Raw genomic sequence first — 115,343 nt, forward strand, 5'->3', positions numbered from 1 at the left:
TTCCTGTCTGTATTATTTTTCATGGATTTACAGGATGTAATACAGGCACAAAGTTTTCTTATACACAGTTATCTCGAATGCTAGAGGAACAAGGGATAGGAACGTTGCGTATGGATTTTTTAGGGAGTGGAAATTCAGATTTGAGTTTTAGGGATATGACTTTTGAAAATGAACTGGAGTGTGCCTGTACTATTTTAAATGAGGTTTTAAGAATGCCATCAACACAAACCATTTATGTGCTTGGTCATTCAATGGGTGGCGCAATAGCCAGTGAACTAGCAAAACTTTATCCTGATCAAATTTCTAAGTTATGTTTATGGGCACCTGCGTTTCATCTTCCAACTGCGGTTGAATATTTAAAAGGTAAACAAGCGAAAGCGAATTATTATGATCATAATGGATTTGAAATTTCTGATGAATTTGTAGAAGATATATTGAAGAGAGATTTTTATGAGGATTTAGACATTTATCAGAATCAGTTAATGATTATTCATGGTACAAATGATACAACGGTTCCTTTTGACATTTCTCAAAAATACTTATCTTTGTTTAAAAATCCTGTTTTTTATCCAATTGAAGGAGCAACCCATAATTTTGATCAATTAGAACATATTCAAAAGGTTTTGACTCTGACATATAATTTTTTAAGAGATGCCTAAGGGCATCTTTTGTCTTTCATTGTTGTTTATGAAAACGCTATCTCTTTTTGCGGTGTGTAATGAATTGATGAAAAGGCTGATAAAGAGAAGACTTTTTGTGTAGATACAATTATATTTTTAGTTGTGTTTTGACATAATTGTGATATAATCAAAAAGGCGAAAAGGAGTGCGTAAAATAGATGAATAACATTAGAAATATAGCAATTATTGCACACGTAGACCACGGTAAAACAACTTTGGTTGATCAATTATTAAAGTTATCTGGAACATTAGAAGATAATGAACAGATTGCTGATAGAGCTATGGATTCAAATGCCATAGAAAGAGAAAGAGGAATTACTATTTTAGCTAAGAATACAGCTATTAATTATAAAGACTATCGTATCAATATTATGGATACACCAGGTCATGCTGACTTTGGTGGAGAAGTAGAACGTATCATGAATATGGTTGATGGTGTTTTATTGGTTGTTGATGCTTATGAAGGAACAATGCCTCAAACACGTTTTGTATTAAAGAAAGCTTTAGAAGCAAAGGTTAAACCTATTGTTGTTATTAATAAAGTAGATAGACCAGTTGTTCGTATTAATGAAGTTATGGACGAAGTCTTAGAATTATTTATGGAATTAGGTGCTGATGATAATCAGTTAGATTTCCCAACTGTATTTGTTTCAGCGTTGATGGGAACATCTAGTTTAGATTCTGATATTTCTACACAGGTTCCTAATATGGATTGTTTATTTGATATGATTATCCGTGAGATTCCTGCACCTTTGGTTGATGAAGAAGGTGATTTACAGTTCCAGCCAGCTTTATTAGATTATAATGATTATGTTGGACGTATTGGAATTGGACGTATTCAAAGAGGAAAGATTCATGTTAATGAAACTGTTGTATGTTTACGTGCTGATGGAACAAAAACACAATTTAGAATTCAAAAATTATTTGGTTTTATTGGTTTACATAGAATTGAAGTTGAGGAAGCAAGTGCCGGTGATATTGTTGCCGTTGCAGGTTTAGCAGATATTGGTGTTGGTGAAACAGTTTGTGCTTTAGGAAATGAAGAAGCTTTACCATTATTACGTATTGATGAACCAACAATTCAAATGGTTTTTGGAACAAATACTTCACCTTTTGCAGGTAAAGAAGGAAAATTTGTAACAGCAAGTAAAGTTGAAGAAAGATTATTTAAAGAAACAAATCGTGATGTATCATTAAAGATTGAGAGAGTTCCTAATGCTGAAGAATGGGTTGTATCAGGACGTGGAGAATTACATTTATCAATCTTAATTGAAAATATGCGTAGAGAAGGTTTTGAATTACAAGTTTCTAAACCTAAAGTTATCATTAAAGAAATAGATGGTGTGAAATGTGAACCATATGAAGAAGTTTTTATTGAAGCACCTGATGAATGTATTGGAAGTGTTATTGAATCTTTAGGATTTAGAAGAGGTACATTAGAAAATATGGAATCAGATAATGGAATGACAAAAGTTCATTATATTATTCCATCTCGTGGATTAATTGGTTTTATGACGAATTTCTTAACAATGACAAAAGGATACGGAATTATCAATCATTCATATTTAGATTATCGTCCAATGGAAGGTGATACGGTTGGAGAAAGACAATTAGGTGTTCTTGTTTCAATTGATTCAGGACAAACAACTGCTTATGCTTTAGGTGGTGTTGAAGATCGTGGAGTGCTATTTGTAGGACCAGGAATTAATGTTTATGAAGGAATGATTGTGGGAGAACATAGCCGTGATAATGATTTGGTTGTTAATGTCACAAAAGGAAAACAATTAACAAATACCCGTTCATCTACAAAAGATTCAACAGTTGTTTTAAAGAAACCTAGATTCTTTAATCTTGAAGCATGTTTAGATTATATTAATGATGATGAACTTGTTGAAGTAACACCTGAAAATATTCGTTTAAGAAAACGTTTATTAACAGAAAATGAAAGAAGAAAAGCATATAGACAAAGTAATTAATGGAGGCAGTTATGCCTTCATTTTTTGATGTGGAATAATATATAAATAAATGGTATAATTATTTATATTTTGGGGAAGGGGAATAAAAAATGAAAAAATTAGTAGGTTTTGAGCAGATTGGTTTTACAGTCAATTCTCAATACAATTGTGCCTATGGAACAATTGATGGATATCAGTTTGTTGTTACGTTTTTACCACAGCCAAGACAGTATTCAATTATGACTACTGTAAAAGCTGATGAAGAGACAGGAGCTATGGAGCAATATTTAGAAAATATGGATAAAGGAACATTTATCAATTGGGCAGTATACAAAGATAATGCGGTTGTCATCAATGTTAAGAATCAAAAAGCACTTGATGTATGGGCATTACAAAAAATAATGCAGGATGTTGCTTTGGCTTCATCACAAAATGGTTATGTTCAATGCTGTCGTCATTGTGGTGAAGAAGTTGCTATTTATCCATCAAGTATTAATGGGCATATAGATTTGGCATGTGAAAGTTGTTTGGCTAGATTCACAAGTCAACAGCCACCAATAAAAGATGTCAATTTACCATTAGGAATTGTTGGATCATTAATAGGATCAGTTATTGGCATTGCTGTATGGGTTTTGATTTATCAATTAGGGTATGTTGCCGGAATTACTGGGTTTATTATGGCTGTCTGCGCTTTTAAAGGTTATGAATTATTAGGTGGACGGATTGATAAGAAAGGTGTTTATATTGCGATTATTATTTCAATTATTATGCTAGCAGTTGCTGAGATGATTTGTCTTGGTATTGAAATTCATGCACTTTATAGTGATTATTATGCGATTTCATTCTTTGATGCCATGTCTGTTGTTCCATCTTTCTTGGGTGAAAGTGAAATTATGGGAGCAGTATTAGGAGATTTAGGATTTGGATATGTTTTCATGGCAGTTGCAAGCTTCTCATATATTAGGAATATCCAAAAAAGAGTGAATACAGAAGGTGTTATTGAACGTATTGGATAGACAAAAAGAACGGATTATCGACATAAAATAGTCCGTTTTATCTTTTTATTACAGAATTATCATAAATATATGAATAATAAAATGGGAAAATCATAAATTTCGGAATAAAGTTTGTGTTAATTGCAAAAAAGTGTTATATTATCATTAATAAATGAGGGCAATCTCTTGAAAAAGTAATCGCTTTCATTTATAATATGATTAAGGAGGACGGATAGTGAAACTTAAATTACAAGTACAATTTAATAATAAAAATGTTGAAACAGCAAATATTGAGAAATTAGTGAAAGAGGATGTTAAATCAAAAGGTGTCAAAATGACAACTGTTGATACATTAGAGGTTTACTATAAACCAGAAGATTCTTCAGTATATTATGTTGCGACAACAAAAACTGGTGAAGTTGTTGGAAATGATCAACCACTATACATTGGTTAGAACTTAATATTACAAAAAAATGATATACCCAAAAATAAAAGAATCATATTTTATATATGGTTCTTTTTTCTTGTATAAAGTAAATATGAGATAGCTGTTATTGTAATAATACCACAAATACAAAGCACTCCATACATAATTTGAAGTGATGCATTTGTTTGAGACTTTGGTGTCTTTTGAATTGTTTGTGTTTGATGAGATTGGTTTTGAGAAGGGGCTGTAGGTGATTGATTTTGAGAAGGTTTTGTAGAAGAATGATTTTGTGGAATTTGTTGATGATTTGAAGAAATAGGTTTTGTCTTTTTTAATTGAGGATGAGAAAAAATGTTTTCAGATAATGAAGGAAGAAGTATTGGTTTATCTTGAATCAATGGATTTTGTGGAAGTGGTTCTTGAACATTTTCATTTTCAGGATTTTCGGGTTGAGTGTTTTCAATATTTTGTTCAGGTTCTTTATTATCGATTTCAGCATCTTCTTCCTCTTCATGATCAGGAAGAATATCAATACCACCGCCACGACCACCTTCATAGTCACGATATGATAAATCATCTTCATCCATAACAGCAATATTACTATTATACTCCTGATCATCTATATGAACCTTGATGTAATATTCAAGGTAAGAACTTTCATTAGCAATAATGAGATCGGTTCTATGATTGAAAGCAGCCTCTTCAATTCGAAAAGCTTCAGTCTGTATCCATTCATCGTTAACGTTGCTACGAATATAGATTTCATAGTCGGCTGGCAGTTGTTGATAGGAAAGTGTAATTGTATGAAAGGTTTGCTGGTAAAATTGATTCCATTTTTTCTTAACATCAGTAATTGCTAAACCGCCAGGTGTAGATATCACTCTTGTTGTAGGGGTATAAAGTTGATGAATATCTGCTAATTGAAAGGTTTGATTATTGAATGGAATGTTTCCAGTCAATTGACCATGGTAAAAGTAATATTGATAAGGATTTAATTCATTATATTCATTGATATTCCATTGAATTGGAAGATTATAAGCTTGGGTTTCTCCCTGATAACAGACATATATATAGTTATCAGTTTGAGGAAGCATCTGTGTAGTTAAAGGTTGATTGGAATTGAGAATGGTTGTATCTAAATAGGATTTATGTAAATAGTCATATAAAACAGGGTGTTTGGCATATTGTACACTTCCATTTATGATATTTTTCTTATTAAGTTTTAAAGCAGAATTTTCAGATTGAATGGCTGCTGTTTGATGATCCAATGCATTGATTTGGATGGCTTCAAGGTTACAGATTCCTTGTGGGAAAACTTGGATTAAACCATTCTCTCCACCTTCTCCTTGAATTATAATCTCAGTAAAATCATAAGAAATCAATGTAAGTTCAGATTGAACATAAATTGTAAATTGATTTGTATTGATAATCAAAGGAGCAGTAGGTAAAAGTTCTAATACAAATGTCTCATCAACAGTAATATCATCAGTAAGATCTAAAGTTCCGCCTGAACGTCGATGCTCAATAAGCCAATTTTTGAATTCAGAAAAATGAGCAGCTTCATTTTTTTGCGTTGCATAGGCTGGGATAGGGAGACAAAAGCAGTATAAACATGTTAAAATAAATACAGTGAATAAGCGTTTCATAATAACTCCTTTCATAAAGTAGGTGAAAAAATGTATAAAAAGATAATAATGATTGTTATTGTATTGATTGCCACTATTTGTGGAATTATATCTTTATTTGTCTTTAATAATAAGTATAACAGTTTTAGTGATCAATCGCTATCCTTTCTCACAAAGGGACAGCAATTTGTAGATGTATTATTAGAACCAGATGAAATAAATGATAATGGAATTGATGTAAAAGTTGGTCAATATCAGAATTTATCTGCTTTTCATCCACAACAAGATGCTTTTGGGAAAAGTACATTTGTATTTGAATATACATATCAAGGAAAAGATTCTTTTCTATCACTATATATTCAAGAACCGTTTAGTGTAACATATGTTTATGTTAATGGTGAACTCATTGCTCATAATGGCTCTTTTTCACCTTATCATGAACAGATCTCAGATATAGTTGTTTCTTTCCCAGCTCAAAAACATAATAAAATAGTTATCCAAACAGAAAACAGAAGTCATTATTATAGTGGCATTCAATATCCTATTGCTATTGGAGAAAGCCCACTTATTACACGTTTAATATTACAAAGAGTTGTTATTTATTGTTTGTTTTCTTTTTCATCATTGGCTATTGCCTTATATAGTTTGGTTTTATGGTTAAAAGATCGTCATCAAAAAGCTTATTATTTACATTTTGATTTTGGAATTTTTGCATTATGTTTTGGATTATATAGTTTATATCCTTTCTTTCCATTATTTCATTTACCAACACATACATTGATTTATGCTTTACAAGATAGCCTTATTATGATGTGTTTATATATGGCTTATTTCATTATATTGAGATTAACACAATCTCAACAAAAAATGCATCATTGGATGACTATTGGTTGTTTAAGTATGGTTTTCATCACTTTTGTTATGCCTTTTATCTTACCTTATCTTGGTGCGTTTGTTCCTGTTTATGGTTGGATAATTTCACTTTATAAAATAGGGATTGCTTTATATATGTTATTTATTAGTATAAAAGCCTATTGGCAACAAAAACATAAAGGATTACTGTTAGGAACAATTGTTTATACAATCTGTTTATTTGTTAATGTGATTACAATGAATAAGTATGAACCAGCATCTTTGGCTTGGATAGAAGAGTTTGGAATGTTTGCATTATTGTTGTGCTTTGCTGGGTTAATGATTCAGCGTTCTCATCAGTTATGGCAAGAACATCAACAATTGAATTATCATTTACAAGAAGAAGTGAATCGTCAAACGCAACAGCTGAGTGATCTCATGGAAGAAAGACAAAAACTATTAAGTGAAATGTTACACGATTTAAAAAAACCAATATCCACAGCTCAAACTTATTTACAACTTTTACAGCAAAAAGAAATCGTTACAGATCAGAATCTACATAAAGAACTTCAGGTTTTAGAAGATAAATATTCAATGATGAATCAGCAAATTTATCTCTTACAAACTTTAAATGCACAAGAGGAATTATCATTAGATTTCAAAGTTATTGATCTCAATCATTTCATTGAACAGTTTTATCAAATGTATTTACCTGATGCAGAAGTTTATGATATTTTCTTTCAGTATGAATTGTGTCCGTCAAAGTGTATGATTATGGGAGATGAACAACAACTCTTACGTATTTTCCAAAATTTATTTTTTAATGCTTTAGCCGTAAGCTTTCCTCAGTCAACAATTCATATTCAGCTTCAATCAGATGATCAAAACGTAATGATTGTTTTTGAGGATAATGGAAAAGGAATAGCAAAAGAACATATTGAACATATTTTTGAAAGAGGTTATACAACAAATGAAACACAGGATAGTAATGGCTTAGGTTTGTATATTGTGAAATCTATTGTGACTTTTCATCATGGAACAATAAATGTTATATCAGATAATCATCAAACACGATTTACAATAACATTGCCACTTTTAAAAGAGCGTATTTAATTGAAAATAAAAAAGGATATTCACAGGACAATGTAGAATGAAAAATAGACAGAATTTCTTTATAATAGAAGTAAATAGGGGGGAGGTCAATATGTGTAATTTATTATTTGTAGATGATGATGAAGTCTTGTTAGAGGAAGCGAAAGTTTATTTTAAGATGCATGGCTATGATATTGATGTCACACCAAATGGAGAGAAAGCTTTACAACTGATCCAATCAAAAGGATATGATTGTATTATTTTGGATATTAAACTACCAGATATAGATGGGTTTGAGGTTTGTGAGAAAATGCGTCAATTTATTTCAAAACCAATTATTATGTTATCTAATTATACGGAGTTTGATGATCGTATATATGGATTAAAACTTGGAGCTGATGATTATGTATGTAAGCCATTCTCTTTTGAAGAATTAAATATGCGTATTCAGTTGCGTATTCAAGGTAATTATGCCAATAGAAAACCAGAGGTTATTCATATTGGGAAATTGGCTATTAATACGGGTACTTATCAGGTTATATATGAAGATAAGTGTATTGATTTAGCACGTATTGAATTTGAAATTCTGATGCTATTGATTAATCAGCCAGGGAAGATTTATTCATATGAACAAATTTATGATGCCATCTGGAAAGAACCACTCAATAAGAGTCGACATACATTACAAGCCAGAGTTGCTGATGTAAGACTAAAACTGAATAGTATTACACATAAAAAATACATTCAGACAGTACGTGGTAAAGGGTATCGTTTTGTAGATAATCCTGATAAAGATGAATAAAAAGGTCCAATGATGAGGGGATGAACTCATCATTGGGCTTTTTGTATTAATTATTCTTTTTTTGCCATTTTGATTTGACCATTCAAGATGGCATTTTCATCAATTTTCAAGTGTTTAGTGAGAATATCACCAGTTGTATGAGCAGTAGATGAAAGATGTAACAGTTCTCCGCAGTCAATATTTCCATTACATTGACAAGCAATAAAAATATTTTGTCCTTTCATATCACCCTCGATAATACTATCCTGTTGAATTTCTAATTGAGAGTAACTTTCAATATGACCTTTAATATTTGAAGAAATAATGGTAATTTTCTGAGCAGTAATATCACCAACAATAATAGCGTTATCAATAATTAAATGACCATTGATATGAATATTTCCAACGACCTTTCCTTTAATCTGAAGATCATTTTCAGCATTAATATGTCCTTGTATCTCTGTTCCTTTAGATATGATAGTTGGTTCATGAGCAGCTTTCTCATTTCCATGATATTTGATAGCCGTTTGGGTCTGTTTAACAATGGATTCTTTTGCTTTTTCTTCAGGTGTATGTTTCATTTCTGCTGATTGAGAAATTCTTGTTTGTATAGGATCATTTTCAATGTCATCATCTGTTTCGACAACTTCAAAATATCTATCAATAAAACCATTCTTTATTTTTTTAATTTTATCATTCATATTTTAAATTCTCCCCCTTTTTTCAGGTAATTTCATTATATAACATTTAGATTGCGTGTCAAGGTGGGGGGATAGGGCATAATAATTGTTGTTTTTTTGGTTTAAATTGATATTTCAAATATCAAAATATTCTATTTGTAGCTGATAAGTTTATCGGACGTATTATTAGTCTCAAATGCATGATTGAAAAAAATATTAAATTATCTGATAAAGTCATATTTATATACTATAGATATAAAACGGAAGATTTGAAAATCTTCCGTATGGATTATAAAGCATGAACTCATTATAAAATTTTTTGCATTTGAAGAATAACTATTCTTTTTTTGCCATTTTGATTTGACCATTCAAGATGGCATTTTCATCAATTTTTAAATGTTTAGTAAGAATATCACCAGTTGTATGAGCAGTAGATGAAAGATGTAACAGTTCTCCGCAGTCAATATTTCCATTACATTGACAAGCAATAAAAATATTTTGTCCTTTCATATCACCCTCGATAATACTATCCTGTTGAATTTCTAATTGAGAGTAACTTTCAATATGACCTTTAATATTTGAAGAAATAATGGTAATTTTCTGAGCAGTAATATCACCAACAATAATAGCATTATCAATAATTAAATGACCATTGATATGAATATTTCCAACGACCTTTCCTTTAATCTGAAGATCATTTTCAGCATTAATATGTCCTTGTATTTCTGTTCCTTTAGATATGATAGTTGGTTCATGAGCAGCTTTCTCATTTTCATGATATTTGATAGCCGTTTGTGCCTGTTTAACAATGGATTCTTTTGGCTTTTCTTCAGGTTTATGTTTTGCAACTGATGCCTGAGAAGCTTTTGTTTGTTTAGGGTCATCCTCATCCTCATCTGTTTCAACAACTTCAAAATATCTATCAATAAAACCATTTTTTATTTTTTGAATTTTATCATTCATATTTTTATTCCCCCTTTTCGTGTAATTTTATTATATAACATTTTTAAATTATTTTGGGATTATGGGGATAAAAAGGAATTTCAACGGAGAAAGTATCAAAAAATAGGGAGGAAATATATTTATATTGCAAAAAAGTGAAATCGGTTCCATAAATTTCATAAAATATATTGACATAATGATTGATAGTGACTATAATATCAAGTGTGGAACCGGTTCTATATCGGTAAGAGGAGGAAGAAAATATGAATGAGAGTAAACAAGAAAAATATTTACGCATTTCTCAAGACCTTGTTAAATATGTTGGAGGTTTAGAGAATATTCAAGGTGTTGCTCATTGTGCAACAAGACTTCGTATTGTTTTAAAAGACAATGATCTTGCAAATATTGAAAAATTGGAAGATGTTGATTTGGTAAAAGGGGTATTTATTGCTGGGGATCAGCTTCAATTGATTTTTGGGGCAGGTCTGGTTAATGATGTTTATGAAGTTTTTAGTCAATATACACATACAGAAAATATGTCACTTGGCGATATTAAACAACAGAGTGCTAAAAAACAAAATCCTTTTCAGGCAGTGATTAAATCATTATCTGATGTCTTTATTGATATTATGCCAGGAATTCTTGCAGCTGCATTACTTATGGGAATTACAGGTGTTTTAAGTAAATGGGATGTTGTCACAAATAATGAAACATTATATGCAATTAATAAGCTTGCGAGTTTAGCATCTAATGGAATTTTTGCTATTTTACCTATGGCAGTATGTTATAGTGCATGTAAAAGATATGGTGGGAAACCAATCCTTGGCTTAATTGTTGGGGCAATTATGCTTGATTCATCACTGGCAAATGCATATTCAGTTGGAAGTGGAACGGCAGTGCCAGAAATTATTCATATTTTAGGCTTACCAATAGAACTTGTTGGTTTTCAAGGCGGAATTATTATTGCGTTGATGATGGGATTTATTGTTGCAAAGTTAGATATTTTCTTTGATAAGAAGATTCCTGATGTTGTGAAGTTGTTATTTTCACCATTGTTTACTGTTTTTATTTCAACTGTTTTATTGTTTACGATTATTGGACCAGCAGGTCGTGAATTATCTAATATTATTACAGGTGGTTTGATTTGGACAACACAAAATTTAGGTGTATTAGGTTATATGATTTTTGCTGGAGTGCAACAGATTATTGTTATTACAGGATTACATCATATTTTAGGAGCTATTGAAGCACAATTAATTGCTGATACAGGAAGAAACTTCTTAAATCCATTAATGTCAGTTGCTTTAATGGGACAAGGTGGTGCTGTTTTAGGATATTTAGCTTTGAATTGGAAAAATTTAAAAGCCAGAGAATTATGTATTCCTTCATTTGCTTCAACTTTATTTGGAATTAGTGAACCAGCTATTTTTGGTATTAACTTAAGATATAAATTTCCACTTGTTGCGGGATGTTTAGGTGGAGCGTTAGCAGGTGCATATGTTTACTTTACGAATTTAGCAGCATTTGGTTTTGGAACAACAGCTGTACCAGGTATTGCAATTTGTGATCCGTCAAATAATGGGTATATAAATTATATTATTGCTCATCTGATTGCTTTAATTGGTGGTTGTGTATTAGCAATTGTGTTTGGAAAAATGACAGGTCATCAAAATAAATCAGAAGATATTCAAACAGTTGTTGAAGAAATGGAATCTGAAAATGAGTATACTGGTGAAATTAAAGTGGTATCACCAGTTAAAGGAATAGTTAAAAATATTGGAGAATCATCTGATCCTACTTTTGCTTCTAAAGCTATGGGAGATGGTATTGCAGTTATCGTTGATGATGGTGAAGTTATGGCACCTTGTGATGGAAAAGTAACATTTGTTTTCCCAAGCAAACATGCTATTGGAATTACAATGAAAGATGGTTCAAGTGTTCTTATTCATTGTGGAATTGATACAGTGAATATGAATGGTGAAGGTTTTGAGACATTTGTAAGTGTAGATCAAGAAGTAAAAAAAGGTGAATTGCTGTTAAGATTTGATACAGATTTAGTGAAAAAGAAGGGTTATTCAACTGAAACAATGATGGCATTTGAATTAAAAGAAGGTCGTCAACTACAAATGAAATATACTGGGCAGACTGATGGTAGTGATGTTATAGCTGTTTTGGGGTCAAATTTATGATGACGAAAGAAGATTATTTAAAAGAATATGATCAGCATCAAAAGATGCGAGAGAATGTTCGCGAAGACAAATATCGTTTAAAATATCATTTAATGCCACCTACTGGTTTTCTTAATGATCCTAATGGTCTATGTCAAAAAGATGGTGTTTATCATATTTATTTTCAATATACTCCCTTTGATTGTGGCTGGGGTACAAAGCTTTGGGGACATTATACAACTCGTGATATGATTCATTTTTGTGAAGAAGAGCCTTTTCTTTATCCTGATACAATTATGGATCGAGATGGCGTTTATAGTGGTTCGGCTTTTATAAAAGATAATATCATTCATTACTTTTATACAGGGAATGTTAAATTATGTGATCGTGATGATTATGACTATATTCAAGAAGGACGAGAACAAAATACGATTCATTTTACGAGTAAAGATGGTTATGAAATCTCCAAAAAAGAATTAATTTTATCAAATAATGACTATCCAGCAGATATGTCTAAACATGTGCGTGACCCTAAAATTTTTGAAAAAGATGGTTACTATTATATGGCTTTAGGTGCACGTAGTCGAGATGATCAAGGATGTGTGTTATTATATCGTAGTGTAGATTTACAGCATTTTGAATATTATAATCGTTTGATGTTGCCTGACTATGGTTATATGTGGGAATGCCCTGATTTATTTGAATTAGATGGACAATTGTTTTTAATGACATGTCCGCAAGGATTAAAGCAACAGGGGCATAACTTTGCCAATGTTTATCAAACGGGGTACTTTCCTGTAGACTATGACTTTATAAATAATACTTATACACTAGGTGATTTCAAAGAGTTGGATAGAGGCTTTGATATTTATGCACCACAAAGCTTCTTAGATGAAAAAGGGCGTCGTATTCAATATGGCTGGATGGGACTTCCTGATACAGATTATGATAATCAGCCAACGATTGAACATGACTGGCAGCATGCTTTAACAATGCCTAAAGTTTTAACTTATCGTCATCATCAAATCTATCAACAGCCATTAGAAGAAATGAAACAGTTAAGAGAATCAAAAATCCAATCTAATTGTCATCATATTCAACAGACAGATACTATCTGTTATGAAATGAAAATTGAATTCACAAAAAATCAAGATTTTAACCTTGAAATTCGTCAAGATGTTCATTTGACTTATCAGGATGCATTATTAACTTTGTCATTAGGTGAAAGTGGCAGAGGTCGTACAAGTCGAAGTGTAGATATTCAAGAAATATCTGATATTACAATCTTTAGTGATACTTCTAGCTTAGAAATCTTTATTAATGATGGTCAGGAAGTTTTCACAACACGTTTATATAGTTCATCATTCCATCAGCGTGTTCAATTCTTAACAGATAATGAAGGCCAAGTTACTTTTTATCCTTTAAAATCTTATGATATAACAAAAAAGTGAAACATATGAATCAGCAAGATCCTTATCGTTTACATTATCATTTAATGCCATTACAAGGATCATTGGCCGATCCTAATGGAATGTGTCAAATTAATGATACTTATCATATTTACTATATATACAATCCCCTTGCATGTACAACAAAAGAAAGAACGGCTTGTGTTTGGGGACATTACAGTACAAAAGATTTTATTCATTTTAAAGTAGAACCGATTGCAATTAAACCCGATCAGCCTTGGGATAAAGATGGTGTTTATAGTGGGAGCAGTCTTTATGAAGATCATCAATTGTCAGTCTATTATACAGGCAATGTCCGTTATCAAGGTGATTATGATTATATTCATGATGGTCGACAACAAAATGTTATGATGACAACATCAAAAGATGGTATTCATTTTTCATCAAAACAATTATTGCTGACAAATGATGATTTTCCTGCGTCTATGACAAAACATGTCAGAGACCCACAAGTCTTTAAAGAAGATTGTTATTATATGGTCCTTGGGGCACGTCATTTAGAAAATAAAGGATTAGTGCTTATCTATAAAAGTCAGGATAAAATTCACTGGAACTATTGGAAACAATTAACTACCTCATATCCATGTGGTTACATGTGGGAATGTCCTGATCTCATAACGCTTAACCAGCAGCGTATTCTTTTGACTTGTCCCCAAGGTATTCCTCAAACGGAAGTTTATCAGAATCAGCATCAATGTGGATATTTTGAAGTTATTGGTGATTGGAATGGAGAATGTGATCTGGGTGATTTTAAACTATTGGATTATGGATTTGATTTTTATGCAGCAAGAACATTTTTAACACAAAAAGGTGAACGTATCTTGTTTGCATGGATGGGCATGTCAGAAGCCTCTTATAGTCAAAATATCACTTATCGTGATGGCTGGATGCAAGCGATGGCTATGCCACGTCTATTGACTTATCGTCATCACCATATTTATCAATCACCAATTGAACAAATGAAAGATTTGCGTCTATCACATCAAGTCTTTTTACCTTTTGAAAGAATCTATAAAGAATCCCTTTGTTTTGAATTACTTATATCAAACATTAACTGTGATGAAATGACTATCCAATTTCGAAAAGACTGTTATTTAAGATATAAGGATCAGATGCTTATTTTAGATATGGGAACTTGTGGTGATGGAAGAGATAAAAGACAACTTAAAGTCAAACACTTGGATAAACTTCATATTTATAGTGATACAAGTTCATTAGAAATCTTTATTAATGATGGTTATTATACGATGACTTCTAGAATTTTTAGTTTGAATAATCAATTGATTATTGAATCTATTGATGCTCATATTGATTATTATGAATTAGGACAATATCAAATCTATTAAAATCCTTGCTTGCAAGGATTTTCTTTTCTTGTATAATTAAAGCATAAGGATGAGATTTTATGGAAAATAAGAAATTAACAATGAATGATATAGCCAAAATGGCAGGTGTTGCCAAAAGTACTGTTTCAAGGTATTTTAATGGTGGTTATGTTAAGGAAGAGACAAGGGAAAAATTAAAAAAGATTATTGATGAGTATCATTATGAACCGAATGCTGTAGCTCAAAGCTTAAAAGCAAAAAGAACGCATACAATAGGAATAGTAGCTCCTTGTTTAGATTCAATTACTTCATCAAGAATGCTGATGGCAATTGATGAATATTTAAAAAATAAAGGGTATACGACCATTATCATGAATACCAATCATAATGAGATAAGAGAATTAGCTTCAATAGAACATTTATGGCGAATGAATGTTGATGGTATTATCTTATTAGCAACAGCTGTAACGATGACGCACCAGCAACTTGCCAGTCAATTAGATATACCTATATTAGTTGTTGCTCAATTGATGAAAGGTGGTATTTCAATTATTTATGATGATTATCATGCTGGTTATGATGTGGGAAGTTATGCTGCCCAAATGAATCATCAGCATATTCTTTATATGGGCGTTGGGCATAAAGATGAAGCAGTAGGGGTACAAAGAAAAAAAGGTGTCCTTGATGCTTTAAAAGATCATCAGCGTGAACATGTTGTTGTTAAAGAAACGAGTTTCTCATTTCGTGACTCACGAAAAATCATTAAAGAATACCTGCAAAAACATACACCATCATTGATTATTTGTGCTACTGATAATATTGCTTTGGCTTGTTATAAAGAAATTATGGAAAAAGGTTTAAAGGTACCAGAAGATATTTCCTTGATAGGTTTTGGTGGTTATGAAGTCTCATCATTAATAACGCCAAGTCTATGTACTATTCGATATGATAATGAATTAGCAGGGCAAATGGCAGGAAAAACAATGATGCAGCTTATTGAGAAAGAACCAGTTGCACAAACACAGTTGATTGGTTATGAATTAATTAAAGGTGGAAGTGTGAAAAGGCTATAATAAGTTGATTTTATGAGTTGTTTTATAATTATTGGTTATTCAACAATGTTATAAATAAGATAACTGCAAGATAAAAGTAGATAATTGTTTTGTATAGTGTATAAAACACAAGGAAATCAAATATTTGATTTTACATAATCTTAGAAGTGGGTACAGGGAAGAAAGTATGAAGAAAAAAATTTTAATGATTATTGTGTTTGTTATTGTATTGTTTTTTGGATATAAGTTGATTACAGATTCATCTGATCCTAACCAAAATCCAGCCACAATTCCGTTATGTCATATACTTGGACATAGCTATCTTACAAATGATCCTAGAGCTGAATTGGAAGATATTGAAAATGGATATGAATTTTATGGAACAATTGATAAATATAGAGAGGTTTATCATGTAGATGATAAACATGAGGATTTGTCTACAAATTATGAAGGCTATCTTAATAAGGATATTTATTATAATCAAATGGATGATCAAAATATTTATATAAAATTAGAAGAGAATAAATTTTTGAAGATGCATTATAGTGAGTCAATAAATTATAAAGATTAAACTTAAAATAAAAAGTATTATCTCAAACCCTAAGGTTAAAGATAATACTTTTTTAAATGATATGGATTCTACTTGCGTTTTTTTCTTTAGAAGGTTCATCTAAAGCAGCATAACCTAAGGCTGCACATCCAATGACTTGATGGTTTGCTGGAATCCCAATTTCACTGAGAACAGCACGGACTTCTTCAACGTTTTGAGTATCACGTAATTGATTAATCCAGCATGATCCGATTTGTAAACTCGTTGCTGCTAAGAAGATATTTTCCAACATACAGCTTCCATCTTCAATTCGCTTGCTGTCATATTCAGGACCACTAACAATAACAAGCACAGGCGCATGATAAGCACAATGATAATCTTCTGGTTTGGTTTCTCCTCTTTCATTAAAAACATATGTAATTGCATTCGCAAGTTTATCGATGAGCATTTTGTCAGTAATCGCAAATGCTTCACACAATTGTCGATTCATAGCACTAGGTGCTTGTATGGCAGCATTAAGAATTATTGTTAAGGTGTCAAAGTCCAATGGTTTATCCTGATAACTGCGGCAACTTTTTCTTTTTGCTATGGTTTGTAAAGTTTCATTCATGATTTTATCACCTCTCCTTATATTATAAACTGAAACGTCTAAAAAACAATGATAATCACATAAATATGTGTTATACTAATGTCGATATAAGGAGGCCAGCTATGAAAAAAATAGTCATTGGGTTGTTAGCACTTATGTTATTAAGTGGCTGTTCACAAGGAAAAAAAGAATCAACATTTATGTTAACCAGAGATGATAAAGTCTATGCACTTTATAATCAGGATGGAGATCAATTAACTGAATATATGTATAAAACATTTCAAGAAGTCAATGGGGTTGGATATTTTGTTACTGATGAAAAAGATCAAAAAGGTGTGATTTCTTATAAAGGTGATGAAATTATTAAACCTGGAACATATGAAACATTGGAAGTTGTGGATCAAATGTTTTATGCTACAGCAAAGACAACAGAAAAACAAGAAAACAAAATTGAAAATGGATTTTATAAAAATAACTTACTCATTTTAAATGATGAGGGTGAAGTGATTTATACTGCTGATAATCAGACAGGAATTATGAAAAGTGGATTACCAATTATTCTTCAAAATAATGAATATACAGTTCTTAGTCAAAATGGAGAAGAATTATATAAAGGAAAAGATGCTGTTTTATATGCAAATCAATTAAATAATAGTTCTTGTACTATTGTTGGGTTTCAAAATTATGATAAGTTTTATCATTTTGATGATTCTAAAAAAGACAATAATATTGAATTAGAGATTAAAGAAAAAGGAAATTATACAATCTTAGATGAGAGTAGTGAAGGTGCTATTTTAAATGATGAGAAATTAAAAAGCATGGTATATGTAGATTATGGACAAAAGAAATATTATCAAAATACAATTCATATTAAAGATGGTTACTTTAATGCCAATCAAAATGTGATTTTAACAGATGATAATAAAGTTTTTGTTTATCCAATTAGTGGTATTCCAGTATTAATGACAAGTTATTATTTTTCACCTATTACATATATTTCACGTTCAACAGATATTTATGGACCACATCAGGTTTATAAAAATGGGAAATTAATAGGAGATTTAGAAAATTGTCAGTTATATCCAGTTGCTAAACAAGTCTATTCAGAATTCTTCCCTGTATATGTTAGAAATGAAGGATATCAATATTATAGTTTTGATAATAAAAAGGTTATTGATAAAACGTTTATTGAAGCAGAACCTTTTGATGAAAATATGAAGGCTATTGTTAAGATTAATGATAAAGGTTATTCATTAATTGATGAAAAAGGTCAGGTTTTAACAAAAGAATATTATTATCGCATAAAGTACATAGGCAGTTCATATTATGCAGTCTATAATGAGACTGGAGCATTTGGTGTTATTGATGGTACAGGAAGTGTTATCTTTGAACAAGGATATACAAGTTTACCAGATGAAGCAATTGTGAATTATGATGAAAAGAACTATATGATATTAGGTAAAAATGGTAGAAGTTTTGTCTATGATATAGAAGATGATATGAAGGAAATCTTTTCTCAAGAAGGTGATGTTGTATTTAATCCAAAAGGATATTTTGCGATTGGACATCAATATTATACATTTGAAGGAGATTTGATTAAGTAAGGAGAATTTATGGAATATTTATTAATTTTATTAGGAACGTTTATTGGACTTTTGTTTTTAATGCAGTTGGTTTTCTTTGAAATAACAAGAAATAAGATGGCTAAGGCTGAAAATGTGAACTGGTATTTGGCTTTAGATAAACCATATAGTTATAATCGAGTAGGTTATATGTTATTTATTTGCTTTATCTGTTATTTAATATCTACACCAGAAGAGATTTTCTCAGTTTCATGGTTTATATATTTTGTTTTGTTTTTAGCTATGGGAATTGTTGCTGATGCAGTTGTTCAATATCTTATTCTTGTTTATAGTAAGAAAAGATGTCGTAAAGAAATTCAGGAAGCACAATTATTAAAAAATGAATTATTAGAAATAGCTCAAACTTCATTTAAAGAGACAGGTACATATGATGAGTCTGCACCACAATATGATGAAGAAACTGTTCTTAGAAAGTATTTACAACCAGAAGATCATTTGGCATTTCTTAGTGTTGATAATGGTGAATTTGCAAGACATTTCCAGCCATTACCAGCAGCAACATTTGCGGTTGAACCTTATGCAGATACAAAAGATATTGAACCGTTATTTGCAGGAACACCGATTAAATTGACAACATTGACACCAACAGGGAAAATGCCATTTAAAGATGGTAAAATTGATATTGTTATGTGTCAAAACTCAAATTATGATAAATTAGAAATTGACAGAGTTCTTAAATCTGGAGGATATTTCTTAGTCAATCAAAATGGAACAGCAAATTTAAAAGAATTTGTTCAATTATATATGCCGTTTCGTATGAAAGGGTCTTGGGATGCTTATTCATGTGCTGGAACATTGGAAGGTATTGGATTAAGAATTGTTGAAAAGTTTGAAGATTATGGAACAATTCGTTTTCATAGTATTCCTGCTATTCTTAATTATTTTAAAAAAGTTTCACCTGATGTGGCTAATATTAATAAATATCAAGTCTTTTATCTGAAAGCTTTAAAAGCGATTAAAGAACATCATTATTTTGAAATGACAACCCATAAATTTTTAGTTGTAGCTCAAAAGGTATAATTATACTTTTTGAGTTTTTTTGTCCGATATTTTAATAAAAAGTATTATCAAAACACTTGACAAAAAAATATATTGAAAGCGCATAAATTCTTTTCAAAAAATATGGAAATGTAAATTTATTGTGTTATAATAAGACTATAAATTATTAAGGAGGAGTCAATCAAATGGCAGAAAAATTATCTTTTGTAGTTTCAGATCCAGTAGGATTACATGCTAGACCTGCAACTATCTTAGTAAACCAAGCTAGTAAATTCACTAGTAATATTAAATTAGTTTACAACGAAAAAGAAGTTAACTTAAAATCTATTATGGGTGTTATGTCTTTAGGTGTTCCAACTAAAGCTACAGTAGAAATCGTAGCTGAAGGTGAAGATGAAAAAGACGTCATCGAATCAATTGCTAAAGTTATCAAAGAACAAAAAGTTGCTGAATAATATATAGCAACACAAGATATATTTAGGAGCACAGATATGTGCTCCTATTATATTATGCCAGATGTTTTATCTGGTTTTTTTCTTTATAAAAATGTGTTAGAATAGCAATGATTTAAGGAGGCTTTAATGATGTTAGAAGAATATGTTAATGAGAGATTAGTTGATCAGGCAAAATTTTATAAAAGCAATGAATTACCCGAATATATTGGACAAGCTATTTATTTTTTTGGTAGTAATAGTGACTGTGAGATATTGGGTTTTATTGATGCAAGTGATACATTAGATGGAACTCGAGGAATGATTATAACAGCAAGCCATATTTACTTTCAATTTGCTAAAATAGGTTCATTTGCATATCAGGATATTGTTGGATTGTCACTTGAAAAACACCGTCATCAAGATATGAAAGCAGTCATTCAAACCAATACAAAAACATATGCATTTACCAATCATTATATTCATCAGGAAGCATTCATAACATTATTATCAGATGTAACAGGAATAGATGCGACAATTGTTATGACTTTACATGAAAAAATAGAAAATAATATGAATATTATTTTACAAGATATTAATAATGAGGAATATGAAGATGTGGTGCTATCTCCTGTCCAGGAAAAGAAACTGAAAGATTTCTTTGAAAATCTTTCACTCATTCAACAAATGAATGAACCAGACTATCAATATGAAATAGAAGTTCTTTGTCGTCAGGCATTACAATTTTTTGATGAATTGGAATTAGATAGTGATGAAATTGATGAACTTATTCAACTTGAAGAACAACTTCATGAAAATGAAAATAATCAATTTGATCAGGCACAATCTTATTATGATGATTTAATGAATAAATATCGTCAAGGTGATTCACAAGCTATGGAACAAATAAAAGGTATGATGAATATGTTGGGAATTAATGAAGAAGAATTACGTGGTAAGAGTCCGGAAGAACTTCAACAGTATTTGTATGATTTATGTGATCGTTTTGGTGTTTCAAGGAGTTTATTAGAAAAAATGATGAATAATCAAAAGGCATAAAAGGTTTAACCTTCTATGCTTTTTCTTTACTTTCATATCTATTGATGATAATATTTATTTAGATATTTAGACAAATGTCTAAATAAAAAGTAAGGAGGTTAAAATATGGGTGACGCATTTAAAGCGTTGAGTGATCCAACAAGACGAAAAATCTTAGAACTATTACAAGTTCAGCCTTTAAATGCTGGCGAAATTGCAGAGTATTTTCACATTAGTAAACCATCTATTTCTCATCATTTAGCAATTCTTAAAAATAGTGGCTTGATTGTTGATGAAAGAAAAGGACAGAATATTATTTATAGTATTGATACGACAGTTTTTCAAGATATGATGAAGTGGTTTATGAACTTTAAAAATATGGGGGACAATGAAAAATGAAAAAAGCATATGATATTTTTATGTGGTGTGTGACGGGTGTTTTTGTAGGAATAATCTTTTTTATGCCAGATACAGTTCCTATTCATTGGAATGCAAATTGGGAAGTGGATAGCTATGGAAGTCGTTATGTGATGCTTATTTTAGCATTTCTTCCGATTCTTATCTATTATGGAATGTTGTTGACTAAAAAGGTTGATCCAAAAAGACAGAATTTTCAATCACGTGAAAAAACATATGATTTATACCGTTATGGTTTATCATTCTTTTTTGTTTTATTATGTACATTCTTTTATTATATGACAATTGTACCAGAAGCAAATGGAGAAAAGATTATACTTATATTGTTTGGGGTATTGATGATTGGAATGGGAAATTATATGCCACGGTTACCACAAAATTATTTTTTAGGTATTAAAACACCATGGACATTATCTAATGAATATGTATGGCAAAAAACACATAAAATAGGTGGATATACTTTTGTTTTGGGAGGTATGATTATTGCGATTTATGGATTGTTAGAGTTACCTTATAGTTTTATTGTTTTGATGGTTGTATTGATTGCTGATGTTATCTTTAGTTTTCTTTATTCTTACTATGTTTTTAAAGGAATTAAAGACGAAAAATATTGATTTATTAATAATTCAAATATATAATGATAATATAAATAATTTAAATAATTATTTAGAAGAAAAGAGGGGTATTATGTTAAAAATTGAACATTTAACAAAAAAGTATGATCAATATAAGGCTGTTGATGATTTGTCTTTGGAGATTGAAGATGGTCATATTTATGGATTTATTGGTCACAATGGTGCAGGAAAGACAACAACATTAAAATCTGTTGTTGGGATTTTACCATTTGATGAAGGTGATATTTATATCAATGGAAAATCTATTAAGAGTGATCCTTTGGGGTGTAAACAAATAATGGCTTATATTCCAGATAATCCAGATCTTTATGAGTATTTATCAGGAGTTCAGTATCTTAATTTTGTAGCTGATGTTTATGGTGTTTCTAAAGAAGAGCGTCAGCAACGTATTAAAAAATATGGTGATATGCTTGAATTAACATCTGATTTAGCTCAACCTATTAGTGCTTATTCACATGGGATGAAACAAAAATTAGCAGTTATTTCTGCTTTTATTCATCAACCTAAGTTGATTATTATGGATGAACCTTTTGTGGGATTGGATCCAAAAGCATCGCATTTACTTAAAGGATTGATGCGTGAATTCTGTGATCAGGGAGGAGCCATTTTCTTTTCAACACATGTTTTAGAAGTTGCAGAAAAATTATGTGATAGAATTGCTATTATAAAACAAGGAAAATTAGTTATTAGTGGTCGTACTGAAGATGTGACTCATAATGAGTCTCTTGAGGATGTATTCTTAGAATTGGAGAGCGACAATGCTTAAGACATTAATTAAAATAAGATTGCAGGGAATCTTATTAAGACAAACAAAACATAGTAAAAAGTCAACTGGAACATCAGTTGGAAAGATTGTTTTGATGGTTCTTTTATTTGGATATGTTGCTGTTGTTTTCTCAATGATGTTTGGAATGTTATTTTCTGCATTAGTTGAACCACTACAATTGATGCAGATTGAATGGTTATATTTTGCAATTATGGGAATTATGATTATTATGTTGTGCTTTATTGGTAGTGTTTTTATTGTCCAACATGAAATTTATGAAGCGAAAGATAATAATATCTTATTATCAATGCCAATTAAAAATAGAGATATTTTATTGAGTCGTGTTTTCGTTGTTTTAATTCTTAATTATGTTTATGAAATTTTAGTGGCTGGTCCAGCTGGTTTTGTATATATAACACAAGTTGGTATGGAACCAATGCAATTGATTGCTTTTGTATTTGTTATACTGACTTTACCATTATTTGTGTTAGCTATTTCTTGTTTATTTAGTTGGCTGTTGACACATATTATGCGTCATATTAGAATGAAAAACTTAGTAACATTGGTTATGTTCATTGCATTTTTTGCAGTTTATATGTATGCTGTAAGTTCTGTTGAGCAATACATTGGATTGCTTATTCAAAATGGAAAAAGTATTGCTCAAGCAATAGAGGGAAGTGTTTATCCTTTATATCATATGGCTATTGCCATTTATGATGCGAATGTTTTAAGTTTGTTGATTTATTTGGCTTGTGCTTTAATTCCTTTTGGAATTGTTATGGTGATACTTTCTAAAAGCTTCATAACATTAGCAACTGCAAAACCAAAAACAAGAAAGATTGAATATGTTGAAAAACCAATGAAAGCCAATTCAATGATGGTTGCTTTATTGCAAAGAGAAATTAAGCATTTTACATCAAGTGCAATGGTCATGTTAAATGCAGCCATGGGAATTATTATGTGTTTGATTGCGACAGGAGCTTTATTAATATATAAAAATGATATTATCATGCTTTTAGGAATGATGCCTTCTGCAATCAATGAAATGCTTATGCCAGTACTTTGTATTGCAGGAATTGGTGTTGGGTCTTTAAATATTATTAGTGCGTCTTCTATTTCATTAGAAGGAGATCGTTTGTGGATTATTAAATCTTTGCCTGTTCCTGTTAAGGATATTTTAAATTCAAAAATGTTAATGCATTTTCTATTATGTGTACCTTTTGGAATGATTTTCTCAATTGTTGAAATTATTATCTTTCAGGTCAATATATTAGATGCAATTATTGTGATTGTTGCGCCTATTCTTTTTACACTTGCGATTGATTTATTAGGGTTGGTTCTTAATCTATGGAAACCTAAATTTGACTGGGTCAATGAAACAGCTTGTGTGAAACAAAGTATGCCTGTTATGTTGACAATGTTTATTTCAATGGGATTAGTTTTTGTCTTAGGTGGAGGGTATTTCTTGATGGATAGTTTCTTATCATTAAATGCTTATGTCTATTTTGTTTTAGTTGTTATTGTGATTATCAATGTATTCCTTTATTATTTATTAATGACATGGGGTATAAAAAGATTTCAGGAGTTATAAAGAGTGTGGTTTTCCACACCCTTTTAAAATTATGTTATAATGAAATCATAAAATGCTATGAAGGAGTGAAAGGAATGGAAATCAAATATTATGAAGATATCTATATTTTGGATGATGGAAAAGTAAGAGAATTTTTGATTATTGGTGAAGATAAGGCACTTTTGATTGATACTGGGTTTGAGTACGATCATATATATGATGAAGTAAAAAAAATCACCCAAAAACCAATCCAGGTAGTATTGACTCATGGTGATAGGGATCACTGTGGCGGAGTAGAGTCTTTTGAGTGTTGTTATATTCATCCAGATGATAGTGATCTTATTTCTAATCAAACAATCATTAAAAAGATAACAGCTGGTGACTGTATACAGATTGGTCAATATACTTTTGAAATTATAGAAATACCTGGACATACCCCTGGAAGTATTGGTTTGTTGGATAGAAAACGTCAATTATTAATAGGTGGTGATTCTATTCAAGTAGGTCCTATCTATATGTTTGGTAAACATCGCAGTTTAGATACATATATAGAGAGTCTTCAAAAACTGATAAAAGAAAAAGATGATATCGAGGTTATTTTACCAAGTCATCATCGTTATCCACTTACAAAAGATTATATAGATTATTGTCTAGAGGACGCTTTGGCATTAAAAAATGGACAATTACCTAAAAAGCCTCATCAGACTTTACCATGCTATGAATATCAAGGGAAATATGTGCAATTTTACTATGATTAATGCCACATATAAGAAATGAATATTATCTATTTTTATATGTGATAGACATTAATTTTTCAAAGAACTCAAGATAGTACTGCTTGTTGAGATTATGACGTAAATAAATAAAATGCATCGGACGTGTAAGTTCAAAATTTTCTAAATCCAATTGAATCAGTTCACCAGATTTGAGTTCATCACTGACAACACCTTCATATAGAAAACTTATACCAAAAGTTTGCATAATCATTTTTTTAATCATTGTCATACTTTGAATTTCAATGATTTTCTCAAATGAAGAAAGATCATAAATGCTTTGAATCAAATAATTTTCTAAAATAGCTCTTGTTCCTGAACCTTTTTCTCTAATAAATAAAGGAAAAGAGAGAAGTTGCTGAAAAGTTATGTGCTGATGAGCTAAGGGATGATCTTTTTTAGCGACCAAAATAAATTTTTCATTTTTAAATAAATGATATTCAAATAACTGTAAATCAAATTGTCCTTCTACAAATGCACAATCTATCTCTCCATCAATAATTTTTTGAACTAAAGTATGAGTATTATGGACATAAATTTGACAACGTCTAGAAGATGTTGTGACATAGTGACTGAGAATTTGTGGTAAATAATAATCAGCAATAGATAAAGTTGCACCAAGAGTTAATGGAATAGTCATTTTATATAACTGAGACTCAAAGATTTCTTCGTTATGTATTTGTATTTTGGCATATTCGTACAGTTGATGACCAGCTTCAGTCAGTCGAAATTCTTTGTGAGGGTTTTCAATAAGTTTATGTTGGTAATGATTTTCTAACTGTTTGATGTGTTGTGTAATAGCTGGTTGTGTTAAATGGAGATGTAATGCGGCTTGTGTATAGCTTTTACATTCGACCACTTCTACAAATGTTTTTAATTTCATATCTATCATGTAATTCACCTCTTACTTAGATTATAATATATATTTATGATAAATAAAATATTATAATTTTTATTTATAGTTAAATTATGGTAGAATAGCAAACGAAGTAAGGGGGATTATATGAATAAGATTAAGGAATTATTACCAGGGTTTATTGTTTGTCTCGTTATTGGATTATTAGCTCAACAAATTGCCAAGATATTTCCAAGTATAGGTGCAGCTTTATTTGCTATTGGAATAGGAATGCTGGCAGGCAATACGTTTTTAAATAAAGAAATATTTAATATTGGGACAAAGTTTTCAGAAAGTAAATTGTTAGAGTATTCAATTGTTTTGACTGGTTTAACATTACATTTAGCAGATATTATGGGGATTGGTTTCAATGGTGTTGGATTTATTGCAATTCAGATGACATTAACAATCACTGTATGTTACTTGATTGGAAGAAAGTTAGGTTTTGCAAAGAAATTCTCTTTACTAATGTGTGCTGGAAATGCTGTATGTGGTTCTTCAGCCATTGGAACGGTTGCGCCTATTGTTGATGCTGATAGTAAAGATAAAGGGATTTCTATTACAATTGTTAATGTTACAGGAACAATTTTGATGGTTGTATTACCTATCATTACAGGATTATTATATAATCACGAAACATTACGTACTTCAGCAATGATTGGTGGTACGTTACAGTCGATAGGACAAGTTATTGCTTCAGCAGTTATGGTAAATGGTGAAGTGGTAGAATTTGCGACCATTTTTAAAATTGTGAGAATTATATTTGTTGTGGCTGTGGCACTTATGTATGCAAGGATGAATCTTGATGATGATCAGCCATTATTTGCTAAAAAAACAGGTATGGCTGCTAAAGTCAAAGCAAAAGTTCCTTGGTTTGTTATTGGATTTTTCATTTTTAGTATTGTAAATAGTACAGGAATTGTTCCAGCAGGCTTATCAGCTGGGGCTAAGATGATTAGTAGTCAATTTGAAATTATTGCTTTAGCAGCAATTGGAATGCGAGTTAAATTTAAAGATTTAATAAAAGAAGGACCTAAAGCCATGTTATATGGTTGTTTAACAGGAACTTCACAAATCATATTTGCACTTATTCTCATTGCTATATTATTTCATTAGAGTATTCATTTTATATGAATACTTTCTTTATTTTCGTCTCAATTCGTTATATACTATAGAAAAGGGTGGGGGGGATGATAGATAATGGAAAATGATAAGAAACTCTATATGTATGTCTATCGTATGATTCTCAATGATATTTATAATGGTAGATACACTTTTGAAAGTAAATTACCGCCACTAGTGACTTTGTGTGAACAGTATGGAGTAGGCAGAAATACCATGCGCAGTGCATTATTGGAATTAAGTAAAGACGGATATATTTCACTTAAAAAAGGTGTTCAGGCAACAATGATTTTTAATATTAAAAATCCAGAGGATCTTGCTAAATATAAACAGGAGCTTGTCAATAGAAAAAGTATGTTACGAGATGCATATGAGACAATGGAACTTATTTTGCCTAATATTGTTGTTCATTGTTTAGCTGAGGCATCTTCTGAAGAAATAGATAAATTAAATTTAAAAGTTGATCAATTACCAATAAAAAATATTCAAAATGGAAGTGAACTGATTGAAGAATTATATGGAATTTATTTAGAAGCATTTTCTATTTTGAAAAATCCATTGTTAAATGATGTATTCATGACAATGATGCATTCAGTGAATCCAGCTATTACTGATGATTATCAAGAACATCATAAATTACAACAATCATTAAAAATGTTGAAAACAATAATGAAAGCTGTTTTAAAATTCTCTAAAAAGAATGATTTCATTATCAGAAAAGGAATTTCAAAAATGTGTAGTAGCAGTTCAGAAAGAGGTCTCGCATATATTGATGATATGTGTCAGGGTATGGAAGTCACTCAAGAAAAAGAATTTATATGGATTGGTAATAGAAGTATGGATTATCTTTATATAAAGGTCATTGCTAATATTTTACGTAAAATTTATTTTAAAGAGTACCATAGAGGAACAAAATTACCTTCTATTCAAAAACTTTCTCAAGAATATGATGTAAGTGAAAAGACAACAAGAAAAGCTCTAGATATTTTAAGGGAGTTTAAAGTTGTTGAGACAGTTAATGGTGTAGGTTCAACTATTGTGATTGATAATATTCAAAAGAATAAACATGTAATGGAACATAAAGAAATGAAAGCTTATATTGAACAATATTTTTATTCAGTACAACTGCTTTCTTTGATTTTAGAAAGTATATCATCTAAAATATTAAAAGATGCAACTCAAGAAGATTTCTTAAAAATAAAAATTGCTATAGAAGAAAGTGATGTCTTTTCTTTAGAACCTTTAAATGATTACATATTTTCAAAAACAAATAAATGTTTAAGAGTTATCTATGAAGAATTAATGAAAATTATGATTTGGAGTCTTTTTATAAATCAGTTTATTGATTTATCAGTCTATCAATTTGCTGCAATGAAAACAGATATCACTGATGCATTAGAATCACAAGATGTAACAAAAATATGCCAAATCAGTCAGAAAATTTTTCAAGCATCATTAGAAGTTAAAGAAAAAATATATGCATAAAAATGGGATGTCAAATTGACATCCCATCGCTATTTATGAAAAGTAATAATTGATTTAAAGAGATCTCCATCAGTTTCTACTTGGAATTGACCTTTTTGTAATTCTGTAAAACTTTTTACAATTGCTAAGCCTAAACCTGAACCTGTTGTATTTCTTGATTTATCTCCTTGAACAAATCTTTCAACAATTTCTTTGTTATTAAAAGTAATTTCCTGTTCAGAAATATTTTTGAATATAATGGTAATATTGTCTTCATCTTCAATCACATCAATATAAACACGAGTATGATCTAAAGCGTATTTAGAAATATTAATAAAGAGATTTTCAAAAATACGATATGTTTTAGAACTGTCTAATGAGTGAATGATTTTTTCATGAGAAGTATTCATTTTGATATCTAAACTTTTTTCATCTAGCTTATCCTGACATTCTAATTCAGCCTGTTTAATTAAAGAAACAATATCAACATCAACAAAGTGTAATTTAATATCACCACTATTTGCTTTACTGACTTCAAATAAATCATCAATTAAATTCTTTAATCTCAATGAATTACGTTCAAGAACTTGAATATATTGATGACGTTCTTCATCAGTTAAAGCATCTTTTTTTAATAAATCAACATAAGTAATAATGGAAGTTAATGGTGTCTTGAGATCATGAGAAACATTTGAAATTAACTCAGTTTTCATTTTCTGAGATTTTACTTCCTCTTTTACAGCCTTTTCAAAACCATCTTTAATATGTGTAAATTCATTTTTAAGAGGATTAAAAATACCAACATCTTCATTAATATCTACATCAAATTGACCATTTGATAATTTCTTTGTTGCATTTAATAAAACTTGGTAATCATTTTTAATTTCTACAAATTTGTTTTTTAATAAGAAGAAAATAATGATTGAGTAGATAAGCGCAAAGAAGAATCCAAAGACAAAGAAGATACTAATAACAGTGATAATGATAAAATTAAAAATAACAATTTTTAAGACTGAACGATTGATATTATCATCTAAATCAAAATTAACAATCTTATTCATGATTTTTTGACTATTTAAGATTATCCAGCCTAAACAAGTATTCTCTTTAAAATATCTCTTAAATCCTTTTTGAAATAAGTATTTAATCATATACATCAAAATAACAATCAATGTAAAGAATACAAACCATAAGACAATTTGAATAACAGGTGTTAAAATTGGAGCAAAAGATTCAATTCCAAACAATGTAAAGAACTCAACAAATTCACCAGTATATACACCATGAATAAAGAATGGAACAAGTGAAAGTAAGGTACCAATTAAAAAGCACCAGAGAAAAGCAAGAATTCCAAATTTGATTTTTGATACTATATTTAAAAATGGAATTGTTTCAAGATATTGCATTGGAATCAAAAGTATAATAATTGAAATAACAACACAAAAAGCAAGTATATATGGGACAGCGAATCGCATGTAGAGAGAAACTGAATAGTTAGATAAATAAGATGCGAGTTCACTTGATGAATCTATATTTTTTTCAATAGCATAAGTAATTGTTATATCTTTAGGATAAGTCGTTTCACTATGAATAAGAATATCTTCATCACGATCATAATCATATTCTTCATAATCAGTATTGTATGATGAGTGAGTGCTACTAATAGCACTTTCAAGACTATTGTGATTTTTTTGCTGGTTTTGATATGATACATTACCTTCGCTATCATATTGAACAGTGATATACCACTGATACTTATCAGCTAATTCTTTATTATTATTGATGTCTAAAAGGTTATCATCAGTATTTGAAATTGTTTGATTTGTTTTGGTGTTTTTAGCTATAAAAGAATAACTCGTTTGTGTTGTTAACTCTTTTTGGACTGTGTGAATAGCTTCTATAAAACTACTTTTTATTTGCTGAGAAGAAGTTTCTTCTGGTGCTTGAATATAGCTTTCAAGCGACGTATTAATGTTTGCTTGTTTATCAAGTTCCTGACTAATTGCATAACTTGAATAAAAAATTTGAGAACCCATATAGTCAATGATATTTTGTTCCTTACTTGCAGCAATTTCATTGTTATGGATATATGGATAACACATATACATACCAATACTTGAAACAAGTAAAATAATGATCATTGTGAGGGTCATTATATATTTATTTTTTTTCATGTTTTTACCTACCTTGTTTTTCAATTTTATATCCAATTCCCCAAACAACTTTGAGATATCTTGGATTTTTAGGATCAATTTCAATTTTTTCTCGTAAATTACGAACATGGACCATAACTGTATCTGTACTGATGGCATCTTCTTGCCAAACACTTTCATAAATATTATCAGCTGAGAAAACTTTACCAGGATATTCCATCAGTAATTGTAAGATTTTAAACTCAATTGGAGTAACTTTGACAACTTTTCCCTCAACTGTGACTTGTTTTGTATCTAAATTCAATTCTAGTCCACCAACAACATAACAGTTTTCTGTTTGCTGCTGATCTTGTACTATATCTAAGTATTTAGAGTAGCGACGTAATTGTGATGATACACGTGCTAATAATTCCATAGGAACAAATGGTTTTGTTACATAGTCATCAGCCCCAATATTCAAACCTGTAATTTTATCTATATCTTCAGATTTTGCTGATAACATAATAATTGGAAAATCATATTTTTCTCTAATTTTCATAGTCATTTCAATACCATCCATTATAGGCATCATAATATCAACAATTGCTAAATGAATTGTCTCATGTGAGACAATATCTAATCCTTCCTTACCATTGTGTGCTTTTAAAACACGATATCCTTGCGTTTTTAAATAAATTTCAATCGCATCACAAATTTCAATTTCATCTTCTACTATTAAAACAATATAATTCATATATAATCTCCCTCACTTTACTCCATTATTATACTGAAAATTGATGAAGAAAAGTAGAGGATAATTCGAAAGAATTTCTAAAGATGATATTCAATAGCTTTATTTTGGTTAATTTTTTTATAAAACAAAATGCCACCAAGTGAGATAATTCCTGTAATCACAAAGACAATTATTGAAAATACATAATTTTCAACACCAATAGCATGTCCACCTATGGTGCTGGTGATAATGGAAGGGATTCTTGCGATTGTTGTAATGAAAAGAAATGCTGATAATTTCATATCTGTTAATGGGATAAAATATGTCAGAATGTCTTTGGGTGTACCAGGAATGAAAAAGACAATAAATAATAATATATTTCTTTTCTGAGGATCGTTTAGGAAATGAATTTGCTTGATTTTCTCTAAACCAATTAAACGATCAATAAAAGGTGTTCCTAGTTTTTTTACAAATAGATATATCAAGATAGAACCTATAGCACTTCCTAACATACAGACAATTAGACCACCAATAGGTCCATAAATAAAACCGGCCATAATTTCAATAATTTCCCCTGGTAGAAAAACAAATATAACTTGAAAGGCCATAATCATCGCAAGAACAACATAACCGAGGATATCAAAACTTTGTAATTGTAAACGTAGAGCCTGAGGATTTTTGAAGATTGCCATCATTGGCTTATAAAAAATCAGACAAATTATTGCCATTATTCCAACTATCATCAAAGATATGATGATTTCTTTTTTTCGTTTCTTTAAATATTTCATTCTATCACTCCTTGTACAAACATAGTATAGACACATATTTGAAAGGATAACTTTTTAAATAGCGAAAGAATTTCTAAAGAAAAAAAGAAGGAAAATTATTTTTTTCCTTCAATAAAGTATGTTGCTTCCATATCAGCGGTAGATAATGCAAAAGCCAGCGGGAACATTTCAAATGCCGCCCCAACATTTCGCATATCTTCACTACCAGAAAATCCCATATGATATCTAATCGCAAAAGCTTCTTCTCTTGTTAATCGCATATAACCACTAATCATATAAACACTTTTTTCACCATGCCCATAAGGAAGTGTATCATTATATTCATATGTAGGAACTTGAATCCATTGACCATTCTCTTTGACATTTCTCGTTCCTTTTTTATAGCAGTTAATCTTACATAAATCATGCAGTAATGCCACAATAGCAATACTTTCTTCCTGATATTTTAATCCATATGTTTCTTGTACTCTTTCTCTTGCTAAATAATCCTTAAGACAATCATATACATTTAGACTATGTTCTAATAATCCACCTTCATAACTACCATGATATCTTGCACTTGCAGGCGCCTCAAAGAAATCACATTTTTTAGATAAAAGGAATTCTAAGAGTTTATCACTACCTTCTCTATGTATATATTGTTTATAAATGTCTAAAAATCTTTCTTTATTATTCATTATGTCACATCCTTTGTTTCAGTATAACAAAATTTCTTCTTTTTTTCACTAAAAAAACCTTATGTTATAAGGTTTCGTGTGCGACTTTTTGTTTTGTTAGATTATAAAGATGAGAAGATGTTTGCATAATATTTTCCTGAGGAACATTTCTTAAATCAAAATGGAATAATTTCAGTGTGAATTCTAAAATAAAACCTATTCCAAAAACACTAATAATTGTTCCAATTCCTACAGGTGCTCCTAATAAGAATCCAATCACAAAGACCGTTCCTTCAATAATACCTTTAATCATACCAATAGAAAGATGATTTAATTTTTTAGCTAAGGCAATCATCATAGCATCTCTTGGACCAACACTTAAACCAGCACTTGAATAAAGATATACCCCAAATGATTGAATGAATAAACTTGTAACTAAACAAACAATTGCAATCGGTAATGATTCAATTTGAGGGATAATATCTAAGGCTAAAATGAGGTCAGTTGTTTTTCCAATAATAAAGATATCAGCTAAAGTTCCTATACCAATAGACTGTTTCATTACTAAATCAATCACTAAGACAAATACACCAGTTAGTAAGACAACAGTTCCATATTTTAATGGTAAAACATTAGCGACTCCTAATGCAAATGTGTCCCATGCATTGACACCAATCCCTGATTGAATACTTAAAGCAGCTCCAAATGCAAAAACTGGCATGGCTAAAAAGAGTTTTACAAAGCGTCTTGAATATTTCATATCGTTTTCCCCAAATTCTTTCTTTTTATATTCAATCATATTATAATATGGTTATGGGAAAAAGCAAGATATGTAGGTGAACAAAATGAAAAAAATCAAAACAAATGTTTTAAGATTCTTAGATAAACAAAAAATACCTTATGAGATAAGAGAATACCAATATGATGAACAGCATTTAAGTGGGAAGGATGTTATTGATCAAGTTGATCTTGAGGCTTGGCAAATTTATAAAACGCTGGTATTAAAAGGAAATGATGATTATCTGGTTTGTTGTATCCCAGTGCTTGCTGAAATTGATTTAAAGCGTTTAGCAAAAGCTACGCATCATAAGAGTGTAGAGATGATTTTACAAAAAGACTTGTTGATGATAACGGGATATATGCGTGGAGGATGTTCACCAATAGGGATGAAAAAACTGTTTCCAACTTATTTTGAAGAGGATATATTACAACTTGATAAAGTGGCAGTGAGTGCAGGAAAAAGAGGATTACAAGTAATTTTAAAACCACAGGATTTAGTTAATTGTGTCAATGGGAAAATTATTCATGTTATTAAGGAATAGAAAGAGGGATATATGATGAAGAAGGGAATACTTATTTTATTGGTTAGTTTATTAGTGGGATGTGCACCTGCTAAAGAAGAACAAGTAGTATTAACGTTTAAAGATATTGATTTTGTTGAGTATGGGAGTACTTTTGAAACTAAGGACTGTATTGAAAAAACAAATGGTGAGATTGAAGAGTATCCACGGTTGGATACTACTCTTGTAGGAAAACAGAAATTATCTTTTGTTGTTGTGAAAGGTGATCAAAAAGAAACTTTTGAAAAGGAAATAGAAGTGAAAGATACACAATTACCAATCATTGAACTAAAAAAACAAAAAGATGAAATAGAATATAATGGTCAATATGATGCTTTGAGTTATCTTCAATCAGTGAAAGATCCTGTTGATGGTGATTTAAAGTACAAGAAAGAATCTGAAGTTCAATCTAGTGATAAGATGTATTATACATATCATAGTGATGTGAATGTAAAAAAAGCTGGAACATATACCATTCAATATCGTGCTGTTGATAAAAATGGTAATGAAACTCAAGTTAATTTAAAATTAAGTGTTAAAGCAGAAGAAAAGAAGAATGAAGTCAAAGCATCAACTTCACAAAAAGAAAAGACACCACCAGTTCAAAAGACAGAACCCATTCAAGAGAATGTTGAATCTAAACCACCCAAAGAACCTCAACAAGCAGATTATTCATATGTTTTAACAAGCACCATAGCTCAAACAAAAAGTGCTCAAAAGACAAATAAAATTGTTACTGTTACATCTTCATCTTTAAGTTCAAGAAAAGCAGTTGTGCAATATTTTGTGAAAAGTGGGAATCAATGGGTTGAAAAAATGAAGGTTAATGGACAATTAGGTAAAGCAGGTATGGGGCAGGGAAGTGAAAATTCTACGAGAACACCTATTGGAACATATCATTTTACACATGCATATGGTCTAAAAAATAATCCAGGTAGTTTAATGTCATATACAAAAATTAATGAGCATCATTATTGGTGTGGGCAACAGTATTATAATCAGTTTGTTGATGATACGATTATGGATCATAGCCAATGTTCTTTATCAAATGATGAACATTTAATGGATTATCCAGGCAGTTATAATTATTTTGCATCATTTAACTACAATTCTTCCAATGTCCCAGGTGTTGGATCAGCTTATTTCCTTCATTGTTCTAAAGGAAGTTATACAATGGGATGCGTAGCTATTCCAGAAGCAAAGATGGTTTATCTTTTACAAAATATTGATACATCAACAATAATGATTATTGATCAAGTTCAAAAAGTGACTAATCATTAAAATATATCTCTATAGAATGATTTTCTGTAGAGATATTTTATTATTGTGTTAGAAAATGATTTGTTGTTTTAAATAAATATAATAAATAAAATTTTAGTTTTTTAAAACTTTTTATTTCTAAAAATGGTTAATAGGGTGAGGAGGGGAAACATGAAGGAAAAATATTATATTAAGCGCATCCAAAAAGGTGATCACCGTGCTCTTGATGAATTCATAGAAATTCTTTATCCTCAGGTTTATGCTTTTATTGATCGTAAAGTTAAAGGTGAAGATATTGCAAAGGATTTAACGCAGGATGTTTTTATACGTTTTATTCGTGCTTTACCTACATATCAAAGTGAAGGAAGGGTTTTAAATTATTTGTATAAAATATCAAGTCATGTTTGTTATAGCTATTATAAGCGTTTTAGAGGTCATCTATTATTAGAGGATGAATTGGTTGAAGATAAGCATATTGATGTTCATGAAACAATTATGAAACAGTTTGAAGAAGATGCTTTAAAAAAAGCAATTTATCAATTAAAGCCCGTTCAACAAGATGTTATTATTTTGAAATATATTGAACAATATACTTTTAAAGAAATTGCCTCTATCTATAATTTGAGTGTTTCAACAATTAAATCAAGACATTATCAGGCACTTATAAAACTAAAAAAAATACTAGAAGGAGATGATGAAAATGAATATTGATTTAGAAGCATTACATGAAACTCAAGAAGCATGTCATCAAGAATTAGATAAAGTTATAGAAAAATATAATATCAATCATTTTCAATTGTTATATCAGTATATAATCAAAGAGTTTAAAATCCAATTTATTTTTGCCTTTATAGGAATGATTATAGTTTGTACTTTATCATATTTAATGAAAGAATTATCTTTAATGTGTGTAATAGTCTATTTTTTGTTTTTGGGATGTATGGCTACGATAGAACATATTAAAAACGACCTCTACCATATGAAAGAATTAATTGCAGTTTCTTATATACAAGAGGGAAGAAGTTTTTTATATCGAAGTATTATCATGGGAGGATTTCAACTATTAATGTTTATATGTATGTGCAGTATCTTGCCTCTTGATAAAGTATTGTTTATGAAAACGATTCTATATGCATTGCTGCCAGTTTATATTTCGCAAATCATTTGTATGTATTTTATAAAATATATTACTAATGTTTTTGTAGTTTTGGTTGGGTATATGAGTTTTTATCTTATGATTCTTATTGGTTTTGAATATTATCAAATTACAAATTTTATGAGTATATCATCTTGTTTAATATGGATTGCACTGATATTGATTGTCTATGTTGTGAATACAACATTTATTTATAAGAAAAAAATAGAAGGAGATATTGTATGGAATTAGTCTTAGAAAATATGAATAAAAAATATAAAGAATGTTATGCTGTTAAAAATGTTAATGTTACTTTAAGACCAGGGATACATGCTCTTTTGGGAGCAAATGGAAGTGGAAAAACGACTTTAATGAGATTGATCTGTGGACTGTTGAAAGGACAGGGTTCAGTCCATTTTGATGATATTGATATGAATAGCGAATATGAGACTTTTGCATCACATCTTGGCTATATGCCTCAACATTTTGGATATTATCCTCATTATACAGTAAAAGAGTTTTTAGAATATATGGCAATTGTTAAGAATCTTAATAGTGATTATAGTCAAAAACGAATCCAATTATTGAGTGAGAAACTTGGATTAAGTGATAAGTTAAATCAAAAAATGAAAACTTTATCAGGAGGAATGTTGAGAAGAGTAGGAATTATTCAATCTTTACTCAATGAACCGGATATTTTGATTTTAGATGAACCAACAGCAGGATTGGATCCTAAGGAGCGAATTATTTTTAGAAATTTAATTGCCTCATTATCTACATCAACAATTGTTTTATTATCAACACATATTGTGAGTGATATTGAATCAATTGCAGATGATATTTTAATTATGAAAGAAGGGGAGATTATTATGCATGGTGCTTATGATGAATTATTAAAGATTATTGATGGTAAAGTTTGGGAAGTGAATGTTCCCCATCAAGATGCAGCATTGTTTATGTCAAAATATCGTGTTGTGAGAAGTCATCATGTGGCAAATCAGGTCAATATGCGCATTGTGAGTGACCATCAACCTCATCCTGATGCTTTAAGTGTTTCTCCTGATTTAGATGATTTATATCTTTATTATTTTGCGGAGGAAATGCCTTATGAAACGTCTCATAAAAAGTGAACTAGTAAAGTTGTTGAAAAGTAGGACACATCTCATCTTGATTATCTTATTAACATTATCAACAGTTATTCTTACGTATTTATCATTTAAAGACTATGGTCGACTATATGATGATTTAAAATACTATGAAAATTTTTCTGGTGATAAAATCGACTCAATAAGTGCTGCGAAGATTGTTGATGAAACATTGCATCAATATGCTGGAAAATGGTCAGAGAATACATATCAACAGATAAAAAAAGATTATTTACAGCTTGTTTCAAAGTATCCTCGTCAAATCATTAATGATGAGGCTATGAAAAAAGTATATGGTGATAATTATAAACCAATTATGGATAAATCATTAGCAGGCGAATTAACAGAAGATGAGTTTGAGCATTACATGTCAACAGTAGATGCGTCTAGAGGATATAGTTTGTATGGTGATGAAGAGGGACATTGTCATATTCAACTTTATTATAATGAAGATGGGATTTATCATTTATTATCTTTGATTTATACATCACCTTATTTTGTAGAAGAAAATGATGCAAGCCAAACGTTTGATACTGTTTGGGAAGAAAATGATTATATTTTCAAACATGGAGAACAGTTAGTAAAAGATAATTATTCTTATGAAAACTCCAATTCACAGCAACTTATTCTACAAGATTATTTGATATCACAAGTTCATAAATTACCTCAAACATTTGATAGTGTTGTTCCTAATAACTTATTTTTAAAAGCGTTAAGAAATATTTTATGGGCACCATTATTTGTTGTCATTATTCTATTGGCTAATGTCTTTGGCATTGAAAAACAGTATAAGATGGATGAGATTATTTATCCTACAAGTTCTTCTAAACATCAAATAACAATTGCGAAACTCATTACAGGAACTTGTTTAGGTATAGGAATTGTATGGCTACAACTCCTTGTATGTTTTCTTGTTTCATCTTTCATTCTACCTATTCATACATGGAATATCGTCATCATAAATATGGCTTCTTCTTTTTTTATAGATTGGGGTCAGATGTATATTCCTTATACTTACTTAACTGTCGTAGTATTCTGTTTTCTATTGACAACAGTAGGAAGTTTTGCTATTTCATTAATAACTTTGGGAATTTCATATTTAACGAAGAGCCGTTTTATTGTTGTGATTGTGATGACTGTTTTTATAGTATTAAGTTGGTTTATCAAGAGAATGACATTTATACCTACATTATTGAAAACGTTTATGCCATTTAATATGTTATCTTTCTTAGATTATTTTTATGGTTATACTGCTGAGCAAGGATATCCATATTTCATTTTTCATAATAGTGTTATTCCCTATCGTACAATTGTGATTGTTGGGTGGAGTCTGATAGGTATACTCATTGTTTGGATGCTGATTAGACAAGCACGTAAACCAGCTATTGATTAGTAAGGAGTGATTGTATGAAAAGATTAATAATAAGTGAATCAAAAAAATTATGGAAAGGACGAAAAATTTGGATAAGTGTTGTTGGTATTGTATTGTTAAGCGTTTATATGTGCTTTCAGGTCTACTATTCTCATGATGAACTCCAACCAATTTTATATAGTCTCAAAAATGAGCAGGGAAAGATTATAGACGTTATGGATTTGATTAGAGATAGAGATCAGATAATACATCAATATGCAGGTATATGGAACCAAGAAAAAGAAAATCTCATCATTAAAGATTTAAAGGAAAGATTAGCTCAGTACCCAAGAAATCAATTAGATAATCAAGCAATGGAAAATGAATATGGGCCAAATTATATGATGTATTTAAAAAAAGAAGAAACAGTTGGTTTAAATGAAGCAGATATTGAACAAATAACGAATGAAATAGGAAAGGTTCCCAATTATCTAGGGGAAGGTGAAAATATCCTATTAAGGAGAATTTATACTAATGATTCCTATCGACAATATTTATCTTATATTTATACAGGTAATTTTATGTTTCATGAAAATTTTGATGAAAATATTTTTGATGAATGGAATACCTATCTTATTTCTCCGACAGTAGAAAAAGTAAAAGAAGAAAATTGGGAGTATGAAAGTGTAAGTCAAAATCTAAACTTATCAATAACTCAACGAAATATTTATCAGGATTATTTGATGGATCAAATTAAGCAGTTACCTAAACAATATGATAGTGGACTTCCTAATCAATATATGCTTGCTGCATTATCAGAGGTTTTGTTGTTACCTTTATTTGTTGTAATTATTTTATTAGCGAATATATTTTCTATTGAAAAAGAGCAAAAAACTGATCAAATCATCTATCCAACAAGTGCTTCTCAACGTAAAATAACAATTGCAAAACTTTTATCAGGATATTTCTTTGCGATTGGTCTTATGTTATTGCCTATACTTATTGTTTACATGTTTTCAACCATTGTTTTTCCAATTCATTGTTGGGATTTATTGGTGACATTGTTAGATTTTAAAAGTATTGATTTACTGATTCCAACAACTTATCTAACATTATTAATAAATGCTATTCTACTGAGTCTTATTTCAACTATTGCAATTGCAACATTAACTATGTTCTTATCTTACTTTATGAAGAATCGATTTGTTGTGATTGTTATGATGTTTGTATTTATGTTAGTAGGAATGGTGACATCTGTCATATATATACAAGCGGACTGGTTTCATATTTTTAGTTTTTCACATCCTTTTTGTATGGTTCTCTATCAGTCTTATTTTTCACAAACAAGTATGTTATGGGGAATGCCCATTGATTTTGGTGTTCCATATCTTTTTAATGAAACAATGGTTATACCAGTCCGTTGGATTGTTATGGGAGGATGGGTTATTTTATCATTGTTTCTTTCTTCATGGATATATATAAATTCAAGAAAAATATTATTATTAAAATTTTCACAAACTTGATAAGAAAACTCCCAATGGATTAAGTTTGTTTTTGCTAAAAATGTTTTTATTTATCATGTTGTTTTTGTGGCGTTGCCAAGTAGGATTTGATATAATTAAAACAAGAGGTGAACAATATGGATTATAATACAAATTATGAAAGATGGCTTAATCATCCTGCTGTAGATGATGCCATGAAAGTTGAACTTGCAAGTATGGGAGAAAAGGAAAAAGAAGATGCCTTCTATACGAATGTAGAATTTGGAACTGCTGGAATGAGAGGAATTTTAGGTCCAGGAACAAATCGTATGAATATCTATACAATTCGAAAAGCAAATGTTGGATTTGCCAAATATGTTTTGGGACTAGAAAATGGTAAAGAAAGAGGAATTGCCATTGGCTATGACAACCGTCATATGTCTTATCGTTTCGCAATAGAAAGTGCTAAAGTTTTAGCAACTTATGGAATCAAATCTTATATTTTTGAAAGTTTAAGACCAACTCCAGAATTATCTTTTGCTGTAAGATATTTAAAATGTGCTGGTGGAATTATGATTACGGCTTCACATAACCCTAAAGAATATAATGGCTATAAGGTTTATGATGATACAGGATGTCAATTGATTCCTGAATGGGGAGATATTGTTGTTAAGTATGTTAATGAAGTTGAGGATGAATTAGATGTAAAAGTTTGCAGCAATGAAGAAGCTTATCCATATATGACATGGATTGGTGAAGAAGTTGATGAAGCTTACTATAAAGAAGTTATGGGAATTGAAATTAATCCTGGTATGGATAAGAGCGGTTTTAAAATTGTCTTTTCACCACAACATGGAACAAGTAATATTCCTGTAAGAGAATGTCTAGGACGTTTGGGATATGATGTAGTACCAGTATTAGCTCAATGTGCACCAGATCCTGATTATACAAATACAAAATCACCTAATCCTGAAGTTGATATGGCATATGAACTTGCGATTATTAAAGCAAAAGAAGTCAATGCTGATGTTGTTGTCATTTGTGATCCTGATGGAGATAGATTAGGAGTTGTTGCTAAACATGATGGTAAATATGTTTTAATGAGTGGTAATCAGTCTGCTGCTGTTTATTTGGAATATATTTTAAGTCAGATGAAGGAAAAAGGAACTTTGCCTGATAATGCTGTTATGTATAATACAATCGTTACTTCTGATTTGGGTGAATTAGTTGCAAGAAGTTATGGTGTTGATGTAGAAAAAACATTAACAGGATTTAAGTTTATTGGTGATAAGATTAGAAAATATGAAAAGACAGGTGAAAAACAATTTGTCTTTGGTTATGAAGAATCTTATGGTTGTGTGATTAAGGATTTTGTTAGAGATAAAGATGCTGTTCAAGCTGTTTTAACAGCTGCAGAAGCAGGTAATTACTATAAGAAACAAGGTAAGGATTTAGTAGATGTTTTAAATGAACTTTATGCAAAACATGGAACATTTAAAGAAACACAAATTGCTTTATCTAAAGCTGGAGCTGCTGGAGCTGCAAGAATCAAAGAAATTATGGATAATTTAAGAAAAGATGCACCTACTGAAATTGGTGGTGTGAAAGTTGTAGCTTCTGAAGATTATCAAACAAGTTTAAGAAATGAAAATGGTGTAGAAATAACTATTGATTTACCTAAATCAAATGTCTTGAAATATTATTTAGAAGATGGTTCATGGATTGCTGCAAGACCTAGTGGAACTGAACCAAAGTGTAAATTCTATTTCTCAATTAAGGGAACAAATGCTGAAGATGCAGCAAATAAAACAGAAGTATTCCATAAAGCAATGATGGACATTATTGGTGAGTAAAGCAGAGGCGTTGAGTTTATTCAACGCTTTTCTTATATATGTAAATAGGAGGAATAAATAATGATACATTTTGAAAGAGAAGTTACTGATCCACAATTAATTAATGAAATGTTGAAGATATTTCATCATGTCAATATTGGAATAAATGGAGAAGATGGATTTCCATATGTTGTGCCATTAAATTATGGTTATGAAATCAAAGATAATAAACTTTTTGTTTATACTCATTTTATGAAACGGGGTTATAAATTGGATTTGCTTCGTAAAGATCCTAGAGTTTGTTTAGAATTTAGTGCATTTCATGACTTCCCTAATTGTCAGTATAAAAGACATTATCATGATTATCGCAGTGTGATTGCTAAAGGGATTATGAAAATTATTGATGGGAATGAAGATTATGAAACATTTTTAAAAGGGTATAATCTATTGTATACTTGCAATAATAGAACTATCAAACCATTAGAGGAAAGACAAAGTATTCCACCAATGTACATTGGGGTCATTGAATGTCATATGCATGATGTGACCGCCAAGTCTGAGTTTCCTTTGAGAACTGTGGAGGATGTTCCTTTTTTAGATGTTTATTCAATGGAAAAAGATGATGAACCATTTGATATTTCTGATATACTTGAAAACAAGAAAAAATGATTGAAAAGTTGGTTAATCCAACTTTTTTCTTTTTACACTTCGATTACACATTGCATTGTTAAGATATGTTTGAAGGAAGTGAGAGATATGTATAAAATATTGATTATAGAAGATGAATATCATATTAGAAATATTATTAAAGAATATTTTTCTTTGAATCATTTAGAAGTTATTGAGGCATGTAATGGTTATGAAGCATTAAATCTTATGAATGAGTCAATAGATCTCATTTTATTAGATATTATGATGCCAGGTATTGATGGATATGAGGTTTGTAAGTTGTTACGTGAAAAAACAAAGAAGCCATTGCTTTTTATCAGTGCCTTATCAGAAGATGAAAATCAACTCAAAGCTTATCAGTTAGGGGCTGATGATTATATCACCAAACCTTTTAAGCCTTCTATTCTTTATGCAAAGTGTATGGCAATGATAAAAAGGGACCAAAAGATAGAACAGGAAATCATTACATTGGGACATATTCAATTAGATAAAACAAATCACTTGCTTATTGTTGATAATCAATCGATAGAATTATCTCATAAAGAATATGAATTACTTGTTTATCTTTGTGAACATCCTCAGCAATTATTGAATCGTGATCAAATATTGAATAAAATATGGGGTTATGATTATTATGGAGATGGTAGAGCAGTTGATACTTATATTAAAAAACTGAGAAAGAAATTAGGAATATATGCATGTTATATTCAAACAGTTATTAAAACAGGATATATGTTAAAGGTGGTGAGTGATGATGAAATTATTCAAACCAACACTAGGTAAGAAAATATTTTTATTACTTTTGGTTAGTTTTTGTTTTGTGAATATCCTTAATGTTTTTTTGGATTTTGATAGAGAGAAAAGTCATGCTTATGAAAATTTAGAAAATTCTTATATGCAGGTTTTGGCTAATCAGTTACAAGTGGATTATTCTGATCATTATAATCAATTGGATACATCTTTTTTTAAGACAGTTAATCGTACTTTAAATCAAAAAAATCAAATGGATTATCCAAATGTACTTGTTCTTGATCAAGATTTTCAAATGGTTTATAACCAACATGAACAAATCGTTCCTTATCTCTGCTTATCTAAATCATCCAAACAAGATGAAAAAACATATTATCAGTTTACATGTACTTTTCAATTATCTGCATTAGATCAAGTGGCGAGAAAAGAGTTAGAAGAAACATTACAAAAAAAATTTACTGGTGATACATTTGAAGTTCAAATTGCTTCACAAAAGTATGACCAAATAAAAAATGAATCTACATCTATGGTTAATAATGATCTTTCGTATTTAGCTATTGATGACTATGTCTTTTTTGATCAAAGAAAAGATGATGAGAGTATTGAGAAATTGAACTTTGCTAGTTATGAAAGTTCTCAAATTTATATGGGCACAGATAAAATTCATCCAAGGAATAATGAGATTGGCTATCATGAATTGAATTATCAGGAAATAAGAGATAATGTTCTCAAAAGTTTAAAAGAATCTCTACCGACAATGACGACTGAATCCTTTTCTTTACAAAATTTATTTGAAGAAGATGGAACATTATATAATGTAGTATGTTTACCTTTAATAAAAAAAGATGCTCAAATAAATGAGGATAATGAATATGATGTTCATAATATAGGCGGTTATCTTGTTTACTATAATTATGATTATCATGCTATGGATAGAATAATGGATAATGTTATTTTGTTTAAAATTCCAACTTATGGTGTTTCATTTGTATTTATTATCGTTTTATGTTTATTATTATCTTACATGTTCACAAAACGTATAAAAAAAATTAGTAAAAGCACTTTAGCTATTGCAAATAATCAATTTGATATCCATCTTGATGAAAAGTCAAAAGATGAGTTGGGTTTATTATCACACAATATTAATAACATGAGCCAACAATTATCACAAACAATGAAACAACTTCATAATGAAATAGAGCATGTTAAAAAACTTGAATCTGTAAGGAAGGAGTTTATAGCTAATTTTACACATGAAATAAAAACACCATTAGGGATTATTAATGGATATATTGAATTGATTGAAGTTGTTGAGGATGAAAAGAAAAAGAAGGAATATTTAAACGCGATTGAAGAGGAAGTCAAACGTATTGATGAACTTGTGAAAGCAATGCTTAATTTATCAAGATTAGAGTCGGGGCATGTTGAATTAAATATTCAAAGTATTGATTTAGAGGACTTGTTATCTTCTGTTATTGATTCATTTGCACCTTTATTAGAAAAGAAAAATATTCATATAAGAATAGGAGGAGAATTTGAAAATATTCAAGCAGATATTTTTGAATTACAGATGGTTTTAATGAATTTTATTAGTAATGCCATTAAACATACAAATCAAAATGGTTATATTTATATAACTTATCAGCATCCTGTTCTTAATATTGAAAATGAAGGAGAGCATTTAACAAAGGAACAAAAAGAGACTATTTGGGATACGTATGTTTCAAGTGATCGTGAAGGGACTGGACTAGGGCTTGCTATATGTAAGACAATTTTAGACCTGCATGAATTTGGGTATAATGTTATGAATACAGATAAGGGTGTACAATTTCAAATCAATTTCAACACTTCTCGTTGAGAAGTGTTTTAAAATAAGTTATTTTATGATTCTTGACAAAAACCGATATTTATCTTGCAACAATAGCTATCCTCCACTATAATTAAATATCATGGAGGTGTTTTGTGATGAATAAAATTTTAGGAATTATTTTGCCATATTTGATGGTTGCATTTATAGGTGTTATGCAATTTGTAACACTGCCTCAAAAACTTGTGTTAGAAGCACTTGTCATAGGTATTATTATTAGTTTATGGTTTTTATGTTTACAAAAATCAGAAGGAACAGTTATGATGAAGTTAGGAATGATATTAAATCTTGTTATTTTTGTGGTAGCGTTAATTCTTGGCATTTCAAATCTTCATTTAGATATTCTCACAGATTTTACACCAATCCTTGCCCTTTTATCAGGTTGTGAATGTGTTGGATTATATATTGTTTCTCATAATAAAACAGCATTAACTATGACATATAAATATTCATATAGAAATAGAAGAAGGAGATACTTTTAAAATATTTAAAGGTATTTTTTTATTTGGGTTTTCAATAGAAAGATGAACTTGAGACAAATTTGAGACAAACGACAACTGTTTCTATGATACAATAATCATGTTGCTGGAACTCCGCAATAAAGGAGGTGATAGCCATGTTAATTGAAGTGATTATATCCTTACTCACAACTATTATAACATCTGTAATTGCAGGCGTGCTGGTCTATTACATATGTAAGTGGCTTGATAGAAAATGAGGATAAATCCAGTAATAAGCACAAAAAAACCAGAAGCGGCAACTTCTGGTTTTTCCTTTGCCATGTTATCCATGACTATATCCTTGTCACTAGTATCATACTACAATACTAGCGATATTTCAAGTATAACATTTATTGTTTGTTTTATTCATTACATGAGAAGAAAATTGAGACAAAGTTGAGATAAATCACAACTGTTTCTATGATACAATAATCATGTTGCTGGAACTCCACAACAAAGGAGGTGACAGTCATGTTAATTGAAATGATGGTGTCTATACTCATAACTATCACAACATCTGTAATTGCAGGCGTATTGATCTATTACATATGTAAGTGGCTTGATAGAAAATGAGGATAAATCCAGTAATAAGCACAGAAAAACCAGAAGTAGCCGCTTCTGGTTTTTCCTTTGTCATGTTATCCATGATAGTGTCAATACACTAGTATAATACTACAATACCAGTGATATTTCAAGTATAACATTTATTGCTTGTTTTATTCATTGTTATATAATGAGAATTCTACACCCTTTGAAATATGTAAATAGTAAACGATGGCTTTGACATCTTGTTTATACATGTCTTTAAGAACTTTTTGATAATAATTTAACTGAACTTTATGTTTTTCAATTAATGCCTGTTCACTATTTTTTTGAGAAATACGATCTGTTTTATAATCAAGAACATAAAGTTGATTTTGATAGACAAAGACTAAGTCAAAAATACCATGTATGACTTGATCAAGCTCTTTATCATAATAAGAAAATGACTTTTCTTTATAGATGTATGATGCATTTTGAATCATTTGGTAATAATCACTTTCAATAAAACCTTGTAGTTGTTTTTGATAGCTAAGGAGAACTTCTTTGCCTTCTTCACTACATAATTTTTCATCATATAATTGTTCAATTAATTCCTTAACATGATCTTCTTGAAATGATAAATGACTTAACAAAAGATGGACAAGCGTTCCTTTGTCTGTAGCAGTCATTAACGATGTATCTTCATCATGTGATAATGAAAGATAATGATCATCAGCAATGGCTTGAAGTTGAGTCACCGACATTGTTTTGTTTTTTTCTAAATCATATGGATATTGGAAATCACGATAGTGTTCTTGTAAACCTCCATTGATTGTTAGACTTTCTTTTTGACGTTTAGGAATCAACTGTTCAATACTATGATCGTCAGTCAAAGATAAACAAAACATTGCGTGTTCAGTTGAATCAAAAGTCATTTGTTTTTCAAAATGATATCTTTGTAATAATTGTGCTCTTGGTTTCAGTTGTTCAATTTGTAGACATTGTTCAATAATATGAGGATGACGCAAGATTGCTGAAAGAGTCCAAGACAAATAATTATTTGTTTTACGTAAACGATCATACAATAAGATAGTCCCGGCATTTTCACGATGATAAATATCAGGGCTTTCATTAACCAAGAGTTTTTCTTGTAATGCAGCAATCTCATCAATACTTTTGAGAACCCCTGTGAGAATTAACTTATGAGAAGCACGTGTTAAAGCAACATAGAAAATACGCATTTCTTCATTAATAGATTCATCTAACTGACGTCGAGCAATCATATTTCGATAACAGTTTTCATACTCAACAATCATCTGATTGATTGTCTCAGTATCTTTTTTGACGCGTGGTTTTAATGCAATACCGAGACGTTTATCAATCATCATACGTTCTTTACTATCTTGGGTATTGAATTGTTTATGCATGTTACAAACAAAAACAATTGGGAATTCTAAACCTTTTGATTTATGAATGGTCATGAATTCAACAACATTATCACTACCAGAAGAAGATTGAGCAGGCGCAAAATCTGATGAATTCTTTAAAGTTTCAATTAAATCAGGAAGATAAGGACTTTGTTCTTGGGTTTGAAGAACAATTTCTAAAAATAAATCAAGATTTGCTTTTCGCTGTGCACCATTAATCAGTTTTGTGACAAAAAGAGGGTAATCAGTTAAACGATAAATCTCTTTTAAAACATCATAAGGTGTATGCGTATAACTATATAATCTGAGTTGCTCGAATATTTCTAAGAAAGCTATAATCTGTTGATGAGAAGAAGTCTTCAAACATTCATAAAGGGATATATCTTTTTGATCAATTCTGATTTGAGCAATTGTTTCCATGTCAATATGACTGATTGTATAGGGCTGTCTTAAAATACTCAACAAGGCAATATCATCATAAGGATGTGCCAACCCTTGTAAAAACGTCATCATATTTTCTATTTCATTAGAATTCATAAGACCTTGTGATAAAACAATATGATTAGGAATTTGATACAAATCAAAAACTTTCTTAAATGTTAAAAAAGAAACTGTTGAACGCATCAAAACAACCATATCCTTAAAATCAACAGGTTTATCCTTAATCTTCATATCTTGCTTTAATTTTAATATCTTTTGAGCAACCATGTGTGCTTCATATTGTTCTTTATCCAAAGCAGAAGCAGGATTATAAATGTCAATCAATACTTCAGTCGCAAGATGTTTTTCAGTAAAAAAACGAGCTCTCGCACTTTCTTTTTGGTTGTTTTCTTTACCGACATAATCATAATTCAGTCGCGCACTATCATCTAAATAATACTCTAAACCACCAATATCTTTATCCATAATTTGATTAAAGATATAATTAATAGAATCTAAAACAATCTTAGAAGAACGATAATTAAAAACCAAATCAATTCTTCTTGTCTGTGTTTGATTGCATTCTTCATCAGATAATGAGAAAGTATCATATTTATCAGAAAAGATTTGTGGATCAGCTTGTCTAAAACGATAAATGGATTGCTTCATATCTCCTACCATAAACAAAGGAATATGTGGTTTTTGATACTGGGATATCTTTAATAACAAAGATTCTTGAATTTGATTTGTATCCTGATATTCATCAACCATAATTTCCTTTAAACGGTGATACAAGACGTCAACAATTCCATATTGAGGTTCTAATAACTGATGTGCATATCTTTCTAAATCAGAGAAATCTAACTGATTTAATTGTCTCTTCCTTGCCTGATAAGCCTCTTGAAATTGATTTAATAAATTCCCTTGACTTATCAATATATCAATCGCCTGATAACTTATTTGTAATTTTTTGACAAAATCATTTGGATCCTCTTCTAAATATGTTTTTACAGATTTATTATAGGAAGAAAGAATATCGGCTTTCATTTTGGTAAATGTTTTTTTGACATCAGGATCAATTTCTTTCCAGTTCATATTGTAAGCTTTTGAAACAGGAGAAGATGCCATAGAAACAAGCGTATCATATGTGATAGGTTGTGAAAAAACTTTGATTCTTTCATCTAAATAATCATAATATGTTTCAAAAGGAATTGGTAATGCCTGATTTTTTTCAGTTTGTTCATCAGGTCTTTCATAGAAATCTATGAGATCATGATTTTCAGCATAATATTTGAGTTCAATTAATTTATTTAATGCCAACACACTTTCGTTATAAAAGATTTGTTTGAGATAGGAAAAGAGTGGCCAATCTTCTAAAGAGGAAGAAAGCGTATCATAGTTTTCTTGCTTCATATGTTCTACAAAGCCATAAAAGTCATCGATGGAATGCGAAAGTTCATCAATCGATAACAACAATGAAGAAAATCCATCAAGTGAATAACCAGGGAAATATAATGATAAAAACTCTTTGATTTGATCATCACGAATCCAATTTTCTAAACATTCCTGAAGGACTTCTTTTTTTATCATAGATGGATCGCTGTTGATTTCAAAGCCTGGCATAACACCAACAAGATAACCATATTTCATTAATAACAGATTACAAAATCCATGAAAGTTTGTCATATATGCATGAGGAAGATAAAGAATTTGCTTTTCTAGATGTTCTTTTAATGTCGCATCAATATCCGTTTTCACAATTTCATGAAGTTCCTCAGATAATCTTTGTTTCATTTCATTACCAGCAGCCTGAGTAAAAGTTAAAACAAGAAAATCAAAAATTTCATAACCTTCTTTTAAAAGTTCTACAATACGACTGACTAAAATCTTTGTTTTTCCACTACCAGCAGGAGCACTGACAAGAATAGAAGCATTTCTTTGCTGGATAGCTTTTAATTGTCCTTCATTAAACGGCATCTTCTTCTCCTCCTAATATTGCATCAATATCTAAAAATTCAACCATTTCATAATCATTATAAAACACATCAAATCCACAAATACTGTGGTATTGACAATAACGGCATGGATTGACACTCGCATGCGTCGCACTTTGGTCACTGCCTTTAGGTGTAATAGAAATGCACCCTTCTAACATTTTGAGATAAAGCGTATAAATATGTTTTTCAATTTCTGCTAATAAGCACTCTAATTGTTGTGGGGTCAAAATTTGCCCTTTGTATTCATTTCTAGACTTAACATAAGTCACATTAATGATATCTGATTTCTTGTCAAATGTTGGGTCCATAGCAGAAATAACAGTATGACTTTCATCATCAACAACATAGCCACCAAAACGATATTGTTTATAAAATTCATTTTCATCAATCGGTTCACTCATATTTTGATTGAGCGAAAGAATACGCTTTTTGGTATTAAAATACAAAACAGCACCAGGATCTTTTTGATATAATTCAGTGACCATTTTTAAATATAATAACATTTGAATATTAAATCCTTGCATTGCAAGATTAATATCTATATCTTTAGCACTTGATTTATAATCGATAATAGAAACATAATTCTGATATTCATCAATACGATCAACAAAACCTTTAAAATGCATTCCTTGAATATCATGCTGGACTTTCTTTTCTTTATCATGAACTTGAAATTGTGAAACCTTTAATTGTCTTTTTAAGACAGTTAAAGTGATTTCTAAATCTTTCTTTAATTGTTCAATAAAATATTGATTGATATAAGAATTAGAAATTTTGGTTTGTAAGTTTTTATCTTGCAAGATATATTGATTCACAACTGTCTCTATATCCATTTGTTGATCAATATTGATAGAAAGGACATAGTGAACAAGACTTCCTAATTCATTGGGTAATAATTGCTGGTCTTTCATAGGATATATACCTAAACCATACTGAATGAAATATTGAAAAGGACATTTATTGTAGGTTTCAATTTGACTGACAGAAAGAGTTGGACTATAAAGTTTCTTAACACTATCATGTGATAACTGGATAGGTTGATTATGTGAATGTATATAGTCTTGAATATTTTTGTTAAGTAATTCTTTATCAGTGACAAGTCCGCCCATGAGATAATAATCATCTAGCGGTAAATAGTGCAGTTCATCAAGTGGCTGTAATGTGAGTAGTGTTGATAATTCTTTATAAAGTGATGATTCTAGTAATGTTTCTCCTGAAAGTGTTTGTTTAGAATATGAAAAAGTCATACTTATAGCGGGTTGCAGTAAGGCTTTTAAAATATCATTATGATGAGCACCAAGTTGTTCAGTTGTATTCAAAAGTGTTGTGATTTGAAGCTTTCGTAATGATTCAATATCTTCATCTAATAATAAACCTGTATCTTTGATAAGGGCAGGGAAAATTGTTTCATTGAGACCTAAGAAAAAAATATGTTGAGGTTTTGCAGTTTTCGCTTTATCAATTGGACATATACTGATTTGATCTCGTGTATGAGAACTTTCCTGATGATTGTTGATATAAGTTGCGATAAAAAAGTCTTTAAATTCCTGTGACGTTATATTATCTTGGTATGCATAAAGGCCTTCTAAATAATCATAGTAATCTTTGTCTAGTTCTTCTTGATGGAGCTGATGGGCAATCTGACTGATTGAAGAATCCTGCAAATGATCAAGAGCTGATAAAATTGTTTGATAACTTTTATCATATAAGCATGGTGTTGTTATTGGTAAAAGATGGGGAATTTGTAGTGTTGTCAAAGTATCAATCAGCAAATGAACATAAGAGGAATTGGGATAAACAATCATAAAATCACAATAATGTAATCCTTCATCAACAATTTTTTGTTGGATTGTATAGATAACTCTTTTGACTTCCTGGTGGGGAGTTGGGGCAACGAATGTGAAATAATGATTATCTATTGAAGGAACTGAATGTGATTGTGTAAAAAGATGTTTTGATAGATGAGTTGCCTGATCAATTGTCAAAGCATCCTTACATAATTCATGGAAAGGGAGATTCATGAGACGAGAATCAGGAAGATGAGTATAAAGCAGTGTGACATCACAATTTACAGCAAGATGGTGGATAATCATCTGTTTTGTAGCTTCTATGTGGTGATCAGCTTCTATATAGATATGTTGATAGGGTGAATAAAAATCTTGTTGATTAAGAAGACTCTCAGATGTGATATGAGTGAAATCACCACAATGGTTTTTGAGTGCCTGATATAAGTGCATAAAATCTTTAAGTTTAGGATTTTGAATGTTTTCTTTAGAATAAATTGTATGATTAAGATCGTAAGCTTTCATTAAAGGGATAAACTTATCAATTAATGGATAAGGCTGATTATCAGAAAAGCAATGAAATTGATGAGTCTTTAAAATATCACGAAGATAATAGACCCACTCAGTATGAGTGAGGACATGATGTTTTGTAAGATGATTTTCAATGATTAATTGCTGAATGAATTTTGACCATGACATAATCTCAATATTGACAAGACAATGAGTATGTTCAAAAAATAATTGTTCAACAACATAAGGATCTTCAGCTACAAATTGATATGTTTCAAAAGGATGCTTCATGGCTTCCATGTAACATTCCTTAACCATTTCTTTTAATTTATAAGAATAATTTAAACCATTAATAATACGCATACAATTCACCTCTTGTCTATTATACATGAAAATAGAGAGAAAGAAAAAGGAAGTTTATAAGATTGGGTACAAAGAAAAAACAAAAGCTTTCCAATTTATTTATTAATAAAAAGGATAAACAAAATAAATGTAAAACATTGCAAGAATGAGAAAATAAAAAATTTTTATGTAATCCCCACTTTATATGATGTAAAAAGGTGTTTTTAAGTTCGATTTCTGAATGCATCGTTAAAAATATTGATATATTTATCTATAATTTTATTGATATATTTTAAGACATAGAGTATACTAATATTGAAAGAGGTGATAATATGGATATCTTAGGTGCTTTAAAAAATACTGTTTCTATTTCTTTATTTAATAAAGGACAAGCGAGTAAGATTTTTGATAGTGTAAGAAAAACAGGAATAAAAATAGTTATGAAAAACAATAAACCTGAATGTGTGCTTATGTCTCCTGAAGATTATGTCAAGATGATTGATCAGTTAAATGATGCTAAACTCTTAATGCTTGCTAATGAGAGAATGGCAAAAGTTAATCCAGAAAAAATGATGACTCAAAAGGAATTTGATGAGAAATATGGAATAATGGAATCTGATCTTCAAGGATTTGATGAGGTAGAATTTGAATGATAAAGTGGGATGTTGTATATCTAGAGGAGGCTGAGGAGGATTTTAAAAAACTAGATGGTAGTCAAAAAAAATTAGTTCGTAAGGCATTAGAGAAAATTGCCTCAAACCCTTTAAGTATTAATGAAGGTGGATATGGCAAACCATTAGGAAATAAAAATAATAATGATTTATCTGGTTTTTTAAAAGTAAAATTAAAATCAGCAGGAATAAGAATAGTATATAAGGTTGTAAAAACTGAAAACTCTATGACAGTAATAGTAATAGGTGCAAGAGAAGATAATGAAGTATATGATATTGCTAAAAAAAGAGCTGATAAATTAAAGTTATAACTTGAAGGTGGAAATATTTTTACTTAAGGGTATGAACTTAAGAAATATTCTTATTATTCTGTTATGAATCTGTATCCAATAAAAAAGAGCATAAAAGCCCCCGTTCAATTATTCTGTTTTTTGAAAACTATTGAATTATTGTTGATAATATTGTACTGTTGTTTTGAACAGCAGGGAATCATCTGATTCTCTTTACAACAGCTAGATTAGTGATTGGTTGTCACAAATCTGGCTTTTCTTTTTGCGACTGGAGAGATTCGTGAAATACTGTGCATCAACTGTTATTTCTTTTTTTTGAATATATGTATATTGATTTTTTACAACTCTCACATCCATTAGAGAAAAGGATAGAAAAAAACATGAACTTAAGAAATATTTTTAAGTTCATGCCATTGTAATAAATAAAAGTCTTGGGTTCATTATAATTTTTCACATTCTTCTAGCCATGCTTGAACATTGGCATCACTAGGCATTCTTAAATCTCCTCTTGGACTTAATGCGACACTTCCTACCTTTGGTCCATCAGGGATACAAGAGCGTTTGAATTGTTGTGTAAAGAAACGGCGGTAGAATAATGTCAACCATTTCTTGATTGTTGCCTGATCATATTTGTCTTGATATGCTAAATGAGCTATACGATAAAGTTTACGTGGTTCATAGTGGAATCTCACATGATGATATAAGAAGAAATCATGAAGTTCGTATGGACCAACAATATCTTCTGTCTTTTGGACAATTTCATTATCTTTTGCAGGCAATAATTCAGGTGAAACAGGAGTATCTAATATATCTTGTAAAACAGCTTCAAGTGGCTGACCTTTATAAAGTGAGGAAACATAGTCTACTAAATATCTGACTAATGTTTTAGGAACGGAAACATTGACAGCATACATGCTCATATGATCACCGTTATAAGTTGACCATCCTAAAGCAACTTCTGATAAATCTCCAGTCCCAATGACAATCCCACCTTCTTGATTCGCAATATCCATAAGCACTTGTGTTCTTTCTCTAGCTTGAGAATTTTCATAAGTGACATCATGAATATTTTCATCATGGTGAATATCATGGAAGTGCTGTTTAACAGCATCACTAATATCAACAGTTAATGACGTCACTTTTAATTCTTCCATCATTTTTAAGGCGTTATTTTTCGTTCTTGATGTTGTTCCAAAACAAGGCATTGTTACAGCTATAATATCTTTAGAAGGATATCCTAATTTTTGATAAGCCATGCTGGCAACAAGTAAAGCAAGCGTTGAATCTAAGCCTCCTGATATACCAATCACAACTTTTTGAATATGAGCAGCTTTTAATCTTTGAATCAATCCATGCATCTGAATATCAAAGACTTCTTTACAACGCATAGCACGTTGATTGCTGTCGCTAGGAACAAATGGATAAGGATCATAATAACGTTCTAATTCTAAATCTTCTGTATCTATTTCAAAAGGAATGTAAAGATAATCATCATTTTTTGTAGCATATGTGGTCATTTCTATTCTTTCACTAACAAGTTTATCTAAATCTAAATCAGAATAAATCAATCCTTCTTCATATTGAATGGCTTCTTCTAGAAGACTACCATTTTCAGCAATAATATGATGATTACTAAATACAACATCAGTTGTAGATTCACCTAAACCAGCATTACAATATGCATAGCCGCAAATGAGTTTCGCACTATGAGAAGAAACAAGGAGACGACGATAATCTGATTTTGATGTTAAATCATTACTTGCAGAAGGATTTAAAATTAAAGTGGCTCCATTTAAACAATGTTTGCTGCTAGGGGGAATAGGTGCCCATAAATCTTCACAAATTTCAACTGCTATTTTTAAATGCTGTTGATGAAAAGCTTCAAAAATAATATCAGTTCCAAATGGATAATATTCACCATTGATCATAATTTCAGTGGTTTTTTGTGGAGCACTCGCAAAGTGACGCCCTTCATAAAATTCATGATATGTAGGAATATAAGTTTTAGGAACAACTCCTAAAATTTGCCCTTCACATATAACAATAGCACAATTATAAAGTTTATTCATATGAACTAAAGGTGCCCCTATGACTAATAATAAATCTAATTCATATGTTGCATCTAAAATATAATCAATTTGTTTATTGATTTCATTTAAAACTCTTTTTTGAAAAAATAAATCTTCAATTGTATATCCTGTTAAACACAATTCAGGAAACAACAAAACCTTGACATGTTCTTGAACTGCTTTTTGAGCATATTCTACAATATGCTTTGCATTTTCTTTAACTTGTCCTAGCTGTATATCAAAACTAGCACAACCAACTCTTACAAATCCATCTTTCATATGATTACCTCCAATTGTTAATTATTATAACATATTCTCATTATAAACAAAAATGAAGATTATTATAAATCATGTTGACAAATAGATATAGCTGTGTTACTGTATTAGTGTATTAATACAGTAAGGAGTGGTTGTATGAATAATTTCAATGCTAATGCTCCCATATATCTTCAGGTTGTTGAAGATATAAAAATTAAAATTATGAATGGAACATTACGACCAGGAGATAAAATCTCTTCAGTTAGAGAATTAGCTTTAGAATTAGAGGTCAATCCTAATACAATTCAAAGAGCATTCTCAGAACTAGAACGTGAAGGTTTTATTCGTACTGAAAGAGCAGTTGGTAGATTTGTTGCTGATAATCTGCAACTTATCAATGAATGTAAGCAAAAACAAATTAGGGATAATGTACATGTGTTTATTGAACAAATGCAGATACTCGGTGTGAGTAAAGAAGACATTGTCAAGTATCTTAATGAGGAGGAAGAATATGGAAATGTTACTTCAGATACAGAATGTAAGTAAATTTTATGGTAGTAAAAAGGTTTTAAGTGATGTCAATCTTAATTTAAAAAGTGGGAAGATTATTGGATTATTAGGACCTAATGGAAGTGGTAAAACGACATTGATTAAAATATTGAATGGTCTATTAAAAGAATATGAGGGGAATATTACTATTGATGGAAAAGAAATAGGTGTTCATTCAAAAGAAATTATTTCTTATCTTCCTGATGAACCATATTTTGAAAATTGGATGACAACAACAGATGCACTCAATCTTTTTAAAGATATGTATAAAGACTTCGATTATGAAAAAGCAACTTCATTAATGAGTCGTATGAATTTAGAAAAAGGGGTTAAGATTAAGGAATTATCTAAAGGAATGAAAGAAAAATTCCAGTTAGCTCTTGTTATGTCAAGAAAAGCAAAGTTATATATTTTAGATGAACCTATTGGTGGTGTTGATCCGGCAGCAAGAGATTTTATTTTAGATGTTATTTTAAATAATTATGAACAAGATGCAACAATTTTGCTTTCAACACATCTTATTTCAGATATTGAAAAAATATTTGATGAAGTGATTTTCTTAAAAAATGGTTCTATTGTTTTACACGAGGATAGTGAAGAGTTAAGAATGCAGAGACAACTATCAATTGATGAGATATTTAGGGAGGAATTTAAATGTTAAAATTAATGAAATATGAGTTTATACACTCAATGAGAACTTTTTTCATAGCATTTGCAATCTTTTTATTAGGATGTCTTGTCTTTCCATTCTTTGCAAAGTTTCAAATATTTGTAAATATTCCAGTTATATCACTAGTTTTTGGACTTGGATTTTCAGTTTTAATATTAGGGATTACAATTGCTTTATTTGTTAGTGTTTTTATGAATTATACTCGTTCAATGTTTGGAAGACCAGCATATTTAACAATGACTTTACCGGTCACAACAATGCAACTTATTTTATCTAAGGTGATTATGAGTATTGTCTGGCTGATTATTGGAACAATTATTTTAACAGGTGGAATTTTTCTTATGGGGATAACGATTGCTATCTTAGATAATTCATTAAACTTAATGGAATTATGGGGAGAATCTGGAGAATTAATTGTTAGGTTCATGAAATATATATTGACTGATCCTATTGCCTTAATTCGTTCATTGATAATGATTCTTTCGATGTTAGTGTTTGTTGTTTCAACAATTTATTTCTCTTTAACAATTACGCATACAAAATGGTTAAGAAAACATCGTATTATATTTGGAATTGGATTTTATTTTCTATTAAATATGCTGATTGAATATGTTATGGGATTTATCTTTGGAAATAATGCTATAGATGTAGCATCTATTGGTGTATCAGTTTTCTATTTGGTTATTGATGTATTATTAGTGTTTGGAACTGTTTATGTTATAGATCATCATATTGAAATTGAATAAAAAAAGAGGTCATTACTCAGATGACCTCTTTTTGCATAATGTAGTAATAAAGTGCATAGAAGAAAATAACAATGATTCCTACTGTATAAGATGTTGATGGAGAAAAGGCATTAGGTAAAGAAGCCTCTATGAAAAACAAAGCAGCAATAATAATAACAGCAAGCATACCTATCCATGTTTGTTTCTCTCGTTTTAAAAAGATGGGAGCAATATAAAGTCCTATTGTTGCTAGAAAAGTAGGGATTAAAGACATGATAGGAGTTGAGTTGAAAAGAAATATGAGAACGATAGCGGTATAAAAGATCGCAGGTAAAAAACCTAAAACATACATCAATGATTTCATGACTTTCATAATGATTCCTCCTTTATTTTATTATAGAAAAAGAATGTGTAATTTAAGTGAAAAAAACGATATTTTGAAAAATATCGTTTAAAGTAAATGAATTTGATTTTCAGCACATAACTTCATTGTTTCTTCATCCCATAATGAAGCCTGAACTTCGCCAATATGTGCTTTTCTTAAAAAGAACATACAAAGACGACTTTGACCAATACCGCCACCAATACTGAGTGGTAAGATATGATTCATAATGTTCTGATGATAAGGTAACTCCAAACGCTCATTTGCATTGGCTTTGGCTAATTGTTCTTTAAGTGCAATGTCATCTACACGGATTCCCATACTAGAAATTTCTAAAGCATCATCTAATTGGGTATTATAAACAAGAATATCTGCATTTAAAGTCCAATCATCATAATCAGGAGCACGATCATCATGTTTATGTCCAGATTTTAAAAGATCCCCAATTTGTAAAATACATACAGCTTTTTGTTGCTGAGTAATAGCTTTTTCTCTTTCTTTTGGTGAAAGATCAGGGAACTTGTCTTCTAGTTCCTGAGAAGTAATGAAATAAATTTCATCTGGTAAGATAGATTCCCCTAATTGCGGATAATGTCTAATCATTAAAAATTCTACATCTAATAAAGCATTATAAATTTTAGCAACAATGGCTTTTAAATAATCCATTGTTCGATCTTCTTTTGATATGACCATTTCCCAATCCCATTGATCAACATACATAGAATGAATATTGTCTAATTCTTCATCTTTTCTAATGGCATTCATGTCAGTATAGAGACCAGTATGACGCTCAAAGCCATAACGATGTAAAGCATCTCTTTTCCATTTGGCTAAAGAATGAATAATTTCTATTTCATCATCATGATTTAATTCAAATGAAGTAAATGAAACAGGTTTTTCAATACCACTAAGGTTATCATTCAAACCTGTATTTTTTAAGAGAAACAAAGGTGCAGATACACGTGTAAGACGTAATTGTTCAGCGAGTCTTCTTTCAAATGTATCTTTAATCATTTTAATAGCAACTTCAGTTTCAATTAAATTTAAATGGGGTTTATAATTTTTTGGTATAATAATTTTACTCATTTTCACACATCCCTTTTGTTTAGAATGGAATTATTATAGTATATTGTAGATAATTAGTCAAAAAAATATGCACAATTAGGGATATTTTCTGTGGTTTTATAGAAATATGATTTTCTTTTATGATCATTTCTCATATAATAAAGGTATATCATGTATATTTAGATAAAATGTAAAAAAAGATGATGATATGAAGAAATTTTCTAATAATATTGACTTATAAAATGAAATTGTATACAATGAGACAAATAATTGATTGGGGGAGTAATTGTGAAAGAAAAAATGTATTTAAGTACAAGAGGAAATCAAGAACCATTAGATTTTTATCAGGCTATTTTACAGGGTATTGGTAGTGATGGAGGATTATTGGTTCCGGCTTTTGAAATTGATAAAAAAGATCTTCAAGCATTAAAAGATTTAAATTATGTTGATATGGCGACTGAAATTATTTCTACTTTTACACCAGATGATGTAAAAGAAGATATTCGTGAATTGTGTCGCAATGCATATGGTAGTGGTTTGTTTCCTGAAACAGTTGTTCCTGTAAAAAAAGCAGGAGATTTATACGTGGCTGAATTATTTCAAGGTCCAACAGCAGCATTTAAAGATATGGCTTTGTCATTATTACCATATTTTATGACTTTCTCTTTAAAACAAAAAGGTGAAGAAAGAGAAGTCATGATTTTAGCAGCAACTTCTGGTGATACTGGAAAAGCAGCTTTAGAAGGTTTTAAGGATGTTAAAGGAACTTGTATTAAAGTTTTTTATCCAATTGATGGCGTTTCACCTATTCAAAAACAACAAATGATTACACAAACTGGACAGAATGTTGATATTATTGGAATTAGAGGGAATTTTGATGATGCTCAAACAGCTGTTAAAAAAGCCTTTAATTCTCAAGAATTAAAAGACTTATGTGATCAGCATCATGTTTTTCTTTCATCTGCAAACTCAATTAATATTGGGAGATTGATTCCACAAATTGTTTATTATTTTTATTCATATTTAACTTTAGTAAATGAAAAAGAAATTGAATTAGGGGATGAAATTAATTTCACAATTCCTAGTGGTAACTTTGGAAACTGCTTAGCAGGTTATATTGCTAAAAATATGGGACTACCAATTAAAAAGTTTATTATTGCATCTAATAAAAATAATATTTTAACTGATTTCTTTAAAACTGGACAATATGATGCCAATAGAGAATTTTATAAAACAAATGCGCCAGCTATGGATATTTTGGTTTCAAGTAACTTAGAAAGATTGGTTTACTTTTTATGTCAAGATGCATCAAAGGTGAAAACTTATATGGACCAATTAAATGAAACAGGTATTTATAAAGTTGATGATGATATTTTTGCTAAAGTTCAAGAAAACTTTGCAGCTGGATGGTTAAATGAAGATGATGTATTAAAAACGATTGGAAATTGTTATAAAGAAACAGGATATTTATTAGATACACACACAGCAGTTGGTTATGGTGTTTATAAACAATATCTTAAAGATACAGATGATCAAACAAAAAATATTATATTAGCAACGGCTTCACCATATAAGTTCCCAGGTTCTGTATATCAGGCTGTTACAGGTGAAACTTTAGATGAGTATGAAGCTATTGATGCCTTAAATCAAACAACAGAAGTTCCTGTTCCTACACCTTTACAAGGTATGAAAGATAAGGAAATTTTACACAAAAAAGTTATCGATAAAGAAACAATTATTGACTTTATTGGTGATCAAATTAAGGAGTTATAATTATGAAGGTCAAAGTCAAAGTTCCGGCCACAAGTGCGAACTTAGGTCCTGGATTTGATGTCGCTGGGTTAGCAGTCACATTATATAATACATTTACTTTTGAACTTTTAGATGATGGCTTAGAAATTACTGGCTGTCCAGAACAATTCTGTAATGCTGATAATATGACTTATCAAGCCTTTGTCGAAGGGGCGAAAAGTTGTGGTTTATCATTTCAAGGTCTACGCATTGAATGTAGTGGCGACGTTCCTTACACAAGAGGTTTAGGAAGCTCTTCAACATGTATTGTTGCAGGGATTGTAGGTGCTTATGCATTTATGGATCGCTATGATGAACGTCAGGAAATTCTTGAATTAGCAACTAAAATTGAAGGGCATCCTGATAACGTTGCACCTGCAATATTTGGTGGTTTGACAGTTTCAGTCATGAGTGATGGTGTAACAACATTAAATATTCCTGTGAAACATGATTATCGCTTTGTTGCAATGATTCCACCATTTACACTATCAACAGAAAAATCTCGTTCTGTTTTACCTCAAGAATTATCAAGAGCTGATGCGATTGCCAATGTTTCTCATTTGGCATTAATGGTTGCCTCACTTATTAATGGATATGATGATGGATTAAAACTAGGTTTTAAAGATCGTCTTCATCAACCATATCGTGGCCCTTTGATTCAGGGATTTGATGATATTATGAATATTCTTGAAAAAGATGAAAGAGTCTTAGGAGCTTATTTATCAGGTGCAGGCCCAACAATTATGGCTGTTATTGATGCAACAGATACAAAAGGTGTTGTCAGAATTAAAGAAGAACTTGGAGATTTATTAAAAGATTGGCAAGTTGAAAAACTTGAATTAGATATGCGTGGATACACATGTGATTATGAATAGGGAGTCATCCCTATTTTCTTTTTGCAAATTTCTATAGCACTATAGTTTGCTCTATGCTATAATGCAGATATGGAATAATTATACGGTTGGTAGTTATGCTCTGGTCGATGGATCAAGAGTTGTTCACCTTGTTAACATAGATATCTTCTTTTGAAGAAATATGAAAATGGAGGTGATGCACATGAATGAATATCAAATTTTAATGGTGATAATAGGAATATTAGGACTATTAACACCAATGATAGGAATGATTGTGAAATTGCTTCTTATCATTATTGAAAAGAATGCAAAAAAATAACTACCCCAGCTCCTAGGAAAAGTTTGGGTAGTTAAAAACTCAAAAATCCAGGGTATAACCGTTAATCGATTATTCCTTTCATCTTTATTATAACTATTTTTTAAGAAAAGTAAACAACGATCGTAACTAAAAGCAAATATTTATTGAAAATACTGATATAAATTCGTTACAAGAAAGATTAATTTTCAATTTTAATATCCAAGATATAAGAGAAATCTTGCTTTTTCTTTTTTCAAAATATAAAAATATTGTGTAAACTCTATAAATAGGTATAAAATAAATAGAGATATGGAGGGATATTATGAAGAATTATCATACACATACAAAACGTTGTTATCATGCTATAGATAATGAAGAGGAATACATTAAAGCGGCAATCCAATCAGGATATACTGAATTAGGGTTTAGTGATCATACACCTTGGCATTATGATTCATCTTTTCATTCGACAATGCGAATGGAAGAAGATAAGTTAGATGGATACATTCAGACGTTATTAACATTAAAAGAAAAATATAAGAATCAAATTTCTATTAAAATTGGTTTAGAGTGTGAGTATTTTGAAAAATATATACCTTGGTTAAAGCAAATTTTAAATGATTATCCAATTGATTATATTATTTTAGGAAATCACTATGATGAAACTGATGAAACAGGAATTTATTTTGGTCGTCCACTTACAAAACAACAATTAACAAAGTATGTTAATAGTTGTATAAAAGGAATAGAAACAGGAATATATAGTTATTTGGCTCATCCTGATTTGGCATATTTTGATACAGATGATGAATTTTATAAGCAGGAGATGCGACGTTTATGTTGTTGTGCAAAAGAACATGATTTACCTCTAGAATTTAATTTATTAGGTTATAAGACCCATCGTCAATATCCAAACGAAACTTTCTTGAGAATTGCAAAAGAAGTAGGAAATAAAATCATTATTGGAACTGATGCTCATGAAAGTTCAGCTCTTTTAGATATGCAAACTTATCAGTATGCAAAACAATATATTGAAAACTTAGGTTTAGAATTAACTGAAGAAATTCGTTTTTTAAGATAGGAAAGGTGATGTCGAATATCATCACTTTTTCTTTACAAAAAAAGATAGAAATTTATAAAAAAGACACATAACCATGCTATAATAGAAACCAAGGAGTGATAATGAATGGAACATGTAACAGAGATAGATAAAAAGAAATATATAGATGATTCAAAAGAAATCGTGAGAACAACAATTGCTTTAGAAAATATTGTTTTAACGGATCATGAATTAACCATTTTAACAGAAGAAATTATGGATACATCATTAATGATGGGAGGAGATTATTCAACAGAAAATATTAGAAATATTGCTGTTCAATATGTCAGAAGTAATTTCTTGCCTCGTTTTAAAGCAGTGCATAAAGAATAGGAGGATGATATATGGTATATGATATCAGTGTTATGAAAGAATTTATTGCGACACATCATTCACAATATATAGGAAAATATCGTTATCATAGTGGTTATCGTACTGAAGAATCTGGATATAAAGCACATTATTATATGTTAGATCAAAATTTTAGACAAATTGATATTTATGTAGATATTTTTTGTAAAGATCAAATCACATATACTTTTTCAGAAGATTTACATGAACAAGAAAAAATATATATTATTAAAGATATTTTACAGCGTATTATTGATAAATCTCAATATAAGAGTACATTACATTATTCTTTATATGATAATTTTATTAAGACAATATCTAATGAACAATATGTTTTAGAACCGATAGATTTTTATAGTATATTAAATTATATGAAATATCATCAGGGTATTAATCAAAAAACAATGGATACTTATTATAAAATATTTATTCCTTGTTTAAAAACGCATTTAAAGAATAAGAATTATGAAAGTTTTATGGATTCAGTGAATATATTATTGGATAATATTCTTTATCAATATGAATGGGATGGTACAAATTCAAAATATTTAGATACTGAATATCAATTTCATTTATATTATATTCGAGAAATTGTTCGTATTGTTTATGAGAATCTTGATAAATTTTATAAAAATGTCCCTGATCAATTGTTTGAAGCTATTCATATTCTTTGTCTAAATACAAGATTATCATTTGCAATTATGACAGATTTTGGTTCAATGCTACTATCACAATATCGTGTAACAAATGCAATGATTAATCATCTGAAAAATGAATTGGTACTTAATGATAAAGATGAGGAAAGAGAAAATGTTAATCTTGTTTTTTCTTATATTTATTATATTTTTCATAATGATTTTGATCAATATTATGCAGTTATTTTAAAGGTCTTACGTGGGGTAATTAATAATATGCTGACGTTTGCTAATCATGATTTAGATTTGGCTTTAGGAAATTCTTTAGTTAAATCTGAAGGTTATCAAGTTTTATTAGATTTGTTCCATGAAGATTATAATACTTTTGTTTTTACTTGTTTTCCAATAGATACTTTCCCGCTTGAAATGAAACCAAAGGTACGAGATGAATTAGTAACAGCAATTCAATTCTTTGCAGCGAGAATGGAAAGTGATAATTATCGTTTGAGTTCTTTTGAACAAGTCATGAATATTAATAGATTATTAATGGATAATTTTAAGGAGTGGTATAAATGAAAAAGAAAATAGCCATTGGTGGAGCAGTTGCTTCAACATTAACAGCTTCAACATTAACTGCAGGAGTTGCAGTTGCTAATCAATTTGCAAAAAAAATGTTATATCGTGAACATTTAAGTAAAGAAGATCAGGGTGACTGGTATGAAAAACTAGGAGCTCAAAAAGTGAAAATCAAGAATCATAAGGGTTTGTTTTTACAGGCTTATTTAATTGAAAAACCTCAAGCAACACATACGATTATTTGCTTACATGCTTTACTTGAATCAGCATATTCTTTGCAAAGTACAGTTCAATATTTAGAAAGTATTTTTGAAAATGAAAATATTTTAATGATTGATGCAAATGCTCATGGATTAAGTGATGGATATATTAGAGGTTTTGGATATCGTGATGTTTTTGATTTGATGTATTTTAATACTTATGTATTGCAAAAGTATGGTGAAAATCATCATATCATTATGTATGGAAAAGGAATGGGAGCCAATACAATTTTAAATACATCTGGACTAGGTAAACTAAAAAATGTTGATTTGATTATCAGTGAAGGAGCCTATGATAATGTTTATAATTATTTGGCTGCACGTTGTCAAAAAGATATGAAAATAGCAAAATTACTTTGTGGTCCGATGATTAGAAAGGTTATTAAAAATGAATTAAAAACTGATATTAAAAAAATGGATACTGTTCAATTGGTGAAGAAGAATATAATTCCAACTGTTTATATTCATTCTAAAAATGATCCAGATGTTCCTTTCTCAATGGTTTTCCCATTATATAATCATGATTCATCAAATAAACTGTTATTTCCAATTAAAGAAGAACATTTATATGATTTAAAAGATAAAGATGATTCTTATTCATTATCTCTGATTGAGTTTATGAATGAAAATATATAAAGAAAAGGAGGAAATCTATGTATTTTAAAGAAACAAAAGGATTCCCTAAAGATTTTTTATGGGGAAGAGCATCTGCTGCTTATCAAGTTGAAGGTGGCTGGGATGCTGATGGTAAAGGTGTAACTAACTGGGATAAGTTTGTTAGAATTCCTGGGAAAACATTTAAAGAAACAACAGGGGATAAAGCAGTTGATCATTATCATCGTTATAAAGAAGATGTGAAATTAATGGCAGACATGGGTCTGAAAACTTATCGTTTTTCAATTGCTTGGGCAAGAATTTATCCAAATGGTAATGGAGAAATTAATGAAGCGGGGTTACAGTTCTACGATAATTTAATTAATGAATTATTAAAGTATGGAATTGAACCAATGGTGACAGTATATCACTGGGATATGCCACAAGCATTAGAAGAACAATATCACGGTTGGGAAGACCGTCGTATTGTTGATGATTATGTGAACTATGCGACAACATTATTTAAAAGATATGGTGATCGTGTCAAATACTGGATTACAATGAACGAACAAAATATTTTTACATCATTTGGCTGGTTAAAAGGAATGCATCCGCCAGGAAAAGAAAATGATATGAAAACATTCTATCAAGTTAATCATCATGCCAATATGGCACATGCTGGCGCTGTTCTGGCTTTAAAAGAACTTTATCCTGATGCAAAAGTGGGAGCAAGTTTTGCTTATAGTCCATGTTATGCATTTGATAGAAAACCAGAAAATGCTATGGCAAAAGCAGATTATGATGATTTACAAAATTATTGGTGGATGGATATTTATGCTTATGGACGTTATCCAAAGAGTGCCTGGGCATATTTAGAATCTATGGGTGTAACTCCTGATATTCAAGAAGGAGATATGGAGATATTACGTAAAGCAGCATCATTGGTTAATTTCATGGGTGTCAATTATTATCAGACTTGTGTAGCTGAATATAATCCAATTGATGGTGTAGGTATGAGTAATGCAATGAATACAACTGGAAAGAAAGGAACTGCTCAAGTTCAAGGTATACCTGGATTATATAAAAATCCAGCAAATGATTTCTTGCCAACAACAGATTGGGATTGGACTATTGATCCAATGGGACTTAGAATGTGCTGTCGTGATATTACATCACGTTATGCTTTACCTATTGTTATTTCTGAAAATGGATTAGGTGCATTTGATAAAGTGGAAGATGGACAAGTTCATGATCCTTATCGTATTGCTTATTTAAAAGCCCACATTGAAGAATTAAAGAAAGCTTGTGATGATGGATGTGAAGTTTTAGCATATTGTACTTGGTCATATACTGATTTATTAAGTTGGTTAAATGGTTATCAAAAGAGATATGGATTTGTTTATGTTGATAGAGAAGAAGATGAAAACTCAGGAACATTAAACAGAATTCCTAAAGATTCATATTATTGGTATCAAAAAGTCATTGCCAGCAATGGTGAGGATTTATAAAAATTATGAGTATTAAAGGGCAATGTTATTATTTTAGATAATAATATTGCTTTTTTCTTAATGAAAGTCAATATTTTTAATTGTTAGTCTATGATATAATAGAAATATAAAATCATTAAGAGGAGAGAATTGAAATGAATCAACAATTAGAGGAAATAAAGAAATTTAAAGCGAGATTTGATAATGAAGAAAAAGAGATACTTGTTTTAACAGAAAGTGGAATGTCAGCGAGTAAGAGTGGCAATGAGCAGTATTGGACAGTCTCTATAACAGCATTAGCATATATTGATATGAAAAGTGGAGAATTAGTTGAAGGAAAGAGACGTGTAGAATGGTTGGCAGATGATAAAGAACGTCGAAGTGAAAAAAAGATTTATGGACTTGAAGGTCAAAAAATATACCAACTAATCGTTAAAGAATCTTTACCTTTTGAAAATGAATATACACATGATGTTTTTGCAAAAGGATATTGGCTTATGTTAGTTGATGTAGCAAAAAGAAATTGCCAAAATATACAACTTGAAAATATTTTAAAAGAATACCAAAAAGAAGTTTTTATTCAACCTGAAGGATGTCAAAAACTTATTCTTGATAAATCATTAAATTTATTTAGTGGTGAGGGAATATGGAATCAAAAAGAATGTTCTATCCATTTAGATAGTGATGGTGAGGATCTTGAGACTGCCAATGAAGCATTGATAACATTCAATGAATTGATGACTCATTGTGATATATGGGATCAAAAAGCAAGAGAATATGCTGCTGATGAATTAACCGAATTAGCGAATGATTGGGCGGAAGAAGATGATTCAGAGATAACTCATGAAGATTTTGCAAGACGTATTTTGATTAGTGAAGTATGTGCATCACCTGAAGGTGACTTTGAATTGTTTTATGAAGATGATGATATGTTTTATGGACATGTCATTATTGTAAGTGGAAATATTCATGAAGGATTTGATGGAGCTGATATTGCAGGATAATAATGTGATATGAAGGTGAGAATATGTTAATTATAGAAAAATTAAATCTGAAAGAAAAAATGAGTGAGGGTGAAGAAAGTATTGCTGATTTTGTGCTGACTTTAGGTAAGGAGTTGCATAAATACTCAACGCGAAATATAGCAGAAGCAACATATACTTCTGCACCAACAGTGATACGTTTGTGTAAAAAATTAGGTTTTAAAGGTTTTGAAGATTTTAAAGAACAATTTTTAAAAGAAATAGAATATTTAGATCAGCAATATGGAAAAGTTGATGTTAATTTTCCTTTTGATGCTAAGGATACAATGATGAGAGCAGCCCATAAAATTTCTCATCTTTATGAAGAAACAATTCATGATAGTATGTCATTATTGCATCATGATGATTTACAAAAAGCTTTAAATTTAATGAAATATTCTCATTCTATCCATGTATTTTCTTATGGAACGGCTTTGAATTTAGCTGAATCATTTAAGGAGAAGATGTTAAAAATAGGGAAAAATGTGATTATATCTAATAATTTAAATTATCAGCTCTATGAAGTGACATGTATTCCTAAAGGGGATCTTGCGATTATTATTTCTTATTCTGGAGAAACGGTGAATATAATTAAATTAGCAGAGATTTGTCAAAAAAGAGGTATTCCGATTATTGCAGTTACATCATTTGGTGAAAATACATTGTCACAATTGTCATCTGTGCAATTAACAATGTCAACTAAAGAAAGCCTTTATCATAATATTGGTGATTTTAGTACTCATCTTTCCACACATTTTATTTTAGATATTTTATATGCTGTTTATTTTTTATCAAATTATGATGAAAATTATCATAATCGTATTCAAAAGTCAGGTGATTTAGAATCATTACGTAGTTCAACAAATCCAATTATTAGTAGTGGTGAAGAGTGAAACAGTGTTACATAAATAAATCTAAAAACATTTGTTGAAATTTAACACTGTTACAAGTATACGTTTTTATATTTCGTCTCAGCCTTCTTGCATGTATAGTAAACATGCAAGGAGGTTTTTATATGAAAATAAGAGATGATTTTTTATGGGGAGGGGCGACTGCTGCAAATCAGTATGAAGGAGCCTATCTTGAAGATGGGAAAGGATTAAGTATTGCTGATGTGGAAATGGGATCAGTTCATGGTGTTCCTAGAACAGTTCATGATAGTGTTCATGAAGATTGTTATTATCCAAGTCATGAAGCTATTGATTTTTATCATCGGTATAAAGAGGATATTGCGTTGTATGCTAAGATGGGATTTAAATGTTTTAGACTTTCTATCAATTGGCCAAGAATCTTTCCAAATGGTGATGATGAAATACCTAATGAAGCAGGATTAAAATTTTATGATGATGTTTTTGATGAGTTATTGAAGAATGGTATTCAACCAGTTGTGACATTATCACATTATGAAACACCACTTCATCTTGTTCAAAAGTATGGATCATGGCGTAATCGAAAACTGATTGATTTTTTTGAAAAATATTGTGAAGTTGTTATGAAAAGATATCATCATAAAGTGAAGTATTGGATGACATTTAATGAGATTAATGAAACAATGAATCAAAAAGAACCCTATCATCAAGCTGGTATTCAATACCAAAAAGGTGAAAATCCTGCTGATGTGAAAATATTGGTTTCTCACAATATGATGTTAGCAAGTGCCAAAGCAGTTATGCTTGCTCATTCAATTGATAAAAATATAAAGGTTGGATGCATGTTCCAATATCCAACGACTTATCCAAAAACATGTCATCCTAATGATGTCATGGCTCAAAGATATCATATGATGCCAAATTTCTATTATGGAGATGTGATGTGCAGAGGATATTATTCCAATACTTGTACAGCTCAGATGAAAAGAATAAATGGTCATTTAGAAATGTTGCCAGGTGATCAAGATATACTGATGGCAGGAAAAGTAGACTATATTGCTTTTAGTTATTATTTTTCATCAATTGCATCAAGTCCTGATGGAAAACAGTTAATTGTTGGAAGAGATAACAGTTATTTAAAAAAGAATGATTGGGATTGGCCAATAGATCCAATGGGTTTAAGAATTGCTTTAAATGAATTATATGATCGATATCAAATTCCACTATTTGTTGTAGAAAATGGTTTAGGAGCAATTGATTATATTGAAGCAGATGGAACAATTCAGGATGATTATAGAATTGAGTACTTAGCTAAGCATATTGATGCATTAAGAGATGCAATAGAACTAGATGATGTTGATGTTATTGGATATACATGTTGGGGACCTATTGATATTATTTCGGTAGGAACAGGAGAAATGCGTAAACGTTATGGATTTATTTATGTAGATAAAGATGATGAAGGGAAAGGGACATTAGAACGTAAAGTCAAAAAATCATTTCAATGGTATAAAAAAGTGATTGCGTCTAATGGATATGATACATCCTTTTAAGGGCGATAAAATGGAAAAAAAGGTTTCATTGTTAAAAAGAAGTATAGCATTTTTTATTGATTTGTATTTAGGAGCATTATTAGCAAGCATTCCGATTTCTCTCATTTCATTAATCCAAATCAATCAAATAACACAAAATATTTTTTTACTAGATAAATCAATAGCAATCATCGCTATCATCTTAAGTTTTGTTTGTTTAGGTTTCTATTATCTTTATATACCACTCTTTATTTATCCAGGACAGACACTAGGAAAAAGATTAATGGACATTCAAATTATAGCTTCTTCAAAAATATCATTAGTTAAAAGACAAATTCTTTTTATGTTATTGTTTACATCAGCAAGTCATCTTTTTGCTCAATTGGTAAGTTTATTGACAGGATATAACTTGATTTCTTTAATGACAGATATCACATTATCATTTTCATTGATGGCAATAATTAATTTATTTATTACCAAACAGATGCTATATGATCGACTTGCAAAAACATATATAACAGATTTTTCAAAACAAAAAACATTTATTAAAAATCAATTAAGGGAGGAAAAATAATGGATTATTTTATGGATAAAATTGGTGAAGCCATTACACCAATAGCAACAAAAATGACAAGCAATAGATATTTAAGTGCGATTAAGGAAGGGTTCTTTGGATCGACTCCAATTTTAATTGCAGGTTCAATATTCCTATTGTTTACAAGTTTACCTTTTAATGGGTATGCAGATTTTATGGCAGGTCTTTTTGGGGAAGGGTGGATGGATTTCTTCTATTTACCATATCAAGTGAGTTTTAAACTCATGGCATTCTTTGTTGTTGTAGGAATGGCACGTTCTCTAGCAAAATACTATAAAGTTGATAGTAAATTAGCAATCGCTTTATCCTTTGTAGGAATCTTTCTATTAACACCAATCATCGCAACAGAAGAAGGATTAAAAGGATTACCATTAGATAATTTTAGTGCTCAAGGGTTATTTGTATGTATGATTTCAACTGCTATCTCAGTTGAAATTTATAGATGGTGTGTTCAAAAAGGTTTTACAATTAAAATGCCAGATTCAGTTCCATCAAATGTCTCTACTGCTTTTGCAGCTGTTATACCAGCATTTCTGATTATTCTTGTATTTAATTTTATGCGTATGGCTTTTGTAGCAACACCGTTTGGAAATGCTCAAACTTTTATCTTTTCGATTTTACAGCAACCATTACAATCATTAGGTGGAACATTGCCTGCCACAATGCTTGTATTACTTATTGAAGCAGTTATATGGTGCTTTGGTATTCATGGTTCAAGTATTGTTTCATCAGTGATGAATCCTATTTGGTATGCTTTATCAGCTGAAAATTTAGCAGCATTTGAGGCTGGGATTGTCCTACCACATATTGTTAATTATCAATTTATATCATTTTTTGTAAAGTTGGGTGGTGTTGGTGCCACACTCAGTTTAACATTATTATGTTTATTTAAGTCAAAATCAGATCAATATAAAGCTTTAGGAAAATTAGGTATTGGAGCTTCTTTATTTAATATTAATGAACCAATTATTTTTGGATTTCCAATTGTCTTGAATCCAATGATGATGATACCTTTTGTTTTATCAAATGTGATGGTAGGACTTGTGACCTATTTATCAATTTGGGGTGGTTTAGTTCCTTATATTAATGGTGTGAATTTACCATATACAATTCCAGCTATTATTTCAGGATTTATGATTTGTGGTTGGCAAGGAGCAGTTTTACAAATTGTTTTATTATTAATGACTGGTTTTATTTATTATCCATTCTTTAAGGCTTGTGATAAACAAGCATATGAAGAAGAACAAGAAAAGAAAAAAGCATTAACTGTAGAATAGGAGAAAGATATGGATATCATGATTGTTGCGGAAAAGATGTTTCAACTATTTATCATTATTGGTATTGGTTTTATATTTGGGAAAACAAAATTGTTTAGTGATGATTTTCATAGTCAATTAATACAATTTGTCTTAAATTTAACAATGCCTTGTATGATTATTTCATCAGTTATGACATCAAATCAAAAGACTTCCTTAGCCTTATTTGATATCCTTATTTCGACATTCATTTTAATTGTTCTATTGCCTATATTTGCTTATATATGTATAAAGATCTTACCATTTCGTAAAAATAAGGGATTATATATGTTTATGATGATGTACCCAAATGTTGGGTTTATGGGATTTCCTTTAATGCAGGCTATTTTTGGTAATGAATCTATTCTAAGTACTGCTATTGTGAATATGGCATTCAATCTTTCGCTTTTTTCACTAGGAACTATGGTTATGAATTATGAGAATAATCAACATTTCACATTTGATTTTAAAAGTTTATTATCTCCAGGTATATTAGCGTCTTTATTAGCTATTATGATCTATATATTTCATCTTCAATTCCCATCAACGATTATTGAGTCATTAACTTTAATTGGGAATATGACAACACCATTAGCTATGATGATTATTGGAACAACATTAGCCACTTACTCATTGAAAGATATATTTTACGACTCTAAAGTTTATGTTTTTTCTGGTTTTATTAATTTACTGATTCCAATACTCTTTTATCCTATTATTGATTATCTTTTAATTGATCCAATGATTAAAGGAATAACGCTTATCATATTGGCTATGCCAGTAGCCAATGGAGCTGTTTTATTTGCTAAGACATATCAACAAGATGAATTTTTAGCAGCAAAAACAGTATTTATTTCAACATTATTGGGTATTGTAACAATTCCTTTCTTAATTTATTTATTGAAATAAGCATGAATACCACATGTTTTACATGTGGAGTGTCATTACATATATAGATAAAAGAAAATGGAACTTTAATCAAAAAATAGAGTTTTCTAAATTGCATATTTGCTTATTGCATAAATGCCTTGATATTTATGAAAATTTGGTTATAATATAAATGAAAGGAATAATCGATAGACGGTTATGCCTTGGATTTATGTGGTAAAATAACTACCTCACAGTCAACAAAGTGGTAGTTATTTTTTGTTTTCCTTTATAATTTCAAGGAGTAGTTTCACAATGACTGCGATGATAGCTATCATTAAAGACAACATCTCAAAATCGCTCATGTTTCACCACCTCCGTTGTTTCAAATTTCTCATAAGAGATATCTATATCAACAGAGTTTCCGATCTCTGATCTTTCGACCAAAGCATAACCACCTACCGTTATGATTATTCCATGATGATATTATAGCACAAAGCAAATTTTCTATCTATAAATATTTGCTTAAAGTTATCTATTGTGTTTACGAGCAAATGATCGAGAAGAAGATTCAAAATCGACTTTTCAAAAGATTGAGTTATGGAAATTGTATATTTGCTTATTGCATAAATGTATTGATATTTATTAAAAATTGGTTATAATATAAATGAAAGGAATAATCGATAGACGGTTATGCCTTGGATTTTGGGTTTTAAATAACTACCACAGTTTCCTAGGCCGGGTAGTTATTTTTTGTTTCCTTTTATAATTTCAAGGAGTAGCTTCACAATGATTGCGATGATAGCTATCATTAAAGATAAAATCTCATAATCGCTCATGTTTCACCACCTCCGTTGTTTCAAATTTCTCAAAAGAGATATCTATATCAACAGAGTTTCCGATCTCTGATCTTTCGACCAAAGCATAACCACCTACCGTTATGATTATTCCATGACAATATTATAGCACATAGCAAATTCTCTATCTATAAATATTTGCCAAAAGTTAATTATCGTTTTTGCTTTATTTGTGATAAAATATTGGAAAGGATGGTGATTCAATGAAATATAAAGATTATGGAGTTGTTGTGACTGGTGGAGGTCATGGAATTGGAAAAGGAATTATTGAGGAATTTGTTCAAGAAGGAGCAAAAGTTTGTTTTATTGATATCAATGAGAGTTATGGGAAACTATTAGAGAGTGAATCCGTATTCTTTTATCATGGTGATGTCTCTTTAGAAAAAGATTTAAATCAATTTATTTCTTTTTGTAAAAAGAAATTGAATAGAATTGATATATTGATTAATAATGCCTGTGTTTCTCATCAGGGAATAATGAGTCAATGTGGTTATCAGGAATTTCAAAAAACTTTATCTATTGGGTTAATAGCTCCTTATTATTTAAGTTCACAATTTCAAGATGAATTGAAGAAACAAAAAGGATCAATTATTAATATTGCATCTTCTCGAGCTTTTCAGTCTGAACCAAATACGGAGTCATATACAAGTGCTAAAGGTGGTATTGTGGCTTTAACACATGCTTTAGCTATTTCATTATCAGGAGATGTGAGAGTAAATTGTATTGCTCCAGGATGGATTGATGTCAATGATACTGAAGAATTTTCAAAAGAAGATCAAATGGCTATTCCTGTAGGAAGAGTTGGAAAACCAAAAGATATTGCAAAGATGGTTACATTTCTCTGTAGTGAAGATGCTGGATTTATAACAGGTGAAACATTTATTGTTGATGGGGGAATGAGTAAGCGTATGATTTATCATGGAGATCATGGCTGGCAATATCATATTGAATAATATAGATTTGTATGTTAGAATGTGTTCACTGGTTCGAGAGCCAAACCCAGTATAAAAAACTAAGGACATGAAAGAATGATGGCTCTGCCATCTTTTTTCATGTCTGGCTTCTAACTGTTTTTTAGAAGAGGAGGAAATCAAATGAATAAAGGAGTTAAAGAAGTTGCAATCAATGCGATGATTGCTTGTGTTTATGCAGCACTTACAATTGCATGTTCAAGTATTGCCTATGGTGGGATTCAATTGAGAATTTCAGAAATATTAATATTTCTAGCATTTTATAACAAAAAGTATATTCCAGGTCTTATTATAGGATGTTTTTTGGCTAATTTACCATCGCCATTAGGATTAGCTGATATGTGTTTTGGAACCCTTGCAACAGCAATAGCATGTTTAGGAATTTATAAAATAAAAAATATTTATATAGCAGGAATATTTGCTGCTATTGTCAATGGTATAATTGTGGGTGCAGAATTGTATTTTGTTCTTGATTTACCATTTGTGATTAATGCATTTTATGTGTTTGCAGGAGAAGTTATTGTTTTAATGATTGGTGCTTATTTATTCCAATTATTGGAGAGAAAAGAAGTATTCATGAAGAAATATATTTTAGAATAAGGAACTGATGGTTCCTTTTCTTCATATAAAAGACATATTATTTGATTATACTCATACTTAAAGAGGTGGTTTAATGAAAGCAACAGATAAGATGAGAGATTTAACTTTAAAGAATATGATAATACTTGTAACATATATTGCTGTATTAATATTATGTTTAATGAATTTTGGAGCCATTATTGGTTTTATTGGACAATTGTTTAGGATTATCAAACCATTTATTATAGGTTTTATTTTGGCATTTATTTTTAATATACCTATGAAATATTTTATTAAGAAATTACCGATTCAAAATGAAAAAACAAAAAAATTGGTTTCTGCAGTACTATCAGTTGTTCTTGTTTTATTAATTCTTGCGGTTTTAGTCATGGTTGTGTTACCCCAAGTGATTGATAATGTCAAAACATTAATAGATAATTTACCAGAAATATTTAGACAAGTGGAAGAATGGGTCAATTATTTCTTAAAAGAAGTGAAAATAGCACCTGATATTATGACAAAAATAGAAGAATTCCAACAAACATTTGGACAAACTATTTTATCAAAACTCTCAACATGGGTACCAGGTATAGCAATAGGGGTTTCTCATCTTACAACCAGTGTTGTTAATATATTTATGGGATTTGTGATGGCTATTTATATGCTGTTTTCTAAAGATACATTAATGCGTCAGGTTAAAAGGGTTGGTCGAGCTTTTTTAAAGGATAAACAATTTAAACAGGCAACTGAAGTTGTAAGATTAACATCTTCAACATTTGAAAATTTCTTGGCAGGGCAATTAACAGAATCGGTTATTATTGGTGTGTTATGTTATATTGGATGTGTCATCTTAGATATTCCATATGCTTCTATTGCTGCAATTGTGATTGGTTTTACAAATATTATTCCATATTTTGGACCGATTATTGGTGCCTTTATTTCATCTGTGCTCATTGTTTTTGTTTCACCAATGAAAGCTATTATCTTCTTAATATTTAGTACTTTATTACAACAATTTGAATCTAATTTAATTTATCCACATGTTGTAGGAAATTCAGTAGGTCTTTCGGCATTATGGGTACTATTTGCTGTGAGTGCTGGTGGTGGATTGTTTGGTATACCAGGAATGGTTTTTGGATTACCAACATTTTCAGTGATTTATGAATTGATGAGACGTTGGACAAATCATCGTTTAAATCAAAAAAAGCAACTTCAAAAAGTTGCTTTAGATAATAATGAGAGTAATTGATAAAATCTAAGATATGTTTTCCCATTGAAGGAAAAACATATCTTTTTTAATAATACATTCTAATTTTAAATTTCTCTTGTATATTCTTTTAACCAAATTCTCTCTTCTTCATTTAAGAAAGGAGAAATCTTTTTATAAACCTCTTGATGATAATCATTTAACCATTTCTTCTCTTTATAAGTTAACATACTTATTTCAATAGCGTCTAAATCAATAGGAACAAGTGTTAAACAATCAAAATGCATAAATTGACCATATTCATTTTCTTGACCTTCGACACACAATAACTCATTTTCAATACGAATACCATACTGACCTTCTAAATAAATACCTGGTTCATCAGTAACAATCATGCCTGCTTCTAATACACATCCTTCACCTTGAAATTTAGGTTTTGGACGAATACCATGAGGACCTTCATGAACATTAAGAAAATGTCCAACGCCATGTCCTGTACCACATTGATAATCAATATTTTCAGACCACATAGGGGCTCTTGCAAGAATATCTAAGTTTTGTCCAGTACAACCATAAAGGAAAGATGCATTTTGTAATGCCAGCATACCTTGAAGAACCATTGTGAAATGTTCTTTTTGTGTTGTTGATATTTCTTTTAAAGCATAAGTTCTTGTAATATCAGTTGTACCATCTAAATATTGACCGCCACTATCAATCAACAATAAACCATGACCCTCTATCTGTGAAAAGTCTTTTGTTGTTGGATGATAATGCATTAATGCAGCATTTTCATTCCATGCACAAATAGTTGTAAAACTAGGTTCAATAAATAAATCTTGTTGTTGTCTAAATTCTAAAACTTTTTGAGAAACACTCATTTCATCCATTGCAATTTTGCCATCATTTTGTTTTAACCAATACATAAATTTTGTCATAGCAACACCATCTTTGATATGAGCATTTTTTGTGTTTTGAATTTCTATGTCATTTTTAATGGCTTTAAAAGCTTGTGATGGATTCATTCCATTGACAATTTCACATTGAATTTGATTAAAAAGCTGATAGTTAAGATTGCTTGTATTTAATAAAACACGTCCTTTTAATGATGCAGCATCTGCATATATTTGACGATAATCTTTGACTAAGACATTTTCTTGTTGAAGAACTTTTACCATATCTAAATCATATGTGCCATCTTGAAGATATAAATAAGATTGGCTATCAGTAATTAAAGCAAAGGCAAGCGCCATTGGTGAACAAGGAATATCATTTCCTCTAATATTGAATATCCAGGCAATGTCATCTAATGCTGTAATAATATGAGATTGACAATCATTTTCCTTCATATATTCTTGGATGACTTCAATTTTTTCATGAACTGGCATACCATGATATTTTAAGTCATAACAGTAGACTTTTTGTTGTGACATAGCTGGACGATTTGTCCAGAAGTCTTTTAATAAATCTACACATTCAAGGTTATAGTCTACATTGAGTGCATCATCTAAATCCAAAACAAATTGAGTCGTCATTGTTTGACCATCAAATGCAATTGTTTCTCCTTCTTTAACATTTTCTGCTAAAAATTCTATAAGTGTTGGTACACCTTTTTGAGCCATTTTCATAAGTGTGATACCATCTTCCAATTGATTAGCAGCTTGAATAAAATAACGACCATCAGTCCATAAGTATGCAGCATTAGGTTGTACGAGTAAAGTTCCTGCACTGCCTGTAAAACCACTTAAATATGCACGTGATTGAAAATAATCTCCAACATTTTCAGATTGATGATCATCATCAGTTGGAACAATATAATAATCAATTTTCTTTTCTGTTAATAATTTTTGAAATTCTTTTATCATTTTTATCACCTCTAAATACTTTAACATATTTTTTATAGATTTGATAATAAAATATGTTAAAATAAAGTTGCAACTTGAAAAAAAGGCTTTTGCAACTTAACGTTGACAAAAAGCAAGTCAATGTTGGTGGAGATAATGCCCCATTTTTAATATGATATGAGTGAGGTGAGGATATATGGATTTTGGAATGAAATTACAGAATTTAAGAAAAGGTAAAGGCTTGTCACAGGAGGCTTTAGCTGAGCAATTGAATGTCTCAAGACAGGCAGTAAGTAAGTGGGAATCTGGTGCAGGATATCCTGAAATGGATAAATTAATTTTATTAAGCAATTTATTTGGGGTTACAATTGATTATTTAGTAAAAGATAATCATGAGTGTAATCAGGATGCTGGATCTGAAACAGACTCCAAATATTTTATGACCCATGAAAAGATTCAAGATTATCTAAAGTATAAGAAGAATTTTGGTATGGGGATTGGTGCTTGTGTTTCCATGATTATTTTATCAGTTTGTATGCCTATCTTGTGTGAGGATTCACAATATGAAACAATCGGCACTTTTGGCTTTTTAGCAGTTGTTGCAATTGCGGTTTTTGGTATGATTATATTGGGAATTAAAAGTGAATCATATGGTGAATTGGAAAAGCAGGAAATTAATATGAGTTTTCAGGATTTACAGGATTTACAAAAAAAGCATACAAAGTTTCAATCACAATTTGGTGTTTCGATTGCTTTTGGTGTATTTTTGATTATTATGTCTGTTGCTATTATTGTTTTTTTGGATAATACAGGATATGGAGAAAAGGCTTCGGCTGCTCAATTAATGGTTTGTGTTGCATTTTCAGTGTTTATATTTATTTATCAGGGTATAAAGTATACAATGTATCAGTTTTTAGTTCAAAATAAAAAACATATTGAGGAAATGCGAAAAGAAGAAAAAAGTTTATTTTCTTTAACAATGCCTTTGGCTGCTATGGTTTATTTGATTTTAGGATTTACACAGGAGTTATGGCATCCTGGTTGGATTATCTTTCCGATAGTTGCTATTATTACAGCTTTTATTGAAAGGATAAGATATTAAGGCTCGTTGGAGTCTTTTTTTGTTTTCAGCTAATCAATCTAGTATTAGGAAGTTAATTAAGATATAATAGAGATACGAGGAAATGATAGGAGGCTATTATGTCTAGTATAACAAAAAGCGATGATTTAAATGTTGATATCTTTTTTGACTTATTATCAGAAAGTACAGATGATTATCTTTTTATGTGGAATATTCAAAGTGGTATTTTTCATATATCTGAAAATGCTTTTGAAGATTTAAATATTAGTCATTCCATTCGTGAAAATGTGGTAGAAGTTTGGTCAAGTATTATGGTGAGTGAAGATATACCACTTTGGTTACATGATATGCAGCTGATTCAAGAAGGGAAGAAAGAATATCATGATATGGAATACCGTGTGTATAATAAAGAAGGTCAAGTTATATGGGTTTCATGTCGTGGAAAAGTGAGTAAAGATCAATGCAATAGACCAACTTATATGGTTGGGAGAATTTCTAATATTGGTAAAGAAAATAAATTTGATAATATTACAGGATTAAAAAATAGAAAACAATTTGAAAAGGATTTAACAACACTTTTAAATTTGGGAGATCAAAAAGAAGGTGTTATTGTTGTTTTGGATATAGATAATTTTAAAAATATTAATGAACGGTATGGATATGCTTTTGGAGATCGAACTTTGAATTTGATTTCAACACAATTATTAACTGTTTTACCTAAAGGGTGCCAAATGTATCGCTTAGATGGTGATGAGTTTGCTTTTTTAATTGAAAATGGAACTGAAAATCTTACACAAACTATTTATGAAAATATTCAATTATTTGTAACAAATAATTTTATTATGGATCATCAGCGTGTTTATATTTCTTTATCTGCTGGAGCATGTTTTTATCCTAAAGATGGACACAATTATCAGAAACTTTTTAGACATGCTGAAAATGCTGTTGAAATCGCAAAAATGAATGGGAAAAATCAATTGGTTTTCTTTTCAAAAGAAATGTATCAAAGAAAATTAAAGATTATTGAATTACAGGAAAGTTTGCATAATACAGTTGTTAATGGATGTAATGAGTTTGAATTATATTATCAGCCTCAAATTGATGTACAAACGAAAGAAGTTGTTGGAGCAGAAGCTTTACTTCGTTGGCATTCTCCTCAACATGGTGAAGTTTCACCCATTGATTTTATTCCCTTGTTGGAGGAAAGTCAGTTAATTATTCAAGTTGGAAAATGGGTTTTTGAAGAAGCTGTTAAGCAATGTGAAATATGGCAAAAGTATAATCCGGATTTTATGATGAGTATTAATGTTTCTTATATTCAATTAAAAGAAAATGCTTTATTAGAATATTTGAAAAATGAACATAATAAGAATCATTCGCCAATTAAAAATTGTATTTTAGAATTAACTGAGAATTGTTGGGTTCCTAATTTACAATTTATTAATCAAGAATTTAAGAATATCCAAAAAATGGGTTATGGAGTGGCTATTGATGATTTTGGAACAGGCTATTCATCATTGAGCCATTTAAAAGAATTACCAGCAAATGTAATTAAAATTGATCGTAGTTTTGTTCAAGGAATTCATGAAGAAAGTTATGAGTATATCTTTTTAGAGTATATTGTGAAATTGGCTCATGTTATTCATTTGAAAGTTTGTGTTGAGGGTGTGGAAACTGAAGAAGAATATCAGGTTGTGAAAAAGACAGATCCTGATTATATACAAGGGTTCTTATTTGGAAAACCAATTCCAGTTTTAGAATTTGAAGAACGTTATTTTCATGATTAAGAGGGACGAATGTATGGAAGAAAAACAAGTGATACAATTTGCAAAAGAGTTTTTACATGGTTATTTTGATAGAAATATGACGTCTCTTTTACCGATGATGCATCCTCATATATGTTGGAGTCCCTTTTATAATCGAGAGATTATAAAAGGAGTAGATGCAGTTTTAGAAATGCTTATTCAAGAAGCAAAACAAGGTTATATTTTTGTTTTTGATGATGTGATTTTCTATGATGTTCAATTTTCTGATTCTGTTTGGCATATGTCTTATAAGATGAATTTAGGGATTAAAGAAGATCATGAACAAAGTTCTTTTTATACTTATGGAAATTTAAGCATCTTACAAGAAAAAGAACATATTCTATTAACAGAAGTAAGTATGTCGTTATTTGAAACAGAGAAACAGATGATTGATCATATTGTAGAGGAATCTCATGCAAAACAGAATTATCGTTTTAAAGCAATACAGTATGAGGATATATTGCGTTTAAAACAAGTGAATGATGATTTAGAGGTTTTAACTGATAATATTCCAGGAGGTATTTTTAAATGTCTTTATGATGAAAAATTAACTATTCGTTATATGAGTGAAGGCTTTTTGTCTATGTTTGGTTATACACGCAAGGATATTGAAGAACGTTTTCATAATAGTTTTTGGGAAATGATTGTTCCAGAAGATCGTCAAATAACACTGCAGGAAGTGCAAAGACAAATGGCTTTAGGAAAGACAAAACAGATAGAATATAGAGTTATTCATAAGGATGGACATCCTGTTTGGGTTTTGGATAAAGGGCAGTTAATTGAGGATGTTTTGGGAGGGGTCCCATCTTTTCATTGTATTATTATTGATATTACAGAAGAAAAAGTGATTCGTGAAGAACTGAAATTAAGTTTAGAGAGATATGATATTATTATGAATCAGACGGATGATATTATTATTGAATGGGATATTGTTCATGGGCAAGTTAGATTTTCAAGAAATTGGAAGAATGTTTTTGATAATAATATTTTTAAATTACATAACCAGGGATTAGATAATCAGGGAATAAAAAAAGTTTTTCATCCAGATGATATCGAAAAAGTTAGTCAGTTATTAGATGAAATTAATCATGGAAAGCATTATATAGAAAAAGAAGTTCGAATTATTAATAAACAACAAAAGTATCAATGGTGGAAATTGCGTTTAACAGCTCAATTTGATAAACAGAATAAACCTTTGCGAGCTATTGGTGTTATTATTGATATCGATGAAGAGAAACGTCGTTCTCAGTATCTATTGCGTAAGGCACAGCAGGATGCATTAACAGGGATATATAATAAAATTACAACACAAAATCTAATTAAAGATTATTTGGCTCAAATGTCAAGTGATGAGATGTGTGCAATGATGATTATTGATATTGACAATTTTAAAGAAATTAATGATTTTCAGGGACATTTGTTTGGTGATGCTATTTTAAGTGATATTGCAAGAAGAATGAAAAATAATTTTAGTGATAAAGATATTATTGGGCGTATTGGTGGTGATGAGTTCCTTATTTTCTTTAAAGATGTACAAAATAGAGAAATGATTCAGTCTCATGCTCAAAAAATGTTGAATCAAATGCAGTTGCTTGAAGAGAGTCATGGTGATCAGTTACATATTTCATGTAGTATTGGCGTTTCGATTGCACCACAAGATGGTATAGAATTTACTGAATTGTTTCAAAAAGCAGATAGAGCATTATATCAAGCAAAGAATGAGGGAAAGAAACAATTTGTCATTTTTGATGAATCGATTACGCAGGAATATTTGATATTTAGTAAACCAAGATCATATATTAATGAAACGATTGATTCCAATGAGCGTAATAGAATATCTGGTGGTCAATTTTCTGAGTATGTTTTTCGTGTTTTATATAATTCATCTGATGTTGGTGTGGCTGTGAAAGCAATGTTAGAAATTGTTGGGTTACAGTTTGATGTGAGTCGTGTTTATATTTTTGAGAATGTTGATAATGATTTGTATTGTTGTAATACTTTTGAATGGTGTAATCAAGGTGTGGAACCTCAGATTGATTCTTTAAAGCATGTATCTTATGAAAAAGATCTTGGAGGTCATTATATTGATAATTTTAATGAAGAAGGGATATTCTATTGTTCTGATATTAAACAACTTCCAAAATTACAATATCAAATTTTAGCTCCTCAAGGTATTAAATCAATGTTACAATGTGCAATCAAAGATAATGGTCATTTCAAAGGATATGTTGGTTTTGATGAATGTCGAAAAAATCGTTATTGGACACAAGATCAGATAGATGTGTTAGTTTTTATTTCTGAAATTTTAAGTATTTTCTTATTAAAAACAAGAGCAGAAACAGCATTAAAAAGAGAAAAAGATGGACTTTTAAATCTTTTAGATAATCAAAGTTCATGGATTTATGTTATTGATCCAAAAGATTATCAGATGTTATTTATTAATAAAAAAACCAAAGAAATATGTCCTCAGGCTAAAGAAGGAATGCCTTGCTATCAAGTTGTTATGCAACGAGAAACACCGTGTGAGTTTTGTCCTGTTAAAAACATAAAAGGTGATTGTACAAATCAGAAATTAGAAGTGTATAATCCATATTTTAATCTTTGGGTTGATGTAGATGCAACATATGTAAAATGGCAGGGACAAGATGCTATTATGCTTAGTTGTCATGATGTGACTGCATATAAAAAATGACTTCTTATTGAGGTCATTTTTTATATGCAAACTGTGATTTTCCAGCAGCTTTACTATGATATAAAGCTTTATCAGATTGTGAAAATAATTTTGAAAATGAACATAATTGTTCATTAGAAATTGCTATTCCAATTGAACAGCTCATTTGACATTGATGTAAAGATGATAACTCTACACATTCATCAATGACTTGTTGTGCTTTTGTTTCAATATCTACCTGTGATAAAACTTCAGTTACAAAAACAACAAATTCATCTCCACCAACTCTACCAATGTATGCTATTTTACTAAAAATCTTTTTTAATATTTCTGAAATCTCTAGTAGAATGATATCACCTAATGGATGACCATAGGTATCGTTAATATGTTTGAAGTTATCAATATCTAACATATAAAAAGCATAATTTTCATGATGTGTCTGAAGGAATTCATCAATTTTATTTTCGATTGCTATTCTATTATAGAGTTCAGTTAAAGCATCTAATTCAACTATTTTTTCTAAATACTGCGAATATTCTAAAGCTTGATTAGCTTTTTCGGTAATTGTTCTAGGATAGTATTCATTTTCACTTTGATCTAGGTATGGCATTGAGTGATGAATATGGACAATTTTAATTTCAGAATTAACAAGCTGACAAATAATACTAAAACGTGTATCCATATCAATAATAATAGGTTTTTGATCAGCATCTTTTTCTTTAAGCCATAGTTTACCATAAATGATACAAGTTACATCATTGATAGGTGTCCCATAGTATTCTTCATTTAAAATATCAAATTCAATATCTTTAGCTTCTTGTTGACTTAAAATCAAATCATTTATGAAATCTTTTTTATTATGATAAAATTCATGCTTTCCTGTTCCAATAACTGAAAGATGATCATCTAATAACTCTACAAGTGAGTATAAGTTTTGTTGAGAATTCAAGCCAATATACAAATAACAAAAATCTTTAGCAAATTCTAATGACGAGTTTAAAAATTCTGTTTTATCCATATAATTCTTACACCATCCTCTAATAAATTCATCATAACATGTGATTTATGAAAATGCAATCACATTACAATCACAACTTGCTTTATCATATCATAAAAACTGTGTATAATAAATAGAGAATAAAGGAGATAGATTATGGATAGAAAATGGAGTTTAAAAGAATTATATACATCTTTTCAAGATGAAGACTTTTTAAATGATTTAAAACAGATAGAACTTATTCTTACAGATATGAAAAAATATCCTGCATGTATGCAAACAGAAGATAACCTTGTTGCATATTTAAAACAAGAAAATATTTTAGATGATCTTGTAGAAAAGGTATATGCTTTTATCAGTTTAATAATGAATGCTGATACGAATAATCTTGATGCATTAAAATATGCTTCTGTAATAGAAAATCTTTTAGCATCTTTTGCTGATACAAGTGCTAAAATTCAAAAATGGATAGCAAAATTTGATTTATCCAAAATAGACAATGAAGATATTAAAAATCATCTTTTTGTTTTAAATGAAATTAAACAACAAAATCAATACTTGTTAGATGATCAAAGTGAATCTGTTTTAGCTAATATGAAAACAACTGGATCAAGTGCATGGCTAAAATATAAAGATCAACTTATTTCTTCATTAATGATTACAATGGATGATAAGACGTATCCTTTAACTGAAATCTTAAATATGGCTTATTCAAAAGATAAAGAAATCAGAAAAAAGGCCTATGAAGCTGAAATAGCAGCTTACCAAAATATTGAATTAGGAATAGCAAGTGCTTTAAATGCAATTAAAGGTGAAGCTATTACGGTTGCAAAATTAAGAGGTTATCACTCTGTTTTAGAAAGAACACTCATAGATTCGAGAATGTCTCAAAAAACATTAGATGTTTTATTAAAAACAATGAAAAAAGCATTGCCTATGTTTGAAAAATATTTTCAAACAAAAGCCAAACATTTAGGATATGAAAATGGATTGCCTTGGTATGATATGTATGCACCAATTGTTGATGTGAATAGTGAATATAATTATGAAAAAGGAAGCCAATTCGTTATTGAACAATTCTCATCATTCTCACAAAATTTAGGTGATTATGCCAAAATGGCAATAGAAAAGAATTGGATTGATGTTTATCCTAGACAAGGGAAAGTTGGTGGAGCATTTTGTCATAATTTACATTGCATTCAAGAAAGTCGTTTCTTATTGAATTATGGAAATGATTTTAGTGATGTGATTACTATGGCACATGAACTTGGACATGGTTTTCATGGACATTGTTTAAATAGTCAAACAGCTTTGAATGCTCAATATCCAATGCCAATAGCTGAAACAGCTTCAACATTCTGTGAAACAATTGTGAAAAAAGCAGCCTTAAAAAATGCTTCAAAAGCAGAACAACTCATGATTTTAGAAAATGAGTTATCAGATTGTGCACAAGTTATTGTAGATATTTATTCACGTTTCTTATTTGAAAGTCGTTTGATTGAAAAACGAGAAGAAGGACCGCTTAGTGTTGATGAAATAAAATCTTTAATGATTGAAGCACAAAAGGAAGCTTATGGTCAAGGTTTGGATCATGAGACATTGCATCCTTATATGTGGACATGGAAGCCTCATTATTATGAAGCAGATTATGCTTTCTATAATTTTCCTTATGCATTTGGTTTGTTATTGGCGAAAGGTTTATATGGATTGTATTTAAAAGAAGGAGCATCTTTTGCAAAGACATATGAGAACTTCTTATCATTAACAGGCAAGATGAATCTAGAAGATGTTGGAAAGAGTGTTGGTATTGATTTGACATCTGAAGAATTTTGGCAAAATTCATTAGATATGATTAAGGAAGATTTAGAATTATTCTATGAATTACTTAGTTAAAAAATAATGTTTTGTATTTATTGATAGAAAATAATTATTATTTTCTAAAATATATTGACAAAATGAATAATGCATATTATGATTAATTTGTAAATAGAAAAGGATTGTCACTCTTCGGGAGGCATAACCAAAATATATATATACATATATTTTGGTTGCACCGAGGAGTTTTTTATTTTCAGAAAGGTGGAATTATGTTGAATTTTTTTAAAAAGAAAAATGAAGCAAAGATATATGCTCCAGTTGACGGGAAATGTATTGATATTATTGATGTTAAAGATGAAGTATTTGCATCTAAGATGTTGGGTGAAGGTTTTGCAGTTATTCCAGATAATTGTATGATTTGTTCACCAAGTGATGGAGTGATTACAATGATTTTTCCTACTAAACATGCTTTTGGAGTGAGAATGAAAGACGGAAAGGATATTCTTGTTCATATTGGAATAGATACAGTTAATCTTGGTGGAAAAGGTTTTGAAACTTTAAAAACTGTCAATCAAAAAGTTAAAGCAGGAGATCCAATTATAAAAATAGATAAAGATTATATTGAGAGCCAGCACTATGATTTAACAACAGTGGTTGTTATGACTGATCAAAAAGAAATGATCGAAAAAAGAAGTATAGGTGAAAATGTTTGTTGTCATGATTTGATTATCAATTATTCATAAAAAGGTGGGAATCAAGAATGAGGCTTATAAAAAAGATTAATAATAATTTTGCTATGGCAGTTGATAGTCAAGGTGAAGAAGTGATTGTGTCTGGCAAAGGAATTGGTTTTATCAAAATTCCTTGTGAGATAACTGATTTAAGTGTAGTTGATCGGACATATTATGGGATTGATTCTAAATATATTGGTTTGTTAAATGAAATACCTGAAGATATTTTAGAAATATCTATTAAGGTTGTAGATTATGCAAAACATAAGTTAAAGAATAGATTGAACCCTAATTTAATGTTTACTTTGGCTGATCATATCCATTTTAGTATTGAAAGATACCAAAAGGGAATTGTATTTGATTTCCCCTTGACTTATGATTTTGAGCAACTTTATTCAAATGAAATACAAATTAGCAAGTATGCATTAATGATTATCCAAAAACAACTCAATATTTCTTTACCTAAAGAAGAACTCAGTGGAATAGCAATGAATATTATTAATTCAGAATTATACTCTTCTTTAGGAAATACTGAACAAAATTTAGATTTATTAATTGAAAAAATGACGATAGTCATTGAAGAATTTTTTGGAATAGAAGTCAAAAGAGATACAGTTAATTTTTCTCGTTTTGCTACGCATTTAAGATATTTATTTAAACGTATTTCAGAGAAAAAATCTATTTCTAGTGATAATTTAAAAATATATCAATCATTAAAAAATGAAACACCAGAAACATATCAATGTGTTATTAAATTAGCAGATTATTTAAATAAAGAAAAAAATTGGATTTTAGATGAGGAAGAATTACTTTATTTAATTCTTCATGTCAATCGATTATGTACAAGAGAGGACTGTAACCGTAAGGGCATAACCCCCTAGATCATAAGAGAGTTAATCTTTTATGTATGGGGGTTTTTGTTTTAGCAATTTCATTGCAGAGTGCACATGTAATGTTTGCAAATATAAAAGAAATGAGGAGAGAAAAAATGTCGAAAAAGTATGAAAAACTTGCAAAAGTTATTTTAGAATCTATTGGTGGAAAAGAAAATATAAGTTATTTTCAACACTGTACAACAAGATTACGTTTTAATTTAAAAGATCGTGGATTAGTTCATTTAGAAGCGATAGAAAATGCAGATAAAGTTTTAGGAATACAATGGTCTAATGATGAATTACAAATTATTATTGGACCAGCTGTTGCTGACGCTTATGCAGAGATTTGTGATTTTGGTGGATTGCAAAGAGAAGATGCAATTGATGAAAATCTTGATGTAAATACAGAAAAGAAAAAAGTCACTCCAAAGTCTGTGCTTATGGGGATTATGGATGGAATTTCAGGAAGTATTACACCTCTTATCCCAATGATGATTGGTGGTGGAATGATTAAAGTTATTTACATGTTAGCCAATATGGCAGGAATTTTACCAGAAACAAGTACAACTTATCAGATTCTTTATTGGTTAGGAGATGCTTTTATTTATTTCTTCCCAGTCTTTTTAGGAGCGACAGCTGCTAAAAAATTTGGTGCTAATCAGGGATTAGGTATGTTGTTAGGAGCTTTACTTATTTATCCAAGTTTTATTGAAGCAGCAGCCAATGGAACTGCTATGACCATTTTTGGATTGCCTGTTTATATGGCTAATTATTCTACAACTGTTATACCTATTATTATGACAGTATATGTTTTAAGTAAAATTGAAAAATTGATAAGTCAATATTGCCCAGATATTTTAAAATCATTTGTTGTTCCAACATTTTCATTAATCATTATTTTGCCACTTATGTTAGTTGTGATAGCACCACTTGGTTATTATATAGGGACATATGTTGCAGCAGGTGTTATCTGGATTTATGAAACAATTGGTTTCTTAGGCGTATCTATATTGTGTGCATTACTCCCTTTAATGGTTATGACTGGAATGCATACAATGATGACCCCATATTGGACATCGGCTTTTGCTTCACTAGGATATGATCCATTCTTTTTACCAGCTATGATTATTTCTAATATGAATCAGTTTGCAGCAAGTCTTGCTATAGGTGTAAAAGCGAAAACAAAAAAAGTAAAATCTACAGCTATGTCATGTGCTGTTACAGCAATTGTAGGTGGAGTTACAGAACCTGCTATGTTCGGAATTACATTTAAGTATAAAAAACCACTATATGCAGCAATGGTTGGAAATGCAGTTGGCGGGCTTATTGCTGGATTACTAAAAGTGTCTTGTTATGCATTTCCAGGTTCAGGGGGAATATTTGCAACAGTTACATTTACAGGTCCAGGTAATAATTTAGTTTTCTTTTTAATTGCAGCAGTTGTAGGTATGATTGTTACATTTGTATTAACTTATATTTTAGGAATAGATGAGAAAGAGGTGTAGAAAATGGCTTTTCCAAAAGATTTTTTATGGGGTGGCGCAACAGCAGCAAATCAATGTGAAGGTGGATGGAATGAAGACGGTAAATTAGATTCAACAGCTGATCATTTCACATTAGGTTCAAGAACTAAGCCAAGATTATTTACCGCTCAAATAGATACAGATAAGTATTTTTATCCATCACATAAGGCAAGTGATTTTTACCATCATTATAAAGAAGATATTGCTTTATTAAGTGAAATGGGATTTAAGATTTTCAGAATGTCAATTAATTGGACACGTTTGTTTCCACATGGTGATGATGAAGAACCTAATCAAAAAGGCATTGAATTTTACAGAAATGTATTTTTAGAATTGAAAAAATACAATATTGAGCCACTTGTAACAATTTCACATTATGAAATGCCTTATCATTTAGCAGAAAAATATGATGGGTGGTATAGTAGAAAAACAATTGATTGTTATGTCAAATATTGTGAAACTCTTTTTAGAGAGTATAAAGGTCTTGTTAGATATTGGTTGACTTTTAATGAAATCAATAGCCTGATTCTGGGAGGTAATGGATATTTCTCTGGTGGAATTCTATCATCCTCAAAAAAGGATATGGGGGCAGGAGTTCTTGAAGATGTAGATACACTATCAATAAAAGAACAACATATGGATACTGTTAAGCAGTATCAAGCATTACACCATCAGTTAATTGCGAGTGCATTAGTTGTGAAGAGGGCTCATGAGATGAGTAGTGAGTATCAAGTTGGTTGCATGATTGCTGGAATCACACAATATCCATATTCTTGTCGACCAGAAGATATGTTACTAATACAAAAAGAGCGCAGAAATATTTTCTATTACTGTCCAGATATTCAAATAAATGGAGAATATCCTTATTATGCTCATCGTTTCTTGAAAGAAAATGATATTCATATTCGTTTTGATAAGGATGATAAAGAAATTTTGAAAAATGGAACAGTAGATTTCTTTACTTTCTCATATTATTCAACTGGTTGTGTAACAACAGATAACAATTTAGAAAAGACAAGTGGTAATTTAGTATTTGGCATTGCTAATCCATACCTGGAAAAAAGTCAGTGGGGATGGCAAATAGATCCTCAAGGATTAAGATATTTTTTAAATGAAATCTATGATCGTTATCATATTCCTATCATGGTTGTAGAAAATGGATTAGGACAAGATGATCAATTAGAAGAAGATAAAGCAATTCATGATGATTATCGCATTGAATATATGAGACAACATATTAAGGCAATGGGAGAAGCAATAAAAGATGGTGTCAATTTAATTGGTTATACACCTTGGGGTTGTATTGATTTAGTAGCTGCAAGTACAGGTGAAATGAAGAAAAGGTATGGTATGATATATGTTGATGCTGATGATTATGGTAATGGGACATATCAAAGATATAAAAAAGATTCATTTTATTGGTATCAAAAAGTTATTGCATCCAATGGTGAGGATTTAGATTAAGAACAAAGTCTAACTTTGTTCTTTTCATTTATTGAACGTTCTTCTTTAAAAAGTGGTATAATGAAAGTTAAAGAAGGTGTATATATGAAGAATAAAAAAATAGATATTTTATTGAAATTAAGTATTGGTATTTATATCATTACATTGATATATGCATTTTATATCAATTGGCAAGGAAAATATTTTATGATGACCTTTGTTGCATGTTTAACTCCTTTTATAATGCCTATTTTGATGAAACTTTGTAAAGTCAAAGTTCCTACTGAGTTTTATTTAATTAATGTTGTATTTGTTTATTTTGCTAGTCTGTGGGGAAGTTGTTTAGGTGGTTATTCAACACCTTATTATGATAAATTTACACATTGTGCAAGTGGAGTTGTTATTGCAGAACTCGTTTATATTGTTTATAAACATTATCTAAGAGATGATCAGCGTAAGATATTGATGTTTTTATTTGTCAATGCAGTCAATGCAATGGTTGCCTTATTTTGGGAATTTTATGAATATGCTTTACTGGTATTTTTTCAATATGATGCGATTCGTAATGTGACAGGTGTTCATGATACCATAACGGATATGTTAGTTGCTGTCATTGGAGGATTGGTTTTAAGTCTTTATCTGATTCATTTTGATCAAAGTCCTAAAGAACATTTCTTTGTTTCTTTAGAAAGAAAAATACATCAATTAAATACAAAGGAACAAGTTGAATGACTTGTTCCTTTAAAATTATTCATGATGAACTTGAGCGTTCATTTTTTTAATTCTCAATTTCCAAAATGTATATTGTATAAACCAAACAATGATAAACACAATAATAAAGATACCAAAATAAATGAAGAATCCTCGAATACTGTGCTCCATCCAATAAGTGAAATAAGCAATTGGTAACATTATCATTGCTATTCCAATTCCATAAACAATCGTTTGTTTAAGAAGACTCCATTCATCTTTTTCCCATACTATTGATAAACCACCAAAACCACCACCTAAGATGACTAATAATATCAGTTGGACTAAGACTGCATGGCTTTGATTTCCAAACTGTTCAATAAGGAAAGGAGAACAAGGTAAATAATTTCCTTCACCATAGCCAAGCGAAATGATAACAGTGATAAGATATCCAATAGTAATACCAATTGGAATTCCCATAAAAATTCTTAATAATATTTTTTTCATTTTTCTCACCTCATATTTCTAATATTTTTTTAATCTTAGAGACATATCGTCGTGATACATAAGTTGTTGTATTATCTTTCAATGTTACACAAATTGTTCCTACAAAATTTAAATCAAAAGACTTGACCATTTTTAAATTAATAATTTCTGAATGAGATATCCTGACGAAAACATTGTGATTTAATCTTTCTTCTAACTGGTAGAGCCTTAATTTAATACTATATTCTCCTTGCATTGTACAGACATAGACTTTTTGATTAGCAGCATAAGCACGAATAATTTGTTCAGGTGGAATGATTTCTATTGTTTGGTTTTTGCTGCCAATGATAAATTCATTTTTATCTTTTGAGAGTTTATCAACAAGATCGTTGATTTCTTCTGTCAATTGATCAGTAATGATTATAATTTTAGGAGTAGACTGTTTTTCATCAATCTTAACTTCTACTTGCATGTGACATCATCCTTTCGACACTATCAGTATAATCAATGTGTTAAGGAAATTCTAGACCTTTTATATAAGTGGTTAGAATTGTTATATATATGGTCTGTTTTGATATTTCATATAAATTATTTAATCATTTTGAAAGTGTCTTATCATTTATTGTCTTGACTTTTCATCTATCTAGATTTATACTGACTAAGTAATAACAAATAGTCAAAAAGAGGTGAGAGAGTGCCTAAGATATATTCCCAAAGTGAAAAAGATGATATTAAAGCACGTTTAAAGGAAGCTGCACAAAAAAGCCTAATGATGAATGGTGTGAAGAAAACAACAGTTGATCATCTTGTTGAGGAAGTACATATTCCTAAAGGAACTTTTTATCTCTTTTATAAATCTAAAGAAGTTTTGATTTTTGAGGTTCTAATTGAATTTCATGAGCAATTTGAACATGCTCTGCAAAGTGGTTTATCGCAGATGGATTTTCAAAATATAACGGCTGAACAATTGACGCAGTTTATATTTGAATTCTTTAAAATGGCTAGAGATAATCCTTTGTTTCAAACATTGACATCTGGGGGATTAGAAGAACTTGCTAGGAAATTACCACCTGAAATAATAACTGAACATTTTTTGCATGATGATCAAATGATAGAGAAAATTCTGATGTTGATACCTCATCAGGACAATATAGATGTAAAGTCTATATCAGCGGCTTTTAGAGATTTGTTTATGTTAATGTTTTCAGATTTTTATCAGGAAGATACATCATTGAAGATGCTCATTCATGGTTTGGTATTACAATTTATAAAACAGTAACTTGGTCATATGACCAAGTTCATTTATCGATTTATTTGACTAAAATATAAATAATAGTCAAAAAGGAAGAGGGGAATATAATGATAGAAGTTAAGGATTTAACATTTAGTTATAATCAAAAAGAGTTTATAAAAGATATTCATTTTCAAGTTGAAAAAGGTATGATTTTTGGTTTTTTAGGACCATCTGGAGCTGGAAAATCTACATTACAGAAGATATTAACAGGATTGATTACAAATTATAAGGGGCATGCGATTGTGAATGGAGTAGAATGTAAAAATCATACTAATGCTTTTTATGAAAATATTGGTGTTGATTTTGAATTTCCAACTTTATATGAAAAATTAACTGCCAGAGAAAATCTTGAATTTTTTGCTTCTCTTTATAGTCAGCCAACACAATCAATAGATCAGTTATTAGAATCAGTTGGTTTACAAAATGATGCTCATAAGAAAGTAAGAGACTATTCTAAAGGAATGAAATCAAGATTAAATTTTATTAAATCTTTATTAAATGATCCCGATGTTCTTTTTTTAGATGAACCAACAAGCGGATTAGATCCTACCAATAGTCGGATTATGAAAGATTTAATATTGAATGAAAAGAGGAAAGGCAAAACCATTATTTTAACAACTCATAATATGGAAGATGCGACAGAACTTTGTGATCAAGTTGCTTTTATTATGAATGGACAAATATGTGCAATGGATAGTCCTCAAAATCTTATCATGTCCCATGGAGCAGCACAAATTGTTTATACTTATGAAGAAGAAGGATTACAACAACGTACTTGTCCATTAGATAAACTCTCTTTCGATACGAAACTTAATGAGCTTATTCGTGACAATCAGTTATTATCGATTCATAGTAGTGAACCAACATTGAATGATATTTTTATGGAAGTCACTGGGAGGACTTTGTTATGAGATTATTTCATCTAATTAAGGGAGATATTTCTTTTCAAATTAGATATGGATTTTATCTCTTATATGGCATACTGACTTTTATATATACTTTTATTTTATTTGTTTTACCGGTTGAGTGGCGAGGAATTGTGTCTCATCTTTTGATATTTTCAGATCCCGCAGCAATGGGGCTGTTTTTTATGGGGGCAATGATTCTATTTGAAAAGAGTCAGCGTGTTTTAGATAGTCTCGCTGTTTCACCAGTAACAACTCAGGAATATATTTTCTCTAAAATGATGTCATTTGCTATTATATCTGAAATTGTTGCAATGATTCTTGCTTATGCATCACATCAATCAGATTTGTTGTTGGTTTTCATAGGAACATTAATGACTTCATTTATTTTTAGTTTGTTAGGAATTATCGTGTCGACTCAGATTCAGAGTTTAAATCAATTTATTTTATGGACAGTCCCTGTTGAAATCGTTTGTTTTCTTCCACCAGCACTTTCTTTATTTATAGATAATATGGTTTTGAAAATGTATCCAATAACACATTGTTTATTTTTAATAAGAGGAGAAAGTTCTTATATCATATTAAGCATGAGCATGATTATTTTCACAATTGCTTGTTTATGGTTCATTGCAAACCATTTCACAAAACAAATGTTTAAAAGAATTGGAGGTGTTCATTTATGAAAGCAATTTATGCAAGTTTTAAACAATATCTTCGTTTTATCAAAAGAGATAAAATGTTATTAGTAATATGTTTTATGCCTATTGTTTGTGGATTTATTTTCCGTTATGTAATTCCTTTTCTCAATCTCCAATTGATAAAGTATTTATCTTTAGATTTGTCAGCCTATTATTCTTTAGTAGATATATTTTATGGTATTGTTAATGCAACAATGTTTTGTATTGTCTCTGCACTTGTTATATTAGAAGAGCGAGATGATCATTTGATAAATAGTTTATTTGTGACTCCATTAGGTAAGAATGGATATCTTGTATCAAGACTGGGGATTCCTGCTTTGTTAAGTTTCATCATTACGCTTATTTTATTTCCCATTTTTCATCTCACATCTTTTTCATTAGGGATGGCATTTGTCTTTATTTGTGCTGGAACATTACAGGGAACAATTATCTCTTTGCTTGTTGTGAGTTTATCATCTCATAAACTAGAAGGTATGGCGGTTGCTAAAATGGCATCTCTAGAATCAATGGTTATCTTGGTTCCGTTTTTTATCAAAGATGCAACTTCTTATTTATTGAGTTGGATACCCTCTTTTTGGATAGGAAAAGCCCTTATTCATAATCAAAGTTTTTTTCTGTTAGTCGCTATAGTTATATCAATGATATGGATTTTAGGACTTGTTACTTTTTTTCAGAAAAAGATTGCTTAATTCATTAAATAAAGATTGCTTATTGCATATTTTTGTGTGAAAATATATAATATATGTAGAAAATTAAAAAAGTTTCTCATAAAAAAAGAAAAATGAAGATTTTATTTGTATATATAAGTAGGGGCTACTTTTCAAGAAAGGATATACAAATAAAATGAGTCAAAACAAACAAGGAAAAAAAGGAGTTTCATTATTCTGTTCGGATTATTTTTTTCATTACCTGATGCATCATAGCGAAAACTTTCGAAGGGAACTTTGCAGTTGTGTTTCTGGCTATGATGATATGAGTGTAGTCGAAGTTGTCTATTGTGATACATACGGTTTGAACAAAGAAAGTTCTAAGATGGTTTTAGATGTTGTGGTTAAGGATGATTTTGGAAGATACTATAATTTTGAAATGCAGAATGGATATATCGGTAAGGACGAACTTGGAAGATTTCAGCTTTATGCAATGAGACTGGTAGAACGACAGCTACAGGATGGCAAAAACTATGGAGAACTTGAAAAAGTAATACAACTGATTATTTATACAGGTTCACCTGTTAAAAATTATGATCATGACTATCATATTGCACGATTATATGATGACCAGTATCAGATAATGATGGAAAAAGGATTATTGGAATTTCATATCTTACAGACACAAAGAATGGAGGCAGATAATATGGAATTAAAAAGTGAAGGTATCAGAGAGGTATTTTGGATGTTTGCAGATGAGGAGAATCATAAGAAAAAACCTAAAACAAAATTAGGGGAAGAAGTGGTTGGGTTATATGAAAGTTATCAGAACTCAGATGAATTTCTCACTTATTGTAATATTGAAAGAGATAGGCTTATTATTAAATCAAGAATGATGCAATCTGAGAAAAAAGGTAAAGAGGAAGAAAAACGGAAAAACTGCTTAAAAATCGCTGAAGTAAAATATCCAGATTCCTCATTGGAATGGTTAAAGACATGTACAATGGAACAGTTGGATAAAGTTTTTGAACTTATTTTTCAGGATATCAGTTATGAAGAATTCAAAATACAAGTCTTAAACAATTGAAAAACAATCAATAGGAAAATCCATCATTTTTGATAGATTTTCTTTTATTTTCCGTATATTCGTTCACCATTATTCGGTATTTTGGATGTTTAAAAAAAGTATAAAAAATTGTCAAAATATTGTTGACGAATAAGGTGAAAGCGGTTATATTGAATATGTAATACGGAATTACGTATATAATTCGTAAATACGGATAAGGGAGGAAAAGAAATGAATTTTTCGGAAGCGGCAACTGAAAAGTTGCTAATGATTGCTGATAAAATCAGTAATCAAAAACATATGAGTGCTATCAAGAATGCTTTCTCAACATTAATGCCAGTCATTATTACTGGTGCATTCTGTACACTTATTTCAAATGTTGTTTGCTCTACAACAACAAATGGTATTTCACTTGCAAAAGTACCAGGTATGGCATGGTTAGAATTTTTACAACCAATCTTTACTTCAGCTAACTATGCAACATTAAATTTCTTTACAATTGGAGCAGTTGTTTTGATTGGTCTTGAACTTGGAAAGACAAATAAAATGAAAGGGTATGCACCAGCATTTATTGCTTTATGTTCTTATGTTGCATGTTGTCCATCTTTTATTAACTTCACATTGGAAAATAAAGAAGTGATCCAAGTCGCAGATGTATTTGGAAAAGACTATACAGCAGCTAAAGGATTATTCTTAGGAATGGTTATTGCGATGTTATCTGTTGAATTGTTCTCATGGGTTGTTAAATCAGGAAAAATGAAAATTTCTATGCCTGATTCAGTACCACCAAATGTGTCTAACTCATTTAATGTGTTATTCCCTGCAATGTTTACTATTATTGCTTTTTCAGCAATTAACTTTGGAATTACGCAAGTGACTGGTATGACTTTATATGACATTATCTATACAATGTTACAAAAACCATTAGAAGCAGTTATGCAAGGGTTACCAGGTTTATTAATTTTAATGTTGGTTGCTCAATTGTTCTGGGTCATTGGAATTCATGGGAATCAAATTATTAAACCAGTTCGTGAACCTTTATTAAATGCTGCAATTATGGCAAATACAGATATGGTGAATTCAGGAAACTTTGCACGTGGAGACTTAAATGTTATTAACATGTCTTTCTGGGATGTTTATATGTCTATGGGAGGATCTGGGGTGACAATTGGTTTGGTCATTGCTATCTTCATCTTCTCTAAACGTGAAGATTATAAAGGAATTGCTAAATTATCATTAGTTCCAGGTATTTTCAATATTAATGAAACAATGACTTTTGGATTACCAATTATGTTAAACCCAATTATGGCTATTCCATTTATTATTACACCATTAATTACTGGTACAATTGGTTATGTCTTAACAACAATTGGTTTTGCTGATGTACTTGTCTATGCAGTGCCATGGACAACGCCACCAATTTTAAGTGCTTGGTTAGCAAGTGGTGGAAGTATTACATGTATTATTACACAAGTGATTTGTATGGCAGTATCAATCCTTATTTATATTCCATTTGTTATGGCAGCAAATAAACAAAAAATGGCTTCAGAATAGTTTCATACAACCACCTTATAAGGTGGTTTGTATTTATATTTGTGATAACGTGTGCTATGATTATCTTAACGAGGAAGGTGAAATGGTATGAAATTAAATCGAACATTATTAAGAGCTATTGAAATTCTTGAATTGTTATCAAAGACAAAAGAAGGATATACATTGGCTCAATTATCAAGTTTGTTAGATTCACCGAAATCAAGTGTGTTTGATATTGTCAAAACACTTGTCTATAAAAACATGATTGTAGAAGATAATCAGAGTGGTATCACCAAATATAAAATAGGGTTACAAACATTTTTAATTGGAAGTAGTTATTTAAATGATATAGATATTGTCAATATTGCAAAACAAGATTTGATTGATTTGGCAAATAAAATGCAGGCAACAACTTTTATGGCAATTTTAGATGATGATATGGTGACTTATTTATATAAGTATGAATCGGAAAAAACAATTATTACGACAGCCAATATTGGGAGTCGCCGATCAGTTCATTCTGCTGCTTTAGGAAAAGTTATGCTAGCTTTTGGCTCAGATGAAGATTTAAAGAGAGCTATTCAAAAAACAGAGTTTGTGGCTTATACAGAATATACAATCACTTCAGTAGAAAAATATTTAGATGAACTCAAAGAAGTGAGAAAGTTAGGATATGCAAAAAGTGATCGTGAAGATACTTTACAGCAAATTGCAGCAGCAGCACCGATTCGTGATCATGATGGAACAGTCATAGCTGCTATTAGTTGTGTTGGTTTTTATGAAAGTCAAATCAATTTAGATGATTTAGGAGTCATTGTCAAAGAAGTGGCTGATAGAATTTCATCCAAACTTGGTTATGCTCCATGTAATGAGGTGAGAAAATGAAAATGACATTTCGCTGGTACGGCGAAGATGATCCTGTCTCATTAGAGAATATCAAACAAATTCCCAATGTAACAGGAGTTGTCAGTGCAATCTATGATATACCAGTTGGTGAAGTTTGGCCAATAGAACGTATTGAACAGTTGAAGCAGACAGTTGAAAAAGCAGGACTGGAATTAGAAGTCATTGAAAGTGTACCGGTTCATGAAGATATAAAATTAAAAAGAAATGATTATCAAAGATATATTGATAATTATAAAGAAACAATCAGAAATCTCGCAAAGTGTGGAATCAAATGTATATGTTATAATTTTATGCCAGTTTTTGACTGGACAAGATCATCAATTGATCATCAATTAGCAGATGGTTCACAAGCTTTGGTTTACTATAAAGATGAAGTGAATCAACTTGATCCAACAAAACTTACTTTACCTGGCTGGGATGCCTCTTATTCACCACAAGAAGTGAGTCAACTGATTCAAGCTTATCAGGAATTAGGAGAAGAAGGTTTATGGAAAAATCTTCAATATTTTATTGAAGAAATCATACCAATAGCAATCGCCTATGATGTCAAGATGGCAATCCATCCAGACGATCCACCTTGGTCAATTTTTAATATCCCAAGAATTATAACAAATGAAAAGAATTTAGACAGATTCCTAGAACTCTATGATGATGTTCATCATGGTTTAACTTTATGTAGTGGATCATTGGGCTGTGCATCATTTAATGATGTTGCCAGTCTGATTAGAAAATATGGGGCTATGAAAAGAATTCACTTTGCGCATGTGAGAAATGTAAAGATTTTGGCTGATGGGTCTTTTGAAGAAAGTGCTCATTATTCAAGTTGTGGATCGCTAGATATGGTTGATATTATGAAAGCTTATTTAGAAACAGGGTTTGAAGGCTATATCAGACCAGATCATGGACGTATGATTTGGGGAGAAACAGGAAAACCAGGCTATGGTTTATATGACAGAGCCCTTGGTGCGATGTATCTTGGTGGTATTATTGATGGATTGAAAGGAAAATAAAATGAAAAAGAAAGTCAAATTACCTGATGATTTTTTCTTGGGTGCAGCGGCTAGTGCATGGCAGACAGAGGGCTGGATAGGGAAAAAAGAACATCAAGACTCATATATAGATTTATGGTATAAAGAAAATAAAAATGTTTGGCATAATGGTTATGGGCCAGCAATCGCAACCAATTATTATGAAAGATATCGAGAAGATATTGGCTACATGAAAGAGATTGGAATGAATTGTTATCGGACATCATTGAATTGGTCACGTTTTTTAACAGATTATGAAAATGTGATTGTCGATGAAGACTATGCCGCTTACTATGATAAGATGTTAGACGAATTGATTGCTCAAGGGATTGAACCAATGGTCTGTTTAGAACATTATGAAATTCCAGGAGAGTTATTTAAAAAATACGATGGATTTGCGAGTAAGCATGTTGTTGATTTGTTTGTCAAATATGCTGAGAAAGCATTTCAAAGATTTGGTCATAAGGTGAAATATTGGTTTGCATTTAATGAACCAGTTGTTGTTCAAACCAGAATTCATCTTGATGCATTGCGTTATCCTTTTTATCAGGACAGCCAAGCGTGGATGCAGTGGAACTATCATAAAGCACTTGCAACGAATATGGTTATGAAAGTTTATAAAGAAGGTGGATACCGCATAAAAGGTGGGAAGTTTGGGACAATTATTAATATTGAAACAGCTTATCCTAGAGGAAACGCACCAAGAGATTTAGAAGCTGCTGATAAATATGACTTATTCTATAATCGTGTATTCTTAGATCCAGCAATTTTAGGATATTACGAAGAAGGCTTCTTTGATTTATTAAAACAACATGATATTTTAATGGATTATACGAAAGAAGAATTAGACATTATCAAAAATAATACATTGGACTGGGTTGGGATTAACCTATATCATCCTAACCGTGTCAAAGCACGTACAACAGCAATTCATCCAGATGCTCCATTCCACCCTGATTTTTACTATGAAGATTTCAATATGCCAGGGAAAAAGATGAATCCTCATCGTGGCTGGGAAATCTATCCAAAGATTATGTATGATATGGCTATGCGTATGAAAAATCATTATCATAATTTTGAATGGTTTATTGCTGAAAGTGGTATGGGTGTTGAAAATGAAAAACAATATAAAGATGAAACAGGGATGATTCAAGATGATTATCGTATTGAATTTATAAAAATGCATCTTGATTGGTTAATCAAAGGTATTGAAGAAGGATCAAATTGTAAAGGTTATATGTTATGGGCTTTTACAGATAACGTATCACCAATGAATGCTTTTAAAAATCGTTATGGATTAGTAGAAATAGATTTAGAGGATCATAGAAATAGACATTTAAAAAAGTCAGCTTATTTTTATAAGAATATAATTCAAACAAGAGAATTTGAAATAGAGGATGAAGAAAACGATTATAAGTAAAGAAAGAGGTTAGAATGATGAAAAGCCAGGAATTAAGAACAATAGCACCTGAATTAGATCCATTAAGAATTGGAACAGGTTGGAAAATAGAAGATTTAGAGAAAATGCAGGTTTTTATAGCAAGCACTTATGGAGATTCACATCCAGGAAGTGTCCATTTAAATGAATTGGTTGGTTATGTTGAAGAAAGTTTAAAGGCAGTGAACATAAAAGGTGCAAAATATTATACAACTGATATTTGTGATGGAGAAGCACAAGGCCATGATGGTATCAATTATTCATTATGTTCAAGAGAAATGATGACAAATATGATTGAAATTCAATATAATGCGACGCCTTTTGATGGCTGTATTTTCTTATCAAGCTGTGACAAGGCTGTTCCAGCTCATTTAAAAGCGATTGCACGATTAAATGCACCAGCGATTATGATTCCTGGTGGGGTTATGAATGCGGGGCCAAACTTATTAACATTGGAACAGATTGGGAAGTACTCTGCTCAATATCAACGTGGTGAAATCACTTTAGATGAATTTAATTTCTATAAACAAAATGCTTGTCCGAGTTGTGGAGCGTGCAGTTTTATTGGAACTGCAACAACAATGCAAATCATGGCTGAAGCTTTAGGATTAGCATTACCTGGAACATCCCTTCTTCCAGCTACAAGTGAAGAGTTAAAGGATGTTGCTAAAAATATTGGACAACATATTCAATTCCTGGTTGAAAAAGACATCAAACCTTCAGATATTTTAACAAAAGAAGCATTTGAAAATGCGATTATGGTTCATGCGGCCATTGCTGGTTCAACCAATGCATTGTTGCATTTACCAGCGATTGCACATGAAGCTGGCATTGAATTAACAGGTGATGATTTTGATCGTATTCATCGCACAATTCCTTATATCCTCAATTTAAGACCCAGTGGTTTTTATCCTGCACAGTACTATTATTATGCAGGCGGTACACCAGCGATTATGGAAGCGATTAAAGATCACTTACACCTTGATGTCATGACTGTAACAGGTAAGACTTTAGGTGAAAACTTAGAAGACTTAAAACAAAATGGTTATTATGAAAAGTGTTTTGCTTTCTTAGAAGATATCAAAGTTCAACGCACTGATATTATCTATCCTATTGATAAACCATTAAATCAAGAAGGTGCAATTGCTATTTTAAAAGGGAACCTAGCACCAGAAGGAGCAGTTGTGAAACATTCAGCAGTTCCTACTGCTATGCAGGAAGTGGTTTTATCAGCACGTGTGTTTGATTGTGAAGAAGAAGCCATTGCTGCTATTTTAAATCATAAAATCAATCCTGGAGAGGCTGTCTTTATTCGTTATGAAGGGCCTAAAGGAAGTGGAATGCCAGAGATGTTTTATACAACCGAAGCGATTGCCAGTGATCCAGAATTATCAGCTTCAATCGCACTATTAACTGATGGGCGTTTTTCAGGCGCAAGTAAAGGACCAGCCATTGGACATATTTCTCCTGAAGCAGCAAGTGGTGGACCGATTGCTTTGGTAGAAGATGGAGATTTAATTGAAATCAGTGTTAAGAAACGTTCTTTAAATATTGTTGGTATTCATGGAAAAAGAACACCTTTAGATTTGGTTGATAAAATCTTAAAAGAGAGAAAAGAAAAATGGTCTCCACGTACTCCAAAATATCAAAAGGGTGTCTTGGCGCTTTATACACAACATGCAGTATCACCAATGAAAGGTGGGTATATGGAATAATGGCAACAAAAAAACAGAAAAAGGATAAGTTAGATGGATTAACGGATCGTCAAAAACATATTGTAGAACTACGTGAAAAACTCAATCAACCTGATCCAAATGCAATTCATGTTTTTACTCCTTATAAAATCATTACCTATATTTTTAATGTTTTATTTCCACCCTATGCACTTTATCGTATATGGAATAAAAATTCAGAATTTAATAAAAATGAAAAAGGAATTCAAACAGCTGTCTGTGTCATTTATATAATTGTATTATTAAGCATATTAACAGGAGGAATGTCATAATGAAAAAATCAGAAACAATGATGGAATTAAAAAATCAAGGTGTTGTTGCAGTGATTAGGGGAAATAGTTTAGAAGAAGGTATCAATATTTCTGTGGCTTGTATTCAAGGTGGTTTAAAAGCCATTGAAATGGCTTATACCAATTCATCAGCTTCTGAAATTATCAAACAATTATCTCAAATGTATAAAGATGATGCTGAGGTTTGTATAGGAGCTGGAACAGTATTAGATGCTCCAACTGCAAGATTGGCGATTTTAGCTGGTGCCAAATATATTGTTTCACCATCATTTGATCAAGAAACAGCCATTCTTTGTAATCGTTATGGAGTTCCTTATATTCCTGGTTGTATGACAATAAAAGAAATTGTGAATGCGATGGAAGCAGGAAGTGAAATGATTAAATTATTCCCTGGAAGTGCCTTTGGTCCTGGCTATGTTGGAGCCATTAAATCACCATTACCACAAGTGTCATTAATGGTCACTGGTGGTGTAAAATTAGATAATTTAGATCAATGGTTTGATGCTGGTGTTGATGCAATTGGTGTTGGTGGAGAATTGAATAAACTTGGCGAACAAGGGCAATTTGATGAAATCACACGAATTGCAAGTGAATATGTCCAAAAAACAAAAGAGGCGAGACAATCATGAAAGTCTTATGCATGGGAGAAACGCTGCTTCGTTATTCAACCAAAAAAGGACACCGTATGAGTGAACTTGATTTTCAAGTTCATATTGGTGGTAGTGAAACAAATATTGCTGTGAGTCTAGCACAATATGGTTTTGAAACATCATTATTAACAAAACTGCCTCGTCATGCTTTAGGAGATGCAGTTATTTCCTTTTTGAAAAGCTTTGATGTTGATACTTCAAAAATATTAAGAAATGATATGAGAATGGGGAGTTATTTTTTAGAAAATGGCAGTGGAAACAGAACAAGTCAGGTCATTTATGATAGACAATATAGTGCAATGACATCATTTTGTTTAGATGATATTGTCTTAGAAGATATATTTCAAGGCGTTGAAGTTTTTGTTGTTTCTGGCATTACAGTGGCATTAAATGAAACAGTTCGTCATGCAGTGTTAAAGATGCTTGAATATTGCCGAGGAAATGATATTCTTGTCGTTTATGATAGTAACTATCGTGCAAAGATGTGGTCGATTGAAGAAGCGAGAAAAGCATTTCAAAGTATTTTGCCATATGTAGATATCTTATCCGCTGGGATATTAGATGCACAAAACTTTTTAGGTTTAACAAGTCAGGAAAGTGAATTTGAAAAGCAGTTAACTGATTTATATCAGCAGATGAAAAAAATGTATCCTCATTTAAAATATATCACAAGCACAAAAAGGGAAATTGTTTCAACAAGTGTTAACAATTTAACAGGGTATTTATATGATGAGAAACTTCATGTATCAAGGACTTATCATATTGATGATATTGTAGATAGAGTTGGCGGTGGAGATGCTTATTTATCTGGTTTATTATATGGCTTGTTAAATCACAAAGAAAAAGATTATAGTTTGGAATTTGGATGCTGTGCTTCTGTTTTAAAACATACAATTCATGGTGATGCGAATACTTTTAGCATTCATGAAATTGAAAGTTTTATGGAATCAGGCACATCAAGAATAAATAGATAGAGGAGAAAGTTTATGGGATTTCCGAAAGATTTTTTATGGGGTGGAGCGATTGCTGCGAACCAGGCAGAAGGTGCATACCTTGAAGATGGGAAAGGTTTGACGACTGTTGATATGATACCTCATGGTGAAAAAAGAATGTATGTAAAATTAGGGGATATGTATCCAGTTGAAGAGATTCCTGGTGAAAATTATCCAAGTCATGAGGCGATTGATTTCTATCACCATTACAAAGAAGATATCGCTTTGTTTGCTGAAATGGGATTTAAAACATTCCGTACATCTATTGCATGGGCAAGAATTTATCCTCATGGTGATGAAGATGAGCCTAATGAAGCGGGGATTGCTTTTTATACTGATATGTTTAAAGAGTGTCAAAAGTATGGCATTGAACCGTTAGTGACATTGTGTCATTTTGATGTTCCAATGGGATTGGTGAGAAAATATGATTCTTGGAAAAGTCGTGAGATGATTGACTGTTTTTGTAAATATGCGAAAACATGTTTTGAAAGATTCGATGGACTGGTTAAATATTGGTTGACATTTAATGAAATTAATATTTTATTACATTCACCATTTTCTGGGGCAGGAATTAGTTTTCGACCAGGAGAAAATCGTGAACAAGTCAAATATCAGGCTGCTCATCATGAACTCGTAGCTTCTGCTCTTGTGACTAAAATTGCTCATGAAATCAATCCAAATAATCAGGTTGGATGTATGTTGGCAGGTGGACAATTTTATCCATACAGTTGTGATCCAAATGATGTTTGGTTAGCTATGAATAAAGATAGAGAAAATTTAATGTTTATTGATGTTCAGGCAAGAGGATATTATCCAAGTTATTCAAAACGTGTATTTAAAGAAAAAGATATTCATTTGGATATTCGTGATGGTGATTTAGATATTTTAAAACAATATCCAGTTGATTTTATTTCATTTAGTTATTATCAATCACGTTGTGCCAGTGCCAATCCTGAAATGGGAATGACTGATGGCAATGTTGTGAAATCTGTTAAAAATCCTTATTTGCAAACATCTGATTGGGGTTGGCAAATTGATCCATTAGGACTAAGAATCACCTTAAATGCTTTGTATGATCGTTATCAAAAACCATTATTTATTGTTGAAAATGGATTAGGTGCAAAAGATGAGATTGAAGCAGATGGTTCAATCAATGATGATTATCGTATTGATTATTTAAGAGAGCATATTAAGGCAATGAAAGATGCGATTGAAGACGGTGTTGATTTAATGGGGTATACCACTTGGGGATGCATTGATTTAGTAGCAGCCAGTACAGGTGAAATGAGTAAACGTTATGGTTTTATTTATGTTGATAAAGATGATCAGGGGAATGGAACTTTAGCAAGAAGAAAGAAAAAATCATTTGACTGGTATAAAAAAGTGATTGCTAGTGATGGCGAAGATTTAGAATAAATAGTATAATGAGAAAACAAGTTTCAGTGTCATACAATGGAACTTGTTTTTTCTTTTGGATAAAATGAAGCAAACGCAGAATGTGAAAGGAGCAAGATATAAAATGGATAATATTAGGAAAAATATTGCACTTTTATATGTAGAATTTTGCCTTTTCTTGGAAGGGCTCACATCATATAATGGCATTGTGGAAAGGAGGAATATATATGAGATTATATACAATGATGAGTGATTTTAAAGAAAAAGAAAATTATCTTCCTATTGAATTTTTTATGCAAAAATATGGAGTATCTAAAAGAACCATTCAAAACGATATTTCTTATCTCATGAGAATTTCTCCACGCAATGGTTTTCAAATACATATTAAAAGAGGTCAGGGCTATTTATTAGAAGTGACCAATGAAGAATTATTTAAAGATTTTGTTGAGTCATTAAATGATGGATTATCTATGAATACAAAAGAAAGACCTGCTCACATCTTAGCTTATTTAGCAGTTAGGAAAGGCTTTGTTTCCATGGAACAAATTGCAGATTTTTTCCAGATATCAAAAACTTTAGTGAAAACAGAAATGAATGATGTGGATATCCTAGCAAAGTCATATCATTTGTTGTTGGAAAGAAAAAGTCATTATGGTATTCGAATCATGAGTGAAGATAAATATCTTAAAAAGTATCTTGTTGATGAATATCTTAATCAGAATGTAATTATTCAAACAGTGATTAATGATGTTGTCAAAGATTTTACTTTCATTGAGGAAGAATTGATTAATCAGTTAAATAGAGAAACATTAAATATTAATTATAATGAGTTACTGAATGTAACAGAATATTTAAAAGTGATGGTTTTTATTGCTGATCTTCATCAGGAGAAAACAGAAAGTTTTCAATACGATGACACAGATGCATTACAAAGAGTGACTTCATTTCTTATTCACTTATTAGAAAAGCATTATCATGTCAATTTCAATATAGCAACAATACAAGAGTTATTAATCCTTCTTCAAAAAAATGTTCGTAAGAAAATAGGAAACATATCTTTCACAGATTATTTAGGAAATGATATTGATTTGTTTTTAGAAAGTACAGATCAAATTTATAATACAGCATTTCGATTAGATAAAGATTTTAAAAAACTATTAGAAATACATGTTTCTTTATTGGTAGATAGACTCCATAATAAAATTTCTTATAAAAACCCTTTAGCTAATGAATTAAGTATTACTAATCCGATGATTTTTAATATTGCGATTCAATTTTGCGATATGTTAAATGAGAAATATGGTGTAGAGGCAACTTTTGATGAAATTGGATTTATTGCAACGCACTTTGGGGCACATATGGAAAAAGAAAAACAGCAGAAATTACAATCATACAATAGAATAGGTGTTGTCTGTTCATCAGGTGGAGGAAGTGCCTATATGATTAAAATGCAGATTGCCTCATTATTTCCAACTGCTATTGTCAATACGTTTTCCTTTTTACAACAAAAAGAACTTCTACAGTATCATCCTGATCTTATCTTTACTGTGATGCCTTTATCTTTAGATGTCAATATTCCTATTATTTATATCAAGGAACTTCTTGATGATCGAGATTTATATCGCATTAAACAACTTTTACAATGTGATGATTATGATCCATATACACTTATTCATGAAAACCCTGTTTATTATTCATATTTTTCTAAAGAGTTTTTCAAAATTTCCAAAGGAAATGATTATCATCAAGTGATTACTGAAATGGCTAAGGAATTGGAAGATAAGGGATATGGGAAAAAGGGTTATACCCAACTGGTTTTGGAAAGAGAAACTTATGTCAGTACTGTTTATATGAATGGTGTGTGTATACCCCATCCTTTAGAAACAGATGCAATTCAAAATATGATATCAGTTCGTATTATGCAAAAACCATTTTTTCATAACACGAAAGAGGTCAAAATCATATTTATGATTTGTTTAAGAAAAGATCAAATTGAGGTTTATAAAATGCTTACAAGAAAACTTTATCAGTTAATGAAAGATCAAAAGTATTTAGAGAGAATTGTCAATGTGAAATCATTTGAAGAAATGATGGCAGTTATAAAAGAGATGGGAGGTGTAAATCATGAATAGTTTATTATTAAAAAGATTATGTGAAGCTGATAGTATTGCTTCTCATGAAGATGAAGTGAGAAAAATTCTTTATAGTGAATTAGCAAAGTTAAGTGATGAGATTTTTTGTGATGATTTAGGAAGTCTTATTTTTTACAAAAAAGGTCGCTCAAAGAATCCTTTAAAACTTATGTTTTGTGCTCATATGGATGAAGTTGGATTTATGGTCAGACATATTTCTGATATTGGATTTATATACTTGATTGCTGTTGGCGGGGTTCTTGATAAAAGCAAAGAAATGCAGATGGTAAGAATTACGACTGACAGTGGTCAAAAAATTGAAGGACTTTTAAACGTAACAAAAGATAGTCAAGGAAATGTGCAAGAAATGTATGTTGATATTGGTGTTGAAACAGCTCAAGAAGTCTATGACTGTGGAATTGAAATTGGTAATATGGTTTGTTTTGCAAGTGAGACAAAACAGCTTCAGCCTCATGTTTATGCCGGTAAAGCAATGGATGATCGAAGTGGCTGTTATGTTTTGATTGAAGCAATGAAGAAAATGGCAACAGATATAGAGAATGATGTCTATTTTGTTGGAACAAGTAGTGAAGAAGTAGGAATACGTGGTGGCAAAACGGCAACTTATCTGATAGACCCAGATATTGTATTTGCGATTGATGTAGCGAATCATCCAGAACTAAGCAGAAATTATACCAATCATCGATATATCGGAAAAGGACCAATGATTGTTCACTATGATAAGACGATGTCACCTAATCGAAAACTATTGGCGTATGTCAAACGTCTTGCTAAAGAAAATAACATACCCTATCAATGTGATATGTTTAGTGGTGGTGGGACTGATGCAGGGAATGCCCATCTTGAAAAAGGCGGGAGATTATCTTTGGTTTTAGGCATACCATTAAGATATTGCCATAGTTGTTATTCATTTGTACATCAGAATGATTTAGACAATTTAATAGAATTAATAGGGTTATTGGTTGAGAAAATAACACGCGAAGATTATGTAGAATTTATTAATTATATGGGAGGATATAAAAATGACTGAATTAGAAAAAATTATTATTGGGATGATTTCTTCATCGGGTGAAAGTAAAACAAAGGCTTTTGAAGCTTTAAAGAAAGTCAAGACAGGTGAATATGATGCCGCAAGACAACTGCTTAATGAAGCAAGAGAAGCGGATTTAAAAGCGCATCAAATTCAAACAAAACTTATCCAGGCTGAAATGTCAGATAGTGGGGATAAGGTTGAAGTTGGGTTATTAATGGTTCATGCGCAGGATCATTATATGACTTCTCAATTAGCGAGAGATCTTATTGAGGAATTAATAAATGTATTTGAAGAAAAGGAGGGAAAATAAATGAAAATTGTTTTATGTTGTGCTGGTGGTTTTTCTACGACTATGTTAATGGACAGTATGAAGAATACTGTGAAAAACAGTGCAAAGCTTAATGATGCTGATTTTAGTTTTGTAGCAATTCCGGTGGATATTTTACAAAGTGAAGTTGAAAACTGTGATGTTTTGGTTATTGGACCACAAATTGCTCACAAATTAGATTACATTAAACCAATTATTGATCCATACAAGATTCCTTATGTCATTGTTGATCAAGATACATATGGAAAAATGGATGGAGCAACTGTTATGAAACAAGTTCTTATTGCTCGTAGAAAAGCAGATATGGAAAAATAAAAGGGAGGATTTGAAAATGTTTAATGCATTTGAGTCTTTTATGACAAAGTACTTAACACCACTTGCTAATAAAATGGATAAACAAGTTCATTTAAGTGCTGTTAAAAAATCAATGGTTGCATTAACACCATTGTTAATTATTGGAAGTTTCTGTTTAATTCCAGAAGCCATTCCTAATATGATTGGGGAAACAAATCCAATTTCAGTTTGGATCTTAGCTAACTTAGATATTATCTATATTCCTTACAATGTAGGTATGGCCTTAATGTCTATTTACGTCACAGCATTTATAGCCTATCATTTGGCTACATCTTATAAACAGGATGTTCCTGGATCAATCAGTATGGCTTTAATTGCATTTTTGATGATGACAGTTCAATATACTGAAGATGGCGGAATTGATAAAGGTTTCATGGGACCTAAAGGTTTATTTGCAGCAATGTTTGCATCAATTATTGCAGTTGAATTATTCCGTTGGTGTAAAAAGAAGAAATTTACGATTAGAATGCCTGAATCAGTACCTGATTTCGTATCACGTTCTTTTGAAATGATACCTATTTCAGTCATTGTTATTGGATTTTTCTTAATCGTGCGTATTGTATGTGTGAATGTTTTTAATACAATGCCACCACTAATCTTTACAAACTTATTAGCACCATTAGTTGGATCAATGGATAACCCAATCGCATATACATTCTTAAAGATGTTACAATGTTTATTGTTCTTCTTTGGTATTCATCCATCTGTATTAAGTCCAATTACAAGTCCAATTTCTACTCAGTTCTTAGCTGAAAATGTAGCAGCTAGTCAAGCACATATGGCTTTACCACATTTCTATTGTCCAGGTCCTGAATCAGCATTTGGTAACTTTACGGGAACTGGAGTGACTTTTGGATTGGTTTTCTGGTGTTTAGTTTCTAAGAATAAAGCTTTAAAGCAGATTGGTCGTGTTGCTTTAATTCCAGCATTATTTGGAATTAATGAACCTATCTTATTTGGTGCTCCGATTGTCTTAAATCCAGTGTTCTTTATTCCTTATGTTATCTTTGGTGGTATCATAGGAAGTTTAGGTGGCTGGGCAATGTATTTAGGTATAATGGGTAAATCAATATTCACACCACCATATGTAGGCGTATTCTTAGAGGGATGGTTAACAAACTTAGATGTTATGTCTATTGTTGTGAATGCAGTTCAGTTATTGTTGTCATTACTTGTTTGGTATCCTTTCTTTAAAATTTATGAAAAGCGTTATGGCGATAAAGAAAATATAGAAAAGAAAAATCAATTAAGTGATGAAGATGCTGAAATCTTAAATGATCTCGATTTAGATTTCTAAAAAATAGGCAAGCTTTGGCTTGCCTTTAAGAATAGGATGATGAAAGTATGGCAAAACGGATAAACAAAATACAAAGTTTTTTGAATGAAAAAGGGATAGATGCTTTATTATTGACAAGTAAAACGATGAAGAAATGGATGTCCACAATGTTAGGAAGTGGCTGTCGTGTTTTGATGACTCAAAAACAGGGATATTTAATTCTTGATGGTAGATATATAACGGAAGCGAAAGAAAAGGAACATGATTTAGAAATTGTTTTACATAATCCTCATACCACTGGTCAAAGTTATTTAGCAGCAGTATCGAAGATTCTACAAGATGAACACTGTCATTCTTTAGGTGTTGAAGCGAGTGAAGTTTTAGTGAAAGAGTATCAAAAATTACAGAGTTTGAATGTTGATATTCATTTGCTAGATGATGATATTATGAATTTAAGAATCATTAAAGATGAAGAAGAAATAAAGGCGATGCAAACATGTATTGCACTAACTGATGAAATTTATGCGAAAGTGATTGAAAAAATTCATGTAGGAATGAGTGAATATGAAATTAGCGCCCTTGTTCAATATTATGCGATTGCTGCTGGAGCACAGCAGATGTCTTTTGATACAGTTGTCACTAGTGGTGAAAGAACAGCTTTACCTCATGGGAGACCAACTGACCGTAAAGTCAAAGCTCATGAACCGATTATGATTGATTTTGGGATTCAATATGAAAACTATCAATCAGATATGACACGCGTTTGTTTTATTGGTGAACCTGCATATGAATATAAGAAAATTTATGATGTTGTTTTAAAGGCACAGTTAGCAGGGTTAGATGCTATTCAATCAGGGGTTAAAGCCAGTGATGTTGATTTGGCAGCGAGAACAGTTATTGAAGAAGCTGGCTATGGTGATTACTTTGATCATGGATTAGGACATGGGATTGGTGTGACAGATAGTGGAGAAGGTCCAATTTTAAATAGCACAAGTTCAACTATTTTAAAAGATCATATGATGATGTCTTGTGAACCAGGAGTTTATGTTCCAGGACTTGGAGGAATTCGGATTGAAGATGATGTTGTGATTATCGATGGGAAAGGGATACCTATGAATAAAACAACAAAAGATTATATTATTTTGGAGGAAAGATAGATGAAATACAATTTTGATGAAGTGCATAATCGATTAGGAACTTATTGTACACAATGGGATTACATTGAAGATCGTTTTCATAAAAAAGATCTGATTCCTTTTTCTATATCAGATACAGATTTTATCATTCCGCAACCTATTACTGATAAAATATATGAAATTGCTAAACACCAGATCTATGGTTATACAAGATGGAACCATCATGATTTTAAGTCATCTATTACAAATTATTTTCAAAGAAGATTTGAAACATCTTTACAGGAAGATTGGATTTTATATAGTCCAAGTGTTATGTATTCTGTATCTTTGCTCATTCGTTTATTGAGTGAGCCAGGAGATAAAGTTGTGACATTTAATCCAATGTATGATTCATTTTTTACAGTTATTGAGGATAATGGACGTGAACTTGTTTCACATTATTTACAGTTTATAGACAATACATTTCAAATTGATTTCAATCTTTTAGAAAAACAACTCCAAGATGCGCAAATTTTATTATTATGTGCACCTCA

The 115,343-nt window shown here is 30.4% G+C and carries 105 protein-coding genes and 1 riboswitch (2 of these 106 cut by a window edge); of the genes, 85 read left to right on the forward strand and 20 right to left on the reverse strand.

The genetic code is table 11. The annotated features are described in order from the left end of the window. The 4 genes from BN1865_RS13035 to BN1865_RS13050 all read left to right on the forward strand — a co-directional run. Positions 1-659 carry the 3' portion of an alpha/beta hydrolase gene (locus BN1865_RS13035; RefSeq protein WP_050637705.1) on the forward strand. 76 nt of this gene lie to the left of the window's left edge, so the window shows 659 of its 735 coding nt (coding positions 77-735); its start codon lies off the left edge, out of view; its stop codon occupies positions 657-659. Between the two features lie 179 nt (positions 660-838). After that, on the forward strand, positions 839-2,656 hold the full coding sequence (gene typA / locus BN1865_RS13040; RefSeq protein ID WP_050637706.1) for a translational GTPase TypA: 1,818 nt from the start codon (positions 839-841) through the stop codon (positions 2,654-2,656). Between the two features lie 89 nt (positions 2,657-2,745). After that, positions 2,746-3,651: a hypothetical protein gene (locus tag BN1865_RS13045; protein WP_050637707.1), complete on the forward strand. Its 906-nt coding sequence runs from the start codon at positions 2,746-2,748 to the stop codon at positions 3,649-3,651. Positions 3,652-3,865: 214 nt separating this feature from the next. Beyond that, positions 3,866-4,084: a DUF6465 family protein gene (locus tag BN1865_RS13050; RefSeq protein ID WP_050637708.1), complete on the forward strand. Its 219-nt coding sequence runs from the start codon at positions 3,866-3,868 to the stop codon at positions 4,082-4,084. 50 nt (positions 4,085-4,134) lie between these two features. Here BN1865_RS13050 and BN1865_RS13055 read toward each other — a convergent pair whose 3' ends face one another. Further along, the gene (locus BN1865_RS13055; RefSeq protein ID WP_050637709.1) at positions 4,135-5,703 is read right to left on the reverse strand and encodes a hypothetical protein; all 1,569 of its coding nucleotides are present in this window, start codon (positions 5,701-5,703) and stop codon (positions 4,135-4,137) included. Between the two features lie 30 nt (positions 5,704-5,733). Here BN1865_RS13055 and BN1865_RS13060 point away from each other — a divergent pair, with 30 nt between their 5' ends. Both BN1865_RS13060 and BN1865_RS13065 read left to right on the forward strand, forming a co-directional pair. After that, the gene (locus BN1865_RS13060) at positions 5,734-7,647 is read left to right on the forward strand and encodes a sensor histidine kinase (protein WP_050637710.1); all 1,914 of its coding nucleotides are present in this window, start codon (positions 5,734-5,736) and stop codon (positions 7,645-7,647) included. 91 nt (positions 7,648-7,738) lie between these two features. After that, positions 7,739-8,428: a response regulator transcription factor gene (locus tag BN1865_RS13065; RefSeq protein ID WP_050637711.1), complete on the forward strand. Its 690-nt coding sequence runs from the start codon at positions 7,739-7,741 to the stop codon at positions 8,426-8,428. Positions 8,429-8,478: 50 nt separating this feature from the next. Here the strand turns inward: BN1865_RS13065 and BN1865_RS13070 are convergent, their stop codons facing one another. Both BN1865_RS13070 and BN1865_RS13075 read right to left on the reverse strand, forming a co-directional pair. Further along, a complete protein-coding gene (locus BN1865_RS13070; RefSeq protein ID WP_050637712.1) occupies positions 8,479-9,108 on the reverse strand; it encodes a bactofilin family protein in 630 nt (209 codons plus the stop codon). Between the two features lie 315 nt (positions 9,109-9,423). Continuing rightward, positions 9,424-10,050 carry a bactofilin family protein gene (locus BN1865_RS13075; protein WP_050637713.1) on the reverse strand — a complete coding sequence of 209 codons (627 nt, stop codon included), beginning with the start codon at positions 10,048-10,050 and terminating at the stop codon, positions 9,424-9,426. Positions 10,051-10,292: 242 nt separating this feature from the next. On the opposite strand from BN1865_RS13075, the gene BN1865_RS13080 reads away from it, so the two are divergent. From BN1865_RS13080 to BN1865_RS13100, 5 genes are all read left to right on the forward strand, one after another. After that, a complete protein-coding gene (locus BN1865_RS13080; RefSeq protein WP_050637714.1) occupies positions 10,293-12,218 on the forward strand; it encodes a PTS beta-glucoside transporter subunit IIBCA in 1,926 nt (641 codons plus the stop codon). Further along, positions 12,215-13,648 carry a glycoside hydrolase family 32 protein gene (locus BN1865_RS13085; protein ID WP_050637715.1) on the forward strand — a complete coding sequence of 478 codons (1,434 nt, stop codon included), beginning with the start codon at positions 12,215-12,217 and terminating at the stop codon, positions 13,646-13,648. Before BN1865_RS13080 ends, BN1865_RS13085 begins: the two co-directional genes overlap by 4 nt. 5 nt (positions 13,649-13,653) lie before the next feature. After that, positions 13,654-15,012, forward strand: coding sequence for a glycoside hydrolase family 32 protein (locus tag BN1865_RS13090; protein ID WP_050637716.1), 1,359 nt, complete (start codon positions 13,654-13,656; stop codon positions 15,010-15,012). A 59-nt stretch (positions 15,013-15,071) separates the two neighbouring features. Then, entirely contained in the window at positions 15,072-16,064 is a 993-nt protein-coding gene (locus BN1865_RS13095; protein ID WP_050637717.1) for a LacI family DNA-binding transcriptional regulator, read from the forward strand. Between the two features lie 166 nt (positions 16,065-16,230). Further along, positions 16,231-16,614 carry a hypothetical protein gene (locus BN1865_RS13100; protein WP_050637718.1) on the forward strand — a complete coding sequence of 128 codons (384 nt, stop codon included), beginning with the start codon at positions 16,231-16,233 and terminating at the stop codon, positions 16,612-16,614. Positions 16,615-16,666: 52 nt separating this feature from the next. Here the strand turns inward: BN1865_RS13100 and BN1865_RS13105 are convergent, their stop codons facing one another. Further along, positions 16,667-17,203 carry a nitroreductase family protein gene (locus tag BN1865_RS13105; RefSeq protein WP_050637719.1) on the reverse strand — a complete coding sequence of 179 codons (537 nt, stop codon included), beginning with the start codon at positions 17,201-17,203 and terminating at the stop codon, positions 16,667-16,669. A gap of 101 nt (positions 17,204-17,304) precedes the next feature. Between BN1865_RS13105 and BN1865_RS13110 the strand changes: the two genes are divergently transcribed. The 9 genes from BN1865_RS13110 to BN1865_RS13150 all read left to right on the forward strand — a co-directional run bounded on the left by BN1865_RS13110 (position 17,305) and on the right by BN1865_RS13150 (position 25,439). Continuing rightward, positions 17,305-18,786: a membrane lipoprotein lipid attachment site-containing protein gene (locus tag BN1865_RS13110; RefSeq protein ID WP_050637720.1), complete on the forward strand. Its 1,482-nt coding sequence runs from the start codon at positions 17,305-17,307 to the stop codon at positions 18,784-18,786. A gap of 9 nt (positions 18,787-18,795) precedes the next feature. Next, positions 18,796-19,845 (forward strand): class I SAM-dependent methyltransferase, encoded by a 1,050-nt coding sequence (locus BN1865_RS13115; protein ID WP_232780398.1) that lies wholly within the window; start codon positions 18,796-18,798, stop codon positions 19,843-19,845. Between the two features lie 164 nt (positions 19,846-20,009). Then, positions 20,010-20,279 (forward strand): phosphocarrier protein HPr, encoded by a 270-nt coding sequence (locus BN1865_RS13120; protein ID WP_050637721.1) that lies wholly within the window; start codon positions 20,010-20,012, stop codon positions 20,277-20,279. A 126-nt stretch (positions 20,280-20,405) separates the two neighbouring features. Continuing rightward, complete coding sequence (locus BN1865_RS13125; RefSeq protein WP_157844131.1) at positions 20,406-21,314, forward strand: hypothetical protein; 909 nt, start codon at positions 20,406-20,408, stop codon at positions 21,312-21,314. 105 nt (positions 21,315-21,419) lie between these two features. Continuing rightward, the gene (locus BN1865_RS13130) at positions 21,420-21,692 is read left to right on the forward strand and encodes an autorepressor SdpR family transcription factor (protein WP_050637723.1); all 273 of its coding nucleotides are present in this window, start codon (positions 21,420-21,422) and stop codon (positions 21,690-21,692) included. Then, positions 21,689-22,324 carry an SdpI family protein gene (locus BN1865_RS13135; RefSeq protein ID WP_050637724.1) on the forward strand — a complete coding sequence of 212 codons (636 nt, stop codon included), beginning with the start codon at positions 21,689-21,691 and terminating at the stop codon, positions 22,322-22,324. Before BN1865_RS13130 ends, BN1865_RS13135 begins: the two co-directional genes overlap by 4 nt. Positions 22,325-22,397: 73 nt before the next feature. Beyond that, positions 22,398-23,111: an ABC transporter ATP-binding protein gene (locus tag BN1865_RS13140; protein WP_050638593.1), complete on the forward strand. Its 714-nt coding sequence runs from the start codon at positions 22,398-22,400 to the stop codon at positions 23,109-23,111. Beyond that, positions 23,104-24,702, forward strand: a complete 1,599-nt coding sequence (locus BN1865_RS13145) for a hypothetical protein (RefSeq protein WP_050637725.1) — start codon at positions 23,104-23,106, stop codon at positions 24,700-24,702. The genes BN1865_RS13140 and BN1865_RS13145 overlap by 8 nt, the downstream gene beginning before the upstream one ends. A gap of 74 nt (positions 24,703-24,776) precedes the next feature. After that, positions 24,777-25,439: an MBL fold metallo-hydrolase gene (locus BN1865_RS13150; protein WP_050637726.1), complete on the forward strand. Its 663-nt coding sequence runs from the start codon at positions 24,777-24,779 to the stop codon at positions 25,437-25,439. A gap of 22 nt (positions 25,440-25,461) precedes the next feature. Here the strand turns inward: BN1865_RS13150 and BN1865_RS13155 are convergent, their stop codons facing one another. After that, a complete protein-coding gene (locus BN1865_RS13155; RefSeq protein ID WP_050637727.1) occupies positions 25,462-26,346 on the reverse strand; it encodes a LysR family transcriptional regulator in 885 nt (294 codons plus the stop codon). A 111-nt stretch (positions 26,347-26,457) separates the two neighbouring features. Between BN1865_RS13155 and BN1865_RS13160 the strand changes: the two genes are divergently transcribed. Continuing rightward, a complete protein-coding gene (locus BN1865_RS13160) occupies positions 26,458-27,465 on the forward strand; it encodes a YeiH family protein (RefSeq protein WP_050637728.1) in 1,008 nt (335 codons plus the stop codon). 84 nt (positions 27,466-27,549) lie between these two features. Further along, the gene (locus BN1865_RS13165; protein ID WP_050637729.1) at positions 27,550-28,956 is read left to right on the forward strand and encodes a GntR family transcriptional regulator; all 1,407 of its coding nucleotides are present in this window, start codon (positions 27,550-27,552) and stop codon (positions 28,954-28,956) included. A gap of 29 nt (positions 28,957-28,985) precedes the next feature. Here BN1865_RS13165 and BN1865_RS13170 read toward each other — a convergent pair whose 3' ends face one another. The 5 genes from BN1865_RS13170 to BN1865_RS13190 all read right to left on the reverse strand — a co-directional run bounded on the left by BN1865_RS13170 (position 28,986) and on the right by BN1865_RS13190 (position 34,004). Then, positions 28,986-31,109, reverse strand: a complete 2,124-nt coding sequence (locus BN1865_RS13170; RefSeq protein ID WP_050637730.1) for a sensor histidine kinase — start codon at positions 31,107-31,109, stop codon at positions 28,986-28,988. 4 nt (positions 31,110-31,113) lie between these two features. Further along, the gene (locus BN1865_RS13175) at positions 31,114-31,821 is read right to left on the reverse strand and encodes a response regulator transcription factor (protein ID WP_050637731.1); all 708 of its coding nucleotides are present in this window, start codon (positions 31,819-31,821) and stop codon (positions 31,114-31,116) included. Positions 31,822-31,898: 77 nt separating this feature from the next. Further along, positions 31,899-32,588: a TVP38/TMEM64 family protein gene (locus BN1865_RS13180; protein ID WP_050637732.1), complete on the reverse strand. Its 690-nt coding sequence runs from the start codon at positions 32,586-32,588 to the stop codon at positions 31,899-31,901. A gap of 95 nt (positions 32,589-32,683) precedes the next feature. Beyond that, positions 32,684-33,265, reverse strand: a complete 582-nt coding sequence (locus tag BN1865_RS13185; RefSeq protein ID WP_050637733.1) for a hydrolase — start codon at positions 33,263-33,265, stop codon at positions 32,684-32,686. A 64-nt stretch (positions 33,266-33,329) separates the two neighbouring features. Then, positions 33,330-34,004, reverse strand: coding sequence for a YczE/YyaS/YitT family protein (locus BN1865_RS13190; RefSeq protein WP_050637734.1), 675 nt, complete (start codon positions 34,002-34,004; stop codon positions 33,330-33,332). An 85-nt stretch (positions 34,005-34,089) separates the two neighbouring features. Here BN1865_RS13190 and ybaK point away from each other — a divergent pair, with 85 nt between their 5' ends. The 12 genes from ybaK to BN1865_RS13250 all read left to right on the forward strand — a co-directional run bounded on the left by ybaK (position 34,090) and on the right by BN1865_RS13250 (position 46,556). Next, positions 34,090-34,566 carry a Cys-tRNA(Pro) deacylase gene (gene ybaK / locus BN1865_RS13195; protein ID WP_050637735.1) on the forward strand — a complete coding sequence of 159 codons (477 nt, stop codon included), beginning with the start codon at positions 34,090-34,092 and terminating at the stop codon, positions 34,564-34,566. A 12-nt stretch (positions 34,567-34,578) separates the two neighbouring features. Then, entirely contained in the window at positions 34,579-35,865 is a 1,287-nt protein-coding gene (locus tag BN1865_RS13200; protein WP_050637736.1) for a L,D-transpeptidase family protein, read from the forward strand. Positions 35,866-36,015: 150 nt separating this feature from the next. Next, positions 36,016-36,555, forward strand: a complete 540-nt coding sequence (locus BN1865_RS13205; RefSeq protein WP_050637737.1) for an RNA polymerase sigma factor — start codon at positions 36,016-36,018, stop codon at positions 36,553-36,555. Next, on the forward strand, positions 36,545-37,231 hold the full coding sequence (locus BN1865_RS13210) for a hypothetical protein (RefSeq protein ID WP_050637738.1): 687 nt from the start codon (positions 36,545-36,547) through the stop codon (positions 37,229-37,231). Before BN1865_RS13205 ends, BN1865_RS13210 begins: the two co-directional genes overlap by 11 nt. Continuing rightward, positions 37,222-38,109 carry an ATP-binding cassette domain-containing protein gene (locus BN1865_RS13215; RefSeq protein WP_050637739.1) on the forward strand — a complete coding sequence of 296 codons (888 nt, stop codon included), beginning with the start codon at positions 37,222-37,224 and terminating at the stop codon, positions 38,107-38,109. Before BN1865_RS13210 ends, BN1865_RS13215 begins: the two co-directional genes overlap by 10 nt. Next, positions 38,087-39,517 carry an ABC transporter permease gene (locus BN1865_RS13220; protein ID WP_050637740.1) on the forward strand — a complete coding sequence of 477 codons (1,431 nt, stop codon included), beginning with the start codon at positions 38,087-38,089 and terminating at the stop codon, positions 39,515-39,517. Before BN1865_RS13215 ends, BN1865_RS13220 begins: the two co-directional genes overlap by 23 nt. A 14-nt stretch (positions 39,518-39,531) precedes the next feature. Next, a complete protein-coding gene (locus BN1865_RS13225; RefSeq protein WP_050637741.1) occupies positions 39,532-40,998 on the forward strand; it encodes an ABC transporter permease in 1,467 nt (488 codons plus the stop codon). A 116-nt stretch (positions 40,999-41,114) separates the two neighbouring features. Further along, the gene (locus BN1865_RS13230) at positions 41,115-42,809 is read left to right on the forward strand and encodes a phospho-sugar mutase (protein WP_050637742.1); all 1,695 of its coding nucleotides are present in this window, start codon (positions 41,115-41,117) and stop codon (positions 42,807-42,809) included. A gap of 60 nt (positions 42,810-42,869) precedes the next feature. Continuing rightward, positions 42,870-43,457 carry a pyridoxamine 5'-phosphate oxidase family protein gene (locus BN1865_RS13235; RefSeq protein ID WP_232780399.1) on the forward strand — a complete coding sequence of 196 codons (588 nt, stop codon included), beginning with the start codon at positions 42,870-42,872 and terminating at the stop codon, positions 43,455-43,457. Positions 43,458-43,544: 87 nt separating this feature from the next. Further along, positions 43,545-44,240, forward strand: a complete 696-nt coding sequence (locus BN1865_RS13240) for a response regulator transcription factor (RefSeq protein WP_050637743.1) — start codon at positions 43,545-43,547, stop codon at positions 44,238-44,240. Further along, positions 44,209-46,065, forward strand: a complete 1,857-nt coding sequence (locus BN1865_RS13245) for a HAMP domain-containing sensor histidine kinase (RefSeq protein WP_050637744.1) — start codon at positions 44,209-44,211, stop codon at positions 46,063-46,065. Before BN1865_RS13240 ends, BN1865_RS13245 begins: the two co-directional genes overlap by 32 nt. A 107-nt stretch (positions 46,066-46,172) precedes the next feature. Further along, the gene (locus tag BN1865_RS13250) at positions 46,173-46,556 is read left to right on the forward strand and encodes a hypothetical protein (RefSeq protein WP_050637745.1); all 384 of its coding nucleotides are present in this window, start codon (positions 46,173-46,175) and stop codon (positions 46,554-46,556) included. Between the two features lie 171 nt (positions 46,557-46,727). Here the strand turns inward: BN1865_RS13250 and BN1865_RS18450 are convergent, their stop codons facing one another. From BN1865_RS18450 to BN1865_RS13260, 3 genes are all read right to left on the reverse strand, one after another. Beyond that, entirely contained in the window at positions 46,728-46,865 is a 138-nt protein-coding gene (locus BN1865_RS18450; RefSeq protein WP_157844132.1) for a hypothetical protein, read from the reverse strand. A gap of 425 nt (positions 46,866-47,290) precedes the next feature. Further along, a complete protein-coding gene (locus BN1865_RS13255) occupies positions 47,291-50,920 on the reverse strand; it encodes a UvrD-helicase domain-containing protein (protein ID WP_050637746.1) in 3,630 nt (1,209 codons plus the stop codon). Next, positions 50,910-53,597: a PD-(D/E)XK nuclease family protein gene (locus BN1865_RS13260; RefSeq protein WP_050637747.1), complete on the reverse strand. Its 2,688-nt coding sequence runs from the start codon at positions 53,595-53,597 to the stop codon at positions 50,910-50,912. Before BN1865_RS13260 ends, BN1865_RS13255 begins: the two co-directional genes overlap by 11 nt. A 311-nt stretch (positions 53,598-53,908) precedes the next feature. Between BN1865_RS13260 and BN1865_RS13265 the strand changes: the two genes are divergently transcribed. Continuing rightward, on the forward strand, positions 53,909-54,229 hold the full coding sequence (locus BN1865_RS13265; RefSeq protein WP_050637748.1) for a type II toxin-antitoxin system Phd/YefM family antitoxin: 321 nt from the start codon (positions 53,909-53,911) through the stop codon (positions 54,227-54,229). Next, the gene (locus BN1865_RS13270) at positions 54,226-54,558 is read left to right on the forward strand and encodes a type II toxin-antitoxin system RelE family toxin (RefSeq protein ID WP_050637749.1); all 333 of its coding nucleotides are present in this window, start codon (positions 54,226-54,228) and stop codon (positions 54,556-54,558) included. The genes BN1865_RS13265 and BN1865_RS13270 overlap by 4 nt, the downstream gene beginning before the upstream one ends. 419 nt (positions 54,559-54,977) lie before the next feature. On the opposite strand, the gene BN1865_RS13275 is transcribed toward BN1865_RS13270, so the two are convergent. Continuing rightward, on the reverse strand, positions 54,978-56,885 hold the full coding sequence (locus BN1865_RS13275; protein WP_050637750.1) for an NAD(+) synthase: 1,908 nt from the start codon (positions 56,883-56,885) through the stop codon (positions 54,978-54,980). Positions 56,886-57,020: 135 nt separating this feature from the next. On the opposite strand from BN1865_RS13275, the gene BN1865_RS13280 reads away from it, so the two are divergent. The 3 genes from BN1865_RS13280 to BN1865_RS13290 are packed head-to-tail and all read left to right on the forward strand — an operon-like array spanning position 57,021 to position 58,829. Further along, complete coding sequence (locus BN1865_RS13280; protein WP_050637751.1) at positions 57,021-57,410, forward strand: GntR family transcriptional regulator; 390 nt, start codon at positions 57,021-57,023, stop codon at positions 57,408-57,410. Continuing rightward, positions 57,376-58,074, forward strand: coding sequence for an ABC transporter ATP-binding protein (locus BN1865_RS13285; RefSeq protein WP_050637752.1), 699 nt, complete (start codon positions 57,376-57,378; stop codon positions 58,072-58,074). The genes BN1865_RS13280 and BN1865_RS13285 overlap by 35 nt, the downstream gene beginning before the upstream one ends. Continuing rightward, the gene (locus tag BN1865_RS13290; protein WP_050637753.1) at positions 58,068-58,829 is read left to right on the forward strand and encodes a hypothetical protein; all 762 of its coding nucleotides are present in this window, start codon (positions 58,068-58,070) and stop codon (positions 58,827-58,829) included. Before BN1865_RS13285 ends, BN1865_RS13290 begins: the two co-directional genes overlap by 7 nt. Positions 58,830-58,845: 16 nt before the next feature. Here the strand turns inward: BN1865_RS13290 and BN1865_RS13295 are convergent, their stop codons facing one another. After that, positions 58,846-59,181 (reverse strand): hypothetical protein, encoded by a 336-nt coding sequence (locus tag BN1865_RS13295; protein WP_050637754.1) that lies wholly within the window; start codon positions 59,179-59,181, stop codon positions 58,846-58,848. 78 nt (positions 59,182-59,259) lie between these two features. Further along, on the reverse strand, positions 59,260-60,276 hold the full coding sequence (gene asnA, locus BN1865_RS13300; RefSeq protein ID WP_050637755.1) for an aspartate--ammonia ligase: 1,017 nt from the start codon (positions 60,274-60,276) through the stop codon (positions 59,260-59,262). Between the two features lie 267 nt (positions 60,277-60,543). Here asnA and thrC point away from each other — a divergent pair, with 267 nt between their 5' ends. The 16 genes from thrC (at position 60,544) to BN1865_RS13380 (ending at position 78,036) form a co-directional block, all read left to right on the forward strand. Then, positions 60,544-62,028, forward strand: a complete 1,485-nt coding sequence (thrC, locus tag BN1865_RS13305; protein ID WP_082189998.1) for a threonine synthase — start codon at positions 60,544-60,546, stop codon at positions 62,026-62,028. Between the two features lie 2 nt (positions 62,029-62,030). Beyond that, positions 62,031-62,921, forward strand: a complete 891-nt coding sequence (gene thrB / locus BN1865_RS13310; protein ID WP_050637756.1) for a homoserine kinase — start codon at positions 62,031-62,033, stop codon at positions 62,919-62,921. A gap of 599 nt (positions 62,922-63,520) precedes the next feature. Further along, on the forward strand, positions 63,521-64,279 hold the full coding sequence (locus BN1865_RS13315) for a histidinol-phosphatase (RefSeq protein ID WP_050637757.1): 759 nt from the start codon (positions 63,521-63,523) through the stop codon (positions 64,277-64,279). A gap of 105 nt (positions 64,280-64,384) precedes the next feature. Then, positions 64,385-64,630 (forward strand): hypothetical protein, encoded by a 246-nt coding sequence (locus BN1865_RS13320; protein ID WP_050637758.1) that lies wholly within the window; start codon positions 64,385-64,387, stop codon positions 64,628-64,630. Between the two features lie 11 nt (positions 64,631-64,641). Next, complete coding sequence (locus tag BN1865_RS13325) at positions 64,642-65,859, forward strand: hypothetical protein (RefSeq protein ID WP_050637759.1); 1,218 nt, start codon at positions 64,642-64,644, stop codon at positions 65,857-65,859. Beyond that, a complete protein-coding gene (locus BN1865_RS13330; RefSeq protein ID WP_050637760.1) occupies positions 65,856-66,755 on the forward strand; it encodes an alpha/beta hydrolase in 900 nt (299 codons plus the stop codon). The genes BN1865_RS13325 and BN1865_RS13330 overlap by 4 nt, the downstream gene beginning before the upstream one ends. Positions 66,756-66,772: 17 nt before the next feature. Further along, on the forward strand, positions 66,773-68,221 hold the full coding sequence (locus BN1865_RS13335) for a glycoside hydrolase family 1 protein (RefSeq protein ID WP_050637761.1): 1,449 nt from the start codon (positions 66,773-66,775) through the stop codon (positions 68,219-68,221). Positions 68,222-68,355: 134 nt separating this feature from the next. Beyond that, a complete protein-coding gene (locus tag BN1865_RS13340; RefSeq protein ID WP_050637762.1) occupies positions 68,356-69,204 on the forward strand; it encodes a DUF2262 domain-containing protein in 849 nt (282 codons plus the stop codon). Positions 69,205-69,227: 23 nt separating this feature from the next. Further along, a complete protein-coding gene (locus BN1865_RS13345) occupies positions 69,228-70,115 on the forward strand; it encodes a MurR/RpiR family transcriptional regulator (RefSeq protein ID WP_050637763.1) in 888 nt (295 codons plus the stop codon). A gap of 122 nt (positions 70,116-70,237) precedes the next feature. After that, positions 70,238-71,644: a 6-phospho-beta-glucosidase gene (locus BN1865_RS13350; protein ID WP_050637764.1), complete on the forward strand. Its 1,407-nt coding sequence runs from the start codon at positions 70,238-70,240 to the stop codon at positions 71,642-71,644. A 10-nt stretch (positions 71,645-71,654) separates the two neighbouring features. Then, complete coding sequence (locus BN1865_RS13355; protein WP_050638596.1) at positions 71,655-72,197, forward strand: RDD family protein; 543 nt, start codon at positions 71,655-71,657, stop codon at positions 72,195-72,197. Beyond that, positions 72,197-73,495, forward strand: coding sequence for a PTS sugar transporter subunit IIC (locus BN1865_RS13360; RefSeq protein ID WP_050637765.1), 1,299 nt, complete (start codon positions 72,197-72,199; stop codon positions 73,493-73,495). Before BN1865_RS13355 ends, BN1865_RS13360 begins: the two co-directional genes overlap by 1 nt. 9 nt (positions 73,496-73,504) lie before the next feature. Next, on the forward strand, positions 73,505-74,422 hold the full coding sequence (locus BN1865_RS13365) for an AEC family transporter (RefSeq protein WP_050637766.1): 918 nt from the start codon (positions 73,505-73,507) through the stop codon (positions 74,420-74,422). A gap of 1,018 nt (positions 74,423-75,440) precedes the next feature. After that, the gene (locus BN1865_RS13370; protein ID WP_050637767.1) at positions 75,441-76,190 is read left to right on the forward strand and encodes an SDR family oxidoreductase; all 750 of its coding nucleotides are present in this window, start codon (positions 75,441-75,443) and stop codon (positions 76,188-76,190) included. A 22-nt stretch (positions 76,191-76,212) separates the two neighbouring features. Next, positions 76,213-76,259: riboswitch (PreQ1 riboswitch) on the forward strand. A gap of 72 nt (positions 76,260-76,331) precedes the next feature. Then, positions 76,332-76,808 carry a QueT transporter family protein gene (locus BN1865_RS13375; protein ID WP_050637768.1) on the forward strand — a complete coding sequence of 159 codons (477 nt, stop codon included), beginning with the start codon at positions 76,332-76,334 and terminating at the stop codon, positions 76,806-76,808. 73 nt (positions 76,809-76,881) lie between these two features. Then, complete coding sequence (locus BN1865_RS13380; RefSeq protein ID WP_050637769.1) at positions 76,882-78,036, forward strand: AI-2E family transporter; 1,155 nt, start codon at positions 76,882-76,884, stop codon at positions 78,034-78,036. Between the two features lie 65 nt (positions 78,037-78,101). On the opposite strand, the gene BN1865_RS13385 is transcribed toward BN1865_RS13380, so the two are convergent. Continuing rightward, the gene (locus BN1865_RS13385; protein ID WP_050637770.1) at positions 78,102-79,856 is read right to left on the reverse strand and encodes an aminopeptidase P family protein; all 1,755 of its coding nucleotides are present in this window, start codon (positions 79,854-79,856) and stop codon (positions 78,102-78,104) included. Positions 79,857-80,031: 175 nt separating this feature from the next. Between BN1865_RS13385 and BN1865_RS13390 the strand changes: the two genes are divergently transcribed. From BN1865_RS13390 to BN1865_RS13400, 3 genes are all read left to right on the forward strand, one after another. Next, entirely contained in the window at positions 80,032-80,937 is a 906-nt protein-coding gene (locus tag BN1865_RS13390) for a helix-turn-helix domain-containing protein (RefSeq protein WP_050637771.1), read from the forward strand. Positions 80,938-81,035: 98 nt separating this feature from the next. Continuing rightward, positions 81,036-82,703, forward strand: coding sequence for a bifunctional diguanylate cyclase/phosphodiesterase (locus BN1865_RS13395; protein WP_050637772.1), 1,668 nt, complete (start codon positions 81,036-81,038; stop codon positions 82,701-82,703). Between the two features lie 13 nt (positions 82,704-82,716). Beyond that, positions 82,717-85,413 (forward strand): sensor domain-containing diguanylate cyclase, encoded by a 2,697-nt coding sequence (locus BN1865_RS13400; protein WP_198527288.1) that lies wholly within the window; start codon positions 82,717-82,719, stop codon positions 85,411-85,413. A 13-nt stretch (positions 85,414-85,426) separates the two neighbouring features. On the opposite strand, the gene BN1865_RS13405 is transcribed toward BN1865_RS13400, so the two are convergent. After that, the gene (locus BN1865_RS13405) at positions 85,427-86,410 is read right to left on the reverse strand and encodes a diguanylate cyclase domain-containing protein (RefSeq protein ID WP_050637773.1); all 984 of its coding nucleotides are present in this window, start codon (positions 86,408-86,410) and stop codon (positions 85,427-85,429) included. A gap of 135 nt (positions 86,411-86,545) precedes the next feature. On the opposite strand from BN1865_RS13405, the gene BN1865_RS13410 reads away from it, so the two are divergent. The 6 genes from BN1865_RS13410 to BN1865_RS13435 all read left to right on the forward strand — a co-directional run bounded on the left by BN1865_RS13410 (position 86,546) and on the right by BN1865_RS13435 (position 93,511). After that, positions 86,546-88,282 carry a M3 family oligoendopeptidase gene (locus BN1865_RS13410; protein ID WP_050637774.1) on the forward strand — a complete coding sequence of 579 codons (1,737 nt, stop codon included), beginning with the start codon at positions 86,546-86,548 and terminating at the stop codon, positions 88,280-88,282. Between the two features lie 194 nt (positions 88,283-88,476). After that, complete coding sequence (locus tag BN1865_RS13415) at positions 88,477-88,950, forward strand: PTS sugar transporter subunit IIA (RefSeq protein WP_050637775.1); 474 nt, start codon at positions 88,477-88,479, stop codon at positions 88,948-88,950. A 17-nt stretch (positions 88,951-88,967) separates the two neighbouring features. After that, complete coding sequence (locus tag BN1865_RS13420) at positions 88,968-89,819, forward strand: PRD domain-containing protein (protein ID WP_050637776.1); 852 nt, start codon at positions 88,968-88,970, stop codon at positions 89,817-89,819. A gap of 107 nt (positions 89,820-89,926) precedes the next feature. Beyond that, on the forward strand, positions 89,927-91,318 hold the full coding sequence (locus BN1865_RS13425) for a PTS transporter subunit EIIC (RefSeq protein ID WP_050638598.1): 1,392 nt from the start codon (positions 89,927-89,929) through the stop codon (positions 91,316-91,318). A 3-nt stretch (positions 91,319-91,321) separates the two neighbouring features. Further along, a complete protein-coding gene (locus BN1865_RS13430; RefSeq protein ID WP_050637777.1) occupies positions 91,322-92,800 on the forward strand; it encodes a glycoside hydrolase family 1 protein in 1,479 nt (492 codons plus the stop codon). A gap of 84 nt (positions 92,801-92,884) precedes the next feature. Then, on the forward strand, positions 92,885-93,511 hold the full coding sequence (locus tag BN1865_RS13435; protein ID WP_050638599.1) for a hypothetical protein: 627 nt from the start codon (positions 92,885-92,887) through the stop codon (positions 93,509-93,511). 15 nt (positions 93,512-93,526) lie between these two features. Here BN1865_RS13435 and BN1865_RS13440 read toward each other — a convergent pair whose 3' ends face one another. Together BN1865_RS13440 and BN1865_RS13445 are read right to left on the reverse strand one after the other, a co-directional pair. Continuing rightward, a complete protein-coding gene (locus BN1865_RS13440) occupies positions 93,527-93,976 on the reverse strand; it encodes a DUF3021 domain-containing protein (protein ID WP_050637778.1) in 450 nt (149 codons plus the stop codon). A 10-nt stretch (positions 93,977-93,986) separates the two neighbouring features. After that, a complete protein-coding gene (locus BN1865_RS13445) occupies positions 93,987-94,427 on the reverse strand; it encodes a LytTR family DNA-binding domain-containing protein (RefSeq protein WP_050637779.1) in 441 nt (146 codons plus the stop codon). Between the two features lie 222 nt (positions 94,428-94,649). On the opposite strand from BN1865_RS13445, the gene BN1865_RS13450 reads away from it, so the two are divergent. The 21 genes from BN1865_RS13450 to BN1865_RS13550 form a co-directional block, all read left to right on the forward strand. After that, positions 94,650-95,234 (forward strand): TetR/AcrR family transcriptional regulator, encoded by a 585-nt coding sequence (locus BN1865_RS13450; RefSeq protein WP_050637780.1) that lies wholly within the window; start codon positions 94,650-94,652, stop codon positions 95,232-95,234. 80 nt (positions 95,235-95,314) lie between these two features. Beyond that, a complete protein-coding gene (locus BN1865_RS13455) occupies positions 95,315-96,160 on the forward strand; it encodes an ABC transporter ATP-binding protein (RefSeq protein ID WP_050637781.1) in 846 nt (281 codons plus the stop codon). Beyond that, the gene (locus tag BN1865_RS13460; RefSeq protein ID WP_050637782.1) at positions 96,157-96,837 is read left to right on the forward strand and encodes a fluoroquinolone export ABC transporter permease subunit; all 681 of its coding nucleotides are present in this window, start codon (positions 96,157-96,159) and stop codon (positions 96,835-96,837) included. Before BN1865_RS13455 ends, BN1865_RS13460 begins: the two co-directional genes overlap by 4 nt. Next, positions 96,834-97,541 (forward strand): ABC transporter permease, encoded by a 708-nt coding sequence (locus BN1865_RS13465; RefSeq protein ID WP_050637783.1) that lies wholly within the window; start codon positions 96,834-96,836, stop codon positions 97,539-97,541. Before BN1865_RS13460 ends, BN1865_RS13465 begins: the two co-directional genes overlap by 4 nt. Before the next feature lie 283 nt (positions 97,542-97,824). After that, on the forward strand, positions 97,825-98,586 hold the full coding sequence (locus BN1865_RS13470; protein WP_232780400.1) for an Rpn family recombination-promoting nuclease/putative transposase: 762 nt from the start codon (positions 97,825-97,827) through the stop codon (positions 98,584-98,586). A gap of 210 nt (positions 98,587-98,796) precedes the next feature. Further along, a complete protein-coding gene (locus BN1865_RS13475) occupies positions 98,797-100,119 on the forward strand; it encodes a PTS sugar transporter subunit IIC (protein WP_050637785.1) in 1,323 nt (440 codons plus the stop codon). Positions 100,120-100,206: 87 nt separating this feature from the next. After that, positions 100,207-100,983 carry an IclR family transcriptional regulator gene (locus BN1865_RS13480; RefSeq protein WP_050637786.1) on the forward strand — a complete coding sequence of 259 codons (777 nt, stop codon included), beginning with the start codon at positions 100,207-100,209 and terminating at the stop codon, positions 100,981-100,983. Further along, entirely contained in the window at positions 100,980-102,014 is a 1,035-nt protein-coding gene (gene uxuA, locus BN1865_RS13485; protein WP_050637787.1) for a mannonate dehydratase, read from the forward strand. Before BN1865_RS13480 ends, uxuA begins: the two co-directional genes overlap by 4 nt. Position 102,015: 1 nt before the next feature. Then, positions 102,016-103,452: a glycoside hydrolase family 1 protein gene (locus BN1865_RS13490; RefSeq protein WP_050637788.1), complete on the forward strand. Its 1,437-nt coding sequence runs from the start codon at positions 102,016-102,018 to the stop codon at positions 103,450-103,452. 14 nt (positions 103,453-103,466) lie between these two features. After that, positions 103,467-105,185: a dihydroxy-acid dehydratase gene (gene ilvD / locus BN1865_RS13495; RefSeq protein WP_050637789.1), complete on the forward strand. Its 1,719-nt coding sequence runs from the start codon at positions 103,467-103,469 to the stop codon at positions 105,183-105,185. Next, complete coding sequence (locus BN1865_RS13500) at positions 105,185-105,475, forward strand: hypothetical protein (RefSeq protein ID WP_050637790.1); 291 nt, start codon at positions 105,185-105,187, stop codon at positions 105,473-105,475. Before ilvD ends, BN1865_RS13500 begins: the two co-directional genes overlap by 1 nt. After that, entirely contained in the window at positions 105,475-106,122 is a 648-nt protein-coding gene (locus BN1865_RS13505) for a bifunctional 4-hydroxy-2-oxoglutarate aldolase/2-dehydro-3-deoxy-phosphogluconate aldolase (RefSeq protein ID WP_050637791.1), read from the forward strand. The genes BN1865_RS13500 and BN1865_RS13505 overlap by 1 nt, the downstream gene beginning before the upstream one ends. Then, complete coding sequence (locus BN1865_RS13510; RefSeq protein WP_050637792.1) at positions 106,119-107,117, forward strand: sugar kinase; 999 nt, start codon at positions 106,119-106,121, stop codon at positions 107,115-107,117. Before BN1865_RS13505 ends, BN1865_RS13510 begins: the two co-directional genes overlap by 4 nt. A gap of 12 nt (positions 107,118-107,129) precedes the next feature. Beyond that, entirely contained in the window at positions 107,130-108,551 is a 1,422-nt protein-coding gene (gene ascB, locus BN1865_RS13515) for a 6-phospho-beta-glucosidase (RefSeq protein ID WP_050637793.1), read from the forward strand. 206 nt (positions 108,552-108,757) lie between these two features. After that, on the forward strand, positions 108,758-110,662 hold the full coding sequence (locus BN1865_RS13520; RefSeq protein ID WP_050637794.1) for a BglG family transcription antiterminator: 1,905 nt from the start codon (positions 108,758-108,760) through the stop codon (positions 110,660-110,662). Continuing rightward, a complete protein-coding gene (ypdE, locus tag BN1865_RS13525; RefSeq protein ID WP_050637795.1) occupies positions 110,655-111,713 on the forward strand; it encodes an aminopeptidase in 1,059 nt (352 codons plus the stop codon). Before BN1865_RS13520 ends, ypdE begins: the two co-directional genes overlap by 8 nt. Further along, positions 111,706-112,026 (forward strand): PTS lactose/cellobiose transporter subunit IIA, encoded by a 321-nt coding sequence (locus BN1865_RS13530; protein ID WP_050637796.1) that lies wholly within the window; start codon positions 111,706-111,708, stop codon positions 112,024-112,026. The genes ypdE and BN1865_RS13530 overlap by 8 nt, the downstream gene beginning before the upstream one ends. Beyond that, entirely contained in the window at positions 112,027-112,359 is a 333-nt protein-coding gene (locus tag BN1865_RS13535; protein WP_050637797.1) for a PTS sugar transporter subunit IIB, read from the forward strand. It abuts the gene before it with no gap. A gap of 16 nt (positions 112,360-112,375) precedes the next feature. Next, complete coding sequence (locus BN1865_RS13540; protein ID WP_050637798.1) at positions 112,376-113,695, forward strand: PTS sugar transporter subunit IIC; 1,320 nt, start codon at positions 112,376-112,378, stop codon at positions 113,693-113,695. Between the two features lie 47 nt (positions 113,696-113,742). Then, complete coding sequence (locus tag BN1865_RS13545) at positions 113,743-114,831, forward strand: M24 family metallopeptidase (RefSeq protein WP_050637799.1); 1,089 nt, start codon at positions 113,743-113,745, stop codon at positions 114,829-114,831. Further along, on the forward strand, positions 114,832-115,343 hold the start of the coding sequence (locus tag BN1865_RS13550) for a MalY/PatB family protein (RefSeq protein ID WP_050637800.1). It continues 670 nt past the right edge of the window; only the first 512 of its 1,182 coding nucleotides appear in the window; it begins with the start codon at positions 114,832-114,834; its stop codon lies beyond the right edge, outside the window.

It is taken from the genome of Candidatus Stoquefichus sp. SB1, from assembly GCF_001244545.1.
Classification (GTDB): Bacteria; Bacillota_I; Bacilli_A; order Erysipelotrichales; family Coprobacillaceae; genus Stoquefichus.

What these genes read in the sequence shown, in the direction of transcription:
- typA (WP_050637706.1), top strand. Translation starts at nt 839, where the DNA reads ATGAATAACATTAGAAATATAGCAATTATTGCACACGTAGACCACGGT.
- BN1865_RS13045 (WP_050637707.1), top strand. Translation starts at nt 2,746, where the DNA reads ATGAAAAAATTAGTAGGTTTTGAGCAGATTGGTTTTACAGTCAATTCT.
- BN1865_RS13055 (WP_050637709.1), bottom strand. Translation starts at nt 5,703, where the DNA reads ATGAAACGCTTATTCACTGTATTTATTTTAACATGTTTATACTGCTTT.
- BN1865_RS13060 (WP_050637710.1), top strand. Translation starts at nt 5,734, where the DNA reads ATGTATAAAAAGATAATAATGATTGTTATTGTATTGATTGCCACTATT.
- BN1865_RS13065 (WP_050637711.1), top strand. Translation starts at nt 7,739, where the DNA reads ATGTGTAATTTATTATTTGTAGATGATGATGAAGTCTTGTTAGAGGAA.
- BN1865_RS13070 (WP_050637712.1), bottom strand. Translation starts at nt 9,108, where the DNA reads ATGAATGATAAAATTAAAAAAATAAAGAATGGTTTTATTGATAGATAT.
- BN1865_RS13075 (WP_050637713.1), bottom strand. Translation starts at nt 10,050, where the DNA reads ATGAATGATAAAATTCAAAAAATAAAAAATGGTTTTATTGATAGATAT.
- BN1865_RS13080 (WP_050637714.1), top strand. Translation starts at nt 10,293, where the DNA reads ATGAATGAGAGTAAACAAGAAAAATATTTACGCATTTCTCAAGACCTT.
- BN1865_RS13085 (WP_050637715.1), top strand. Translation starts at nt 12,215, where the DNA reads ATGATGACGAAAGAAGATTATTTAAAAGAATATGATCAGCATCAAAAG.
- BN1865_RS13090 (WP_050637716.1), top strand. Translation starts at nt 13,654, where the DNA reads ATGAATCAGCAAGATCCTTATCGTTTACATTATCATTTAATGCCATTA.
- BN1865_RS13095 (WP_050637717.1), top strand. Translation starts at nt 15,072, where the DNA reads ATGGAAAATAAGAAATTAACAATGAATGATATAGCCAAAATGGCAGGT.
- BN1865_RS13100 (WP_050637718.1), top strand. Translation starts at nt 16,231, where the DNA reads ATGAAGAAAAAAATTTTAATGATTATTGTGTTTGTTATTGTATTGTTT.
- BN1865_RS13105 (WP_050637719.1), bottom strand. Translation starts at nt 17,203, where the DNA reads ATGAATGAAACTTTACAAACCATAGCAAAAAGAAAAAGTTGCCGCAGT.
- BN1865_RS13110 (WP_050637720.1), top strand. Translation starts at nt 17,305, where the DNA reads ATGAAAAAAATAGTCATTGGGTTGTTAGCACTTATGTTATTAAGTGGC.
- BN1865_RS13115 (WP_232780398.1), top strand. Translation starts at nt 18,796, where the DNA reads ATGGAATATTTATTAATTTTATTAGGAACGTTTATTGGACTTTTGTTT.
- BN1865_RS13120 (WP_050637721.1), top strand. Translation starts at nt 20,010, where the DNA reads ATGGCAGAAAAATTATCTTTTGTAGTTTCAGATCCAGTAGGATTACAT.
- BN1865_RS13125 (WP_157844131.1), top strand. Translation starts at nt 20,406, where the DNA reads ATGATGTTAGAAGAATATGTTAATGAGAGATTAGTTGATCAGGCAAAA.
- BN1865_RS13130 (WP_050637723.1), top strand. Translation starts at nt 21,420, where the DNA reads ATGGGTGACGCATTTAAAGCGTTGAGTGATCCAACAAGACGAAAAATC.
- BN1865_RS13135 (WP_050637724.1), top strand. Translation starts at nt 21,689, where the DNA reads ATGAAAAAAGCATATGATATTTTTATGTGGTGTGTGACGGGTGTTTTT.
- BN1865_RS13140 (WP_050638593.1), top strand. Translation starts at nt 22,398, where the DNA reads ATGTTAAAAATTGAACATTTAACAAAAAAGTATGATCAATATAAGGCT.
- BN1865_RS13145 (WP_050637725.1), top strand. Translation starts at nt 23,104, where the DNA reads ATGCTTAAGACATTAATTAAAATAAGATTGCAGGGAATCTTATTAAGA.
- BN1865_RS13150 (WP_050637726.1), top strand. Translation starts at nt 24,777, where the DNA reads ATGGAAATCAAATATTATGAAGATATCTATATTTTGGATGATGGAAAA.
- BN1865_RS13155 (WP_050637727.1), bottom strand. Translation starts at nt 26,346, where the DNA reads ATGATAGATATGAAATTAAAAACATTTGTAGAAGTGGTCGAATGTAAA.
- BN1865_RS13160 (WP_050637728.1), top strand. Translation starts at nt 26,458, where the DNA reads ATGAATAAGATTAAGGAATTATTACCAGGGTTTATTGTTTGTCTCGTT.
- BN1865_RS13165 (WP_050637729.1), top strand. Translation starts at nt 27,550, where the DNA reads ATGGAAAATGATAAGAAACTCTATATGTATGTCTATCGTATGATTCTC.
- BN1865_RS13170 (WP_050637730.1), bottom strand. Translation starts at nt 31,109, where the DNA reads ATGAAAAAAAATAAATATATAATGACCCTCACAATGATCATTATTTTA.
- BN1865_RS13175 (WP_050637731.1), bottom strand. Translation starts at nt 31,821, where the DNA reads ATGAATTATATTGTTTTAATAGTAGAAGATGAAATTGAAATTTGTGAT.
- BN1865_RS13180 (WP_050637732.1), bottom strand. Translation starts at nt 32,588, where the DNA reads ATGAAATATTTAAAGAAACGAAAAAAAGAAATCATCATATCTTTGATG.
- BN1865_RS13185 (WP_050637733.1), bottom strand. Translation starts at nt 33,265, where the DNA reads ATGAATAATAAAGAAAGATTTTTAGACATTTATAAACAATATATACAT.
- BN1865_RS13190 (WP_050637734.1), bottom strand. Translation starts at nt 34,004, where the DNA reads ATGAAATATTCAAGACGCTTTGTAAAACTCTTTTTAGCCATGCCAGTT.
- ybaK (WP_050637735.1), top strand. Translation starts at nt 34,090, where the DNA reads ATGAAAAAAATCAAAACAAATGTTTTAAGATTCTTAGATAAACAAAAA.
- BN1865_RS13200 (WP_050637736.1), top strand. Translation starts at nt 34,579, where the DNA reads ATGATGAAGAAGGGAATACTTATTTTATTGGTTAGTTTATTAGTGGGA.
- BN1865_RS13205 (WP_050637737.1), top strand. Translation starts at nt 36,016, where the DNA reads ATGAAGGAAAAATATTATATTAAGCGCATCCAAAAAGGTGATCACCGT.
- BN1865_RS13210 (WP_050637738.1), top strand. Translation starts at nt 36,545, where the DNA reads ATGAATATTGATTTAGAAGCATTACATGAAACTCAAGAAGCATGTCAT.
- BN1865_RS13215 (WP_050637739.1), top strand. Translation starts at nt 37,222, where the DNA reads ATGGAATTAGTCTTAGAAAATATGAATAAAAAATATAAAGAATGTTAT.
- BN1865_RS13220 (WP_050637740.1), top strand. Translation starts at nt 38,087, where the DNA reads ATGAAACGTCTCATAAAAAGTGAACTAGTAAAGTTGTTGAAAAGTAGG.
- BN1865_RS13225 (WP_050637741.1), top strand. Translation starts at nt 39,532, where the DNA reads ATGAAAAGATTAATAATAAGTGAATCAAAAAAATTATGGAAAGGACGA.
- BN1865_RS13230 (WP_050637742.1), top strand. Translation starts at nt 41,115, where the DNA reads ATGGATTATAATACAAATTATGAAAGATGGCTTAATCATCCTGCTGTA.
- BN1865_RS13235 (WP_232780399.1), top strand. Translation starts at nt 42,870, where the DNA reads ATGATACATTTTGAAAGAGAAGTTACTGATCCACAATTAATTAATGAA.
- BN1865_RS13240 (WP_050637743.1), top strand. Translation starts at nt 43,545, where the DNA reads ATGTATAAAATATTGATTATAGAAGATGAATATCATATTAGAAATATT.
- BN1865_RS13245 (WP_050637744.1), top strand. Translation starts at nt 44,209, where the DNA reads ATGATGAAATTATTCAAACCAACACTAGGTAAGAAAATATTTTTATTA.
- BN1865_RS13250 (WP_050637745.1), top strand. Translation starts at nt 46,173, where the DNA reads ATGAATAAAATTTTAGGAATTATTTTGCCATATTTGATGGTTGCATTT.
- BN1865_RS18450 (WP_157844132.1), bottom strand. Translation starts at nt 46,865, where the DNA reads ATGGATAACATGGCAAAGGAAAAACCAGAAGTTGCCGCTTCTGGTTTT.
- BN1865_RS13255 (WP_050637746.1), bottom strand. Translation starts at nt 50,920, where the DNA reads ATGCCGTTTAATGAAGGACAATTAAAAGCTATCCAGCAAAGAAATGCT.
- BN1865_RS13260 (WP_050637747.1), bottom strand. Translation starts at nt 53,597, where the DNA reads ATGCGTATTATTAATGGTTTAAATTATTCTTATAAATTAAAAGAAATG.
- BN1865_RS13265 (WP_050637748.1), top strand. Translation starts at nt 53,909, where the DNA reads ATGGATATCTTAGGTGCTTTAAAAAATACTGTTTCTATTTCTTTATTT.
- BN1865_RS13270 (WP_050637749.1), top strand. Translation starts at nt 54,226, where the DNA reads ATGATAAAGTGGGATGTTGTATATCTAGAGGAGGCTGAGGAGGATTTT.
- BN1865_RS13275 (WP_050637750.1), bottom strand. Translation starts at nt 56,885, where the DNA reads ATGAAAGATGGATTTGTAAGAGTTGGTTGTGCTAGTTTTGATATACAG.
- BN1865_RS13280 (WP_050637751.1), top strand. Translation starts at nt 57,021, where the DNA reads ATGAATAATTTCAATGCTAATGCTCCCATATATCTTCAGGTTGTTGAA.
- BN1865_RS13285 (WP_050637752.1), top strand. Translation starts at nt 57,376, where the DNA reads ATGGAAATGTTACTTCAGATACAGAATGTAAGTAAATTTTATGGTAGT.
- BN1865_RS13290 (WP_050637753.1), top strand. Translation starts at nt 58,068, where the DNA reads ATGTTAAAATTAATGAAATATGAGTTTATACACTCAATGAGAACTTTT.
- BN1865_RS13295 (WP_050637754.1), bottom strand. Translation starts at nt 59,181, where the DNA reads ATGAAAGTCATGAAATCATTGATGTATGTTTTAGGTTTTTTACCTGCG.
- asnA (WP_050637755.1), bottom strand. Translation starts at nt 60,276, where the DNA reads ATGAGTAAAATTATTATACCAAAAAATTATAAACCCCATTTAAATTTA.
- thrB (WP_050637756.1), top strand. Translation starts at nt 62,031, where the DNA reads ATGAAGGTCAAAGTCAAAGTTCCGGCCACAAGTGCGAACTTAGGTCCT.
- BN1865_RS13315 (WP_050637757.1), top strand. Translation starts at nt 63,521, where the DNA reads ATGAAGAATTATCATACACATACAAAACGTTGTTATCATGCTATAGAT.
- BN1865_RS13320 (WP_050637758.1), top strand. Translation starts at nt 64,385, where the DNA reads ATGGAACATGTAACAGAGATAGATAAAAAGAAATATATAGATGATTCA.
- BN1865_RS13325 (WP_050637759.1), top strand. Translation starts at nt 64,642, where the DNA reads ATGGTATATGATATCAGTGTTATGAAAGAATTTATTGCGACACATCAT.
- BN1865_RS13330 (WP_050637760.1), top strand. Translation starts at nt 65,856, where the DNA reads ATGAAAAAGAAAATAGCCATTGGTGGAGCAGTTGCTTCAACATTAACA.
- BN1865_RS13335 (WP_050637761.1), top strand. Translation starts at nt 66,773, where the DNA reads ATGTATTTTAAAGAAACAAAAGGATTCCCTAAAGATTTTTTATGGGGA.
- BN1865_RS13340 (WP_050637762.1), top strand. Translation starts at nt 68,356, where the DNA reads ATGAATCAACAATTAGAGGAAATAAAGAAATTTAAAGCGAGATTTGAT.
- BN1865_RS13345 (WP_050637763.1), top strand. Translation starts at nt 69,228, where the DNA reads ATGTTAATTATAGAAAAATTAAATCTGAAAGAAAAAATGAGTGAGGGT.
- BN1865_RS13350 (WP_050637764.1), top strand. Translation starts at nt 70,238, where the DNA reads ATGAAAATAAGAGATGATTTTTTATGGGGAGGGGCGACTGCTGCAAAT.
- BN1865_RS13355 (WP_050638596.1), top strand. Translation starts at nt 71,655, where the DNA reads ATGGAAAAAAAGGTTTCATTGTTAAAAAGAAGTATAGCATTTTTTATT.
- BN1865_RS13360 (WP_050637765.1), top strand. Translation starts at nt 72,197, where the DNA reads ATGGATTATTTTATGGATAAAATTGGTGAAGCCATTACACCAATAGCA.
- BN1865_RS13365 (WP_050637766.1), top strand. Translation starts at nt 73,505, where the DNA reads ATGGATATCATGATTGTTGCGGAAAAGATGTTTCAACTATTTATCATT.
- BN1865_RS13370 (WP_050637767.1), top strand. Translation starts at nt 75,441, where the DNA reads ATGAAATATAAAGATTATGGAGTTGTTGTGACTGGTGGAGGTCATGGA.
- BN1865_RS13375 (WP_050637768.1), top strand. Translation starts at nt 76,332, where the DNA reads ATGAATAAAGGAGTTAAAGAAGTTGCAATCAATGCGATGATTGCTTGT.
- BN1865_RS13380 (WP_050637769.1), top strand. Translation starts at nt 76,882, where the DNA reads ATGAAAGCAACAGATAAGATGAGAGATTTAACTTTAAAGAATATGATA.
- BN1865_RS13385 (WP_050637770.1), bottom strand. Translation starts at nt 79,856, where the DNA reads ATGATAAAAGAATTTCAAAAATTATTAACAGAAAAGAAAATTGATTAT.
- BN1865_RS13390 (WP_050637771.1), top strand. Translation starts at nt 80,032, where the DNA reads ATGGATTTTGGAATGAAATTACAGAATTTAAGAAAAGGTAAAGGCTTG.
- BN1865_RS13395 (WP_050637772.1), top strand. Translation starts at nt 81,036, where the DNA reads ATGTCTAGTATAACAAAAAGCGATGATTTAAATGTTGATATCTTTTTT.
- BN1865_RS13400 (WP_198527288.1), top strand. Translation starts at nt 82,717, where the DNA reads ATGGAAGAAAAACAAGTGATACAATTTGCAAAAGAGTTTTTACATGGT.
- BN1865_RS13405 (WP_050637773.1), bottom strand. Translation starts at nt 86,410, where the DNA reads ATGGATAAAACAGAATTTTTAAACTCGTCATTAGAATTTGCTAAAGAT.
- BN1865_RS13410 (WP_050637774.1), top strand. Translation starts at nt 86,546, where the DNA reads ATGGATAGAAAATGGAGTTTAAAAGAATTATATACATCTTTTCAAGAT.
- BN1865_RS13415 (WP_050637775.1), top strand. Translation starts at nt 88,477, where the DNA reads ATGTTGAATTTTTTTAAAAAGAAAAATGAAGCAAAGATATATGCTCCA.
- BN1865_RS13420 (WP_050637776.1), top strand. Translation starts at nt 88,968, where the DNA reads ATGAGGCTTATAAAAAAGATTAATAATAATTTTGCTATGGCAGTTGAT.
- BN1865_RS13425 (WP_050638598.1), top strand. Translation starts at nt 89,927, where the DNA reads ATGTCGAAAAAGTATGAAAAACTTGCAAAAGTTATTTTAGAATCTATT.
- BN1865_RS13430 (WP_050637777.1), top strand. Translation starts at nt 91,322, where the DNA reads ATGGCTTTTCCAAAAGATTTTTTATGGGGTGGCGCAACAGCAGCAAAT.
- BN1865_RS13435 (WP_050638599.1), top strand. Translation starts at nt 92,885, where the DNA reads ATGAAGAATAAAAAAATAGATATTTTATTGAAATTAAGTATTGGTATT.
- BN1865_RS13440 (WP_050637778.1), bottom strand. Translation starts at nt 93,976, where the DNA reads ATGAAAAAAATATTATTAAGAATTTTTATGGGAATTCCAATTGGTATT.
- BN1865_RS13445 (WP_050637779.1), bottom strand. Translation starts at nt 94,427, where the DNA reads ATGCAAGTAGAAGTTAAGATTGATGAAAAACAGTCTACTCCTAAAATT.
- BN1865_RS13455 (WP_050637781.1), top strand. Translation starts at nt 95,315, where the DNA reads ATGATAGAAGTTAAGGATTTAACATTTAGTTATAATCAAAAAGAGTTT.
- BN1865_RS13460 (WP_050637782.1), top strand. Translation starts at nt 96,157, where the DNA reads ATGAGATTATTTCATCTAATTAAGGGAGATATTTCTTTTCAAATTAGA.
- BN1865_RS13465 (WP_050637783.1), top strand. Translation starts at nt 96,834, where the DNA reads ATGAAAGCAATTTATGCAAGTTTTAAACAATATCTTCGTTTTATCAAA.
- BN1865_RS13470 (WP_232780400.1), top strand. Translation starts at nt 97,825, where the DNA reads ATGAGTGTAGTCGAAGTTGTCTATTGTGATACATACGGTTTGAACAAA.
- BN1865_RS13475 (WP_050637785.1), top strand. Translation starts at nt 98,797, where the DNA reads ATGAATTTTTCGGAAGCGGCAACTGAAAAGTTGCTAATGATTGCTGAT.
- BN1865_RS13480 (WP_050637786.1), top strand. Translation starts at nt 100,207, where the DNA reads ATGAAATTAAATCGAACATTATTAAGAGCTATTGAAATTCTTGAATTG.
- uxuA (WP_050637787.1), top strand. Translation starts at nt 100,980, where the DNA reads ATGAAAATGACATTTCGCTGGTACGGCGAAGATGATCCTGTCTCATTA.
- BN1865_RS13490 (WP_050637788.1), top strand. Translation starts at nt 102,016, where the DNA reads ATGAAAAAGAAAGTCAAATTACCTGATGATTTTTTCTTGGGTGCAGCG.
- ilvD (WP_050637789.1), top strand. Translation starts at nt 103,467, where the DNA reads ATGATGAAAAGCCAGGAATTAAGAACAATAGCACCTGAATTAGATCCA.
- BN1865_RS13500 (WP_050637790.1), top strand. Translation starts at nt 105,185, where the DNA reads ATGGCAACAAAAAAACAGAAAAAGGATAAGTTAGATGGATTAACGGAT.
- BN1865_RS13505 (WP_050637791.1), top strand. Translation starts at nt 105,475, where the DNA reads ATGAAAAAATCAGAAACAATGATGGAATTAAAAAATCAAGGTGTTGTT.
- BN1865_RS13510 (WP_050637792.1), top strand. Translation starts at nt 106,119, where the DNA reads ATGAAAGTCTTATGCATGGGAGAAACGCTGCTTCGTTATTCAACCAAA.
- ascB (WP_050637793.1), top strand. Translation starts at nt 107,130, where the DNA reads ATGGGATTTCCGAAAGATTTTTTATGGGGTGGAGCGATTGCTGCGAAC.
- BN1865_RS13520 (WP_050637794.1), top strand. Translation starts at nt 108,758, where the DNA reads ATGAGATTATATACAATGATGAGTGATTTTAAAGAAAAAGAAAATTAT.
- ypdE (WP_050637795.1), top strand. Translation starts at nt 110,655, where the DNA reads ATGAATAGTTTATTATTAAAAAGATTATGTGAAGCTGATAGTATTGCT.
- BN1865_RS13530 (WP_050637796.1), top strand. Translation starts at nt 111,706, where the DNA reads ATGACTGAATTAGAAAAAATTATTATTGGGATGATTTCTTCATCGGGT.
- BN1865_RS13535 (WP_050637797.1), top strand. Translation starts at nt 112,027, where the DNA reads ATGAAAATTGTTTTATGTTGTGCTGGTGGTTTTTCTACGACTATGTTA.
- BN1865_RS13540 (WP_050637798.1), top strand. Translation starts at nt 112,376, where the DNA reads ATGTTTAATGCATTTGAGTCTTTTATGACAAAGTACTTAACACCACTT.
- BN1865_RS13545 (WP_050637799.1), top strand. Translation starts at nt 113,743, where the DNA reads ATGGCAAAACGGATAAACAAAATACAAAGTTTTTTGAATGAAAAAGGG.